At 49.6% G+C, this 115,343-nt stretch carries 104 protein-coding genes, 4 tRNA genes and 1 pseudogene (1 of these 109 running past the window's edge); 38 read left to right on the plus strand and 71 right to left on the minus strand.

All coding sequences use genetic code 11. The annotated features are described in order from the left end of the window. Positions 1 to 116 precede the first annotated feature (116 nt). Positions 117 to 1,283, plus strand: a complete 1,167-nt coding sequence (ompC, locus tag ACMWL8_RS03155) for a porin OmpC (RefSeq protein ID WP_047367847.1) — start codon at positions 117 to 119, stop codon at positions 1,281 to 1,283. Positions 1,284 to 1,340: 57 nt separating this feature from the next. Here the strand turns inward: ompC and ACMWL8_RS03160 are convergent, their stop codons facing one another. After that, positions 1,341 to 2,204 (minus strand): N-acetylmuramic acid 6-phosphate etherase, encoded by an 864-nt coding sequence (locus ACMWL8_RS03160; RefSeq protein WP_045260361.1) that lies wholly within the window; start codon positions 2,202 to 2,204, stop codon positions 1,341 to 1,343. A 165-nt stretch (positions 2,205 to 2,369) separates the two neighbouring features. On the opposite strand from ACMWL8_RS03160, the gene ACMWL8_RS03165 reads away from it, so the two are divergent. Both ACMWL8_RS03165 and dcuR read left to right on the plus strand, forming a co-directional pair. Further along, positions 2,370 to 3,986, plus strand: coding sequence for a sensor histidine kinase (locus tag ACMWL8_RS03165; RefSeq protein ID WP_045260362.1), 1,617 nt, complete (start codon positions 2,370 to 2,372; stop codon positions 3,984 to 3,986). Beyond that, the gene (gene dcuR, locus ACMWL8_RS03170) at positions 3,983 to 4,702 is read left to right on the plus strand and encodes a two-component system response regulator DcuR (protein ID WP_028013719.1); all 720 of its coding nucleotides are present in this window, start codon (positions 3,983 to 3,985) and stop codon (positions 4,700 to 4,702) included. The genes ACMWL8_RS03165 and dcuR overlap by 4 nt, the downstream gene beginning before the upstream one ends. On the opposite strand, the gene ACMWL8_RS03175 is transcribed toward dcuR, so the two are convergent. Together ACMWL8_RS03175 and ACMWL8_RS03180 are read right to left on the minus strand one after the other, a co-directional pair. Next, a complete protein-coding gene (locus ACMWL8_RS03175) occupies positions 4,683 to 5,645 on the minus strand; it encodes an FAD:protein FMN transferase (protein ID WP_028013720.1) in 963 nt (320 codons plus the stop codon). The two genes, dcuR and ACMWL8_RS03175, sit on opposite strands and share 20 nt — an antisense overlap. 58 nt (positions 5,646 to 5,703) lie before the next feature. Continuing rightward, positions 5,704 to 8,484, minus strand: coding sequence for a flavocytochrome c (locus tag ACMWL8_RS03180; protein ID WP_045260363.1), 2,781 nt, complete (start codon positions 8,482 to 8,484; stop codon positions 5,704 to 5,706). A 611-nt stretch (positions 8,485 to 9,095) separates the two neighbouring features. Here ACMWL8_RS03180 and ACMWL8_RS03185 point away from each other — a divergent pair. Next, entirely contained in the window at positions 9,096 to 10,604 is a 1,509-nt protein-coding gene (locus ACMWL8_RS03185; RefSeq protein ID WP_023325580.1) for an anion permease, read from the plus strand. Positions 10,605 to 10,657: 53 nt separating this feature from the next. After that, positions 10,658 to 12,307 (plus strand): class I fumarate hydratase FumA, encoded by a 1,650-nt coding sequence (gene fumA, locus ACMWL8_RS03190; protein WP_045260364.1) that lies wholly within the window; start codon positions 10,658 to 10,660, stop codon positions 12,305 to 12,307. On the opposite strand, the gene ACMWL8_RS03195 is transcribed toward fumA, so the two are convergent. Beyond that, positions 12,296 to 13,189 (minus strand): LysR family transcriptional regulator, encoded by an 894-nt coding sequence (locus tag ACMWL8_RS03195; RefSeq protein WP_045260365.1) that lies wholly within the window; start codon positions 13,187 to 13,189, stop codon positions 12,296 to 12,298. The genes fumA and ACMWL8_RS03195 overlap by 12 nt on opposite strands. A gap of 106 nt (positions 13,190 to 13,295) precedes the next feature. Between ACMWL8_RS03195 and ACMWL8_RS03200 the strand changes: the two genes are divergently transcribed. The 3 genes from ACMWL8_RS03200 (at position 13,296) to ACMWL8_RS03210 (ending at position 16,973) form a co-directional block, all read left to right on the plus strand. Continuing rightward, the gene (locus ACMWL8_RS03200; protein ID WP_045260366.1) at positions 13,296 to 14,594 is read left to right on the plus strand and encodes a serine hydrolase domain-containing protein; all 1,299 of its coding nucleotides are present in this window, start codon (positions 13,296 to 13,298) and stop codon (positions 14,592 to 14,594) included. 280 nt (positions 14,595 to 14,874) lie between these two features. Beyond that, on the plus strand, positions 14,875 to 16,188 hold the full coding sequence (locus ACMWL8_RS03205) for an MFS transporter (protein ID WP_045260367.1): 1,314 nt from the start codon (positions 14,875 to 14,877) through the stop codon (positions 16,186 to 16,188). Continuing rightward, positions 16,185 to 16,973 carry a substrate-binding domain-containing protein gene (locus ACMWL8_RS03210; RefSeq protein ID WP_045260368.1) on the plus strand — a complete coding sequence of 263 codons (789 nt, stop codon included), beginning with the start codon at positions 16,185 to 16,187 and terminating at the stop codon, positions 16,971 to 16,973. The genes ACMWL8_RS03205 and ACMWL8_RS03210 overlap by 4 nt, the downstream gene beginning before the upstream one ends. Here the strand turns inward: ACMWL8_RS03210 and ACMWL8_RS03215 are convergent. The 3 genes from ACMWL8_RS03215 to ACMWL8_RS03225 all read right to left on the minus strand — a co-directional run bounded on the left by ACMWL8_RS03215 (position 16,948) and on the right by ACMWL8_RS03225 (position 19,609). Next, positions 16,948 to 17,847, minus strand: a complete 900-nt coding sequence (locus ACMWL8_RS03215; RefSeq protein WP_028013727.1) for a LysR family transcriptional regulator — start codon at positions 17,845 to 17,847, stop codon at positions 16,948 to 16,950. The two genes, ACMWL8_RS03210 and ACMWL8_RS03215, sit on opposite strands and share 26 nt — an antisense overlap. Positions 17,848 to 17,936: 89 nt before the next feature. Next, a complete protein-coding gene (locus ACMWL8_RS03220) occupies positions 17,937 to 19,466 on the minus strand; it encodes a cryptochrome/photolyase family protein (RefSeq protein WP_052682979.1) in 1,530 nt (509 codons plus the stop codon). Further along, positions 19,463 to 19,609: a DUF2256 domain-containing protein gene (locus ACMWL8_RS03225; protein WP_072001212.1), complete on the minus strand. Its 147-nt coding sequence runs from the start codon at positions 19,607 to 19,609 to the stop codon at positions 19,463 to 19,465. Before ACMWL8_RS03225 ends, ACMWL8_RS03220 begins: the two co-directional genes overlap by 4 nt. A 189-nt stretch (positions 19,610 to 19,798) precedes the next feature. On the opposite strand from ACMWL8_RS03225, the gene mtfA reads away from it, so the two are divergent. Beyond that, positions 19,799 to 20,596 carry a DgsA anti-repressor MtfA gene (gene mtfA, locus ACMWL8_RS03230; RefSeq protein ID WP_045260370.1) on the plus strand — a complete coding sequence of 266 codons (798 nt, stop codon included), beginning with the start codon at positions 19,799 to 19,801 and terminating at the stop codon, positions 20,594 to 20,596. On the opposite strand, the gene ACMWL8_RS03235 is transcribed toward mtfA, so the two are convergent. Then, complete coding sequence (locus ACMWL8_RS03235; protein WP_041909217.1) at positions 20,593 to 21,804, minus strand: MFS transporter; 1,212 nt, start codon at positions 21,802 to 21,804, stop codon at positions 20,593 to 20,595. The two genes, mtfA and ACMWL8_RS03235, sit on opposite strands and share 4 nt — an antisense overlap. A gap of 138 nt (positions 21,805 to 21,942) precedes the next feature. Between ACMWL8_RS03235 and ACMWL8_RS03240 the strand changes: the two genes are divergently transcribed. The 7 genes from ACMWL8_RS03240 (at position 21,943) to ACMWL8_RS03270 (ending at position 34,752) form a co-directional block, all read left to right on the plus strand. Further along, positions 21,943 to 23,685, plus strand: coding sequence for an IucA/IucC family protein (locus ACMWL8_RS03240; RefSeq protein ID WP_045260371.1), 1,743 nt, complete (start codon positions 21,943 to 21,945; stop codon positions 23,683 to 23,685). Continuing rightward, complete coding sequence (locus ACMWL8_RS03245) at positions 23,685 to 24,632, plus strand: GNAT family N-acetyltransferase (protein WP_028013731.1); 948 nt, start codon at positions 23,685 to 23,687, stop codon at positions 24,630 to 24,632. Before ACMWL8_RS03240 ends, ACMWL8_RS03245 begins: the two co-directional genes overlap by 1 nt. Next, positions 24,629 to 26,371 carry an IucA/IucC family protein gene (iucC, locus tag ACMWL8_RS03250; protein WP_045260372.1) on the plus strand — a complete coding sequence of 581 codons (1,743 nt, stop codon included), beginning with the start codon at positions 24,629 to 24,631 and terminating at the stop codon, positions 26,369 to 26,371. Before ACMWL8_RS03245 ends, iucC begins: the two co-directional genes overlap by 4 nt. Further along, positions 26,368 to 27,693 carry a lysine N(6)-hydroxylase/L-ornithine N(5)-oxygenase family protein gene (locus tag ACMWL8_RS03255; protein WP_045260373.1) on the plus strand — a complete coding sequence of 442 codons (1,326 nt, stop codon included), beginning with the start codon at positions 26,368 to 26,370 and terminating at the stop codon, positions 27,691 to 27,693. The genes iucC and ACMWL8_RS03255 overlap by 4 nt, the downstream gene beginning before the upstream one ends. A 26-nt stretch (positions 27,694 to 27,719) precedes the next feature. Then, positions 27,720 to 29,909: a TonB-dependent siderophore receptor gene (locus ACMWL8_RS03260; RefSeq protein ID WP_045260374.1), complete on the plus strand. Its 2,190-nt coding sequence runs from the start codon at positions 27,720 to 27,722 to the stop codon at positions 29,907 to 29,909. 164 nt (positions 29,910 to 30,073) lie between these two features. Then, positions 30,074 to 30,149, plus strand: a tRNA-Asn gene (locus tag ACMWL8_RS03265). A 568-nt stretch (positions 30,150 to 30,717) separates the two neighbouring features. Continuing rightward, positions 30,718 to 34,752 (plus strand): hypothetical protein, encoded by a 4,035-nt coding sequence (locus ACMWL8_RS03270; RefSeq protein ID WP_045260375.1) that lies wholly within the window; start codon positions 30,718 to 30,720, stop codon positions 34,750 to 34,752. Between the two features lie 235 nt (positions 34,753 to 34,987). Here ACMWL8_RS03270 and ACMWL8_RS03275 read toward each other — a convergent pair whose 3' ends face one another. From ACMWL8_RS03275 to ACMWL8_RS03295, 5 genes and pseudogenes are all read right to left on the minus strand, one after another. Next, positions 34,988 to 35,320, minus strand: a complete 333-nt coding sequence (locus ACMWL8_RS03275) for a type II toxin-antitoxin system PemK/MazF family toxin (RefSeq protein WP_028013735.1) — start codon at positions 35,318 to 35,320, stop codon at positions 34,988 to 34,990. Beyond that, complete coding sequence (locus ACMWL8_RS03280) at positions 35,321 to 35,578, minus strand: antitoxin (RefSeq protein ID WP_045260376.1); 258 nt, start codon at positions 35,576 to 35,578, stop codon at positions 35,321 to 35,323. 275 nt (positions 35,579 to 35,853) lie between these two features. Further along, complete coding sequence (locus ACMWL8_RS03285; RefSeq protein WP_235428251.1) at positions 35,854 to 36,414, minus strand: quinone oxidoreductase family protein; 561 nt, start codon at positions 36,412 to 36,414, stop codon at positions 35,854 to 35,856. A 105-nt stretch (positions 36,415 to 36,519) separates the two neighbouring features. Further along, positions 36,520 to 36,813, minus strand: a pseudogene (locus tag ACMWL8_RS03290) (alcohol dehydrogenase catalytic domain-containing protein); the annotation flags it as partial. 48 nt (positions 36,814 to 36,861) lie between these two features. Then, a complete protein-coding gene (locus tag ACMWL8_RS03295) occupies positions 36,862 to 37,251 on the minus strand; it encodes a RidA family protein (protein ID WP_045260378.1) in 390 nt (129 codons plus the stop codon). A gap of 141 nt (positions 37,252 to 37,392) precedes the next feature. Between ACMWL8_RS03295 and ACMWL8_RS03300 the strand changes: the two genes are divergently transcribed. Further along, on the plus strand, positions 37,393 to 38,313 hold the full coding sequence (locus tag ACMWL8_RS03300; RefSeq protein WP_045260379.1) for a LysR family transcriptional regulator: 921 nt from the start codon (positions 37,393 to 37,395) through the stop codon (positions 38,311 to 38,313). A gap of 160 nt (positions 38,314 to 38,473) precedes the next feature. Here ACMWL8_RS03300 and ACMWL8_RS03305 read toward each other — a convergent pair whose 3' ends face one another. The 3 genes from ACMWL8_RS03305 to nac form a co-directional block, all read right to left on the minus strand. Beyond that, positions 38,474 to 39,760 carry a hypothetical protein gene (locus tag ACMWL8_RS03305; RefSeq protein ID WP_045260380.1) on the minus strand — a complete coding sequence of 429 codons (1,287 nt, stop codon included), beginning with the start codon at positions 39,758 to 39,760 and terminating at the stop codon, positions 38,474 to 38,476. A gap of 163 nt (positions 39,761 to 39,923) precedes the next feature. Further along, positions 39,924 to 40,874, minus strand: a complete 951-nt coding sequence (gene cbl, locus ACMWL8_RS03310; RefSeq protein ID WP_045260381.1) for an HTH-type transcriptional regulator Cbl — start codon at positions 40,872 to 40,874, stop codon at positions 39,924 to 39,926. Between the two features lie 96 nt (positions 40,875 to 40,970). Next, positions 40,971 to 41,888: a nitrogen assimilation transcriptional regulator NAC gene (nac, locus tag ACMWL8_RS03315; protein WP_028013742.1), complete on the minus strand. Its 918-nt coding sequence runs from the start codon at positions 41,886 to 41,888 to the stop codon at positions 40,971 to 40,973. Between the two features lie 320 nt (positions 41,889 to 42,208). Here nac and ACMWL8_RS03320 point away from each other — a divergent pair. Further along, a tRNA-Asn gene (locus tag ACMWL8_RS03320) sits at positions 42,209 to 42,284 on the plus strand. A 135-nt stretch (positions 42,285 to 42,419) separates the two neighbouring features. Here ACMWL8_RS03320 and ldtA read toward each other — a convergent pair. The 3 genes from ldtA to ACMWL8_RS03335 form a co-directional block, all read right to left on the minus strand. Next, positions 42,420 to 43,316 (minus strand): L,D-transpeptidase, encoded by an 897-nt coding sequence (gene ldtA, locus ACMWL8_RS03325; protein WP_045260382.1) that lies wholly within the window; start codon positions 43,314 to 43,316, stop codon positions 42,420 to 42,422. Between the two features lie 61 nt (positions 43,317 to 43,377). Further along, positions 43,378 to 46,071, minus strand: a complete 2,694-nt coding sequence (locus ACMWL8_RS03330; protein WP_045260383.1) for a cation-transporting P-type ATPase — start codon at positions 46,069 to 46,071, stop codon at positions 43,378 to 43,380. Between the two features lie 47 nt (positions 46,072 to 46,118). Next, positions 46,119 to 46,550, minus strand: a complete 432-nt coding sequence (locus ACMWL8_RS03335) for a universal stress protein (RefSeq protein ID WP_028013745.1) — start codon at positions 46,548 to 46,550, stop codon at positions 46,119 to 46,121. 394 nt (positions 46,551 to 46,944) lie between these two features. Between ACMWL8_RS03335 and ACMWL8_RS03340 the strand changes: the two genes are divergently transcribed. From ACMWL8_RS03340 to ACMWL8_RS03350, 3 genes are read left to right on the plus strand one after another with little or no spacing between them, the layout of a single operon-like run. Next, complete coding sequence (locus ACMWL8_RS03340; protein WP_045260384.1) at positions 46,945 to 48,030, plus strand: efflux RND transporter periplasmic adaptor subunit; 1,086 nt, start codon at positions 46,945 to 46,947, stop codon at positions 48,028 to 48,030. Continuing rightward, a complete protein-coding gene (locus ACMWL8_RS03345) occupies positions 48,030 to 51,092 on the plus strand; it encodes an efflux RND transporter permease subunit (protein ID WP_045260385.1) in 3,063 nt (1,020 codons plus the stop codon). The genes ACMWL8_RS03340 and ACMWL8_RS03345 overlap by 1 nt, the downstream gene beginning before the upstream one ends. Then, positions 51,089 to 52,054, plus strand: coding sequence for an acyltransferase (locus ACMWL8_RS03350; protein ID WP_045260386.1), 966 nt, complete (start codon positions 51,089 to 51,091; stop codon positions 52,052 to 52,054). Before ACMWL8_RS03345 ends, ACMWL8_RS03350 begins: the two co-directional genes overlap by 4 nt. Here the strand turns inward: ACMWL8_RS03350 and pagP are convergent. Continuing rightward, positions 52,051 to 52,626 carry a lipid IV(A) palmitoyltransferase PagP gene (pagP, locus tag ACMWL8_RS03355; RefSeq protein WP_045260387.1) on the minus strand — a complete coding sequence of 192 codons (576 nt, stop codon included), beginning with the start codon at positions 52,624 to 52,626 and terminating at the stop codon, positions 52,051 to 52,053. The two genes, ACMWL8_RS03350 and pagP, sit on opposite strands and share 4 nt — an antisense overlap. Positions 52,627 to 52,881: 255 nt before the next feature. On the opposite strand from pagP, the gene shiA reads away from it, so the two are divergent. The 3 genes from shiA to ACMWL8_RS03370 all read left to right on the plus strand — a co-directional run bounded on the left by shiA (position 52,882) and on the right by ACMWL8_RS03370 (position 57,511). Further along, complete coding sequence (shiA, locus tag ACMWL8_RS03360; RefSeq protein ID WP_045260388.1) at positions 52,882 to 54,198, plus strand: shikimate transporter; 1,317 nt, start codon at positions 52,882 to 52,884, stop codon at positions 54,196 to 54,198. A 73-nt stretch (positions 54,199 to 54,271) separates the two neighbouring features. Further along, on the plus strand, positions 54,272 to 55,726 hold the full coding sequence (locus ACMWL8_RS03365; RefSeq protein ID WP_041909184.1) for an AMP nucleosidase: 1,455 nt from the start codon (positions 54,272 to 54,274) through the stop codon (positions 55,724 to 55,726). 18 nt (positions 55,727 to 55,744) lie between these two features. Beyond that, positions 55,745 to 57,511, plus strand: coding sequence for an aminopeptidase P family protein (locus ACMWL8_RS03370; RefSeq protein WP_045260389.1), 1,767 nt, complete (start codon positions 55,745 to 55,747; stop codon positions 57,509 to 57,511). 142 nt (positions 57,512 to 57,653) lie between these two features. Here ACMWL8_RS03370 and ACMWL8_RS03375 read toward each other — a convergent pair. Next, positions 57,654 to 57,729 (minus strand) — tRNA-Asn (locus ACMWL8_RS03375). Positions 57,730 to 57,890: 161 nt separating this feature from the next. Here ACMWL8_RS03375 and emmdR point away from each other — a divergent pair. From emmdR to ACMWL8_RS03390, 3 genes are all read left to right on the plus strand, one after another. Further along, the gene (gene emmdR / locus ACMWL8_RS03380; RefSeq protein ID WP_120266864.1) at positions 57,891 to 59,345 is read left to right on the plus strand and encodes a multidrug efflux MATE transporter EmmdR; all 1,455 of its coding nucleotides are present in this window, start codon (positions 57,891 to 57,893) and stop codon (positions 59,343 to 59,345) included. 103 nt (positions 59,346 to 59,448) lie between these two features. Beyond that, a tRNA-Asn gene (locus tag ACMWL8_RS03385) sits at positions 59,449 to 59,524 on the plus strand. 180 nt (positions 59,525 to 59,704) lie between these two features. Then, complete coding sequence (locus ACMWL8_RS03390; protein WP_001554195.1) at positions 59,705 to 60,979, plus strand: tyrosine-type recombinase/integrase; 1,275 nt, start codon at positions 59,705 to 59,707, stop codon at positions 60,977 to 60,979. Between the two features lie 46 nt (positions 60,980 to 61,025). Here ACMWL8_RS03390 and ACMWL8_RS03395 read toward each other — a convergent pair whose 3' ends face one another. Beyond that, the gene (locus ACMWL8_RS03395; protein ID WP_369702073.1) at positions 61,026 to 62,414 is read right to left on the minus strand and encodes a SpnT protein; all 1,389 of its coding nucleotides are present in this window, start codon (positions 62,412 to 62,414) and stop codon (positions 61,026 to 61,028) included. A gap of 194 nt (positions 62,415 to 62,608) precedes the next feature. On the opposite strand from ACMWL8_RS03395, the gene ACMWL8_RS03400 reads away from it, so the two are divergent. After that, entirely contained in the window at positions 62,609 to 64,510 is a 1,902-nt protein-coding gene (locus tag ACMWL8_RS03400) for a site-specific DNA-methyltransferase (RefSeq protein WP_047730336.1), read from the plus strand. A 9-nt stretch (positions 64,511 to 64,519) separates the two neighbouring features. Continuing rightward, positions 64,520 to 67,480, plus strand: coding sequence for a type III restriction-modification system endonuclease (locus tag ACMWL8_RS03405; RefSeq protein WP_414751547.1), 2,961 nt, complete (start codon positions 64,520 to 64,522; stop codon positions 67,478 to 67,480). A gap of 126 nt (positions 67,481 to 67,606) precedes the next feature. Here ACMWL8_RS03405 and ACMWL8_RS03410 read toward each other — a convergent pair whose 3' ends face one another. The 6 genes from ACMWL8_RS03410 to ACMWL8_RS03435 form a co-directional block, all read right to left on the minus strand. Continuing rightward, positions 67,607 to 69,142, minus strand: a complete 1,536-nt coding sequence (locus ACMWL8_RS03410) for a prepilin cleavage protein (RefSeq protein WP_369702024.1) — start codon at positions 69,140 to 69,142, stop codon at positions 67,607 to 67,609. Positions 69,143 to 69,298: 156 nt separating this feature from the next. Further along, on the minus strand, positions 69,299 to 69,862 hold the full coding sequence (locus tag ACMWL8_RS03415; protein WP_071845384.1) for a type 4 pilus major pilin: 564 nt from the start codon (positions 69,860 to 69,862) through the stop codon (positions 69,299 to 69,301). A gap of 335 nt (positions 69,863 to 70,197) precedes the next feature. Then, the gene (locus ACMWL8_RS03420) at positions 70,198 to 70,521 is read right to left on the minus strand and encodes a conjugal transfer protein TraD (RefSeq protein ID WP_001548707.1); all 324 of its coding nucleotides are present in this window, start codon (positions 70,519 to 70,521) and stop codon (positions 70,198 to 70,200) included. 83 nt (positions 70,522 to 70,604) lie between these two features. After that, on the minus strand, positions 70,605 to 71,126 hold the full coding sequence (locus ACMWL8_RS03425; RefSeq protein ID WP_414751548.1) for a hypothetical protein: 522 nt from the start codon (positions 71,124 to 71,126) through the stop codon (positions 70,605 to 70,607). A gap of 26 nt (positions 71,127 to 71,152) precedes the next feature. Further along, complete coding sequence (locus ACMWL8_RS03430; protein ID WP_001548709.1) at positions 71,153 to 71,662, minus strand: hypothetical protein; 510 nt, start codon at positions 71,660 to 71,662, stop codon at positions 71,153 to 71,155. Positions 71,663 to 72,602: 940 nt separating this feature from the next. Further along, positions 72,603 to 73,085 carry a hypothetical protein gene (locus ACMWL8_RS03435; RefSeq protein ID WP_023157160.1) on the minus strand — a complete coding sequence of 161 codons (483 nt, stop codon included), beginning with the start codon at positions 73,083 to 73,085 and terminating at the stop codon, positions 72,603 to 72,605. A gap of 861 nt (positions 73,086 to 73,946) precedes the next feature. Between ACMWL8_RS03435 and mobQ the strand changes: the two genes are divergently transcribed. Continuing rightward, the gene (gene mobQ / locus ACMWL8_RS03440) at positions 73,947 to 75,458 is read left to right on the plus strand and encodes a MobQ family relaxase (protein ID WP_200920541.1); all 1,512 of its coding nucleotides are present in this window, start codon (positions 73,947 to 73,949) and stop codon (positions 75,456 to 75,458) included. Between the two features lie 26 nt (positions 75,459 to 75,484). On the opposite strand, the gene ACMWL8_RS03445 is transcribed toward mobQ, so the two are convergent. Together ACMWL8_RS03445 and ACMWL8_RS03450 are read right to left on the minus strand one after the other, a co-directional pair. Then, on the minus strand, positions 75,485 to 75,988 hold the full coding sequence (locus tag ACMWL8_RS03445) for a hypothetical protein (protein WP_016240051.1): 504 nt from the start codon (positions 75,986 to 75,988) through the stop codon (positions 75,485 to 75,487). 21 nt (positions 75,989 to 76,009) lie between these two features. After that, entirely contained in the window at positions 76,010 to 76,210 is a 201-nt protein-coding gene (locus ACMWL8_RS03450) for a hypothetical protein (protein ID WP_016240050.1), read from the minus strand. A 329-nt stretch (positions 76,211 to 76,539) separates the two neighbouring features. Here ACMWL8_RS03450 and ACMWL8_RS03455 point away from each other — a divergent pair, with 329 nt between their 5' ends. Next, the gene (locus tag ACMWL8_RS03455; RefSeq protein ID WP_016240049.1) at positions 76,540 to 77,208 is read left to right on the plus strand and encodes a hypothetical protein; all 669 of its coding nucleotides are present in this window, start codon (positions 76,540 to 76,542) and stop codon (positions 77,206 to 77,208) included. Between the two features lie 12 nt (positions 77,209 to 77,220). Beyond that, positions 77,221 to 78,261, plus strand: coding sequence for a helix-turn-helix domain-containing protein (locus ACMWL8_RS03460; protein ID WP_063615966.1), 1,041 nt, complete (start codon positions 77,221 to 77,223; stop codon positions 78,259 to 78,261). 171 nt (positions 78,262 to 78,432) lie between these two features. Here the strand turns inward: ACMWL8_RS03460 and ACMWL8_RS03465 are convergent, their stop codons facing one another. The 4 genes from ACMWL8_RS03465 to ACMWL8_RS03480 all read right to left on the minus strand — a co-directional run bounded on the left by ACMWL8_RS03465 (position 78,433) and on the right by ACMWL8_RS03480 (position 80,689). Further along, entirely contained in the window at positions 78,433 to 78,708 is a 276-nt protein-coding gene (locus ACMWL8_RS03465; protein ID WP_000430099.1) for a hypothetical protein, read from the minus strand. Between the two features lie 9 nt (positions 78,709 to 78,717). Continuing rightward, complete coding sequence (locus ACMWL8_RS03470) at positions 78,718 to 79,269, minus strand: lipoprotein (RefSeq protein ID WP_049122906.1); 552 nt, start codon at positions 79,267 to 79,269, stop codon at positions 78,718 to 78,720. 15 nt (positions 79,270 to 79,284) lie between these two features. Continuing rightward, positions 79,285 to 79,851, minus strand: a complete 567-nt coding sequence (locus ACMWL8_RS03475; RefSeq protein WP_058670891.1) for a hypothetical protein — start codon at positions 79,849 to 79,851, stop codon at positions 79,285 to 79,287. 604 nt (positions 79,852 to 80,455) lie between these two features. After that, the gene (locus tag ACMWL8_RS03480) at positions 80,456 to 80,689 is read right to left on the minus strand and encodes a hypothetical protein (protein WP_047730330.1); all 234 of its coding nucleotides are present in this window, start codon (positions 80,687 to 80,689) and stop codon (positions 80,456 to 80,458) included. Positions 80,690 to 81,916: 1,227 nt separating this feature from the next. On the opposite strand from ACMWL8_RS03480, the gene ACMWL8_RS03485 reads away from it, so the two are divergent. The 3 genes from ACMWL8_RS03485 to ACMWL8_RS03495 all read left to right on the plus strand — a co-directional run bounded on the left by ACMWL8_RS03485 (position 81,917) and on the right by ACMWL8_RS03495 (position 84,061). Next, on the plus strand, positions 81,917 to 82,651 hold the full coding sequence (locus tag ACMWL8_RS03485) for a replication/maintenance protein RepL (protein WP_001515489.1): 735 nt from the start codon (positions 81,917 to 81,919) through the stop codon (positions 82,649 to 82,651). A 19-nt stretch (positions 82,652 to 82,670) separates the two neighbouring features. After that, a complete protein-coding gene (locus ACMWL8_RS03490; protein WP_414751549.1) occupies positions 82,671 to 83,462 on the plus strand; it encodes a hypothetical protein in 792 nt (263 codons plus the stop codon). Positions 83,463 to 83,767: 305 nt separating this feature from the next. Then, positions 83,768 to 84,061 (plus strand): hypothetical protein, encoded by a 294-nt coding sequence (locus ACMWL8_RS03495; protein WP_064168142.1) that lies wholly within the window; start codon positions 83,768 to 83,770, stop codon positions 84,059 to 84,061. 96 nt (positions 84,062 to 84,157) lie between these two features. Here ACMWL8_RS03495 and ACMWL8_RS03500 read toward each other — a convergent pair whose 3' ends face one another. The 12 genes from ACMWL8_RS03500 to ACMWL8_RS03555 all read right to left on the minus strand — a co-directional run bounded on the left by ACMWL8_RS03500 (position 84,158) and on the right by ACMWL8_RS03555 (position 92,056). Next, positions 84,158 to 84,553, minus strand: a complete 396-nt coding sequence (locus ACMWL8_RS03500) for a hypothetical protein (RefSeq protein WP_252074333.1) — start codon at positions 84,551 to 84,553, stop codon at positions 84,158 to 84,160. A gap of 112 nt (positions 84,554 to 84,665) precedes the next feature. Beyond that, the gene (locus ACMWL8_RS03505; RefSeq protein WP_049121561.1) at positions 84,666 to 84,959 is read right to left on the minus strand and encodes a hypothetical protein; all 294 of its coding nucleotides are present in this window, start codon (positions 84,957 to 84,959) and stop codon (positions 84,666 to 84,668) included. An 85-nt stretch (positions 84,960 to 85,044) separates the two neighbouring features. Continuing rightward, on the minus strand, positions 85,045 to 85,332 hold the full coding sequence (locus ACMWL8_RS03510) for a hypothetical protein (RefSeq protein ID WP_073527345.1): 288 nt from the start codon (positions 85,330 to 85,332) through the stop codon (positions 85,045 to 85,047). Positions 85,333 to 85,348: 16 nt separating this feature from the next. Beyond that, positions 85,349 to 85,735, minus strand: a complete 387-nt coding sequence (locus ACMWL8_RS03515; RefSeq protein WP_015606140.1) for a hypothetical protein — start codon at positions 85,733 to 85,735, stop codon at positions 85,349 to 85,351. Positions 85,736 to 85,749: 14 nt separating this feature from the next. After that, positions 85,750 to 86,061: a hypothetical protein gene (locus ACMWL8_RS03520; protein WP_414751550.1), complete on the minus strand. Its 312-nt coding sequence runs from the start codon at positions 86,059 to 86,061 to the stop codon at positions 85,750 to 85,752. Between the two features lie 29 nt (positions 86,062 to 86,090). After that, positions 86,091 to 86,306: a helix-turn-helix transcriptional regulator gene (locus tag ACMWL8_RS03525; protein WP_000250489.1), complete on the minus strand. Its 216-nt coding sequence runs from the start codon at positions 86,304 to 86,306 to the stop codon at positions 86,091 to 86,093. A gap of 185 nt (positions 86,307 to 86,491) precedes the next feature. After that, the gene (locus tag ACMWL8_RS03530; RefSeq protein WP_252074334.1) at positions 86,492 to 87,355 is read right to left on the minus strand and encodes a DUF6387 family protein; all 864 of its coding nucleotides are present in this window, start codon (positions 87,353 to 87,355) and stop codon (positions 86,492 to 86,494) included. A gap of 566 nt (positions 87,356 to 87,921) precedes the next feature. After that, the gene (locus tag ACMWL8_RS03535) at positions 87,922 to 88,257 is read right to left on the minus strand and encodes a DUF496 family protein (RefSeq protein ID WP_028013754.1); all 336 of its coding nucleotides are present in this window, start codon (positions 88,255 to 88,257) and stop codon (positions 87,922 to 87,924) included. A 159-nt stretch (positions 88,258 to 88,416) separates the two neighbouring features. Further along, complete coding sequence (locus tag ACMWL8_RS03540; RefSeq protein WP_028013755.1) at positions 88,417 to 89,475, minus strand: FUSC family protein; 1,059 nt, start codon at positions 89,473 to 89,475, stop codon at positions 88,417 to 88,419. Between the two features lie 92 nt (positions 89,476 to 89,567). After that, positions 89,568 to 90,041 carry a DNA gyrase inhibitor SbmC gene (gene sbmC / locus ACMWL8_RS03545; protein WP_028013756.1) on the minus strand — a complete coding sequence of 158 codons (474 nt, stop codon included), beginning with the start codon at positions 90,039 to 90,041 and terminating at the stop codon, positions 89,568 to 89,570. A 119-nt stretch (positions 90,042 to 90,160) separates the two neighbouring features. After that, positions 90,161 to 91,327, minus strand: a complete 1,167-nt coding sequence (gene dacD / locus ACMWL8_RS03550) for a serine-type D-Ala-D-Ala carboxypeptidase DacD (protein WP_045260391.1) — start codon at positions 91,325 to 91,327, stop codon at positions 90,161 to 90,163. Positions 91,328 to 91,669: 342 nt separating this feature from the next. Next, the gene (locus ACMWL8_RS03555) at positions 91,670 to 92,056 is read right to left on the minus strand and encodes a S24 family peptidase (protein ID WP_045259855.1); all 387 of its coding nucleotides are present in this window, start codon (positions 92,054 to 92,056) and stop codon (positions 91,670 to 91,672) included. A gap of 320 nt (positions 92,057 to 92,376) precedes the next feature. On the opposite strand from ACMWL8_RS03555, the gene ACMWL8_RS03560 reads away from it, so the two are divergent. From ACMWL8_RS03560 to ACMWL8_RS03570, 3 genes are read left to right on the plus strand one after another with little or no spacing between them, the layout of a single operon-like run. Continuing rightward, complete coding sequence (locus ACMWL8_RS03560; RefSeq protein WP_045259929.1) at positions 92,377 to 92,739, plus strand: GtrA family protein; 363 nt, start codon at positions 92,377 to 92,379, stop codon at positions 92,737 to 92,739. After that, positions 92,736 to 93,653: a glycosyltransferase family 2 protein gene (locus ACMWL8_RS03565; protein ID WP_414751551.1), complete on the plus strand. Its 918-nt coding sequence runs from the start codon at positions 92,736 to 92,738 to the stop codon at positions 93,651 to 93,653. Before ACMWL8_RS03560 ends, ACMWL8_RS03565 begins: the two co-directional genes overlap by 4 nt. After that, a complete protein-coding gene (locus ACMWL8_RS03570; protein WP_414751552.1) occupies positions 93,650 to 95,128 on the plus strand; it encodes a hypothetical protein in 1,479 nt (492 codons plus the stop codon). Before ACMWL8_RS03565 ends, ACMWL8_RS03570 begins: the two co-directional genes overlap by 4 nt. A gap of 87 nt (positions 95,129 to 95,215) precedes the next feature. On the opposite strand, the gene ACMWL8_RS03575 is transcribed toward ACMWL8_RS03570, so the two are convergent. From ACMWL8_RS03575 to terL, 25 genes are all read right to left on the minus strand, one after another. Further along, positions 95,216 to 97,000: a right-handed parallel beta-helix repeat-containing protein gene (locus ACMWL8_RS03575; RefSeq protein WP_414751553.1), complete on the minus strand. Its 1,785-nt coding sequence runs from the start codon at positions 96,998 to 97,000 to the stop codon at positions 95,216 to 95,218. Next, positions 97,000 to 97,641, minus strand: a complete 642-nt coding sequence (locus tag ACMWL8_RS03580; protein ID WP_414751554.1) for a phage baseplate protein — start codon at positions 97,639 to 97,641, stop codon at positions 97,000 to 97,002. Before ACMWL8_RS03580 ends, ACMWL8_RS03575 begins: the two co-directional genes overlap by 1 nt. Next, complete coding sequence (locus ACMWL8_RS03585; RefSeq protein WP_115168470.1) at positions 97,641 to 97,877, minus strand: phosphoglycolate phosphatase; 237 nt, start codon at positions 97,875 to 97,877, stop codon at positions 97,641 to 97,643. The genes ACMWL8_RS03580 and ACMWL8_RS03585 overlap by 1 nt, the downstream gene beginning before the upstream one ends. 8 nt (positions 97,878 to 97,885) lie before the next feature. After that, a complete protein-coding gene (locus ACMWL8_RS03590) occupies positions 97,886 to 98,641 on the minus strand; it encodes a hypothetical protein (protein WP_225990776.1) in 756 nt (251 codons plus the stop codon). Further along, the gene (locus tag ACMWL8_RS03595) at positions 98,634 to 100,052 is read right to left on the minus strand and encodes a baseplate J/gp47 family protein (RefSeq protein ID WP_414751555.1); all 1,419 of its coding nucleotides are present in this window, start codon (positions 100,050 to 100,052) and stop codon (positions 98,634 to 98,636) included. The genes ACMWL8_RS03590 and ACMWL8_RS03595 overlap by 8 nt, the downstream gene beginning before the upstream one ends. Positions 100,053 to 100,117: 65 nt before the next feature. Continuing rightward, complete coding sequence (locus ACMWL8_RS03600; protein ID WP_063867303.1) at positions 100,118 to 100,459, minus strand: hypothetical protein; 342 nt, start codon at positions 100,457 to 100,459, stop codon at positions 100,118 to 100,120. Continuing rightward, positions 100,459 to 101,133, minus strand: a complete 675-nt coding sequence (locus ACMWL8_RS03605; RefSeq protein ID WP_348571570.1) for a Gp138 family membrane-puncturing spike protein — start codon at positions 101,131 to 101,133, stop codon at positions 100,459 to 100,461. The genes ACMWL8_RS03600 and ACMWL8_RS03605 overlap by 1 nt, the downstream gene beginning before the upstream one ends. After that, positions 101,133 to 102,068 carry a phage protein gene (locus ACMWL8_RS03610; protein WP_045259845.1) on the minus strand — a complete coding sequence of 312 codons (936 nt, stop codon included), beginning with the start codon at positions 102,066 to 102,068 and terminating at the stop codon, positions 101,133 to 101,135. Before ACMWL8_RS03610 ends, ACMWL8_RS03605 begins: the two co-directional genes overlap by 1 nt. Then, positions 102,043 to 102,384: a phage baseplate plug family protein gene (locus ACMWL8_RS03615; RefSeq protein WP_047722018.1), complete on the minus strand. Its 342-nt coding sequence runs from the start codon at positions 102,382 to 102,384 to the stop codon at positions 102,043 to 102,045. Before ACMWL8_RS03615 ends, ACMWL8_RS03610 begins: the two co-directional genes overlap by 26 nt. After that, positions 102,381 to 103,097: a phage baseplate protein gene (locus ACMWL8_RS03620; RefSeq protein WP_045259843.1), complete on the minus strand. Its 717-nt coding sequence runs from the start codon at positions 103,095 to 103,097 to the stop codon at positions 102,381 to 102,383. The genes ACMWL8_RS03615 and ACMWL8_RS03620 overlap by 4 nt, the downstream gene beginning before the upstream one ends. A 1-nt stretch (position 103,098) precedes the next feature. Then, positions 103,099 to 104,733, minus strand: a complete 1,635-nt coding sequence (locus tag ACMWL8_RS03625; RefSeq protein ID WP_414751556.1) for a tape measure protein — start codon at positions 104,731 to 104,733, stop codon at positions 103,099 to 103,101. Between the two features lie 161 nt (positions 104,734 to 104,894). After that, positions 104,895 to 105,332, minus strand: a complete 438-nt coding sequence (locus tag ACMWL8_RS03630; RefSeq protein WP_045259841.1) for a phage tail assembly chaperone — start codon at positions 105,330 to 105,332, stop codon at positions 104,895 to 104,897. Between the two features lie 36 nt (positions 105,333 to 105,368). Then, positions 105,369 to 105,815 (minus strand): phage structural protein, encoded by a 447-nt coding sequence (locus tag ACMWL8_RS03635; RefSeq protein WP_006809752.1) that lies wholly within the window; start codon positions 105,813 to 105,815, stop codon positions 105,369 to 105,371. Between the two features lie 2 nt (positions 105,816 to 105,817). Next, entirely contained in the window at positions 105,818 to 107,158 is a 1,341-nt protein-coding gene (locus ACMWL8_RS03640; protein WP_045259840.1) for a DUF3383 family protein, read from the minus strand. A gap of 19 nt (positions 107,159 to 107,177) precedes the next feature. Further along, positions 107,178 to 107,717, minus strand: coding sequence for an LIC_12616 family protein (locus tag ACMWL8_RS03645; RefSeq protein ID WP_045259839.1), 540 nt, complete (start codon positions 107,715 to 107,717; stop codon positions 107,178 to 107,180). Next, positions 107,710 to 108,057: a hypothetical protein gene (locus ACMWL8_RS03650; RefSeq protein WP_045259838.1), complete on the minus strand. Its 348-nt coding sequence runs from the start codon at positions 108,055 to 108,057 to the stop codon at positions 107,710 to 107,712. The genes ACMWL8_RS03645 and ACMWL8_RS03650 overlap by 8 nt, the downstream gene beginning before the upstream one ends. Further along, on the minus strand, positions 108,054 to 108,521 hold the full coding sequence (locus ACMWL8_RS03655; RefSeq protein ID WP_235428244.1) for a hypothetical protein: 468 nt from the start codon (positions 108,519 to 108,521) through the stop codon (positions 108,054 to 108,056). The genes ACMWL8_RS03650 and ACMWL8_RS03655 overlap by 4 nt, the downstream gene beginning before the upstream one ends. After that, complete coding sequence (locus tag ACMWL8_RS03660; protein WP_353433606.1) at positions 108,506 to 108,913, minus strand: DUF4054 domain-containing protein; 408 nt, start codon at positions 108,911 to 108,913, stop codon at positions 108,506 to 108,508. Before ACMWL8_RS03660 ends, ACMWL8_RS03655 begins: the two co-directional genes overlap by 16 nt. After that, on the minus strand, positions 108,913 to 109,236 hold the full coding sequence (locus ACMWL8_RS03665; protein WP_111962744.1) for a hypothetical protein: 324 nt from the start codon (positions 109,234 to 109,236) through the stop codon (positions 108,913 to 108,915). Before ACMWL8_RS03665 ends, ACMWL8_RS03660 begins: the two co-directional genes overlap by 1 nt. Positions 109,237 to 109,268: 32 nt before the next feature. Then, positions 109,269 to 110,207, minus strand: a complete 939-nt coding sequence (locus ACMWL8_RS03670) for a DUF2184 domain-containing protein (RefSeq protein WP_058670785.1) — start codon at positions 110,205 to 110,207, stop codon at positions 109,269 to 109,271. A gap of 9 nt (positions 110,208 to 110,216) precedes the next feature. Further along, entirely contained in the window at positions 110,217 to 110,726 is a 510-nt protein-coding gene (locus ACMWL8_RS03675) for a hypothetical protein (RefSeq protein ID WP_045259836.1), read from the minus strand. Beyond that, positions 110,726 to 111,898, minus strand: a complete 1,173-nt coding sequence (locus ACMWL8_RS03680) for a DUF2213 domain-containing protein (protein WP_045259835.1) — start codon at positions 111,896 to 111,898, stop codon at positions 110,726 to 110,728. The genes ACMWL8_RS03675 and ACMWL8_RS03680 overlap by 1 nt, the downstream gene beginning before the upstream one ends. A 12-nt stretch (positions 111,899 to 111,910) precedes the next feature. Next, positions 111,911 to 112,717 (minus strand): phage minor head protein, encoded by an 807-nt coding sequence (locus tag ACMWL8_RS03685; RefSeq protein WP_045259834.1) that lies wholly within the window; start codon positions 112,715 to 112,717, stop codon positions 111,911 to 111,913. Next, on the minus strand, positions 112,710 to 113,966 hold the full coding sequence (locus ACMWL8_RS03690; protein WP_045259833.1) for a DUF1073 domain-containing protein: 1,257 nt from the start codon (positions 113,964 to 113,966) through the stop codon (positions 112,710 to 112,712). The genes ACMWL8_RS03685 and ACMWL8_RS03690 overlap by 8 nt, the downstream gene beginning before the upstream one ends. 8 nt (positions 113,967 to 113,974) lie before the next feature. Next, positions 113,975 to 115,343, minus strand: partial view of a phage terminase large subunit gene (terL, locus tag ACMWL8_RS03695; protein ID WP_353433607.1) — the 3' portion only. 191 nt of this gene lie beyond the right edge of the window; the window shows 1,369 of its 1,560 coding nt (coding positions 192–1,560); its start codon lies off the right edge, out of view; the stop codon is at positions 113,975 to 113,977.

Here is a 115,343-nt window from a genome sequence, read left to right on the forward strand (position 1 = left end):
GGTTTAATTACATTTATTTTTGAACTAAATTCACGAGCCATAGAATAGTATCAGACACGTAATTACGGAGGGTGATTACATATATTCATATAAATTATCTTTAAAGGGAATATATAATGAAAAGAAAAGTTCTGGCAATTCTTGTACCCGCATTATTAATGGCTGGCGCGGCAAACGCGGCTGAAATGTATAACAAAGACGGCAATAAAGTTGACCTGTACGGCAAGGTTGACGCGCGTCATACCTTCTCCGACAACGCGGGCGACGACGGCGACGAAACCTACGTGCAGATTGGTTTCAAAGGCGAAACACAGATTACCCGCGATCTGGTCGGTTACGGTCAGTGGGAATATAAAACCTACGCAAATGATACCGAAGACGCCGGGGATACCTCTTTCAACCGTCTGGCCTATGCGGGCCTGAAATATGGCGAATACGGTTCATTTGATTATGGCCGTAATTACGGCGTCGTGTATGACGTTGAAGCCTGGACCGATATGCTGCCGGTATTTGGTGGCGATTCCTACACCTGGACTGACAACTATATGGTTGGCCGTACCAACGGTGTTGCGACCTACCGTAATAATGATTTCTTCGGTCTGGTTGATGGCCTGAACTTCGCGCTGCAGTATCAGGGTGCTAACGAAGGCGCAAACGCTAACGAAGATCAGGAAGGCACCAAAAACGGTCACGACGACGTACGCTTCCAGAACGGCGACGGCTTCGGTATGTCTACCACCTATGACTTCGACTTCGGTCTGACGCTGGGTGCGGCGTATTCTTCCTCTGACCGTACCAACGATCAGGTTGCTTATGGTGCGGGCAACTATAACCGCTTCAGCAAATACGCAGGCGGTGACCGTGCAGACGCATGGACCGTTGGCGCAAAATATGATGCTCAAGGCGTCTACCTGGCGATGATGTACGCGGAAACCCGCAACATGACGCCGTACGGCAGCGACGGCATCGCCAACAAAACGCAGAACTTTGAAGCCGTAGCGCAATACCAGTTTGACTTCGGTCTGCGTCCATCCCTGGCGTGGGTCTATTCAAAAGGCATCGATCTGGGCGGTAACGATTATCACCCACGCAATGGCTATGACTATGTAGACCAGGATCTGGTTAACTACATCGACCTGGGCATGACCTACAACTTCAACAAGAACTTCTCCACCTACGTTGATTATAAAATCAACCTGCTGGACGAAGATGACGCCTTCTACAATGACAACGGTATTGCAACCGATGACATTGTTGGCATCGGCATGATCTACCAGTTCTAATCCCTGAAAATACTAAAGCCCGCATTTGCGGGCTTTTTTGTTTCAAGGGGCACTATTTTACGGCGCTTCCTGCAGCGCCACGCGGATAAACCCGTTATTCTGCACCAGCAGCTCATGGGCTTTCCACGCATCAAGGCCTGTCAGCACCATCAATACCGCGGTTTTACAGTGATGGTTACAGCTCTCCAGCGCGGCTTTTGCCTGCGCCCGGGTGCATCCCCCCGCTTCCATCACAATGGCGATTTGCCGTTCAGCCCATTTGGTATTGCTTGCCTCAAGATCCACGCGCAGGTTGCTGTAAACGCGCCCGGTGCGAACGGCCAGAGCGGTGGTAATCATCGAGAGGATCATTTTTTGCGCGATCCCCGCCCTGGTATTGCGATACCCGGCAACCACATCAGCCCCAAGCTCTGGGGCAATTACCATGCTTGCCAGCTGTGCTGCTTCACTTTGTGCATCACCGGTGATGACCGCAACCGGCGCTCCCAACGACCACGCATGCCGCATTGCCCCCCAGACCCACGGCGTTTTTCCGCTGACGGTCACGGCAAGCATCATATCGTGCTCATCAAATTTAATGGCCTGCAGATCAGCCACCCCGCGCTCGTAGCTCCCATCCCCCTCTTCTGCCGTCACGGCAAATACCGGCGTTTTACCCGGCGCATACTCATCTGCAGCCTGTTGTGCGATGCAGCCTGACGGGCCCGCGCCGACAATCACCAGACGGCCGCCGTGGTTGAGCGCCGAGGCGGCGTTATCCACCACGCGGGTGATTGTCGTTAAGCAGGGGGTTATTGCAGCAGAAATGCGTGCATCTTCCTCGTGGATAACCTTCAGCATGTCCAGCGTGGACAATCTATCTATATTCATCGTGCTGGCGTGCCGTCTTTCCTTGACTGAACCGGTAAGCGTAATGCTCATAAACAGCCTCCTTATTATGAGTACCCACACACTATAAAGTGTTTTATATAGATGACCTGCGAGTGGGGTCACGAAAAGAAGAGTAAATCGACGCTTTTACATGGCTTTAAGAAAAGCCCATCATCAGCGATAATCACTCCCTTTCTTAATCATCGCGGAGTGTTGATGAGCGATCTGCAGCCTTTCCCTCTGACGCGCAAGCGCCCCATGAAACTGTACACGCTGGTCACGTTGATGGTGTCCGCGATTATCGCCTCGGTGTTGCTGGTAGTTTTTGCGCTCTATTCCGTGCAGATCACCCGGGCGACCCGCGATGATGTAAAAGATACCGCTCTGGGCATCGCCCGCACGCTGGCCGACAGCCCGGAGATCCAGCGCGGCCTGATGCAGTCGCCTCAGGCCGACATCATTCAGCCCATCGCCAAAGCCGTCACCCAACGCAACGATCTGCTGCTTACCGTGGTGACCGACATGCGGGGGATTCGCTACTCGCACCCGAACGAGGCGCTCATCGGCCTGCATTTTATCGGCAACGATCTGGAACCCGCGCTGGAAGGCAAAGAGAATGTCTCGGTTAACCGCGGCGCCCTCGCCGAGGCGCTTCGCGTTTTCACGCCGGTCTATGACAGCCAGCACGATCAGATCGGGGTCGTCGTGGTCGGGATCTCCCTCAAAAAGGTGGAAGACCAGATAGCCCGCGGGCGGCTCAACGCGCTCTGGACGATTTTGTTCAGCATCTTTATGAGTTCGATGGCGATTTGGGGTCTGGTACGGGTCCTGAAACGCATTCTTTTCGGGCTCGAACCCTATGAAATCTCCGCCCTGTTCGAACAGCGCCAGGCGATGCTGCAGTCGCTTCGCGAAGGTGTGCTGGCCGTCGATATTCACGGCCGCGTGACGATGATTAACCACGCTGCCAGAGAGATATTACTTCTTCCCTCCGGCAAGCAGACCGAAAACACCAGCGAGCCGCTGCTGGCAAGCCTGCGTGAGGTATCGAAAACCGGGATTGCGCGTCAGGATCAGGAGATCAGCTGCAACGGACGACTGCTGCTCTGCAACATGGTGCCGGTCAAAAGCCAGAATCGGGTGATCGGGGCTATCAGCACCTTCCGCGATAAAACGGAAATCAGCCAGCTGATGCAGCGTATCGATGGCATGGTCAACTACGTCGACGCCCTGCGCAGCCACACGCACGAGTTTATGAATAAACTGCATGTGATCCTCGGCCTGCTGCACATGAAGCGCTACGACAAGCTGGAGGAGTACATCATCCAGACGGCGCATAATTACCAGACGGACATTGGCACGATCCAGAGCAAGGTAAAGTCCCCGGTCGTTGCCGGGTTCCTGCTGGGTAAAATCAACCGGGCGAAAGAGGCCGGCGTCACCCTGACCCTGGCGGATGAAAGCCTGATACCGGATACCGGCAGTGAAGAGCAGGTTGCGGTGCTGATCACCGCGCTGGGTAACTTAATCGAAAACGCGCTCGACGCGATGGCAGGACAGCAGGAAGGCGAGATTGGCCTGCTGCTGCATTATCAGAATGGCTGGCTCAGCTGCGAAGTCAGCGACGACGGCCCCGGCATTGATCCCACTCAGCTGGAGGCTATTTTTACTAAGGGGTTCTCAACAAAAGGTGAAAACCGCGGCGTTGGGCTGTTCCTTGCTCGCCAGCAGATCCAGAACCTGGGCGGCGATATTACCGTCGAGTCTGAGCCTGGCGTATTTACCCAATTTTTTGTTCACATCCCCTGGGATAGCGAGAGGAATATCGCGTGATAAATGTATTAATTGTCGATGATGACGCCATGGTAGCCGACCTCAACCGTCTGTACGTCAACCGTGTTGAAGGCTTCAGCTGCTGCGGCGTCGCCTCCACGCTCAATCAGGCCAGGGCCTTTATCAATAACCCCAGCCAGCCTGTCGATCTGGTGCTGCTGGACGTCTACATGCAGCAGGATAACGGGCTGGATCTGCTGCCCGATATTCGCGCGTCAGGCCGCCCGATTGATGTGATTATGATCTCCTCGGCCGCCGATGCCGCCACGATCCAGACCTCCATCCACTACGGCGTGGTGGATTATCTGATAAAGCCGTTCCAGTTCCCGCGCTTTGAAGAGGCGCTGAACGGTTGGAAGGCAAAGCACAGCCTGATGGGCTCGCACCAGTATTACGAGCAGGCGGACGTCGACAGGCTGATCCACGGCGGCGCGCCGGAGCTGGCGGACACTAAAAAATTGCCGAAGGGGTTAACGCCGCAAACGCTGCGCACGATTTGCCAGTGGATTGATGGCCACCCGGAGACGGAATTTTCCACCGACGATCTGGCTAACGCAGTCAATATCTCCCGCGTCTCCTGCCGTAAGTACCTGATTTGGCTTGCGCAGATCAACATTCTGTTCACCAGCATTCACTACGGAGCCACCGGGCGTCCGGTGTATCGCTACCGCTTACAGCCGGAACAGATCGGGCTGCTCAAACAGTACTGCCAATAACGCGGTAGCTCTCGTCCAGAAGGGTAAAACGGAAGTGGTGCATCGAGGAGATCACCACTTCTTTTGTTTTGGTCACAAAGATAGCTTCAATATCGGGGCGCGCGCGCAGGGCGGCACAGCCCTTTTCTACCCCCATGCCGTACATCAGCGTGGTCCAGATGTCGCCGTCAATGGAGTCTTTTGAAATGATAGTGACGCTCTCCAGCTCGTTGTCGAGCGGATACCCGGTGCGCGGATCGAGAATATGGTGATAGCGCTTGCCGTTCTGCTCGAAGTAGCGCTCGTACGTTCCCGAGGTCACCACGGAGAGGTTCTCCACCGTCATCGCACCGATCAGCGCGTCACCGGCGAACGGTTTTTTTAGCCCCACGCTCCAGCCCCCTTCCGGCGAGCCTAACGTCTGGATGTTTCCGCCGAGGTTGATCAGCCCCAGCTCAGCGCCCTCTTTGCGCAGGTAGTCCCGCACCCGGTCAGCGATATAGCCTTTGGCGATGGCCCCCAGATCAATCTCCATCCCCGCTCTGGTCAGAAACACGCTGGTCTGCGCCTCATCAAGGATGACCTCCTCGGGCCGGGTTATCGCCAGCAGGGACGCAATGTCATCGGCAGGCGGAACGCTGTCTCCCTGAAAGCCAATCTTCCAGCGCTTCACCAGCGGGCCGATCGCCAGGTTAAACGCGCTATCTTTTAGCATGCTTGCCGCTTTGGCACAGCGGATCAGTTCAAACACCGGACGACTGACGGCAACCGGATGCTGGCCCGCCGCATGGTTGATGTCCATCACCTGCGAATGCGCCCGGTTAACGGTGAGGAGATCTTCGTACTGTTTGATCAGGCGGAAAACGCGGGACGCGAGGGCTTCGTCATGGGAGAAGAGCTTCAGGAGAATGGGCGAGCCCATCAGAACGGCGGAGTAGCTGTAAACGCGATGGCTATCAGGCATTGCATGTGTCCTCAGATGTAGCCCCGGCAGGCACCGCGCCGCCGGGGAGACAGGAGCCTTACGTTCTTTTTGAGCGCATCGCCGCCTGATGTCCTGCAAGGGTACCAAAAATAATGATATCCGCCACCGCGTTACCGCCGATACGGTTGCCGCCGTGGATCCCCCCGACCACTTCACCCGCCGCAAACGCCCCCGGCAGTACGTTGTGGTTGCTGTCCAGCACGCAGGTTTCGGTGTTGATGGTCACGCCGCCCATGGTGTGGTGCACGCCTGGCGCAATCTGAATAGCGTAGAAAGGCCCTTCGTTGATAGGCGCACGCAGCGCGGTGGTACGACCAAAATCGTCATCGTGCTGTTTTTCAACGAAACCGTTGTAACGTTCCAGGGTCGCGAGGAAAGCGTGGTGATCCATACCGAGCGCTTCCGCCAGCGCTTTTGGCGAGCTGGCGCTGGTCACGAAGCCTTTCGCAATGTACTCATCCGCGGCTTTGTTTTTGGCACGTACGTGCTCGTCAAAGACGATGTACGCGTATTTCTCCGGCAGCGCGATGATTGACGCCGAGACTTTATCGCGGGTCGACATTTCGTTGTAGAAGCGCTCCCCTTTCTGGTTGACCAGAATCGCCCCGCCCCCGCGGATGGACTCGGAAATCAGGTACGAGGTGTTCTGCTCAACCGTTGGGTGAATTTGGATTTCGCCCATATCCACGGTGCCCGCCCCGATGCGCTCCAGCAGCGCGATGCCGCCGCCGGTTGCCCCTTTGTGGTTGGTGGTGACGAACCCTTCCAGATCCGGACGGTATTTGACGACCATCTGGCTGTTGGCGCTGAAGCCGCCCGTCGCCACGATCACGCTTTTCGCTGCCACGGTGACGGTTTCGTTCTCTTCAGTGGTCAGGCGAACCCCGGTCACTTCACCGTTTTCGAAGATGATGTCGCTGACGGAGGTATCCAGCACCACCTCGATGTTGCGTTTGTTGACGTTACGCACCAGGCCGCTGATCAGGTAGCCCCCCACCGCAGAGCCGTCTTTTGGACGGTGAGTACGGTCGATGCTCATCCCACCGGTGGTGGTGATGTCGTTCAGCATGATGCCGCGCGTTGCCAGCCACTCAATCGCCTGCGGCGCGTTCTCGACAAAGCGGCGCAGCAGTTCAGGGTTGTTCTTGTTGCCGCCGCCTTTCAGGCTTTCCTGGTAGAACAGCTCTTTGCTGTCCTGAATGCCCTTCACGCGCTGGAAGCGGGTTTCGGCGGCATTCATCCCGGCAGAGGCTTTAATGGTGTTCCCGCCGATGGTTGGCATCTTCTCAACAATCAGCACGCTCGCGCCTTCGTCGTGAGCCTGAATCGCCGCCGCCAGACCGGCGCCGCCGCTGCCGACTACCACCACGTCCACGCTGCGGGTTTCGTTCGGGTCCACGCCCTCTTCCGCTGCCAGCGCTTTGCTGGATTTCAGCATCGCTTTAGAGACCGCTTTCTTCACCGCTTCACTCTGGCTGGTTGCACCGGTGATGGCATCCACGTGCGGGGTATTGGCGTCCAGAATGCGGGTACGGATCTCTTCAAAGCTGGTGACGAACTCAACGTCATCGCTCGGGCCGGAGGCCAGCTCGATGTCCGCAATGCGGTCAGTCTCCAGACTGACGTTAATCACCAGCTCGTTCGCGTCGTCCTGCACCTTCTCGGTGAACATGCCCGGTTTGAATTTCGATTCGCCCATGCTCATGTCGCGGATCATCGCTTCCACCAGCGAGAAGCGCCACAGCGGTTCAGGAATGCTCAGTTCCTCGCGTTTGGTGCTGTCCATAAACAGCTCAAGGCTTTCACCCGCCGCGATGCGGTCGGTCCAGTCCGGGTAGGCAATGGTGGCGCGGCCAACGGCAATCAGGTCGTAACCGTGGTCCAGCGCTTCATTCACGTCTGACGCATTCACCACGCCGCCCACGCCCATCACCGGAACCTGCGCCAGGGTTTCAGAGCGCATCGCGCAGTATTTTTCGATCAGCGGCGTCGGGTCCTGGGTGTCGACAATGGACGGACGCAGGGTCGCGCCGACGGAGAAGTGCAGGTAATCCACGCCGCGCGCCGCCAGTTTTTCCAGCAGGTACATGGTGTCTTCAAAGCGGATGCCCGGCACTTCCAGCTCTTCAGGGGAGAAGCGGTAGCCAATAATAAACGCGTCGTCCGCGTACTGGCGCACCATTTTGTGGGTGATGTCCAGCACCGCCAGCGGGAACTTCGCGCGATTGTCGCGGCTGCCGCCCCACTCGTCGTCTCGCTGGTTAGAATTTGGAGAGTAGAACTGCTGAATCAGGTAGGTGTTCGCCCCGTGGATTTCCACGCCGTCAAAACCGGCCTGGATGGCGCGGCGCACGGCTTCACCAAACTTGCCGATCATGCCTTCCACTTCTTCGGCGGTCAGGGCAACCGGCGTTGCGGCACCGTCACGCGGCGCGGCTACGGCGCTTGGGCCAACCGGGGTACGGCCACCGATCAGTTTCGGATCAACCATGCGGCCACCGTGGTAGATCTGCAGCAGGGCCTTAGATCCTTTGGATTTAATGGCCTCGGCGATTTTCGCCAGCCCGGCGATTTTCTCGTCGTTATCAATACCAATTGCCCCCGGGAAGGCAAGGCCGAGATCGTCGACGAAGCAGCACTCCACGATGATGGTGCCAATGCTGCCGGAACGGGCCCGATAGTACTCCACCAGCTCGCTGGTGACGGTGCCGTCATAATAGCCGGTACAGGTGGTCATAGGGGCCATTAACAAACGGTTTTTCAGTTCAGTGCCATTCGGTAATGTGAAGGGGCTAAGAATGCGTTCGTTAGTGCTCATAATAGAAACTCCAAACTTTTAAAAATTGAGAATTCGTTATCGGATTGATTTTTTTATTTCGTCGTTTTTTGCCGATGTCATGATATTAATATAATGATTTTTTTAGTTTCTAAAGTTATTACGTTAGTTAAAAAACTATTTAATCCCTGTGATAACACTAATAATACATTGGTGTTAGCGATTGTCATTCAGGCATTCACAATATTTTAAAATACGTTAAATAAAAAATGGTAAAACCATTATACCAAAAACCAAAAACACCCTTTAAAATCAACTAAATAGTAATTATTAAAAATTCAAATTGTTACAGAAATGATAAAATCAACCCACAAAAAAGATAATAACCACATACGCCAGAGTGGTTATTAATAAAAGCATAAAAATAACGCTGCAATTCTGTTTTTTTGATCTCGATCAATAGTCATGGCATTTAAAAGCGCAATATAAAAACATCATCATTTTTTAATTTAACGCACACAAAAAAGCGTTAAATCGCTATTACTGAAAATACAAAAACGCACCTTTAATAACTAAAAAAAGCAAAGAAACTTAAGAAAGCAATTTTGACTTTTCAGTGCGACCGAATTTTTGACAACTTAAGACGTGAAACTATGAATACAAAAACTGCTGTAACGCCCCCTGTGGCGAACCAGGCATCAAATGGAAACGCAAAACGTCTGCTGATGATGGCACTGCCCGTCATCGTCGCCGTACTGCTGCTGTTTGTTCCCGTTCCTGAAGGGCTGCCGCCTTACGCGTGGCACTACTTCGCCATCTTCGTCGGCGTGATCGTCGGTCTTATCTTCGAACCCCTGCCGGGCGCGGTGATCGGCCTGACCGGCGTCGTCGCCATTGCCCTGTGCAGCCAGTGGGTGCTGTTCAGCCCTGAACAGCTGGCTGACCCAAAATTTAAGCTGGCGGGCGCCTCCTTTAAGTGGGCAGTGAGCGGGTTTGGTAACTCCACCGTCTGGCTGATTTTCGGTGCCTTTATGTTTGCCGCGGGCTACGACAAAACCCGCTTCGGCCGCCGTCTGGCGCTGATTCTGGTGAAGTATCTTGGCCGTCGCAGCCTGACGCTCGGTTACGCGATTACGTTTGCGGACCTGCTGCTGGCACCGTTCACTCCGTCCAATACCGCGCGCAGCGGTGGGACCATCTACCCGATCATCGCTAACCTGCCGCCGCTGTACGGTTCAAAACCCAACGACCCAAGCGCGCGTAAGATTGGTTCTTACCTGATGTGGGTGGCGATCACCGCGGCCTGTATCACCAGCTCAATGTTCCTCTCCGCCCTCGCGCCGAACCTGCTGGCCCTGGCGCTGGTGAAAAGTACGGTTGGGATCGACATCTCCTGGGGGACCTGGTTCCTCGCCTTCCTGCCGCTGGGCATCCTGCTGATCCTGACCATGCCGCTGCTGGCCTACTGGTTCTACCCGCCAGAAGTGAAGGTGAACAACGAAGTGCCGCTGTGGGCGACCCGTGAACTGGAAAAACTGGGCAAACTGTCGCGCAATGAGATCCTTCTGCTGGTGTTCGTATGCTGCGCGCTGCTGATGTGGATCTTCGCCGCCGCGTGGATTGAACCCGCGATGGCGGCCCTGCTTATCGTCGGCCTGATGCTGTGGACCGGCGTGCTGGAGTGGAACGACATCACCGGCAACAAAGCGGCGTGGAACACCTTCGTCTGGTTCGCCACCCTGGTGGCGCTGGCGGATGGCCTCTCCTCTACCGGCTTTATCAGCTGGTTAGGTAAAGAAGGCGGCCTGCTGATGAGCGGTATCTCTCCGGGCGTGGCGACCATCGTCCTGCTGCTGGCGTTCTACCTGCTGCACTACCTGTTTGCCAGCACCACCGCGCATACCACGGCGCTGCTGCCAGCGATGCTGACCATCGCCTCCACCATTCCGGGCATGAATATGGAAGTGTTCGTTCTGCTGATGGTGACCTCGCTGGGTGTGATGGGGATTATCACCCCGTACGGCACTGGCCCAAGCCCGATTTACTACGGTAGCGGCTACCTGCCAACCAAAGACTACTGGCGCCTCGGCACCATCTTCGGTGCCATCTTCCTGGCGGCCCTGCTGCTGATTGGCTACCCGTGGATGTCCATGATGTTCTGATTCCTGACCGCCGGACTTCTCCTCCGGCGGTTTTATTTTTGTGGAGCAATACTATGTCGAATAAACCGTTTTTTTATCAGAACCCCTTCCCTCTTTCGCATGACGACACCGAATACTACCTGCTGACCAACGAGCACGTCTCCGTTGCCGAATTCGACGGCCAGGAAGTGCTGAAGGTGGACCCCGAGGCCCTGACCCTGCTGGCGCAGCAGGCCTTCCACGACGCCGCATTTATGCTGCGTCCTTCCCACCAGAAGCAGGTCGCCGCCATTCTTAACGACCCGGAAGCGAGTCAAAACGATAAGTACGTGGCCCTGCAGTTCCTGCGCAACTCTGAAATCGCCGCCAAGGGCGTGCTGCCAACCTGCCAGGATACCGGCACGGCAATCATTATGGGTAAGAAAGGCCAGCGCGTCTGGACCGGCGGCGGTGACGAAGCGGCCCTGAGCCAGGGCGTGTATAACACCTATATTGAAGATAACCTGCGCTACTCGCAGAATGCGGCGCTGGATATGTATAAAGAGGTGAATACCGGCACTAACCTGCCCGCACAGATTGACCTCTACAGCGTCGACGGTGACGAGTATAAATTCCTGTGCATGGCGAAGGGCGGCGGCTCTGCCAACAAAACCTATCTCTACCAGGAAACCAAAGCGCTGATTACCCCGGCGAAGCTGAAAAACTACCTGGTTGAGAAGATGCGTACCCTAGGGACCGCAGCCTGCCCGCCGTACCATATCGCGTTTGTTATCGGCGGCACCTCAGCGGAAGCCACGCTGAAAACCGTGAAGCTCGCCTCCACCCGCTACTACGACGCGCTGCCAACCGAAGGCAACGAGCACGGCCAGGCGTTCCGCGACGTTCAGCTCGAACAGGAACTGCTCCAGGAAGCACAGAACCTCGGCCTCGGCGCGCAGTTCGGCGGGAAATACTTCGCCCACGATATCCGCGTGATCCGCCTGCCACGCCACGGTGCCTCCTGCCCAATCGGCATGGGGGTCTCCTGCTCCGCCGACCGTAACATCAAGGCGAAAATCAACCGCGACGGGATCTGGATTGAGAAGCTTGAGCACAACCCGGGTCAGTATATTCCGGAGTCACTGCGCCAGCAGGGCGAAGGCGACGTGGTGAGCATCAACCTGAACAAGCCGATGAACGAGATCCTGGCCCAGCTTTCCGCGCATCCGGTCTCTACCCGCCTGTCGCTGAACGGCACCATTATCGTGGCGCGCGACATTGCCCACGCGAAGCTTAAAGAGCTGCTGGATAACGGCGAAGCGCTGCCGCAGTACGTCAAAGATCATCCGATTTACTATGCGGGTCCGGCAAAAACCCCGGAAGGCTACGCGTCTGGCTCACTCGGCCCGACCACGGCGGGACGCATGGACTCGTATGTCGACCTGCTGCAATCCCACGGCGCGAGCATGATCATGCTGGCGAAAGGCAACCGCAGCCAGCAGGTGACCGACGCCTGCCATAAGCACGGCGGCTTCTACCTGGGCAGCATCGGCGGCCCGGCGGCGGTGCTGGCGCAAAACAGCATCAAGAGCCTGGAGTGTGTGGCCTATCCTGAGTTGGGTATGGAAGCGATCTGGAAAATTGAGGTGGAGAACTTCCCGGCGTTTATTCTGGTGGATGATAAAGGCAACGACTTCTTCCAGCAGATTCAGAACAAGCAGTGCAAAGGCTGTTCACAGCGCTGAGTGCTTCCATACGTCCGGCAGGAGCGACAGCGTTTCAGCGATCGTGCTGCGCTTGTCGCTCCCCGGCTTCCAGATGGTGACCATCGTCTGACCAATCCCCTGGCTGCCCACTTCGGTGTGCAGCCTTTTTACGTTTTGCCACTGACCGGCATGAAAATGCGTCGGTAAGAATCCCCAGCCGCAGCCGCGCTCCAGCAGACCGCGCAGCATCTCCGGTTCGTTGGTAAAGAGAGTATGCCCGGAGATCTGCAGGCGGCGCGCCACCGGCTCGTCCGAGGCGGGGTGCATGACGACCTGGGGCACCAGGGAGAGATCGAGCAGCGACAGTGGGGAAGCACTGTCCGCAAACAGCCCGCGGGCGGCATAAAAATCCATATCAATGGCGCCGAGGGCGCGCCACTCCATATCATTGCCCACGCTGCGGTTGCGCGCCTGGCAGATGGCCAGATCCGCGTCGTTGTTCGCCAGCAGCCGTTCCGATTCATCCCGAGAGGTGCAGATAAGGCTCAGCCGGATGTTTCGCGCGGCCATTTCAGCAATCACCCCGTGCAGAAAGGCTCTGGGCGTAAAAGGATCGTAGGCCAGCGTCAGGTCCTGCGTGGCACCGTGCGGCACCTCTCTGGCAAACGCCTCAAAGGCTTTTACCTGCCGCATCAGCAGGTGCGCCTGGCGCTGAAGCTGTTCCCCTTCGGGCGTGAGCCGCAGGGTGCGGCCGTCGCGAATAAACAGTGCGTAGCCCAAGCCATCCTCAAGAAAATCAACCAGATCGCGAAGCGTCGTGCGGTCTTTCTTCAGCGCCACCGCGGCTTTACTCAGGCCCCCGTTCTCGGCCACGGCGGTAAATGCCTCGAGCTGTGCAAAAGAGCAAATCAGTCCCGCCACGCTACGCTCCTTCTGTTTTATAGGGGGATTTTCCCCCACTACGCGTTTTTTATTATAGCCCCCGGGTTTTTAAACTGAAGCCGTTCTTAACCTGAAAGAGACGGATATGAAAAACAGAAAAGTAAACCATGCCTTGCTGGCGGGACTTGTCTTCAGCACCCTGCTCTCCCCTGCGGCAGTGGCCGCCTGTAAAGGCACCGACCTTAGCGCCTGCCCTGCCCCCTTTGACGCCGCGCTGCCGGACACCCATAAGATGCTCACCTGGAGTCAGGCCGACCGCGTGGTGGGCTTTCGCAATGACTACCGCAACTACGCCGGGGATGTTTTCCGCCACGGTAGCGCCGTGGCGCTGGAAATGTCGGATAAGCCGCTCACTGACGCCTGGTATCAGGTCAACGGCAGGCGCTACGGCCTTCAGGAGTACCTTAAACGCCAGAACGTCAGCGGCATGCTGGTGCTGAAGGACGGCAAAATCGCCTGGAAGTACCTTGAAGAGGGCAATACCGACTCCACGCTCTGGACCTCGCGCTCGGTTGGGAAATCGGTGGTATCGGCGCTGGTGGGCGTGGCCCTCAAAGAGGGAAAAATTCACTCGCTCGATGACCTGGTCACGCGGTATGAACCCGACCTGAAAGGCACCGCGTGGGATGGCGTGACGCTTAAGCAGCTTATCACCCATACCTCCGGCGTGGCGTGGAACGAGGATTACACCAACCCTAAATCCGACTTCGCGCAGCTCACCGAGTGCGAGGCGAAGCCGGGTACCTATGACTGCGTGCGCAAGCTGGTGAAGGGGTTACGCAGGGCGCACCCGGCCGGAGAGAGCTGGTCTTACTCTTCGGGCGGCGCCTGGCTGCTGGGTGACGTGCTGGAGCGGGCCACCGGCATGACGCTGGCGGCCTATCTGGAGAAAAGCATCTGGCAGCCTTACGGCATGGCGAGCGACGGCGTGTGGCATGCCTACAGCAAAGGCCAGCATGACGTTGGCGCGCACGGCTTTAACGCCACACTGGAGGACTGGGGGCGCTTCGGGCAATTTATCCTGAGCAACGGTACGCTGCCGAACGGTAAGACCATTCTGCCGGAAAACTGGATTCGGCAGTCGTCAGACTGGACGAAGGCCAAAGGCTCGGTCTCTGACGCCCATCCCGTAGGGCTTTACGGCTATCAGTGGTGGAACAACGAAGTGCCCGCCAACGCCACGGGCGAAGAGCCGACGGCCCAGGATTCGCTGAAAGGTTCACTCTGGGCGCTGGGCATTTTCGGGCAGATGATTATGGTGAACCCGAAGGAAAATCTGGTCATCGTCCAGTGGTCTACCTGGCCGCAGGCGGAACCGTCCTTCAGCGCCCAGCCGCTGGAAGCCTCTCTGATGTTTAGCGCGATTGCCAGGGCGCTGCGCTAAATGGCCTCCGCCGGGTAACGACGCGGTTACCCGGCTCATTCTAAAACGCGCCCCTGCGCTACATCACAAAATCGCAATATCAGAGACTTACAGAATGTTGGTGAATAAAAAGCCAATATTTTGTTAAGTTATTGTTGCCATTAATTGTATTTATTCGCCGGATTATATTCATGCAAGAAATGCATCAGTCGATGCAGCATTTGCGCTTATCTAATTCCTCATCCTGATCCAGTTTTCAGAAACAGACGCGTAAAACGTCAACAATAAACTGGAGATAACCATGTTTTCCTCAACCTCACCTGCAACCGTACGCTCTAAGGCGGGCGCGATACTTCGCGTGACGTCCGGCAACTTTCTTGAACAATTCGATTTCTTTCTTTTCGGCTTCTACGCCACCTACATCGCCCACACGTTCTTCCCGGCGAGCAGTGAATTTGCGTCGCTGATGATGACCTTCGCGGTCTTCGGCGCGGGCTTCTTGATGCGTCCAGTCGGGGCCATTGTGCTGGGGGCTTATATTGACAAGGTCGGTCGCCGCAAAGGGCTGATCGTGACGCTTTCCATCATGGCGGCAGGCACCTTCCTGATCGTGCTGATCCCGTCCTATCAAAGCATCGGGCTTTGGGCACCGTTGCTGGTACTGACGGGCCGTCTGCTGCAGGGCTTTTCCGCCGGCGCGGAGCTTGGAGGCGTCTCGGTCTATCTCGCTGAAATCGCCACACCGGGCCGCAAAGGGTTCTATACCAGCTGGCAGTCCGGCAGTCAGCAGGTTGCCATTATGGTCGCAGCGGCGATGGGCTTTGCCCTGAACGCGCTGATGGAAGAGAGCGCCATTCGTGAATGGGGCTGGCGCATCCCGTTCCTGTTCGGCTGTTTAATCGTGCCGTTTATCTTTTTCCTGCGCCGCAAGCTGGAGGAGACGGAAGAGTTCAGCGCGCGCCGCCATCATCTGGAGATGCGTCAGGTCTTTAAAACGCTGCTTGGCAACTGGCAGGTGGTGGTCGCGGGCATGCTGATGGTGGCGATGACCACCACCGCGTTCTACCTGATCACCGTCTACGCGCCAACCTTCGGCAAAAAAGTGCTGATGCTGAGCGCCTCGGACAGCCTGCTGGTCACGCTGCTGGTGGCGATCTCTAACTTCATCTGGCTGCCGGTGGGCGGCGCGCTGTCGGACCGCTTTGGGCGTAAACCGGTGCTGATTGCCATGACCCTGCTGGCGCTGGCCAGCAGCTATCCGGCCCTGACGCTGCTGGCTGATGCGCCAAGCTTCTCCATGATGCTGAGCGTCCTGCTGTGGCTCTCCTTCCTGTACGGGCTGTATAACGGTGCGATGATCCCAGCGCTGACGGAAATTATGCCCGCTGAAGTCCGCGTGGCAGGGTTCTCTCTGGCTTACAGCCTCGCAACGGCGATCTTCGGCGGCTTTACCCCGGTGATGTCCACCGCGCTGATTGAATACACCGGTGACAAAGCCTCGCCGGGCTACTGGATGAGCTTCGCCGCGGTGTGTGCCCTGCTGGCAACCCTCTACCTCTACCGTCGTCGCGCGGTTTCGGTGCAAAACACCGTTAAGTCGCAGGAGGCCGCATGACTCGCACTTCTCGTTATGCCGCCACCGCGCTGATGCTGACGTTCCTGAGCGCCAATGCCTGCGCTCAGGAGGTGAAAGTGATGATTTCAGGCGGTTTCAGAGCCGCCCTTGAAAAGCTGGCACCGGAATATGAACGCCAGACCGGCGATACCATCGTGATTATTCCCGGTCCGTCAATGGGCGCTACGCCGCAGGCGATCCCAAACCGGCTCGCGCGCGGCGAGAAAGCCGACGTGGTGATTATGGTGGGCGATGCGCTGGCGAAGCTCGAAAAAACCAGCCAGACCCAGCCGGGTTCGCGAACGGAACTTGCGGACTCTCCCGTCGGAATGGTGGTGAAAAAAGGGGCGGATGTCCCTGATATCAGCAGCGAGGCGACGCTACGTAACGCGCTGCTTCAGGCCAGCTCCATCGCCTATTCAGACAGCGCCAGCGGCAGGTATGTCAGCCAGACGTTGTTTAAAAAGCTGGGGATTGAAAAGGAGGCGGCGGCTAAAGCAACGATGATCGAACGCATTCCGGTTGCTTCGGAAGTGGCAAAAGGGAAATACGCCGTGGGCTTCCAGCAGGTGAGCGAGCTGCTGCCGGTTCAGGGCGTCACTTTTATCGGTAAAATCCCGGATAATCTGCAGTACATCACGCGCTTCGCAGGCGCGGTCACCCGTCACGCTGAACATCCTGACGAGGGGAAAGCGCTGCTGACCTATCTCGCCTCACCGCCCTCGCGTGCCGTCATCGAGAAGACGGGGATGATCCCCGTTACGTCCGGCGATACCGCTCGGTGATCTCTTTTTCCAGTTCAGCCGCGATATAAGACTGGATGCGCCCCCGGCGCCGGATAAGCCCCACGGTGCGTTTCACTTCCGGCGCCACCAGTGGCAGATGCGTCAGCGGCGTGTACTCTGACGTCGGCATCGACATGGCGGGAACGGCGGCAATGCCGATCCCCGCCTCAACCATACCGAGCATCGTGGTGACGTGGCGCGTTTCGCAGACGCTGGGGCGCTCGGGAATGATATCCCCCAGCATCCGATCCAGCAGGTTGCGGTTCCCCGACGTTTTATCGAGGGAGATATAGTCCTGCTGGTAAAACGCCTGCCAGGTCAGGTGGCTCTTCTGCGCCAGCGGGTGGTCCTTTCTGCACGCCACAACGTAGACATCCTCCACCAGCGGGAAAAATTCAATTTCAGACGGCAAGTTTCCCGCAAAGCAGATGCCAAAATCCGCCTGGCTTCGGGCCACGGCGTCAATCACATTCCCCGCGCTGCTGTCGATGAGCTTAATGCGAACGCGCGGAAAGCGGGACTGAAAGCGACGGATCACATCAGGCATAAAATAACAGGCGGCGGAAGGTACCGCGGCGACCGTAATCAGCCCCGTCCGCTCTTCACTGGCCTTATCGACATCCGCCAGCATTGATTCTACGTTGTCGAGCAACTGTGCTGAGCGTTCAGCAAAGTTTTGCCCGTATAACGTCAGGGCGACGCGGCGGGTGGTTCGGTCAAACAGCCTGGTTCCCAGCGCGGCTTCCAGCTTTTCGATCCTGCGGCTCAGCGCCGACTGGGATATGCAGATTGATTCAGCGGCGACACGGAAGTTACCGTATTCCACTAACGCCCTGAAGGCATAGAGATCGTTAAGGTCGAAATTCACGGGCATGCGTCTGGATGTCCTGTCAGGGAAAGCAACAAAGTCAAAAATAATAGCGTCTTATTGACCTTCCGCAACCGGCGCGGTGTTGAAATAGGTCAGAGGTCGTTGAGATTGAGGCGAATGCGCCCGGCCTGGTCAGCAATCGCCTGCCGTTCCTCTTCCTTCATATCCGCAAGCTGTTTATAGACAATGCCCAGGCGGGGATTGTTACCGAGGCGCGCCCGGTTGCGCGCAAAGAAATCCCAGTAGAGGGCATTGAACGGGCACGCCAGCTCTCCGGTGCGCTGGTTGTGCTGATACCGACATCCCTGACAGTAATTACTCATCTTATGAATGTAGGATGCGCTTGAGACATAGGGCTTACTGGCCAGTAACCCGCCATCGCCAAACTGGCTCATGCCGAGAGTATTGGGCAGCTCCACCCATTCAAACGCATCAATATAGACCCCCAGATACCACTCATGAACCGCCTGCGGCGACAGGCCGCTGAGCAGACTAAAGTTCCCGATCACCATCAGGCGCTGGATATGGTGGGCGTAAGCCTCGGTGAGCGATTGCCCAACGGCATGCGCCAGGCAGCGCATCTGCGTTTTGCCCGTCCAGAACCAGTCCGGCAGCGGGGCGTGCTGCTCCAGGGCATTCAGCTCGCGATAGCCCGGCATTTGCGACCAGTAGATCCCGCGCACGTACTCCCGCCAGCCGAGGATTTGTCGGATAAACCCTTCAACGGCAGGCAGCGGCGCGTGGCCAGAACGCCATGCCTGCTGGGCGGCGGCCACAACTTCCCGGGGATTAAGCATTTTGGTATTCAGCGCAAAAGAAATTAACGAATGAAAAAGAAAAGGTTCTTCCGCGTGCATCGCATCCTGCCAGTTTCCAAACTGCGGGAGCACGTGAGAAATAAACGCATCCAGACTGGCTTTGGCTTCCGAACGGTTGAGCGGCCAGCGAAAATTGTCGGCCTGCGGTTCGCCGAAGGTCTTTACGCCGCAGCGTTGGATCTCTGCCCACAAGGCTGAACGATCGTGGCGGGGGCGCGAGTCACCTGGCGCGGGCGGCTCGCCGGACCAGCGCTTGCGGTTTTCAGCATCATAATTCCACTTCCCCCCTTCCGGCTCGCCTTCAGAGGTCAAGAGAATCCCGTGCCGACGGCGCATTTCCCGATAAAAGTATTCCATTCGCCAGCTTTTACGCGACACAAAAAACGTGCTTACCGCGTCCCGGGGGGTGAAAAAATGCTCGCTGCTGACGCAGGCTGTTTCGACGGACGCTGTTTTCGCCCACGCCTGCAGCTGCTTATCGAGACGCCATTCGTCGGGCTCCTGCCACAATACCCTGTCGGCGCTGTAATGCGTAACAAGCGCGTTGAGATTGTCTTCCAGCGCGCCGCGGTTTGAACCGTCAGAGAGCCGGACATACCTTACCCGATGCCCTTTCTCTTTCAACGCTGAGGCAAACGCCCGCATGGCGGCGAAGATAGCGATAACTTTCTGGGCATGATGCAGCACGTATGCGGTTTCCGCCCGCAGCTCCAGCATCACGTAAATGACGTTCGGACTGCAGGTATCAAACCAGCTGTGATGCGGATTAAGCTGATCGCCCAGGATCAGGCGCAGCTCGGTCAACGGTGGCTCCTGCGGCAACGCTCGGAACAGTATTTAACCTCATCCCAGCATTTCGCCCATTTTTTGCGCCACGTCATGGGCCGCTGGCAGTGCACGCACAGCCGACTGGGCAGGTCCTGCTTGTTGCCTTTGAAATCGCTCATCTTTTCAATACCGTACTGATTTATTCACCCCACCTGCGGATAAAGGCTACGACAGACGTCACAAAATGAAGGTGATGCCTGCAAAGCGCTACCCACCGCTACGTACGAAATGATAGTTTATTCGGGCTGTAAGTGTTGCAATGATAACGTTCCCCTTTGTGTTCAAGTGACGAGTTTGCGAGCAAAGCGATGATTAAGTGGCCCTGGAAAACGAATGAGGCTGGCCGGGATATGGCGCTGCCGTGGGATGACGCGCTGGCGATCCCTGTTCTGGCGAATCTTAAGCCGGATGAACAATCGAAGCTGGTTCAGATGGCGGATCGTTTTTTGCAGCAAAAACGTCTGGTGCCGCTGCAGGGGTTCGAGCTTGATCCGCTGAAAAACGCCCGCATCGCCCTGCTTTTCTGCCTGCCGGTGCTGGAGCTCGGCATTGAGTGGCTGGACGGTTTTCATGAAGTGCTGATTTATCCTGCACCGTTCGTCGTCGATGACGAGTGGGAGGATGATATCGGGCTGGTACACAACCAGCGGGTGGTGCAGTCCGGACAAAGCTGGCAGCAGGGGCCAATTATCCTCAACTGGCTCGACATTCAGGACTCGTTCGACGCCTCAGGCTTTAATCTGATTATTCACGAGGTGGCGCATAAGCTTGATACCCGCAACGGGGATCGCGCCAGCGGCGTGCCTTTTATTCCGCTACGTGAAGTCGCAGGATGGGAGCACGACCTGCATGCGGCAATGGATAACATCCAGGATGAGATCGATCTGGTGGGCGAAAGCGCGGCCAGCATTGATGCCTATGCGGCAACTGACCCCGCCGAGTGCTTTGCAGTGCTCTCGGAGTACTTCTTCAGCGCCCCCGAACTCTTCGCGCCCCGTTTTCCGGCGCTGTGGCAGCGTTTCAGCCAGTTTTATCAGCAGGATCCGCTCCAGCGCCTGCGGCAAAATGAGGGCGCTGGCGGCCCTTCATCCCACCACGTCCATTAATTTTTTTCGACAGGGGTACGCTCGGTTAACCGTACCCCGATGCTCAGCGCTAAAAACAGCGCCGCCACGCCAAAGGCCGCCGTCGTTAAATACTGTTCGCCGAAAAAGCGCGTCACAACGGGCACCAGCAGCGCGCTGACGCCATAGCCCAGCGTGTGGCTGGTCGCAATAGCGCCCGCCCCCTTCCCCGTGGTCAGGCGATCGTTCAGCAGCAGCTGATAGCCCGGCGTTGCCATTGCCGCGCCGAGCGAAGTGATAGCAATCCCCACATAGAACAGCGCCAGTTCGGCGATACACATTAGCGCCAGCCCAGCCACCATCAGCACCGCCGCCATGCAAAGCAGGGTCAGCGGGCTGAAATGCTGCGGACGAACCACCAGGAACTGCGCCGCGAGCGTAGCCAGCGCGGCCAGGCTCAGCAGGAGCGCAACATGATGGCTGATATCCCGGGCGTTGCCGTCCAGCAAGGGGCTGAGGTGCGGTGACAGGCCGAGCTGCATCAGGCTCACCAGCGCCGCCAGCAGCATCGCCAGCAGCAGGAACGGCAGCATGGACATCTGCAGACGGGTCGCCTGGTGTGCCACTGGCGGCAGCGGCGGATCCGCCACCTCGCGCAGCACCAGCAGCAGAGCGATTAACGGCGCGATCGCCATCAGCCAGAGCGGCGCGACCGGGTTAACGCTGAGCATCAGCGCCGCCAGCGGAGGCCCCAGTAGGCGGCCGCAGCTTAGGCCGGAACTGATGGTTGCCAGCGCCGCCATGCGTTTATCCAGGCCCGCACGCTGAATGGCCCACGTCTGCGCGGCAGGCACCATGCCCGACACCGTCAGGCCATACAGCAGACGCGAGAGGATCAGCCCCGCCAGCCCCCAGGTGCTTTCCAGCCTCCCTGCCGCCATCGCCCAGACCACCAGCGCCATGACGCCAAAGCTGGCGAGATAGCCGCTGAGGGAGGCCACCATAACGACCTTACAGCCGCGGCGCTCGCTCTGGCGTCCCCACCAAGGGGACGCGGGTAAAAAAAGCATGGAGCCGAACATCAGCAGCCCGGCCCAGACCGAGAGTGAAAGTCCGGTCAGGGTCACCAGCTGCGGAAGCATGACCAGCAAACCGTTTTGCCCGATGCCCAGCAGGCCCGCGCAGAGCGCCAGGGGCCAGTTGGCTTTGGAGGTGATATTTTCGGTCAATGTTTCAGAATCAGCGCGCATGAGAATGTGAACATAGTGTCAATAAATGTGTGGAAATTATGAAGTTAATGAAAACAAATATTGCAAAAATAGTTGCCACTGTAAACAGAATGAATATCATAACGAGAATTATTATCAGTCATGGAATGAGGTACATCTATGCGTGCTCTGCCCCGCTCTGCCGGTACAGACGTTGCAGCCCAGTGTTTTTTAAACGCCCTGTTACGCGAAACGAAGGACTGGCGCTATCTCCCTGCAGCCGCAGCGGATGAGTTAGCGCACATTCATATTCCACTCTCTTCCTCCCAGGCCCTTCGGGTTCCGGTACGCTATTTCTCCCCAACCCAGCACCATCAGTACCGTTTCCCGGCAACGCTTATTCAGAGCGATAGCGACAGCGGTGACGCCGTCACTTTCACTCAACTGATTGATTTAATTCTTGAAAAACCCTCAGTAAAAGGCTCACTGGATGCCGATACGCTGACGCGTTTTAAACAGCGCGCGCTGGAAAGTCATACCCATACCTGGCAGGCGATTGATTTGCGCCACGGCTGGGCAACGTTGCGCGACAAGCCGCTGACGTTTGCCGAAGCGGAACAGGCGCTGCTGGTGGGCCACGCGTTTCACCCTGCGCCAAAATCCCACGAGCCATTCAACGAAACCGAGGCGCGCCGGTATCTGCCGGATTTCGGCTCTCGCTTCCCGCTGCGCTGGTTTGCCGTTGAGAGCACGCTCGTTGCCGGCGACAGCCTGAACGTCTCCCTGCGCGAGCATCTGCTGCGCTTCGCCGCCCAGAGCGCGCCCGATCTGCTCGGCCACTTCACCGACACCCGCTGGCTGCTGCCGATGCATCCGTGGCAGGCCGACTATCTGCTGGAGCAGGACTGGTGTCAGCGTCTGGCGGCAAACGGTTCATTACAGGACCTGGGTGAAGCGGGCGCACAGTGGCTGCCCACCAGCTCCTCACGCTCGTTGTACAGCGAAACCAACAGCGACATGATTAAATTCTCCCTCAGCGTGCGCCTGACCAACTCCGTGCGCACGCTGTCGGTCAAAGAGGTTAAGCGCGGTATGCGCCTGGCGCGGCTGGCGAAAACAGAACGCTGGCAAGATTTACAGGCCCGCTACCCGACCATGCGCGTGATGCAGGAAGACGGCTGGGCGGGACTGCGTGATGAAAGCGGCGTCATTCAGGAAGAGAGCCTGATGGCCCTGCGCGTTAACCTGCTGTTTGACACGCCAGACACCCAGACCAACGTGCTGGTCAGCCTGACGCAGGCCGCGCCTGACGGCGGCGACAGCCTGCTGGCCGCAGCGGTACGCCGTCTTAGCCAGCGTCTGGATTTACCGCTCGCCCAGGCCGCCCGCTGCTGGCTGGACGCCTACTGCGACCGCGTGTTGCTTCCGCTGTTCAGCGCCGAGGCGGACTACGGTCTGGTGCTGCTGGCGCACCAGCAAAATATCCTCGTTGAGATGCAGCAGGATTTCCCCGTCGGGCTGATCTACCGCGACTGCCAGGGCAGCGCCTGGACCGAAGGGGCCGACGCGTGGCTGAAAGAGGCGGGCGAAACCGACGTGGAAAACCGCTTCGGTGAAAGCCAGCTGCTACGCTACTTCCCTTATTACCTGCTGCTGAACTCCACCCTTGCGGTCACCGCCGCTCTCGCCGCCGCCGGTTTCGACAGCGAAGAGCACCTGATGTCCCGCGTGCGTGACGCGCTGGCCGGGCTGCGCACGACGGCGAAGCAGACCCGCTGCCTCGACTACGTGCTCGACAGCCCGACCTGGAACTGCAAAGGCAACTTCTTCTGCTACCTGCACGATCGCAATGAGAACACCATCGTCGATCCGGCGGTGATCTATTTCGACTTTAGCAACCCGTTTTACAAGGAGAAGGCGTGATGGCCATCGCGAATATCGTCCATTCCGGCTACGGCTTTCGCTGCACCGCAACGGAACAAAACCTGCCGCTGACGCTGGGTCTTGACGGCAGCGCGGTGCTGGAGCGTCTGACCGGGATCCCGGCCGGCTGGCTGGTGGAAGCCCTCGATCAGCTGTTTGTGGCCGCGCCCGCCCTGACCGGCATTACCCTGCCGTGGGCGGACTGGCAGGATGAACCCCAGGCGCAGGCGCTGTTTAGCCAGGCCCACGGGGATTATCTGGCGCGAGAAACCTTCTGGCAGCTGCCGCTGTGGCTGCAAGGCGAACGTCCGCAGGCAAGCGGCGGGATGCAGTTTGATGAGAGCCGTCAGCTGTACTTCCCGCTGCGTCCTCGTCGCCCGCAGGGCGAGGTATATCGCCGTTACGATCCGCAAATCAAGCGCACTTTGAGCTTCCGCGTGGCGGACGTGGCGCTGGACGGCGAGCGTTTCACTCAATGGATGAATAACCCGCGCGTGAACGCCTTCTGGGAGATGGCGGGCCCGCAGGCCGAGCAGGAAAACTACCTGCGCCGCCAGCTTGACTCGACCTACTGCTACCCGGTTATCGGCTGCTTCGACGACCAGCCCTTTGGCTATTTTGAACTCTACTGGGCGGCAGAAGACCGCATTGGCCGCCACTACCGCTGGCAGCCGTTTGACCGCGGGCTGCACATGCTGGTGGGCGAAGAAAACTGGCGCGGCGCGCAGTATATCCGCAGCTGGCTGCGCGGCCTGAGCCACTATCTGTATCTCGATGAACCGCGCACCGCGCGCATCGTGGCCGAGCCGCGCTTCGACAACCAGCGCCTGTTCCGCCATCTGGCCTCCGCCGGTTTCGACACGGTGAAAGAGTTCGACTTCCCGCACAAGCGCTCGCGCCTCATCATGAGCCAGCGTCACCGCTTCTTCAGCGAGGTGGGCCTGTGAACGCGCTCTGGCAGAAAGTGAACCGCGAGATGGTGGCGAAGATCCTCGCGGAGCTGGAATACGAACGCACCCTGCGCGCTGAGCCGGTTTCATCGGACGGCTGGCGCATCGCCATGGGCAACGAGTCCTGGCAGTTTCGCGCCGCGCGCGGGATCTGGGGCTGGCTGCATATCGATCCGGACAGCCTGACCACCGCCAGCGGCGCCGCCGTGGAAGCGGAAAGCGCGCTGCTGCAGCTGGCGACGGTGCTGGAGATGAGCGACGCGCAAACGGCGGAGCACATGGAAGATCTCTACGCCACGCTGCGCGGCGACATGCAGCTGCTGCAGGCGCGTGAAGCGCTGGACGCGGACGCGCTGATCCACCTCGACCCGGACGAATTACAGTGTCTGATGAGCGGCCACCCGAAGTTTATTTTCAACAAAGGCCGCCGCGGCTGGGGTCTGGACGCGCTGCGCCAGTACGCGCCGGAATACTGCGGGCGCTTCCGCCTGCACTGGGTCGCCGTCCAGCGTGAACATCTGGTCTGGAGCAGCGACACCGATTGCGACATTCACGCTCTGCTGGCCAGCACCATGGATGATGCCGAGCGCGCCCGGTTTGACGCTCGCTGGCAAGCGCTGGGTCTCGACGACGGCTGGCTGCCCGTGCCGCTGCACCCGTGGCAGTGGCAGCAAAAAATTGCCATTCATTTCCTTGCGCAGCTGGCGCGCGGTGAAATGGTAGAGCTGGGCGAGTTTGGCGATGAGTACCTGGCCCAGCAGTCCCTGCGCACGCTCACCAACGCCAGCCGCCGCGCGCCGTATGACATCAAGCTGCCGCTGACCATCTACAACACCTCCTGCTATCGCGGCATTCCGGGCAAGTACATTGCCGCCGGTCCTCTGGCCTCGCGCTGGCTGCAGCAGCAGTTCGCCGCTGACGCCACGCTGATCCGCTCTGGCGCGCAGGTGCTGGGCGAACCCGCCGCCGGGTATCTGTCGCATCCGGGCTACGCGGCGCTGCCGAAAGCGCCCTACCGCTACCAGGAGATGCTGGGCGTGATCTGGCGCGAGAACCCATCCTGCTATTTACAGGACGGCGAACAGGCGGTGCTGATGGCGGCGCTAATGGAAACTGACAACGCCGGACGTCCGCTGATCGACGCGTGGATCACGCGCTCGGGGTTAACCGCCGAAGCGTGGCTGGAAAAGCTGTTCGAGGCAACGGTGATCCCGTTCTACCACCTGCTCTGCCGCTACGGCGTGGCGCTGATTGCCCACGGCCAGAACGTGACGCTGGTGATGAAGGACTACGTCCCGCAGCGCATCCTGCTGAAGGATTTCCAGGGCGATATGCGCCTGGTGGACGAGGATTTCCCGCAGGCGCAGAGCCTGCCGGAGCAGGTAAAAGCGGTGACGGCGCGCCTGAGCGTGGATTACATCATCCACGACCTGCAAACCGGCAACTTTGTGACGGTGCTGCGCTTTATTTCACGCCTCACGCTGCAAAGCGGCGTCAGCGAAACGCGTTTCTATCAGATCCTCGCCGGGGTGCTGCACCGCTATATGGCCGCGCATCCGGAGCTTGCGGAGCGCTTTGCGAAATTCGATCTGTTTAAGCCGCAGATTATTCGCGTGATCCTTAACCCGGTCAAACTGACCTTCTCCGAACACGACGGCGGCAGCCGCATGCTGCCGAACTACGTTACCGATCTTGATAACCCTCTTTTTCTGGCCTCCCGGGAGTCCGCGCAATGAAAACCTATGATTTCATCGGCATTGGTATTGGCCCGTTTAACCTCAGCGTCGCCGCCCTCGCAGAAGGTCTGGACGGCTTTAGCTCGCTGTTCCTTGAGCGTAAACCGCACTTCTCATGGCACCCGGGCATGATGGTGCCGGACTGCCACATGCAGACCAGTTTCCTGAAGGATCTGGTCAGCGCCGTGGAGCCGACCAACCGCCACAGCTTTCTGAACTACCTGGTGCAGCGCAAAAAGTTCTACCGCTTCCTGACCACCGAGCAGCGCACGGTTTCCCGCGAAGAGTTTGCCGACTACCTGTGCTGGGCGGCGGACAACCTCACCAACCTCGCCTTCAGCCAGCAGGTGCAGCAGGTGAGCTTTGATGAGCAACGCGGCCTGTTTGAGGTGGTGACCCAGCGCGACCGCTTCCTGGCGCGCCACGTCTGTGTGGGGATTGGCAAACAGATCAACCTGCCTGACTGCGTCACTGCGCAGGACGATACCTGCTTCCACGCCAGCGAGATGATGCTGCGCACGCCGGACCTTACGGGCAAACGCGTTACCGTCGTCGGCGGCGGCCAGAGCGGCGCCGACCTGTTCCTGAATATTTTCCGCGGCGAATGGGGCCAGCCGCTGAGCCTGAACTGGGTCTCGCGCCGCAACAACTACAACGCGCTGGATGAAGCCGCCTTTGCTAACGAGTATTTCACGCCGGAGTATGTGGACAGCTTCTCCACGCTCGGTGAAGAGTCGCGTCGTCAGATGCTGCACGAGCAGAAGATGACCTCCGACGGCATCACCACCGAGTCCCTGCTGGCGATTTACCGCGCCATGTATCACCGCTTCGAAGTGCTGCGTGAAAAACCCTGGGCACACCTGATGCCGTCCCGCTCGGTGACGGCCCTGACGCGTCAGGAAACCAGACATCGCCTGAGCATTCAGCATCACCTCGACGGCGGCCACGAGCAGCTGGAGAGCGACGTGGTGATTTTCGCCACCGGCTACCGCGCCGTGCAGCCCGCGTTCCTCGCGCCGCTGTCTCACCGCCTGCATCTGGATGCGGACGAAGCGTTCTGCATTAACAACGATTTCACCCTCGAATGGGACGGTCCGCAGAGCAACCGCCTGTTCGCCGTGAACGCCGGGATGCACCGTCTCGGCATTGCCGAACCCCAGCTCAGCCTGATGGCCTGGCGCGCGGCGCGAATTCTGAATCGCGCACATGCCGACGAGCCGTTTGAACTGGCCACCACCCCTGGCGTTATCCACTGGCGGAGCACCACCAGCCCGGAGAGCAGCCAGGTTTTTAAATCGTTAGCAAAAACCACTGAGTACTGACACACACAATCAGGATCAACATAACAATGAAACGTTCTCATCTTTGGGTTTTAAATCCTTGCTTGCTTGCAATGCTTTCTACCTCTGCGTGGGCGGAAGAACAAAAGGAAGAAAATATCGTGGTCTCTGCCAGCCGCGCGCACCGCAGCGTGGCCGAGATGGCGCAGACCACCTGGGTCATTGAACGCTCTGAGATCGAGCAGCAGGTTCAGGGCGGGAAAGAGATTAAAGAAGTGCTGGCGCAGCTGATCCCGGGTATGGATGTCAGCAGCCAGGGGCGTACCAACTACGGCATGAACCTGCGCGGCCGCTCCATGATGGTGATGGTGGACGGCGTGCGCCTGAACTCGTCCCGCAGCGACAGCCGCCAGCTCGACTCCATCGACCCGTTCAACATTGACCGCATCGAAGTCATCTCCGGCGCCACGTCACTGTACGGCGGCGGCAGCACCGGCGGCCTGGTGAACATCGTCACCAAAAAGGGCCAGCCGGAGACCGAAGTTGAGTTCCAGACCGGAGCAAAAAGCGGGTTTAACAGCCACAATGACCACGATGAGAACGTGTCGGCTGCGGTCAGCGGCGGCAACGACAACGCCTCCGGCCGTCTGTCGGTGTCGTATCAGCGCTACGGCGGCTGGTATGACGGCAACGGCGATGAGGTGATCATCGATAACACCCAGACCGGCCTCCAGTATTCCGACCGTATTGATGTGATGGGAACAGGCACCCTCAACATCGACGATCACCAGCAGCTGCAGCTCACTACCCAGTACTACAAGAGCGAGTCCGACGGCAAGCATGGGCTGTATCTCGGGAAGAACTTCTCGGCGGTAACGGGCGATGCCACCGCGTACAACAAGGATAATCTCGACTCTGACCGCGTGCCGGGCACCGAGCGCCATCTGATTAACCTGCAGTACTCCAATACTGATTTCTGGGGCCAGGATCTGGTCGCGCAGATTTACTACCGTGACGAGAGCCTGACCTACTACCCGTTCCCGACCCTGACCAAAGGCGTGGTGAGCAGCATCGGCGCGTCGCAGCAGAAAACCGATTTTTACGGCGGCAAGCTGACGCTGAACAGCAAGCCAGTGGACGATTTGACGCTGACCTGGGGTGTCGATGCCGACCACGAAACGTTCGATGCCAACCAGCAGTTCTTTGACCTGAGCAAAGCGGCGGCGAGCGGCGGCATGGAACTGGACAACGCCTACAACGTGGGCCGTTATCCGGGCTACAGCATCACCAACCTCGCTCCGTTCCTGCAGGCGAGCTATGACATTGACGCCATCACCCTGAGCGGCGGCGTGCGCTACCAGTACACCGAAAACAAGGTGGATGATTTTGTTGGCTACGCCCAGCAGCAAGCCATCGCCACCGGGAAAGCCACCTCCGCCGACGCGGTGCCGGGCGGGAAAACCGATTACAACAACTTCCTGTTTAACGCCGGGATCCTCGGTCGTCTGACCGAACAGCAGCAGCTGTGGTTTAACTTCTCCCAGGGCTTTGAAATTCCTGACCTGGCGAAGTACTACGGCTCCGGCACCTACCAACTCAGCAACGGCCACTATCGCCTGCTGAACAGCGTGAACGTCAACGACTCAACGCTCGACGGCATCAAGGTCAATGCCTACGAGCTGGGCTGGCGCTACACTGGTGACAACCTGCGCACGCAGGTAGCGGCGTATTACTCGCTCTCGGATAAAACCATCACCATCAACAAGACGGATATGACCATCAACCTGGAAGACGACAAGCGTCGTATCTACGGGATTGAAGGCCAGGTGGACTATTTCTTCACCGACAGCGACTGGAGCACCGGCGCGAACTTTAACGCCATCAAGTCTGAAACCCGCGAAAACGGTAAGTGGGAGAAGCTGACGGTCGACAGCGCCAGCCCGTCGAAAGCCAGCGCATGGGTCAACTGGGCGCCGGGCGACTGGACCCTGCGCGTGCAGAGCACGCAGACCTTTGACGTGTCTGACGCTGACGGCAAGAAGATCGATGGCTATAACACGGTCGATTTCCTGGGCAGCTACGCCCTGCCGGTGGGGAAAGTCAGCTTCAGCGTGGAAAACCTGCTGGACAAAGACTACACCACCGCCTGGGGCCAGCGCGCGCCGGGGCTGTATAGCCCAACCTACGGTGCACCGGGCCTGTACACCTATAAAGGCCGCGGACGTACGTTTGGTCTGAACTACTCCGTGCTGTTCTGATCCTCCGCGCCGCCTGCGGGCGGCGCATTTCGTTGTGTAATTTCAACGCGAATTTGCTATAAAATCAGCGATTTGCTGAAATAGTCGGCAAACGAACAAAAAGCGCGTTTTCACCCTTTGACAAGGCGTACCGAGGTCGATAATATGCGCCTCGTTCACACGATTCCTCTGTAGTTCAGTCGGTAGAACGGCGGACTGTTAATCCGTATGTCACTGGTTCGAGTCCAGTCAGAGGAGCCAAATTTGAAAAGCCTGCTTAGGGAAACTTGAGCGGGCTTTTTGTTTTAGCGTCTTTTAATCGCATCCTAAGCATCGGTTCAGGATGGCTTGCTATATGACCATAACTTCATTCCGATAGCATTAGGTATCCGTTGTTCAAAGCTTCCTATCAGTGGTTCAGGGCTGATCACAGCGAATAGCGCCCGTTTTTTGTTCTTGCATACGGCAAAACTCATGTATCCACCGCTGGTGACGGGAACAACAAAGAGTAGCAGGGCGAACTGGCTAAATAGTGTCGCAATTAGACAATAGCAGCAAGTGTAGGGTTCTGGAAGCAGATCACAGAAAATAAAAACTCTGCGGACAAGACCTCCATACCAGGAAAGGTTTAATATCTGTAACCCTGTATATCGCTATTGTGAAATGTGATGAACGTCAATAAGCTGTATAATGTGTCCTGCAGTTAATGAAACAGCCCCCAAATAAAGAAAAAATGCCGTACTATCTCTGATATAAGCAAGAAAATTCAGGTACAGCTTTCCTTTCAGCTGGAATATTTTGGCTATTCAACACGAAGTATTTTGTAACTATGAATTCAACCTTCTATCTTGAACGTAATTTTACGCACGGTGACAGGACGTACACAGAGACAGAGTTGTTGGCTGCATCAACGCACATTGTTGTGTTAGCAGAGCCCGGCGGTGGAAAAACGGAGGTGATGAAGAGCCTTGCTCAGAAATTGAACACTTCAGTCTTAAATGCCAGTGTATTTGCCTACGTGGGAGCAGATAAAGAAAATAGCCCGCTGATAATTGACGCCGTTGATGAAGTCGCCAGGATCGATCAATCAGGTATTCATAAACTTCTTGCGCATACCAGAACATCAAAGCCGACTCGCGTAGTCATGTCAAGCAGGTCAAGCGAATGGGGACAGGCGTCTACCGGTATTTTTGAAAAATTTCTTGGTTTCCCCCCGATGGTTGTGAGGCTGAGAGAGTTCGATCAAGACGAACAACACGCCATCTTTAAACACCATGCGCCAGAAGAAGACTTCTTTGCATTCCAGACCGAAGTAACACGGTTTAGTTTAGAAATGTTGTTACCAAACCCTCAGTTTCTGAAAATGTTCATCGATGCCTATTTAGAAAGTGGCAGGCAATTTGCTGACAAACGTTCAATCTTTGCTTTAGCGGTAGAACGACTGGCTAAAGAAATCAACCCAGATATCCCGAAAGCCTCTGTATCTCTTTCAGTTGCACAGAAGATTTCATTTTCTGCCGAGGTTTATACCAAACTTCTATTGTCGGGCGCAGAAGGAATCTGTACCACCGATGCGACTGCAAACCGGATGTATCCCACGTTGCCAGCGTTGTTTAGTGGCAGTACTGCCTGTTACGACATATTGTCCACTCAGCTTTTCAAACCTGGGGATAATGAAGACCAGCACCGTCCGGTCCACAAGATCGTCGCTGAATATTGCGCAGCGGATTATCTGATTAAACGAATAGCCGACCCTGTAGATGTTCTCACTTTAGCAAAGTGCTTGCCTATTATTGCACCGAATGGTACTGCCAGAGATGAGTTGAGAGGTCTGCTCGGGTGGATGGCGGCACTAGGCAACAGGTCGGTACAGGAATCCATTATTGATCTTGACGCCTATGCGGTGCTCGCAAACGGCGATCCATCGCAGCTTGAACGCTCGTCGAAACGACAACTTCTTCATCGACTCAAAGAGATTGAAGCCGCTGACCCTTACTTTCGTCGGAGCGATTTCTGGCGCCGGTTCAGCGCGGCTGGTTTTTTCACGCAAGATGTTGTTGAAGAAATAAAGCCTCTATTAACGATGGGTAATAATGGTCATTTACGTAATTTAATTTTAGAGCTTCTAGCAGGCTCTCCGGTAAACAGTCAGTTGGTTCCTGAACTGAGCCAGCTTACGTTAAACACAAACGAGTCTGAACATATTCGTACATTAGCAAGCAAATGCTTACTCAATGTCAAAGAATACGATTTCATTGGCGCTTTAGCCGTATTGATTTTCGAAGCCAGTCATATTTCACTCAATATTGCTGCCAATATCATTAAAGCCACAGGGCCAGAAAAATTTGACCACACATATCTCTCTGGATTCTTCCGTGTCTGTGCGAACCTCTATCCCGGTCACAAAGCACACTTTGAAAGAGTGGTAGGGGCTCGTTATTTTATTAAGAAGTTAATCTCCTGTTTTTCACAGCACACTCTTGAACTTCTTCTGGACGAATTAACCCATAATCTTCATTGCCATTGTGGGAAAAAATCCTATGAGTGTGATTGTCGCAATGGAATAAGCAAGATCGTAGGTTCAATGGTCGATCGCTATTTTGAACTAACTCAAGCACCGTTTGACCCTGTGAGGATCTGGCAATGGATAGGTAATCTCAATTTTCATCATCAATGCCAACCTGATCAAAGCAAATCGGTACAGGTGCTTCGGGAAAATGAAACGCTTCGCCAGGGGATCATTACCTATGTATTTGGGCCTTTAACGGATCGTAACACGATATTTAACATAAGAGTATGGAAATTCGACGGAAACCTGCATTCACATTCAGGCCTTCATTTATGGAGGAATGACTATAAATTCATCCTCAATCTGGCGTTTAAAACAGATAACGTTGACCTGTGGGCGAGTTTCCTTGTCAACCATCAACGTTACAAAAACAAGGAAGACCAAGGTACTGATGATTTGAGGACGCAAATGCGTCAGCACGCCCTTTCCAAACCCGCATTTATGCGCGAATGGGCTCGATACAACAATGCAATGAAATTATCCGAGCAGGAGAACCAGTTATGGAAATTCAGACATAGCCGAAGCAGCAAACGCCATGACAAAAGACAACGAGAAATTCATGCCAAAAATATAAAATTTGTTAAGGAAAACAGAGATATTGTTGAGAGCGGTCGTCACTGGCAATGTCTGTTGCGTTTTGCAGAACTCGTACTCATGCATCCGGAGAGGATTGAATTAGAATTTGGTGACGAAAAACTGGTTCGGAATGCTTTAAGAAATTGCCTGGATTTTATTACTCCCGAGGTTCCCACACTTTGTGAACTGGCGGCCCTGCAATGCGAATCTAAATACAAGCATTCTGAGACGATCTTATATGCAGCTTGTCTGGAGATTCTACGTGCAGAAGGTAATCTTGAATGCGTTAATATCGGGTTGCTTACAGCGTTAAGAACTAACATTCACATGGGATATGACTCAGTTTCGATGGAAGAACGTGATGCGCTACAAACTGAAATCGACCGACTCATTTTTCCTGATAGTGAAAGTGCTGAAAAATATCTCCGACAATATGTTGAACCCCAACTCGCTCAACCATGCCCTCACCCTGAAATTTGGATGTTAAGTGGAGAAGAGGTCTTCAGTCATTCACGGGCCAAACTTTCCATTGAGTGGCTTCGTCGTTTTACTGATTTATCCCTTGACTCTGTAGATACTCTTTTTGAAATTGCTGCTCAATACGGCGATCGTGAAGATTTAAAAGAGATTATTGCAGAGCGATGCTCAGAGATGGTGTCAGAACAGCCCAATTCAACAAAAAATGAGGATATTGAACGGAAGCGAATATTCTGGATGGTACGTGAGTTCTACTTTATGGAGAATATTACAGATAATTATTGGGCATGGCTAAAATCTGACAAAAATAATTTACTGCATTTTTATGAACGTTCCGGGCACATGAGTCGAAGTGAGTACCATGCCTGGCCGGAACTTACCTCAATGAAGGTTGAAGCCATTTTAGACGCTTTTATTCAACACTGGCCGCATGTTGATCTTCCTAATAGCTGGGGTAGTGATAGTCCTAAAGAAGAGAAAGCCTACCGCTTTTTGACTGATTTGATTTGGTCAATTAACTCGGACAAACCCGATATTGCAATACCGGTGCTGAACCGTCTTCTTAATGATCCACGTATCACCAATCTACATAAGGAATTGCAAAGCATAAACGCCGATCAGATCAGAAAAAAAGCGCTCAGGGATTTTGAACCTCCGACGCCGAACGAAATAGTCCAACGCCTAGATTGTGACTCAGTCGTTACTGTTGAAGGCCTGCGTCAGTTAGTGATTCAGGAGCTTAATGATTTCCAGAAAGCAATTGATGGTGGGGAGTTTAACTCCGTCGATCGCTTCTATGAGAAAAATGACCGCCTTGATGAGGTAAAATCCACAGAGATTATTGCAGAACGTCTGAATTTAAGACTTCAGCCTCAGGGCATCGCTATAACTCCAGAGCATCAGTTGAAAGGGAAAAACAGGAGTGATTTCACAGCATCTAAATTAATTGGTGGAAGAAGGCGGTTGCTGGTTACGGAAGTCAAAGGGCAGTGGCATAGAGAATTATATTCTGCCGCTTCAGCTCAACTCTATGACCGTTATTCCATTCACCCAGATGCCGAACAGCAAGGTATCTTTCTTGTTATATGGTTCGGAGAAAGCGAAACCGTTGCTGGCCGCAAAGCCCACGGAATTAAAAGCGCTCAGGAGCTTAAAATTAGTATTGAAGCAGTATTACAGGCTGATCTCCGTGGTTTAATTGATGTTTTCGTTTTAGATGTTGCACGGCGCAGTAAAAACTAACATAAGTTATATCGAATAAAAATATACGATATCACCACAGGTGTGAGATCAGGCGTTTACCGCCGGCACAAGAGGTTATTAAGAAGTAGTGGTCATTCTGATGGTCTTGACAGGTAGCTGATTAAGATTTGGCTTTTTATTAGCCAGTTACTTGTAAAGGCGATCCCAGTCACAGGAGCCAAATTCGAAAAGCCTGCTTTTGAAGCAGGCTTTTTGCTTTTCTGCATCTCTGATGTTAACTCAGAATCGCATCCAGCCTGGCAAGCACTTCATTTACAACGGCATCAGGTATGCGTTCCAGCCGCATGCCGTTCCGGGCCGCCATATCAATAGTTCTAGGCTGGTCGCAGCGAATAACGCCCATTGTTTTTGTCCCCGCCCCTTCCAGTGAAACGGTGAAACCCGCTGTACGTGCAAAGTTTCCGCCGCTGGTAACGGGAACCACCACCGGTAGCCGGGTCAGCTTGTTAAACGATGCCTTCGATACGATGAGAACCGGACGTTTTCCACTTTGCTCATGGCCAGCAATCGGGTCCAGTGAAACAAGCCAGATTTCCCCTCTGTCCATTTACAGGAGCTCCTTCCCTACTGCAGGCGCATCAATCCAATCCCCATCCTCTTCGCTCATTTCAGCGTGCGGATCGCACTGCGCCAGCAGCTCCTCAAGCGAATAGTGAGGCCGCTTCTGGGGTTCAATAATCAGGCAGCCATTATTAATGGTCATGCCGACTTCGCTGTCCGTCGACAGCTCCAGCGTTTTCAGCACGGCGGGAGGAACCGCCAGCATGATGGATCCGCCGACCTTTTTCAGACGAGTTTTATACATAGCGCACCTCCAAATATTATATTTTAATATAACATTCATGGCAGAGGGTGCGCAATTATTCATCAGATTCATGGTGATTTCCTTTTCGTAATTAAGTGGGCAGAGAGCTGTTATCCATCAAAGGGCAGTACAGGTGGGAACAAAGTGCGTCACTAAGAAGGCAGATAATAGAAAACTGTTTTTGCGGTTCAAAGGATTATGGCGGATCGGATAAACGAAATGCGAGGCGGCTTCCGCATCGGGAGCATTGTGGGGGCCAGGCTAAGGTCAACCCCTCATGGCTTCATAACGATGCGGCCAAGCGGTTTCGCTGTCTCGGCGTATTCATGGGCCGCGGCAGCGTCAGCCAGGGGGAAGATGCGGTCAATGACAACCCTGATGCGCCCTGCCGCTACAGCCTGCAACATCTCGTCCACGCTTGCCCGAACCTCGGGCCTTTCAAAAAGGGGGCCCATGAATACCCCCATGAGCGTCTGGTTAGACTGCATTGCCGGCCATAAATCGGCTGTCAGGCTGCCACCGCCCGCATTACCGACGAAAACAAGACGCCCTTCCGGCGCGAGTGCAGAAAGCGACGCAGGCAACGTCGTCCCTACCGGATCGATGACGAGGTTAACACCGGTGCCACGAGTGACCTGTCGGACACTCTCCACGACGTAATTCTCTACACGATCCACAACATGATCGGCCCCCAGTTCCAGCAACCGGTTTTTTCGCTGCGTTCCGCTTGCCACGGCAATGACCGTCGCGCCAGCTTGTGAGGCAAGCTGAACGGCCGCGAGCCCCACGCCACCCGCTGCTGCCTGAATCAGAACGGTTTCTCCGTGCCGGAGCATGCCTCGTGTGAAGAGGCAGTGATATGCGGTTCCAAAGGAGATCGGTACCACCGCCGCTTCTGCTGCATCCACTCCGTCTGGTATAAGCCAGGTTCGTTCCTCAGGCACAGCCCAACATTCCGCATGCGATCCCTGCATGCTAAAAGCAGTCACTCTGTCTCCAACCTTGCGGCTACGGACTTTCGACCCGACGGCAACCACCGTCCCCGCAGCCGCGTAGCCAACAATCCATGAAGGAAAAGGCGGCGGAGTTGAACGTCGGTTGATCAGATCTCCCCCTTCAATTGAGATAGCCTCGACAGAAATCAGGACATCGTCAGGCCCTGCGACCGGATCCGGAACATCGACATATTGCAGGACGCCGGGAGCGCCTTCCACGTCATAAACCGCTGCCTTCATAAATTTTCCTCTGACTTACCTTTTGACCGTCGGAAAGATCCGTAACGCTCAGGGTAGCCTGGCAATCACCTTTATCTCAAACTTGAATCCGTACAGCCACGTCACGCCGATCCCGGTCAGCGTCGGATAAGGTGCTTCCCCCCAATAGTCTGGCAGGACACTCCAGATAGCGTCGAGGTTTGACTCGGGATCGACAACAAAAAGGTTAACGTCAACCACGTCATCGAACGTGCAGCCCGCAGCCGTGAGAACAGCATTAAGGTTATCAAACGCCAGACGGATCTGCGCTTTTATATCCTCTTCAGGCGAACCATCTTCCCGGCTACCCACCTGCCCCGAAACAAACAAGAAGCCATCAGATTTGATGGCGGGTGAATAGCGATTGCGCTCATAGAGCGCCTGGCGTCCGAAGGGAAAAACGGCTTCGCGTGTTGTCATATGTGTACCTTTGTAATGGGGCGAACTCTGCCCGGTGAACGTAAAGAGACTTTACAGCTGCTGAAGCAGAGGGATAAACAGGCGACTTTGTCCATCATTGTTTGTAATATCCAAACAATCGGTGAAAAGAGAGGACATGGGATGGATCGTTTTGATACGATGCGCGCCTTTGCTCGCGTGGTGGAGGCAGGCAGCTTCACAAAGGCTGCCCAAACGCTCCATATGAGCAAAACCACGGTGACGCAGCTTATTCAGCAGCTGGAAGCGCGCCTGCGCGTCAAGCTGCTCCATCGCACCACCCGCAGGCTCGGCGTCACTCCCGATGGCGCGGTCTACTACGAGCGCGTTATCCGCCTGCTGGCGGACATGGAAGATGCAGAAAACAGCCTGTCCAGTGCGGCGATGACGCCCAGGGGACGCCTAAGGGTGGATGTGCCCACTCCTCTCGCCCGCCTTGTGCTGGTGCCCGCGCTACCGGCTTTTCACGCGCGCTACCCTGATATCCAGTTTGACATGGGCGTAAGTGACCGGGTGGTGGATCTGATCGGCGACAACGTGGATTGCGTCCTGCGGGGTGGCGAAATCAATGACCAGTCACTGATCGCGCGCCATGTCGGCGATTTGCAAATCGGTGTTTACGTCGCACCGAGTTATGTGGAACGCCTCGGTGCCCCCGCGCATCCGCGAGAGCTGGAAAACACGGACCATCGCATCGTGGGATTCTTGTCCTCACGCACCGGTAAGATTGATCCTCTGGTACTGCGCTGTGAGAGTGAACGCATTGAAATTACGGGCAACTATGTGCTTGCTGTGGATGATGGCAATGCTTACCTCGAAGCTGGGCTAGCGGGATTGGGCGTGATTGCGCTGCCGGTCTATATGGCGGCAGCACATCAGGCTCGCGGTGCCTTGATTCCGCTATTTGAACGCTGGCGTATTGCTCCAATGCCCCTGTACCTGGCATTCCCGCCTAACCGCCATGTCAACGCTAAACTGCGCGTTTTTATTGACTGGATCGTTGAGTTGATGCAGCAGCATGTCCCTACTTCTACCATTAAGTGACTACATCTATTCGCTCATCACCGCCGATTGGTGGTCATTCAGGCGGTTTTGACAGAAAGGGAAATATTTATTTGTCTGTTACTGGCAAAGTCGAACCCATTCAGAGGAGCCATTTTTGAAAAGCCTGCTTTTGAAGCCGGCTTTTTGCATCTGTGACCCACTAATAGTTACCAAGCGGATTCTTTTCACAGGCAATACCGCAAATGCCCTCAAGTTCGGCTTCGAGTGTTTTAACCAACGATTGAAGATAGTCTGGCCCTTCCTGATACTGGCGACGTTGTAACTGGTATTCTTCGGTAGAGAGCAAAGTTAATCGTTCTTTGACTCGCTCACCGCATGACGCTATCTCTTCAATAAAATCAATATCATAAAATGGAAGAATTTCTTTAGTTTTGTTATTAAAAACGATGACTTTGACGCTATGAGCATCCAGAACTTCAATGAATTTTTTATCACAGGTTAAGATTGCGGGAAAAAAGAATGCCGCGTTTTTATCAATATTTAAGGTAATAACAAATTCGAGAAAGCGCTGATGGCGAAGATCCCAGGCCATACCTCTAACGTACTCCCAAAATCCCGCCGTATTACGGTTCACTTTGTGAAAAAAGGCTTCCTTAGAACCATTTTCAAAAAAACGCTTAGCGAGCAAAATCTCTCTAATGCCAAAGAAATGGGCTTCATTGTGAGTAAATTCTAGCAGTTCGAGTAATTTTTCCTGCACCTGCTTAGCACTTGTTTTTGGGTTCCGCAGGTGAATCGCGCACATTTTTAACACATATACATATAAGCGATTATAGTCACGAGCCAGCTCTTCCATTAGCGACTTATTTATAAACTCATAATTTTTACGTGCCATATATTGCTGCGTTTTAGCTATAATTTCCTGTTCAGACACATTAAATTTTAACTGCCTATGCTGCTGCCAAGCCGCAACATCCAGGTTGCGTAACATCTCATAAGCTCTAATGCGTTCGAAGATTTTTTCCTGTTTATTGAGATCGCTAAAATTACAAAGATTTTCGAGTTCATACAGCAAAGGATCAACATTGACTTCCTCTCTGGCGATGAAGTCAAAAATTTCTTCAAAATCATCGGGAAGTCGCGATCTTTGCCCTTCAAAGAAAGGCTTAAGATAACTTAATACCTGCGTATCGAGCGAGATAGAATAGTCGATGGGAAATGTAACGCGGTTACCAGAGATAAACATTTCTCTGAATATGTCTGGTGTAAGAATAAACACATGCGGCGTTTTGAATAAGCTACGCACGGCAGAACCACTGCTGAAGTTCCTCTTAACCGATAAGCCCGGAGTCGCACCTTTCTCCGCTGCAAAAATGAAGGTATAATCGTCAAGATAGTGGTAATAGAGTGCATATTGTTGAACAGCTGCCTCAAGATTTCCTGAGTGGCAGATATCATAAATAAAATCATGAATAACATTTGCCATTGTGCCCTCCCGGCATCGACGTAGCCTCCATTTTTAACACGCATAAGCTTTTGCTATCAATATATTCAGTATTTATTCCTGCATGCATACTTCATAAAATTTATGCCGCGATACTAACGCACCGGGCATAAACGATAACAGACTGCTTGCCTAAGTTGCATTATTAAATCTGATAATCAATCGCCACTTCTTCCGGCTCCATTACCTGGCGTTTGATCTCGTCCACCGACAGCCCGGCATTGCACAGCTCGATAAAGCGCCACACATAGTTGCGCTGCAGCTGCCCGCGCTTCAGGCCCAGCCACACTGTATTGGCGTCAAACAGATGCCGCGTATCCAGGCGCACCAGGTTCCCATCTTCGCGTTCTCCGCTGGACTGTTCCGCCACCAGGCCAATGCCCAGACCCAGCTCGACGTAGGTTTTGATCACGTCAGAGTCCTGCGCGCTCAGCACGATGTCCGGCGTTAATCCTTTACGGTTGAAGGCCTCGTCTATGCGCGAGCGTCCGGTTATGCCCTGGCGATACGTAATCAGCGGCCATTTCGCGATCGCTTCCAGCGTCAGTGGTGAAACCTGATTCAACGGATGATCGAGCGGGAGCAACAGGCTGTGGTACCAGCGGAACCAGGGAAAGGCCACCAGCAGCGGGTCGTTGCTCAATCGCTCGCTGGCAATGCCGATATCTGCCCCACCGTTTTGCAGCAGCCCTTCAATTTCCTGCGGCGTGCCCTGGATAAGCTCCAGACGGACGTCAGGGAAAAGTTCGCGGAAGGCTTTGATCACCGGCGGCAGGCTGTAGCGCGCCTGGGTGTGGGTGGTGGCGATGGTGAGCACGCCGGAGGCATCGTTGGTGAAGAGATCCGCCAGGCGACGCACGTTACTGGCCTCGTTGAGGATCCGCTCCGCGATGGTGAGCAATGCTTTACCCGGCTCCGTCATGCCGAGCAGGCGCTTGCCGCGGCGGATAAAGATCTCTATGCCCAGCTCCTCTTCCAGCTCGCGGATATGGCGGCTGACGCCGGACTGAGAGGTATAAAGCATATTGGCGACCTCGGTCAGGTTGTAGTCCCGCCTGGCCGCCTCACGGATAATTTTAAGTTGCTGGAAATTCACGATTCACTCCGGCGCATCTGACATAGCTCTATTGTTAGAGTCAGCCGAGCTGCAGAACAAATAATAAAAACCAGCATCTTATGCTTTTCTGGAATATCAGCTCACGAGCTGGAGCTCACGGTTCTCAAGCGACGGCTTGCTGACCAGCGACATTAAAATCTCTTTTACCGCCTGCGCCTGAGGCGACAGCGAGCCGCGAGCGGACATGTTCAGCGACAGCGGCAGGCTCATCGAAGGCGTGGTGATCCGCGCCATCCAGCCGTTTGCCGCACCGCACAGCGAGCGCGCGGCGGATTCCGGCAGTACGGTGACACCCATTCCGCTGGCAATGGCCGCGGTCAGCGTGGAGATTGAGTCGATTTCGCCGATGATTTTGGCCGTCAGACGGCGCAGGGAGAACGCTTCGTCCACACGCACGCGCACGGCGCTGTAGTCGCGCGGCAGATAGAGGTTCATCTCTGCCACGGCGGTAAGATCGACGCTCTGGCCCGGACAGTCGCGGGTGCCCACGAGGTAGAGATCTTCCTTGAGCAGCGGCTGGCTGGTGATCCCGGCAACCGGGGAGCGATCGTAAAGGACCGCCATGTCCAGCTGGCCGTTGAGCAGCTTGTCATTCAGTACAGAGCCACTGTTTTCATGCAGATAGACCAGCACTTCCGGAAGCTCAGCGCGCACGGCCTGCAGAAGCGGCATAGTGATAGAGGACGCCGCCGTTCCCGGCGCCAGCCCGATAGAAACGTGCCCGCTCAGGGTCTGGCCCACGTTGTTCACCGCCAGCTGCGCCTGTTCACACTGACGCAGGATAGTGCGGGCGTGGGTATACAGGATCTTGCCTGCTTCCGTTGGCGTGACGCCGCGTTTGGTGCGGATCAGTAACTGCTGATCCATCTCGCCTTCCAGAGTAGCCACCTGCTGGCTCAGCGCAGGCTGCGCGATGTGCAGCACTTCTGCCGCTTGAGTCAGGCTGCCGATATCGACGATTTTTACGAAGTATTTCAGTCGTCTTAAGTTCATTTTGCCCCCTGTTCGAAATGCATTGCCGGAACCGGCTGTCGTTGTTGAACAGGTTTTGCAATATGAATGCCACTTTTACCGTGCGGTCTGAATTGTTCGCTAACCGCCTGAAAATAAGGAAACCTAATCATGGAGGGGTGATTTATTACTGAAACAGCAGTTTACGATCTGCCCCATTAGAGGTATATCCGCACCATTACGGTGCATTGTGCTGTCAAAAACATCATTTTGCCGATTTTGTCAGCAAACGATCAAAAGGCGTTGATCCACCCTTTGACAAGGCGAACGCAGGTCGATAATATGCGCCCCGTTCACACGATTCCTCTGTAGTTCAGTCGGTAGAACGGCGGACTGTTAATCCGTATGTCACTGGTTCGAGTCCAGTCAGAGGAGCCAAATTTGAAAAGCCTGCTTTTAAAGCAGGCTTTTTGCTTTTCTGCGTCGGGTAGAATTGTCGGGTGGCGGCTTCGCCTTACCCGACCTACGGGACTGTAGGCCCGGTAAGCGCAGCGCCACCGGGCGAAAAGGGCTTCACATGCCGATTTTAACCGGCATCCCCGACCGCCGTTCCAGTTCAGCGCCCGCCCCCTCGTTTATCAACTGTGTCTGCTGTGCGGCGGAGATGGGCAGAGGCACTTTCCGGCTCGATTCAAATTCCGCCCGGTTACGCGACAGCGGTTCGTGAACCTCCACCCACCGGCTGCCGTCCGGCTCCGTGGTCACCTTAACGGGCCGATCGATAAGCTGCACGCGGGTGCCCACGGGGACATTATCGAAAAGATATTTAATGTCATTGTTACGCAGACGAATACAACCCTGGCTCACCCGCAGCCCAATGCCGAAATTGGAGTTTGTGCCGTGTATGGCATATAGCCTGCCGATATATATCGCATACAGCCCCATCGGGTTATCCGGCCCGGCGGGCACGAAGGCGGGCAGCGTTTTCCCCTCTGCCGCATAGGCACGACGCGTGTTCGGCGTAGGTGACCAGGTGGGGCCCTCCTGCTTGCGCTCAACCGCCGTGACCCAGTTACGCGGGGTTTCGCGACCGGCCTGACCAATGCCGATGGGCAATACTTCGACGGTATTGCTGCCCGGCGGATAATAGTAGAGACGCATTTCCGCCACGTTAACGACAATCCCCTCGCGCACGGTGTCGGGCAAAATCAACTGCTGAGGAATGACCAGCCGGGTGCCGGATTTCGGCAAAAACGGATCCACGCCCGGGTTCGCTTCCAGCATATTGCTGAGCCCCAGCCCGTGCTGTGCAGCAAAGGCCTCAAGCGGTAACGTATTGCGCTCGGGAACGGTGATGGTAATCGGGGTTCCCACCAGCCGACTGCCTTCCGGCGGTAGGGTATAGGTTACGGCAAACGCACTCGGAACAGCGGCACACAGCGTAAGGACGAACCAGGTAAGTCGCATCATAATTTCCTGTGCTCACAAAAGAGAAAGCCTGGACTCAGGCAGGCTTTCTCAGTTTACGCTATTACGCTTCGATTTTACGCCATCTGCGCGTCAGCACTTTTTCCGCCTCGACAATAAGGAACATCACAAAACCAATCAGGAAGGTAATGACCCAGTAGCGGAACGGCAGCGCTTCGGTGCCAAACAGCATCTGCATGAACGGGGCGTAAATGATAAGAAGCTGTAGCGCCAGCAGTACGCCGCTCACGATCCAAATCCCTTTATTCGCCAGCAGACCTTTGCTCAGCGAGAAGCCGTCATTAACGCGACAGTTGAGCATGTAGAACCACTGCGCGGTCACCAGGGTTTGCAGCAGCACGGTGCGGATGAATTCCGCCGAGTAGCCGCGCGGCTGTAGCCAGGCTTCCAGCACGAAGGCGCTAATGGCAATCATCAGACCGACAAACACCACGCGCCAGATAGCGTAGCCGTCCATCACATGCAGATTCGCCTTGCGCGGTGGCCGATTCATGATGTCCTTCTCACCCGCTTCAAACGCCAGGCCAAACGACAGGGTTGCTGACGTCGCCATGTTCATCCACAGGATCAGGACCGGCGTCAGCGGAATCAGGTTCCCCGCCAGCAGCGCGATGATGATCAGCAGGGCCTGCGCGATGTTGCTCGGGATAACGAACAGAATCGTTTTTTTCAGGTTATCGTAAACCCGCCGTCCCTCGTGGACCGCACTGGCAATGGTGGCAAAGTTGTCATCCGTTAACACCATGTCGGCGGCTTCCTTGGTGACCTCAGTCCCCTTAATCCCCATGGCGATACCCACATCCGCCCGCTTGAGCGCCGGGGCATCGTTTACGCCATCCCCGGTCATGCCCACCACTTCCTGTTTACTTTGCAGGGCCTGCACGAGGCGGAATTTATCCTCCGGGCTGGTTCGGGCGAAAATATCGTACTGCTGCGCGGCGTCGCTCAGCTGACGGTCATCCATCGCCTCCAGCTCGCGTCCGGTGATCGCGCTTGCGGCGTTACCAATCCCCAGCATTTGCCCGATGCTCATGGCCGTTTGCGGGTGGTCGCCGGTGATCATTTTCACGCGAATCCCGGCCTGCAGACAGTCGGCAATCGCGGTAATGGCCTCCGGACGCGGCGGATCCATCATTCCTGCAATACCCAACAGGATCACGCCATCATGGAGGTCCGGGTGATCCAGATCGCGCTGTCCTTCGCGGGCAGGTTTCCAGGCCGCCGCCACCATGCGCAGCCCTTCCCGGGCATACTCTTCAATCTTCCCTTCCCAGTAAGGTTGATTGAACGGCTGCAGTCCGTCATTCGTCTGCTGGTACTGGCAGAGGCGGAACAGAACGTCCGGCGCGCCGGTGATTAAAATCGCCTCTTCTTCACCCAGTCGGTAGAGCGTGGACATGTATTTATACTGCGAATCAAACGGGATTTTACTGCGCATTTCCGTATCAAGCGGTGGGAGCGGGATTTTCGCCGCCAGCACCTTCAGGGCGCCCTCGGTGGGTCCTCCGGTGATTTTCCACAGCCCCTGCTCGTCTTTGATCAGCTGGCTGTCATTACAGAGGTCAATGGTGCGCAGGTAGCGTTCCAGCAGGGAACCCTGCGTCACGCTGACGGGCGTCGGGTCATCTACGGGGTGAATATTCCCCACCGGTTCGTAGCTGTCGCCCTCCACGCGATAGGTCGTGTCAGCGGTAATCACCGCTTTGACCGTCATTTCATTCATCGTCAGGGTGCCGGTTTTATCCGAGCAGATGACCGTCATTGCGCCCAGGGTTTCCACCGTGGGCAACTTGCGAATAATGGCCTTGCGACGCGCCATGGCCTGTACGCCAAGCGAAAGGATGATGGAAATGATGGCCGGCAGGCCTTCCGGCACGGCGGCAACGGCGAGGCTGATAAGCGACAGCACCAGTTCAGAAACCGGCATATCCCGGAACAGGAGGCTAAAGACGAACAGCGCTACCATCATCACCAGGATAGTGATGAAAATGGTCTTACCGAGCTTGTCCATCTGCACCATCAGCGGCGTGCGGTGCTTTTCAATGTCGGACATCATCTGATTGATGTGGCCAAGCTCGGTCTCGCCCCCGGTTGCCACCACCACGCCTTTACCGCCGCCGGAGCTGACGGTGGTGCCTGAGTAGAGCAGATTATAGCGATCGCCTAAGGGCAGTTCCCCGCTTAACGCATCGCTGTTTTTCTCAACAACGGTGGATTCGCCAGTCAGGATGGCCTCCTCCACGCGAAGGTTATGCGCCTCAATCACGCGCAGGTCCGCAGGGATACGATCCCCGGCGCGGATCACCACGATATCGCCCGGGACCAGCGCCGTAGTAGGGATCGTTTCATGATTCCCCTGTCGTACCACCACGGCTTCGCTGGAGAGCATATTGCGAATACTCTGCAACGATTTCTCAGCATTGCTCTCCTGGATATGGCCGATCAGCGCGTTAATGATGGCAACCCCAAGGATCACAAACATGTCTACCCAGTGGCCCATAAAGAGCTTAAGCAACGCGGCCACCAGCAGAACGTAAATCAGTACATCGTTAAAATGCGCCAGGAAGCGCAGCCAGGCGGGTTTGCCCTTTTTTTGCGGTAACGCATTCTCACCATGCTGCTGAAGTCGGGCTGATGCCTCAGTGCCACTAAGTCCTTCCAGAGTGGAGTGGATATTCGACAGGGTTTCATCAACGGTTTGTTGATAATACGGACGTTCAGGTTTTCCTGTTTTCATTGTCACTTCCTCAGGTTCTATTCAGAAATCACCTTGCTTTCATGAAATTAACGAATAACGAAAACAGGAACATGGGCGTAACGAACAATACTTGCCGCCTCCGATCCTAACAAATGGGTTTGAATATTTGGATTGCGGGAGCCGACGATAATCGCGCCAGCAGCAAGTTCATCTGCCAGCTTAATAACCTCATCACGAACATTTCCGCTGCGAACATGGAGGTGAACGCGCTCTTCTGGCAAATTCAATTTTTTGACCAGGTCAGACAGTTTTTCTTTTGAATTATTAATCATATATTCATCCATCTTTCGCGCATCTGAAATAAAACCGCGCGTCAGCTCGGCTGAAAATTTTGGCATGACGTGCAGCAAATGAATGTCACCCAATGCGCTTTGCGCCAGAAACTGTGCATGCTGCAACGCTTTATCCGCCAGGCTTGTCTCGTAGACATCCACCGGAACGAGAATGTTTTTATACATATCGAGCATCCTTTTTATAACCAACATGAGAGTGAATGAAGCAAAAAACGCATTAAATGCAGGGGGTTGCCCTTAATGCCAGTTACGGTAAAAGAGATGAATAATATTAAACGTAGCACAGGAATTTCAGGTTTAGCGCGTCCCCACTGCTAATGGTTATTTAACATTTATCTTTTCGCCGACTATGCTCATAGTGAGTTACCGCTTCCGGCTCATGGAGGAATGTATGTATGGCATAAGCCTGATCCGACTGGGTATGTTTATTGCGCTTGCCATTATCGCCAGCACGGCGATTGGTTTATTTACCTATATGGTCGTCACTGTTCTGGCAGAATAGTGTCACCCCTGTCCAGGTTATGGAATAAATAAAACAGTTATTTATTAGGGGAATACAGTGAACCGCTACCTCTCTCTTTTACCGTTCGTTTTGTTAACGCTCACGGCGTGCGATCCTAAACCTGAACAAGCCTCCCCCCTGCCCAGAATGGTTAAAGTGGCGGAGGTGACGGTTCCCGGTCATGCCCAGCAGCGCGTTTTTCCCGCCCGCATTGAATCGGGCGATGCCACAGACCTTTCCTTCAAGCGCGCTGGTCAAATTGAAGCGCTCGATGTGCGTCAGGGCGCAGCCATCAAGCAGGGCCAACAGCTTGCAAGATTGAACGCCCGTGAAGCCCAGCAGCGGGTTAACGACAGGCAGACGGCGGCGACGCTGGCCCAGAGACAGTTCGATCGCTTCCAGACGCTGGCGGGCCGCCAGGCGATTTCGAAAGCCGAAATGGACGTGCAGCGTGCGAACCGCGATTCGGCGAATGCGGCGCTGCAGATTGCCCGAGAAGAGTTGAATCAGATGACGCTCGTCGCCCCCTTCAGCGGGACGGCGGCCAGCGTACATGTCCGAAACCATCAGGTGGTGTCTGCCGGTCAGCCCATTGCGACGTTAACCCGCACCGATCTGCTTGACGTGGTGTTCAGCATCCCTGAAAACCTGTTTAAGACCTTTGATATCCGCAACGCGCAGTATCGTCCGGTCGTGAGAATTAACGCCATTCCGGATCGGGAATTTACCGCCGTCTACAAAGAGCACTCGGGCAGCAGCGACAGTAATACCCTGACCTGGCAGGTAATACTGACCATGCCGCGACCAGATGATTTTCCCGCCGTCGGTGGCGTAAGCGGTACGGTTACCATCAATTTAACCAACCTCCCGGCTGGCGCGGGCGCTCAGGCGCTGGTTGTACCGGTTGAGGCAGTTTTTAACCCGGACAACAGCCCGCGCAATGAGCCGCACGTCTGGGTTGTGGCGGGAGAAGGCGACACGCTCCATCTTGAAGACCGCAAGGTCAGCGTGGGGCAAGTGATAACCGAAGGCGTGACGATCACCAGCGGGCTTAAGGCGGGCGAGCGCGTGGTGGCCGCAGGCGTGGGAGAGCTCCATGCTAACCAGCCGGTGCGTATCTGGACGCGTGAACGGGGACTGTAATGGATATCACTCGTCAATTTATTAATAACCCGGTTCGCGTCTGGCTAACGATTCTGCTGCTGGGCATTGGGGGGATTTTCGCCCTGTTGAATATCGGCAGGCTGGAAGATCCCGCCTTTACCATCAAAACCGCAGTCGTGGTCACCCACTACCCCGGCGCATCCGCTCAGCAGGTTGAAGAAGAGGTGACGCTGCCGCTGGAGAATGCCCTTCAGCAGCTGCCTTATCTGGACAACGTGAGCTCCATCTCTTCAAACGGGCTGTCGCAAATCACCGTCAATATCGCTTCACGCTATCACTCGAACGAACTGCCGCAGATTTGGGATGAGCTGCGCCGCCGCGTGGGCGATGCCTCGCGTCAGTTCCCGCCCGGCGTCGTCACGCCCTTTGTGAATGACGATTTCGGCGACGTGTTCGGCTTCTTCTTCGCCATTTCCGGGGATGAATTCAGTAATCCTGAACTGGTGAGATATGCAGAGCAGCTGCGCCGCGCGTTGATTCTGGTTCCCGGGGTCGCGAAAGTCGCCATCGGCGGGGCCATTAGCCAACAGGTCAACATCGATATTTCCCTGACCAAAATGGCCGCGCGCGGCATTACGCTGAACCAGCTTTCCGCCCTGCTCAGCAGGCTCAACGTCGTTTCCAGCGCCGGAGAAATCACCTCCGGCAGCGAATCCATTCGTCTGCACCCGACCGGTGAGTTCGAGAATCTCGATGAACTGGCGGATCTCATCATCACGCCTTCCGGCACCGGGGCGGCGACGCGCCTGCGGGATATCGCCACGCTGTCGCGCGGGCTGAACGAATCGCCCCCCAGCATCTACCATGCCAACGGCAAAAAAGCCGTCACCATGGGCGTCTCGTTTATTCCCGGCGTGAACGTGATCGACGTGGGCCACGCGCTGGAGGCGAAGCTAAACCAGATGTCGGCGGAAAAACCGGCAGGCATACAGATAGATCTGTTTTACGATCAGGCAGCCGAAGTGGGCCACTCTGTTAACGGTTTTATTATTAACTTCCTGATGGCGCTGGCGATTGTCATCGGCGTGCTGCTGATCTTTATGGGCGTACGCAGCGGGATCATCATCGCGGTTTCTCTCGCCCTTAACGTCCTGGGCACGCTTCTGATTATGTATCTGTGTGGCATTGAGCTACAGCGCATCTCGCTCGGGGCGCTGATTATCGCCCTCAGCATGCTGGTGGATAACGCCATCGTGATTGTCGAAGGGGTGTTGATTGCCCGGCAGCAGGGCTCCCCGCTGTTAACCGCCGTTAACAACATCATCCGCCGCTCCGCCCTGCCGCTGCTGGGGGCGACGGTGATCGCCATCCTTGCGTTTGCCCCTATCGGGCTATCGCAGGATTCCACCGGGGAATACTGTAAATCTCTGTTCCAGGTGCTGCTGATTTCCCTGATGCTGAGCTGGTTCTCGGCGCTCACCCTCACCCCGGTGCTGATTAAGTGGTGGTTGTTTAAAAACGACAGCGCGCCGGATGCCGCTGACGAGTCAGATCCTTACGACAAACGTCTCTACCGCCTCTACCAGCACCTGCTGAACGCACTGCTGCACCATAAAGCGCCGACGCTGGTAGTGATGGCCGCCCTGCTGGCCGCGTCTGTCTGGGGGTTTGGCGCGGTGCGGCAAAACTTTTTCCCGTCGTCCAATACGCCGATTTTCTTTGTCGACCTCTGGTTACCCTACGGGACCGATATCAAATGGACCGAGAAAATGACTGGCGATATTGAGAAAACCATCAAGGGACGGCCCGGCGTGGAAACCACCGTCTCGACCATCGGTCAGGGGAGCATGCGCTTTATTCTGACCTACAGCGGACAGCGGCAGTACAGCAACTACGCGCAGATCATGGTGCGTATGGATGACCAGCGCAGCATCTCCGCGCTGACGCGCTACGTGGATGAGTACATCGCGCGTAACTACCCGCAGGTCAACGCCAGCACGAAACGGGTGATGTTTGGGCCCTCCGGCGACAGCGCCATTGAAGTGCGCATTAAAGGCCCGGATCCTGACAGGCTGCGTCTGATTGCCAGCCAGGTGGACGATATCCTGGCGCGCGACCCGGCCACGGGGAGCGTCCGAAACGACTGGCAAAACCGCAGCAAAGTGATCCGTCCGCAGTACGTCGCCGCGCTGGGACGCGAGCTTGGCGTGGATAAGCAGGACGTCGACAACGCGCTGGAGATGAATTTCTCCGGCAGCCGGGCGGGGTTATATCGGGAAGGCAGTGACCTGCTGCCCGTGGTGGTGAGGCCTCCGGAAAGCGAAAGGCTGGACGCCAGCCACCTGAACAACGTGCTGGTGTGGAGCCATGCGCGGCAGCAGTATATCCCGCTGAGTAACGTCGTTAGCAGCTTCACGCTGGAGTGGGAAGATCCGCTCATCCTTCGACGCGACCGCTCGCGGGTACTGACGGTTCAGACGGATCCGGACCCGCTGAGCCAGCAAACCTCCGGTGATATTCTCGCCCGCGTGAAGCCGCAGGTGGATGCCCTTCCCCTGCCACACGGCTACAGCATCGAGTGGGGGGGCGACGCGGAAAACTCCAGCGAAGCGCAGCAAGGGCTGTTCACTACGCTACCTCTCGGGTATCTGGTGATGTTTGTTATTACGGTGCTGATGTTCAGCTCGGTAAAAAATGCCGTCGCGATCTGGCTGACCGTACCGCTGGCGTTGATTGGCGTCACGCCAGGATTTTTAATTACCGGCATTCCCTTTGGCTTTATGGCGCTGATTGGGCTGCTGAGCCTGAGCGGAATGCTCATCCGCAACGGCATCGTGCTGGTGGAAGAGATCGAACAGCAGAAAACGCACAAGGATCAGCACAGCGCGATCGTTTATGCCGCCACCTCGCGCCTGCGCCCTATCCTGCTCACCGCGTTCACGACCGTACTTGGCCTGGCACCGCTGCTGCTGGATGTTTTCTTCCAGAGCATGGCCGTTGTGATTATGTTTGGACTGGGGTTTGCTACAATCCTGACGCTACTGGTACTCCCCGTGATCTATGCGTGTTTCCATCGTAAGGACGAAGCCAAACAACAATGAATGCGACAGGGCTGAACATTATCAAGACGCTGGGCTGTATGACGGCGGTCACCTTCTTCACCATCTACAATACCTGGGATCATTATGACTATGACTATCACTGGATCCTGGGCTTTTTAACCTTTATCTCGACCATCGCCACGCCGCTGTTTTTTGTGGTGTCGGGCTATCTCGACGGGCAATCCCGGCACGGTACACGCTGGCAGTTGGGTAAAATAAAAAGTCTGGTGATTGTTTTTCTGTTCTGGATAACGATCTACTACCTCTGGGAGCCTTATCAACGCGGGTATTTAATTCAGCCCTGGTTCGTGTTCGCATTTGTCGTGATTTACACCTTCCACCCGGCGGTGGAGTGGCTTAGCCAGCGGAGATCGCTGTTCTGCGGCGCGATTGCTGCTCTGCTGTGCTTTTCCTACGGATACGATCTACTATCAGCGCTTTATCCTGAAACGCATGTCCTTTCGCTTTCGCCGCAGTATCGGCTGTGGACATGGCTGCTGTTTTATCTGACCGGGCAGCTCTTCTGCGACCCAAAAGTCGCTGAGTGGATAAGCCGCAAAAATGTGGTCCGGGCGGCGGTTGTCGCCATCCCGTTTATCTATCTCTTCACCTGGTTTTACGAGCGCCACTTCTTTTTTGCCCTGTTTAAGGCCGACAGAAACGCCTTTATTCTCACCGGCTCGCAGATCTACATCCTGATTATTGCCCTGGTGATTGCGGCGAACGGCGTTCGCTTTCGCCGCAATGCTGAATTAAAGGAGTCCATTCTGGCCGCCATCAGCAAAACGATGACCGGCGTGTATATTGTGCACTACTCGGTGTTTCATCTGCTGACGGCGCTGATACCGGTGACCTCTCTCGGTATGAAGCTGGCGGTGATTGTGCTTACGTTCGTCACCTCAGTTCTCTTCTCCATGCTGGTCTTGTCTAACGCCGTGGCAAAAAAGGTGATCACCCTTTAAAAGCCTAAGCGTAGCCAGGCAAAGAGCACGTTGCCGTTGTTATAAGTTCCAGGAATATAGGTGAACTGGACGGTAACGCGCTTATAGCCAGCTGAAAACAGCGGGAAGATGAACGGCAGAGGCACATAGTTTGCAAAATCATCTCGCGCCGTGATGCCCGCGGCGGCACCGAGCCCAAGGCGGAAATCTTTGGCATTATCCAGATACCAGCCCTTCTCCCAGCCATAGCCCATCGCGGGCTGCCATTCGTTGTGCGAGTCCTTGAACATCATTGCGAAAAGCGCGCTCCAGTTGCCCTCTTCGTTATAGCGGGACACGCCCAGGCCGCCGCCCCACGGCATTTCGTTGTACTCGTCGGTTTTTTCTTTGTCGTACATAAAGCGGGCGTGCCAGCTCAGAAACGGCAGGTACAGATCGTAACGTTGCGGCTCTTCCCAGGTCTGGGAGATATCATCCGTCAGCGCATTCCACCAGCCGCTAATACGCTGTTCGCCATAGACTTTCGGCTCGGCATGAAGCGGTGCGGCGAATAAAAACAGGATCATCCAGAATGCCGAAAAGTTACGTTGCATCGTTTTTCCCTCAGCTTTAGTCACGCAGCGGTATCTATTACTGTAATCCATTCAGCACGAACCGGAGCCAAACAGACGGATTTATCTCGAGGCAGGGGAAGATGAAATTTATTTATTCAGCGCCTCCCGGAAAGATAAAAACGTTTTCTCAGGCGTTTTGTCGCGGTAGTCTCATAGGTTCCGTTTATATGACGGCAGCTATGTGAGTGACCTTTTCTTATACCAATAATAAAAAACAGTACGGACAGGACAACTATGGACTCCACCCTCATCTCCGATCGTCCCAACGAGGAGACACCTTCGCTCAATCGCGCCCGCCGCGCCGCCCTCGGCAGCTTCGCGGGTGCCGTCGTCGACTGGTATGATTTTCTGCTCTACGGCATTACCGCCGCGCTGGTGTTTAACCGCGAGTTTTTCCCTCAGGTTAGCCCCGCGATGGGCACCCTCGCCGCGTTTGCCACCTTCGGCGTCGGCTTTCTGTTTCGCCCGCTGGGCGGGGTGATTTTCGGCCACTTCGGCGACCGCCTCGGCCGCAAGCGCATGCTGATGCTCACCGTCTGGATGATGGGGATCGCCACCGCGCTGATTGGCATTCTTCCTTCGTTTTCCGCTATTGGCTGGTGGGCGCCTGTGCTGCTGGTGACGCTGCGCGCCATTCAGGGCTTCGCCGTGGGCGGCGAATGGGGCGGCGCGGCGCTGTTATCCGTTGAGAGTGCGCCAAAAAACAAGAAAGCGTTTTACAGCAGCGGCGTGCAGGTCGGGTACGGCGTCGGGCTGTTACTTTCCACCGGGCTGGTATCGTTAATCAGCCAGCTCACCACCGACGCGCAGTTTCTGAGCTGGGGCTGGCGCATCCCGTTTATCTTCAGCATCGTGCTGGTCATTGCCGCCCTGTGGATCCGCAACGGGATGGATGAGTCGGCAGAGTTCGAACAGCAGCAGCGTGAGGAGCCGTCCGTCAAAAAGCGGCTGCCGGTGATGGAAGCCCTGATTCGGCACCCTGGCGCTTTTCTGAAAATCATCGCCCTGCGCCTGTGCGAGTTGCTGACGATGTATATCGTTACCGCCTTTGCGCTGAACTACTCCACGCAGAACCTCGGCCTGCCGCGCGAACTGTTTCTGAATATCGGCCTGCTGGTCGGCGGGATCAGCTGTCTGACCATCCCCTGCTTCGCCTGGCTGGCGGACCGGTTTGGCCGCCGTCGCGTCTATATTACCGGGGCGCTGATTGGCACCCTCAGCGCCTGGCCGTTCTTTATGGCGCTGGAGGCGCAGTCGGTTTTCTGGATTGTCTTCTTCGCCATCATGCTCGCCAACATCGCCCACGATATGGTGGTCTGCGTGCAGCAGCCGATGTTTACCGAACTGTTTGGCGCGAGCTATCGCTACAGCGGCGCGGGCGTGGGTTACCAGGTGGCAAGCGTGGTCGGCGGCGGGTTTACGCCGTTTATTGCCGCCGCGCTGGTGACCTTCTCCGGCGGTAACTGGCACAGCGTGGCGATTTATCTGCTGGCCGGCTGCCTGCTGTCGGCAGCGACGGCGCTGTTAATGAAAGAGACGAGCCACCGCTGATCTCCCTTTTGTTTCACAGGCGTGTGACATACTATCGGATAGAGTCGCACACCTGTGGAACAAGGAGACAGAGATGAATAATAAGGGCTCCAGCCTGACCCCGGCTCAGGCGCTGGAAAAACTCGACGCGCTGTATGAACAGTCCGTCAATGCGCTGCGCAGCGCCATTAGCGAATATATCGAAACGGGGAAACTTCCCGATCAAAAGGCCAGAAACGAAGGCCTTTTTGTTTATCCATCGCTCTCTGTAACCTGGGACGGCAGCGCCAGCACGACGCCGAAAACCCGCGCCTACGCCCGTTTTACCCACTCCGGCTGCTACAGCACCACCGTCACCCGCCCTGCACTGTTCCGCCCCTATCTGGAAGAGCAGCTAACGCTGTTGTATCAGGATTACGGCGCGCACATTGCCGTGGAGCCTTCGCAGCACGAGATCCCGTACCCGTACGTGATTGACGGTTCGGCGCTAACTCTTGACCGCTCCATGAGCGCGGGACTGACCCGCCACTTCCCAACGACCGAGCTGTCACAGATTGGCGATGAGACGGCTGACGGGATTTATCACCCGGCAGAGTTTTCCCCCCTGTCGCACTTTGACGCCCGTCGGGTGGATTTCTCCCTGGCGCGCCTGCGCCACTACACCGGCACGCCCGCCGAGCATTTCCAGCCGTTTGTGCTGTTTACCAACTACACCCGCTACGTGGACGAGTTCGTTCGCTGGGGCTGTAGCCAGATCCTTGATCCGGACAGTCCATATATCGCCCTCTCCTGCGCGGGCGGGATCTGGATCACTGCCGAGACCGAAGCGCCCGAGCAGGCCATCTCCGATCTGGCGTGGAAAAAACACCAGATGCCCGCCTGGCACCTGATCACCGCCGACGGTCAGGGGATCACCCTGATCAACATCGGCGTCGGCCCGTCGAACGCCAAAACCATCTGTGACCATCTGGCGGTGCTGCGCCCCGACGTGTGGCTGATGATTGGCCACTGCGGCGGCCTGCGCGAAAGCCAGCTGATTGGCGATTACGTGCTGGCCCACGCCTATCTGCGCGACGACCACGTGCTGGATGCGGTACTGCCGCCGGATATCCCAATCCCGAGCATCGCCGAAGTACAGCGCGCGCTCTACGACGCCACCAAAGAGGTCAGCGGCATGCCGGGTGAAGAGGTCAAACAGCGCCTGCGTACCGGTACGGTGGTGACAACGGATGACCGCAACTGGGAGCTGCGTTACTCCGCCTCCGCGCTGCGCTTCAACCTGAGCCGAGCGGTGGCGATTGATATGGAGAGCGCCACTATCGCCGCCCAGGGGTATCGCTTCCGCGTTCCTTACGGCACGCTGCTGTGCGTGTCCGATAAGCCGCTGCACGGCGAAATTAAGCTGCCGGGTCAGGCCAACCGTTTCTATGAAGGGGCGATTTCCGAACATTTGCAGATCGGCATTCGCGCCATCGACTTGCTGCGGGCGGAAGGCGACCGACTGCATTCGCGCAAGCTGCGCACCTTCAACGAGCCGCCGTTCCGCTAATAACAATAAGGAAAAACCATGCACACCCCTACTCCACTCTCTGCCCTGCGTCAGTGGCTTCAGGAAAACAGCCTCGACGGGATGATCGTTCCGCGCACCGATGCCTGGCAAAGCGAGAATTGCGCGTCAAACGACGAAAAGCTGGCCTGGCTGACAGGCTTTGACGGCTCTGCTGGCGTCGCGCTGGTACTGAGGGATAAAGCGCTGCTGTTCGTCGACGGGCGCTATCAGGTGCAGGCCCGCGTTCAGGTGAATATGGATGAGGTTGAGATCCACCATCTGCACAACGAGCCGCTGGCAGACTGGCTGACGGCCAACGTCGCGGCTGGCACGCGCATCGGTTTCGACCCAATGCTGATGACGAATACCGAGTTTACGCAGTTGTCTGCCACACCGTGCGTGCTCGTGCCGCTGAACGCGTCACCGTTTGACGCCTTATGGACCGATCGCCCTGCCGCACCGGCGGGGCTTATCCGTGAGATGCCGGTTGCGATAAGCGGTGAAAGCAGCGAAGACAAACGTCAGCGCGTTGCCGCCGTGCTGGCCGCGAACAACGCTGACTACCTGGCCGTTACTCTGCCGGATAACATTGCGTGGCTGCTCAACGTGCGCGGCTCAGATATCCCCACCAGTCCGGTACCGCTCTCATTTGCCCTGCTCGGTCGCGACGGCCGCGTTGAGTGGTTTGTTAACGATAATAAGCTCGCAGAACTCCCTGATGCAGTTCTGAACGCCTTCACGATTGCGCCACAGGACACCTTTATTGAGCGCTGTCAGCAACTTGCTGAAGGGAAGCGGGTAATGGTTGATGCCGACTCCGCGCCGGTGGCCCTGCGCTTTGCCATTGAACCGCGCGGTGAAATTGTCTGGCGAACCGATCCCATTACCCTGATTAAGGCTACCAAAAACCCGGTCGAGCTGGCAGGGTATCGCAAGTGCCATCTCCAGGACGGCGCCGCGTGGGTCAACTTCCTGGCCTGGCTGAGCCGCGAAGTGCCGCTGCGTGCGGCGGCGGGACAACCGCTAACGGAGCTGGAAGTGCAGGCGCAGCAGCTGGCATTTCGCAAACAGCAGCCCGGTTTTATCGAGCAGAGTTTCGCGACCATTTCCGCCTCTTCGAGCAATGCGGCGATGTGCCACTATCATTCAAGCGAGGCCAGCAACAAGCCCCTCGGCCATAACCATTTTTACCTGAACGATTCGGGCGGTCAGTACGCTAACGGCACCACCGATGCCACGCGCACGCTGGCGTGGGGTAATGTCCCCTCGCAGCAGCGTCTGCACTACACCGCCGTGCTGAGAGGCTTCCTGTCGCTGATTACCCTGCAGTTCCCTTCCGGTACGCAGGGGCACCAGCTGGATGCTTTCGCGCGTCGTCCCCTGTGGGAGATGGGGCTGGATTACGATCACGGTACCGGGCACGGCGTGGGCCACCAGCTTCTGATCCACGAAAACCCGCATCGCATCGCCAAAAAGGTCAACCCGTGGCCGCTTGTGGCAGGGAACATCATGACCATTGAGCCGGGATACTATCTGGGCGATAGCCACGGTATCCGTATTGAAAACCAGGTGGAGATAGTGGAGAGCCGTCCGGGGTTTTGCAAATTTGCTTCTCTGACGCTGATCCCGATTGATTTAAGCCAGGTAGAGCTGGACCTGTTGAGCGAGCAGGAAAAGCAGTGGCTGGATGAGTATCATCAGCAGGTACGTGAGGCGCTGTCACCGCTGGTGAATAGCGAGGCGCGTTCGTGGCTTGAGGCGGCGACGGCGCCGGTTCGTGTGTAATTTCGTGCGGTCTGATGCCCTCACCCCATCCCTCTCCCACGGGAGAGGGTGAAAACACTAAAAACGGCAACAAGGTTGCCGTTTTGCATTTACCTGACGTAGAAAAGCAAAAAGCCTGCTACAAAAGCAGGCTTTTCAAATTTGGCTCCTCTGACTGGACTCGAACCAGTGACATACGGATTAACAGTCCGCCGTTCTACCGACTGAACTACAGAGGAATCGTTGTGGAGGCTTATCTTAGCGGCGAAAAAACTTTTGTCAAACCTGATCTTAGGGAAAATCGACTGATTGCCGATTCTGTCGTCAGTTTGTTGTAAATACACACATCTTTTTCAGGAAAATACTTTGCAGGATTAGCATTTCTCCCCCATCATTTGAAATGGAGTTTCAACTATTCTCGCTAAGGTCCATTTTGAACGTCACTGCCCCTCTGCGCCAGGCGATCGTGCGCACGCCATGGTACGCAAAACGTAAAAGCTATCGTGTTCTGTTCTGGCGTGAAATCACCCCTCTTGCCGTGCCTATTTTCCTGGAAAATACCTGCGTTCTGCTGATGGGAGTGCTGAGCACCTTCCTGGTAAGCTGGCTGGGGAAAGAGGCGATGGCGGGGGTCGGGCTGGCAGACAGCTTTAACATGGTGGTGATGTCATTCTTTGCCGCCATCGATCTCGGGACGACGGTTGTGGTGGCCTTTAGTCTCGGCAAGCTGGATCCCAAACGCGCGCGCGAGGCTGCACGTCAGTCGCTGATGATCATGACCCTCTTTTCGATTGTTCTGGCGGCGGTGATCCACTATTTCGGTAAAGAGATTATCGATTTTGTCGCCGGGGAAGCCACGAACGAGGTGAAGGAACTGGCGCTGACCTATCTCGAAATGACCGTCTTAAGCTATCCGGCGGCGGCCATCGCGTTGATTGGCAGCGGCGCGCTGCGCGGGGCAGGTAACACCAAAATCCCGCTGCTGATCAACGGTGGGATGAATATCCTGAATATCATCATCAGCAGCGTGCTGATCTACGGCGCGTTCTCGTGGGATGGTCTGGGGTTCGTCGGGGCCGGGCTGGGATTAACCATATCACGCTATATCGGTGCGGCGGCCATCATCGGGGTGCTGATGACGGGGATTACCCCCTCGCTGCGTCTTACGCTTAAGAGCTATTTCCGGCCCTTTAATTTCGCCATTATCTGGGAAGTGATGGGGATTGGTATTCCCGCGAGCATTGAATCCGTGTTGTTCAACGGCGGGAAGCTGCTCACGCAGATGTTTGTCGCCGGAATGGGCACCGACGTTATCGCCGGTAACTTTATCGCCTTCTCCATCGCCTCGCTGATTAACCTGCCGGGTAACGCCCTTGGGTCGGCATCAACCATCATCACGGGGAAACGTCTCGGGAAAGGGCAGATAGGCCAGGCGGAGCGGCAGCTGCGCCATGTGTTCTGGCTGTCGACGATTGGGCTGACGCTGATCGCCTGGGGCACAGCGCCGTTTGCCGGGCTGATGGCCGCGTTCTATACCCACGAAGATGACGTGAAAGAGGTGGTGAAGATCCTTATCTGGCTCAACGCCGCCTTTATGCCCATCTGGGCGGCATCCTGGGTGTTACCTGCCGGGCTGAAAGGGGCGCGCGATGCCCGTTTTGCCATGTGGGTGTCCATGCTTGGCATGTGGGGGTGTCGCGTTGTGGCGGGCTATACGCTGGGCGTGGTGCTGGGCTGGGGCGTGGTGGGCGTCTGGCTGGGGATGTTCCTTGACTGGGCCGTACGCGGGGCGCTGTTCTACTGGCGCATGGTCAGCGGGCGCTGGCTGTGGAAATATCCGCGACAAAATGCCTGACAATTGCGCGAAATGGAGAATAATTCGGCAAACGATCGGAAATATGCATTCTGCCTTTGACATCATCGGGGAGCATCGATAATATGCGCCCCGTTCACACGATTCCTCTGTAGTTCAGTCGGTAGAACGGCGGACTGTTAATCCGTATGTCACTGGTTCGAGTCCAGTCAGAGGAGCCAATTTAAGGGAAGCAGACGTTCACTGACGTCTGCTTTCTGCATTTCTATCAATTGGTTATCCCCTCTCAGTCGTTCACCCTCGTTCACTAAAAACCACTCGAAGCCATATCATTTTGATGGTAAAAATGCTGGTAATGCTGGTTCGATTTCCCTTTTACCAACAAACGAGGGGGCGTGTTCATGTCACTGACTGATATTAAAGCAAAAAATGCAAAACCCCTTGAGAAGGAATACAAGCTGACTGATGGCTTTGGTATGTTCCTTCGTGTTACCCCTAAAGGTTCGAAATACTGGCAAATGGCCTACCGTTTCGAAGGGAAGCAAAAACTTTTCTCTATCGGTGTTTACCCTGCTGTTTCTCTTTCTGACGCAAGACAACGCCGTGACGAGGCCAGAAGGCTTCTGGCTCAGGGTATTGACCCTAATGCAAAGAAACAGGCAGAGGTTAAAGAGCTTAAAGCCAAACGTGATAATACACGCTCCTTCAGAACAGTAGCCAAAGCGTGGTTCTCCACGAAAACAAAATGGTCTGATGATTATGGTGATGCCGTATGGAAGCGCCTTGAAACTTATGTCTTCCCGGTAATCGGTGACAAAGATGTTGCCGAACTGGATACGGGTGATCTGCTGGTTCCGGTGAAAAAAGTTGAGGCTCTTGGTTATCTTGAAGTTGCCATGCGCATTCAACAATACATTACCGCGATCCTACGTCATGCCGTCCAGCAAAAGCTGATACGCCATAACCCAGCCTATGATATGGAAGGTGCAGTTCAGAAACCACAAACTGAACACCGCCCTGCACTTGAGCTGGAAGAAATACCCCAGCTACTGAACAAAATTGCCGAATACAAAGGCCGCAGGTTAACCATACTGGCAATACAGCTCAATCTGATGATTTTCATTCGTTCCAGTGAGCTGCGTTTCGCTCGCTGGTCTGAAATTGATTTCAAAAGTAAGTTATGGGTGATACCCGAACAGCGTGAAGCAATTGAAAACGTCAAACATTCGACTCGTGGTGCCAAAATGAAGCGTAAGCACTTCGTTCCCCTTTGTAAGCAAGCTATGAGGATACTAAAAGAGATCCGACAACTGACTTATGAAGAAGGCCATGATGATGGATTAATCTTCACTGGCTGTTATGACTCGTTTAAACCCATGAGTGAAAACACCATCAACAAAGCCCTGCGTAATATGGGATATAACACGAAGCAGGACATCTGTGGACACGGTTTCCGCACTCTGGCCTGTAGTGCCTTAATTGAGTCCGGCCTATGGTCAGAAGACGCTGTAGAGCTTCAAATGAGCCATAAGGAAAGTAACAGCGTCCGTGCTGCTTATACCCACAAGGCAAAACATCTTGAGCAACGTCGCCTGATGCTCCAATGGTGGGCTGACTACCTTGATGCAAGCAGAAACGGTATGGTAAGGCCGTTTGAGTTTGCTACAAATAAATAAAGGGAAAGGCCGTTCGCGGCCTTTCAACTTCATGCTTAATTACACTCTATGCTGAATATGATACTGAATCTTTCTCTATCACTAAACCAGCGATTTTTTCCAGCATTATTTCCCAGAGTGCGTATTTTCTTTTGTGCTCAATAAACAGGGATTTTAAATACTCTTCTGTAGAAGGGATTTTTTCAGTCCATGTAATATCTTTACTGTAATCAATGCTTTTTTTCATATCAGATGCTGCATAGGTGTAGTATTTACTCTGAGAACGACTGATACTGTCCTCTGCCAGAACTCTACGGAGCAGAGTTGCAGAACATGCATAACCATGCCTGTAAAGTTCACTCGATAAAGTACGAACAAAAGAACCGCGTAATAAAGACATCATCTCTGCGATTTCATTTTCACTCGCATTCATGACTTCAGAATCAAGTTTTCCATAACTATCCGTCCCGGACAAGAAAAGAATAACAAACGGAAAGCCTTTTTTCTTTGCTATGCCAGAGAACAAATCCAGTGAGTCATTATTTTTCTCCACCCGATTATAGATATTATAAAAAATAACATCACACCTGTTCTTAAATCCGTCTATACAAATTGTTTTTGCCTGCTGAATCTCGCCTTCTTCAATCAACGCCAGAGCCAACACCTCAGTCCATTTATCACGAAGCCCTGCCTGATCAACTGATTTATCTTCTTTGATTTTATTGAGAACCTGAATGGCTTCCTCAGTGCACAGTTCATCAACCAGCAACTCAGCAAACTTAATGATGTATTCTGGCTGGTTCAGTTTTCTTTTCTCAAAGCATTGCCTGATGAAATCAACATCCCTGATATACAGACTTAACTCAACAGCATAATTAACATCACCTGTCTTAAGAAGACTTTCCCTTAAAGCACGAATAACATTGTATCCAAGCTCTTTTTTATACTTATCAAAAATATCAAAGTTAAAATATACATCACCTTTAAGCACGGAAAGTATTTTATCCGCTATAACATCAATGCTTTTATCTTTTTGTAGGGACAGGGATTTTAACCATGTTTCGACAGCACCATTATAATAGTCCATCCATGATCCATCTGATGTATCAGCAATTTCGCTGATTTTATCAAATGAGAGCAGTAAATCATGGCAAAACGCCTCGGTTTTTTCAGGCAGCGTTGATACCGTCTTTTCAAGTGGAAATATGACATTCCTGTATAGCCCCTCAAAAAAAACCGCTGCTTCATAATAATCATAAAAGCGTTTTGTTTTAATTACCCTTTTGTATTCAGCCTCAGCCTTTTTCAGTGATTCTTCTGGAGTTAACAGATATTTATTAATAATAAAGGATTTTGCCTGACCATTATTCTCTGCAATATCACAAATTATTTGCATGAGTTGATCGGCAGGCATTTCCTTGAGTAAAGCAAGTTGTTTCTTGTTCAGTTTAGCCATCATCACATCCTGATAATGTTTGGTAGACGCATAAAAGCTAATTGTACTAATACAAGGACAGGATATTCAATAAATGCATTAACATAATGATTTAAAAAGAAATCTGTAGCACACTGTTCATTGATGAAATGCACTATTTACCGTAAAATATCCCCCATCACACAGTAACCTGATACAGATACGTGGAATGGTCAATGAACAAACTTTCGCCTGAAATGCCCGAACTGCAATCAATGAATATCACTGCCGATAACATCACCAAACTTAAATCATTGTTTCCTGAAGCTTTTAATGAAGACAGTGTTGATTTTGAGGTTTTAAAGCAGCTTTTGGGTGAAAATGTAGACGACAAAGAAGAACGCTATGGCCTGAACTGGCATGGTAAGCGTCAGGCTCGTCAGCTTGCTCTTACCCCTTCCCGTGGCACCTTACGCCCATGTAAAGATGAAAGCGTTGATTGGGATAACACCAAGAACCTCATGATCGAGGGTGATAACCTTGAAGTGTTAAAGCTTCTTCAAAAAAGTTATGCCGGAAAAGTTAAGCTTATTTATATTGATCCACCTTACAATACCGGTAAAGATTTTGTCTATCCTGATAACTTCCAAGATAATATGAAAAATTATCTGGAGATTACTGGGCAAACAGAAGATGGCGTGCGTGTAAGTTCTAATTCAGAAACCAGTGGGCGTTATCACACAGACTGGTTGAATATGATGTATCCACGTATTAAACTTGCAAGAAATCTTCTCAAAGAGGATGGGTTTATATTTTTAAGCATTGATGACAATGAAGTCAATAACTTGAAATTAATGTGCGATGATATTTTTGGGCAAGAAAATTTTGTTGCCAATGTTATTTGGCAAAAAAAATATAGCACAAAAGCAGATTCAAAAAACTTTTCAGAGTCACATGACTATATTCTTTGCTACAAAAAATCAGACCAATCAAAAATACTCGGCTTACCAAGAAGTAAGCAACAAGAATCAACATACAAGAATTTAGATAATGACCCTAGGGGTGTATGGGCTTCAGATAATCTTCTCAGAACTGAAGTCAGAGATTATGCAGTTTTTGGTATCACATCCCCCTCGGGGATGGAACATTATCCTCCCGCTGGTAGTAGTTGGAGATTTAACAAGGATAAAATTGAAGAGTTAATTTCTGATAACAGAATATGGTTTGGCGAAGATGGTAATAACAAGCCGCGACTAAAAAGATTTCGCTCAGAGGTGAGAGACACTATTCCTCCACAAACTCTTTGGGGATTTGAGCATGTTGGGCACACAGATGAAGGTACAAAACAGTTAGCAGAACTATTTGATAGCACACGTTCACCATTTCCTAATCCAAAACCCGTGAGGTTGCTACAGCGGATTGTACAAATAGCGACCAAAGAAAATGATATTATCATGGATTTTTTTGCGGGAAGTGGTACTACAGGGCAAGCAGTGTACGAATTGAACGAGACGGATAAACAAGATAGAAAGTTCATTCTGGTTCAACTCCCTGAAACACTATCTAAAAGCAATAAGGAAGATCTTTCTGCAATCTACTTCTGCGAAGAGCTTGATAAGCCATTGTATCTATCTGAATTAACGAAAGAACGCCTCCGCCGTGCAGGTAATAAGGTTAAAGCAATTAATCCAGACTGGAATGGAGATACCGGTTTTCGTGTGTTTAAACTCGATACATCTAATATCCGTCCGTGGGAAGCCACAGCAGAAACCCTTTCAGAACAGATTGATGCCTATGTAAGCCCAATCCTTGAAGGCCGTAGTGAAGAAGATTTGCTCACAGAGTTAATGCTAAAGCGTGGCATTGACTTGAGTGTTAACATTGAAACCCGTCAGTTTGATGGATTAACCGTTTCTTGTGTTGACGGTGGAAAATTGTTTACCTGCTTTACCCGTCAAATCCCTGCCTCTTCTGTTGAGGCACTAACCAAAGGGATCATTGACTGGCATAAGAGTTTAAAAGCTGGCAAAGATACGGTCTGCTATTTCCTTGATGACGCATTTGAAAATAACGTTGCTAAAACAAATCTTTGCGCCATTCTGGAACAACATGGCCTGACTAACCTGCACAGCCTGTAAGGGAATGAGATGAAACTACATTTTGAATCTGACCTTACCTATCAGCAAAACGCCATAACTTCGGTCTGTGATTTGTTTGAAGGGCAAGAGAAATGGGAAAGCGAAATGACTGTGCTGGCCCCAGCTCAGGGTGCACTCTCATTTGAAGGCGCAACGGGTTCAATGCCTGTTAACCCACAAATACCCGAAGATGATGTTCTGCTGAAAAACTTAAACAATGTTCAGTTAAAAAACCAGCTTCCACCTTCACCTGTGCTCGACAGCCATGATTTTACTGTCGAAATGGAAACAGGGACAGGTAAAACGTATGTTTACCTTCGCACCATGCTTGAGTTGAACAAACGCTACGGCATGAGTAAATTTATTATTGTTGTTCCTTCAGTTGCTATCAAGGAAGGCGTTTATAAAACACTACAAATCACTGAAGAACATTTTAAAAGCCTGTTTGCGGGTATCCCATACGAATACTATCTTTATGATTCGGCAAAACCTGCGGATGTTCGAAATTTTGCAACCAGTTCTGTTATGCAGATCATGGTAATGACGGTGGGTGCGATTAACAAAAAAGATGTTAACAAGCTCTATCAGTCCAGTGAAAAAACAACTGTGGACGATCTGGATAAGCCCATTGATTTAATCCGTGCTACACGTCCAATTATCATTGTCGATGAACCGCAAAGTGTTGATGGTGGCTTGAACGGTGCGGGTAAAACCGCACTTGATGCTATGCACCCTATGTTCACCTTACGCTATTCAGCAACACATATTCATAAACATCATATGGTGTACCGCCTTGATGCCATTGATGCTTACAACCAAAAACTGGTCAAACAGATCGAGGTTGCCGGGCTTGAAGTCCAGAATGCAAGCAACAGTCCTTATGTGAAACTGGTCAGTATTAATAGTAAGAAAAATGTTATCAGTGGTACTGTTCTTATTGATATAGCCGATAAAAAAGGGAACGTAAATCGTTCAGAGATTACCGTATATGACGGTATGACACTCGATGTCGAAACAGGACGTGATATTTATCAGGGTTATCGGATAAGCGAGATCCGAACTGGCAAAGAGGGTTATCTTACACTCGAAGCACCTTCTGATACCTACTATATGAAAGTCGGTGATGTCGTGGGTGATATTGACCCTATGCTCATCCAGCGTCATATGATTAGACGTACAATCCGTGAACATCTGGATAAAGAACTTCGCCTGAATACTCAGCAAATCAAGGTTCTTACCCTGTTTTTCATCGATAAGGTTGATTTCTACCGTCAGTTCACTGAAGAAGGACTACGTGAACCGGGTGAATATGCCCGCATCTTTGAAGAAGAATATCTTAAAGCAATCAAAAGCCCTGCATATAAAGATTTACTCCCTTCTCATCCAGAACATGCTAAAGACGTTCATGATGGTTATTTCTCCATTGATAAAAAAGGTGCGTGGGCTGAAACAAGCGAAAGCAATAATACAGGCCGTGAAAATGCTGAACGTGGTTATAACCTCATCATGAAAAATAAAGAGAAGCTTTTGAGTTTCTCGAATCCGGTGAGGTTTATTTTTTCACACTCTGCTTTGAAAGAAGGCTGGGATAATCCCAATGTGTTCCAGATCTGTAGCCTTCGAGAGATGGGAAGTGAACGAGAACGCCGCCAGACTTTAGGCCGTGGTCTTCGCCTGTGTGTTAACCAAGATGGTGAGCGTGTCCGGGATGACAGCATTAACATTCTGACCGTCGTTGCCAGTGAAAATTATCAAGCCTACGCTGAGCGCTTACAGTCTGAAATTGAGAATGAAACAGGCATCCGTTTTGGCATCGTCGAAAAAGATGCGTTTGCCCATCTGATCTTCTCTGATTCCTCACAAGTTGTAGGTATCATGGCTTCACAGGAGGTATGGTCTGAACTACATGCTGAAGGTTATCTGGAAAAAACCGGGAAAATCACCAAAACACTGAAAGAGACTCTTTTCGATGGCACTTTTACTGTTAGCGAAAAGTTCCTTCCCCTTCAGGAGCAAATTGAATCTATCCTGCGTAAATCATCAGGACGACTCAATATAAATAATGCTGATGAGCGTAAAGTAATCAAATACCGGAAAGAGGTCTTAAACAGCCCGGAATTTGAAGCGTTATGGCAGCGCATTAGTCAAAAAACATTGTATCGTCTGGCATTTGATGAAGATTTATTGATTAAATCCTGTACGAAATCACTTTCTGAAATGCAGCCTGTAGCAAAAGCAATGGTCAGTTTCAGTAAAGCCACAATAAAACATAGCCAGTCAGGTCTTGGTGTTGAAGCTCAGTCAAAGGGAACGACAAGCTCTGTTATTGATGTTGAAGAACAGCCACTGCCAGATGTTCTTGGTGTTCTACAGGAAAAAACGGGCCTGACAAGACGCAGTTTATGCACCATCCTTAAAGAGAGTGGAAGACTCGCTGATTTTGCTAAAAATCCACAGCAGTTTATCAGTGAAGCTATAGGCCGAATCAACTACTGCAAACGCCTGTCAATTGTTGATGGTATTAAATATTATCCACTAAAAGGCGAGGTGTATGCGCAAAGTCTCTTTATGGATAAAGAGCTAACAGGATATGCCCGTAATCTTTTTGAAACCTCGTCTAAGTCAGTTTACGAATACGTTCCTGAAGATTCTGAAGTCGAAGGCCGTTTCGCTCAGGAACTCGAAGAACAGGATGAAGTTAAGCTTTATGTGAAGCTTCCCGGTTGGTTTAAAATACCGACTCCACTGGGAACCTACAATCCTGACTGGGCCTTAGTTATTGAAGACAATGGTGAAGAACATATTTACTTTGTTGTAGAGACAAAAAGTAAACACATTGGTCTTGGTCATGAAGAAGATGCGAAGATAGCCTGTGGAACTGCGCATTTTAGTGCCCTAAAAGAAGAACAGAGTAATGCAGCAAAATATGTTAGAGCTACAGATCTTACAGAAATAATGGGTAGCCTCTAAACTATATAAAATGGCCTTTCAGGAGGCCATTTAAAAAATCATAAGAATATCCGTGCTTAATAGATTCAGTGAGTTAATAGAAATCTTGTTTATTTAATTTTTATTACATTTGTTTAGTTTTTAATATTATTGGCATATAGCATAAACAGTTATAGTAGCTGTAATATTTTTAGTTGTATCACATCCTGCATACCAACTGTTATCACCATTAGGTCTGGAGACCGTTAACCAAACATATCCTTCTGCTGTATTACATTGACCGCCTCCACCTACAACTTTTTCTGAACCAGCGCAAGAAGCAACAGCTTCGGGGAAACGATAAGCAGAGGCAGATGCTGTTCTTATTACTGGACTTCCTGTTGATCCTCTCCATACACCATTAACACAAGATAAAATAGCCCCTTCTGACGTTCTTCCCTGTAATCCATTAGGAGAACATCCCCATCCTACATTCGCTTTTCCATTTATATAAACAAATGTATTAGCGTTTATTTGACCATCAGCATCAAGATTGCCAGTAGAATAAACATAGTTAGAGCTGATCTTTCTTGATGCCCATACGTAATCAACAACATCTACTCTTTCAGCAGTTACTGTTCCAGCAGAATTTATATTACCAGAAGAAATTTCAGTTGCATATAATACAGAATTAGTTTTAAGGTTAGATTCTCCAGCACTTATAGTGTTATCATCTAGCATGGTTAATCTTCCCCCATATTTCTCGAAATAAAGACCTCCATCACCTAATATTCTGAACCAGTTTTGAGTATAGGTATCGCCACGAGATATTACAGTTTTTCCAGAAACGGTATTACTTGAGTTTAAATTACCATATATTTGTCCATTTCCATGAACATTTAAATCAGATCTTAAAGTAGTTACGCCTGCTACATTTAATGTTGTTCCAACTGTAGCAGCAGCATTAGTTTTTAATATTCCTGTTGTAGTTGTTCCATTCGCAGTTATATTCTGAGCATTATAAACGCTTTGACCACCCATATTAAGGTTTCCGGTCATGGGTAAGGTTCCATCTCTACGGAGATAGATAGAATATAACGCGCTATTAAATCCTACACGGAAAGCTAATTGCCCTGCAGAGGTAATATTATTGAAATTGGCAGAAGTTTCTGACCATTGACCACCATAACCAAAAGCATTTGATGTAGTTCTGGTCATTCCGCTATCAATACCCGCTGTTTGCATGGCTTTCCCTAATAAATCATAACGTGTTTTTCCGCCTTCAATCCATGCCGTCGATGTCGTTATAAGACCATTAATAACATAGTTAGGTGAAGTTCCATCTCGTTTTAATATGATTTTATACGAGGATTTATTAGCATTAGTGCCTGTATAGGCTGAAGGTAGTAAACCTTCGTTAATCAATGTCTGGTAAGTAATTTCACATACTGAACCTGAACAGGTTCTTGGACCCGGATCGGTTCCTGTTCCGGCAGCATTGGATAAGGTTGATAATTTATCATAACGGATATTTATATAGCCATTAACTGCTTCACCGATCTGTTTCATTTGTTGACCGACAGTAGAAGCCATTATACTCTCCTGTTCATTTTTCATATCCTGAAACTTCATAAAAGCCACCATCGTCCCAACACCTAAAACAAGAGTTAATTCTAGTAAAGAGAATCCTTTTTTCATTTTCATCGTCCTTTTTATTTTCACGTATTAATTAATTATCAAATAACAAACAAAAATCAAGATGAAAGAAGAACTATATATAGAAGAATAAAAACCAATAAATGATAAAAAAGGCCCCTTTAAATAAGGAGCCAAAAAAAATAATTTATTAAAACATTGTTGTTAAATAGAAGTGAAGATCAATGTATTACTGTTAGCGTCAGAACAAGCACCTGCTGTTGCCGCTACGTCAAGCGTTCCACCTGCTGGTTTAACAGTTGTAGAGCCTACTTGAGCAATGTAGAAGTTACCTGCTGTTGCTGTCATGATCTTAGTACATTCTGCTGCTGGTACGTTATCATAAGTAATTGTGAAAGAAGAACCTGCTGCTGATGATGGACCAGTGTTAGCTACACCTAATGTTACAGCACCTTTGAATGCGTTGATTGGTGTTGCAGAGTTACCTGAACCGCTTAACATGTTGTCAGGGAAGATCTTCGCTTGAACTGCTACTGAGTTATTCAAACCAGTAAAGCTTGAAGCGGAAGTATAAAGGGCTTTAACACCAGCTTGGATTGTTGCGATGTTATTACTCTCAGCTTGTGAACGTTGTGATGCTTGCACTTTAGGATATACGATAAATGCTGCTACCACTAGCGCTGCGATAATACCAAGAACAAGTAATAGTTCTAAAAGTGAGAAACCTTTTTTACTTTTTATTTTTTTAATTAATACTGTATTTTTCATTTCCTTTATATCTCCATTGTTTAATAAAATGATATAAAGAAAATAATAAATTTAAAAATAAACGCAACCACTTAAAAAATATTATATACAAAGTAGCCGATAAGCGGATTACTTAACAGAAAATAAAAAGACCGTGTTCACTTACGGTCGCTTTATCGGGAGGATACCCCCATGACTTTATTAAATACCACCACAGCTTACAAGATTTGAATATGGAGTTATTCATCTGTGATGATAAAATGAAATACAATTAATATAAAATAATGTCAAATTTAATTCAATGAAAGTTGAATACATATAACATTTTATACTTATACAATGACTTCTATATTCCATTAAGTTTTTCGGCCTTTCATACTAGCCAGAAATAACATTCCGTTTCTTTTAAATCTTTCTTTATCATCTGGATGTAGGTGGGGTATCTCTAGTAGCATACCTAAAACAAGATCCTTATCCACCGTAAAAACATCACAATCAAGAGCCTTGGCAACTTCAGCCCCTAAAATTATTTTCTGACGTGTCTCTATCTGTTTAGCTTCTTTCTTAGACTTATATTGCAAACGATTTAAACGCATCTGAGCAGATGCTAATTGCTGCTCCAGTGTCTTTTTTATTCGTGGTTTCTTTCTGGTTTGCTCTTTATCTGAAATATCACTCATTTTCTATCCTCTTATAGTTCCATGATACATATATATTTCTTATATATATGTTAGTCAATGAGGATATTTGAAAAATTGGATTATTATTTCTTTTTATACGATGGGAACTTTTCTTTTAAAATGTTAAAGCAGTTGATAACATTTTCATGCTCTACTGAAAAATGATCTATACTCCTTTTCAGAAGATCATTGGCAACATCAACAACAAATTGGCTCCCTTCACTATGATCATAGACAGTAAATACATCAGCTATCCAATGATAGCAGCAAAGCGTCAACAAAATACAATAGTCTTGACATTCTTTAATGCCTGATAAAAAAGTACATCCGTTATAATCCACTTGCCTTGTTCTTCTATAATATTGTTTGAGCGTGGGCTTTATTATTATTAAATTATTTTTAACTATATCATAGTGAATGTCATCCTGAACGTAGTCGTTTTTAAGAAAAAAACTATTGCTGTGAACATATAAAGCATAGGCAATTGTTTCAGTAGATATTCCATATTTTTCGCACAAAGCCGTTGAGACAACAGGATTGTTTTCTATATATCTTATAAACTCACTTTCTTTCAAGTTTTTTGTTTTGGTTTTAGTTTTATTCATATATCCCTCACTATTATTATATCCGATTAACGACGGAAGGTTTCTGGTCTTTTCCACTCAAACACTACTGCATGACGTTCTTTGTCTCTTTCTTTTTTGATCTGACAAGATATACGATTGTTGAGGATCTTTTTTCGAGCGATTTTTAAAACTTCTTTCATTTCACATTTTACAAGCTTTCTACCTTTAATTTTCATTTCTTCATATATGGCATTATTGATAAAATCTCTTTCTTTAGCTGATAGTATCTTTAATCTTCCTTGCTCATCCGCATTATTTGATATGGTATTAATTGTTTCATCTTCTTTTTTTTCCATATCAACTTTACTCTTCTTTTGTTTTTTTGATTTTTGCTCTTTTCTAATCGAGCGGACTTGATCACGAGCAATAAATTTGACAGTTTGTTTTTCTTTTTTATTTAGTGCTTTACCTTTTAACTTAGTGGCTTCTTCCAGAAAATCATCTATTATCTTTTTTTCATTCTCAGTAAGATTTTGTATCCATCCCATTCTTAGTTTTTTTGTTTTACTTTCCATATCATTACCTTTTTATTTATATTTTTTAATTAATACAATTAAAAAACAAAAAACTCAAATTAATCCATGCACCATATTTAATTTATAAGCCTACTTATCTTTCGTTAGTGCCTTGATGAAATGGCACCTACCTACTGATATTTTTAAAATTATTTTTTTGTACTAGTAGTACTAGAATTTTATTAGATTAGGTTCTGGGTTTTAGATAGCGACTTTCAGTCGTAGTAGTTTTCCGTCAGGAAAACTTAGTTTTTCTGCAAGCTTCACCCCCCTAACCCCCCGTAAAAAATACTATTGTAATATTTTTTTAGGTTCGCAGGTTGGCGATTCTCACCGTAGCTATTGAGTTCCAGCACGTTTCCATTACTGGGACACCCCATCGGACTCCTACGGATACATCATGATCATTTAAAGCATTTTCTCGTTTTACTAAAGAAAATTATACTACCGCTTTATAGATTTTAGATGAACGCTTCAAGTTGGTGGCTACCGACTTCCCCCCGTTTATATGCCACCTACAATAACCTAAGAACAAAACAGTTTTTAACACATGATGTCCAAAGATTCTTAGACCTGATACAGCAGGTTTTAACGTTATTGCTTTCGAGAACTAAAATGTTTTTGGAAATGGTATTTGAAAGGCTTGTAAAAAAGTTGCGATTTAGATTTGACAAATATGAAAAGATTATTTAATACTTTATTATATTTGTAATCACGTTGTCTCTTAACTGATTACAAGGCTTCAAAAGTCGGCAAAACTTTTTTAGTCCTTAAAAAGTCAACTTTGATAAGTTGGCTTTTTTTGTATCTTCATTTTATTTACATCGACATTTTTTATTTGTCAAATAATAATCAATAAAATATTTTCCACACATAGCTTTCAAATTATTATGTATTGAGCTATAGCCAATCATATTCTCTTTTTCGCAGCCTGAGCCTTCTACCATTTAACCATCCCATGATCAATACTTTTACCGAACTTCTTAATTAACCCGTCATTTATATATGATCTTATTTTTAATTTTCTAAAATTGAACCCATAAACTTCCTGTTGAAAAATTGTAATAATCATCGGAACGTCAGAATGCACAATCCTCCCACTATCTAGCCAATTAATCATTTTTTCCAAAACACTCTCTCTGAAACGTTCAGTCACAGTTTTAAATGATATATCAGCATCATCCATCACCTCTTTTATTTCGCTATTAATGTTATCACCATGATCACACAAAAGACTTAAAGATATTTTTTCGCCTATATCGCTTTTGATTTCCATTATCTCATCATTATATGATTTGATGATACCTTTTAGCTCATCGTAAAACTTACCATAAAAATAAAAATCTCGTGTAATGCATAGATTAATATGTTCAAGTTGTTTTTTGTTTTTCTTCTCATTATTATTTGAATTATATTCACTCATCTTATCCACCCTCAGCTAAATAGATAATACTCTTCTTATATTTATTTGCTTTTGTCAAAAACAGCACTTCGTGATTGTCATAAACAATCACTATGCTGAATAGGGCTTGCCCTATTAATGATGGTTTGTTCCAATCATGGGTTTTATTCTCATACCTTGCTAGCGCTCACTCACATAAAACAGGTTAGACCAATTAAACTAAAAGTGATGGAATATTGGAAATAATGAAATTTAAAAACATGATATGTAAAATCCACCTAGCTTTCAAAACCAGACCTCTCCGCGTTACTTATTTTTACATATTAGTGCTTTTCATTTAACCTGTTAATATCCATTCTATTTCTCATAACTAAGCTGTGATTTGTGCAGCACATAAAAGAGTCTGTTATTTTAGGAATTTCAGTTATCAACTAAAGATTTTCAACTCAATTTTAATAAAATTCACGTTCCCGCCTACGGCGGGAGACTAATTAAACTACTTTTGCCCTTACGGGCGCTCTCTAAAACCATAATCATTAAGATTCGTGTAATACCTCAGCCGTTCATCCGAATCTAGCCCTGTAAATTTCACAGCCTATAAAACTAGAGTTATTATTTAAGTATAGAAAAACTTTAAACATTGTCGTTATTTTTAGCTCCGTTAGGAGATATAAAAATAAAGCAATGCCCACCTATACACTGCTACGCAGTGTGTGGGGTCTACCGACGGTTGCCTGCCGCAGGCTAACACCGTTTCCTTCGGAAACAAGGTCAACGTCAACACCAGAGTTTTTCTTGCGAAAAACTAAAACCAGCATAGTCGCATTGGAGAGTTATATTTTGGTTTGTTATTTAAACTTATATTGAGGTTGTTTTTATTGTATGGCTATTTTTCATCTTGATTTTAAAATTGTGAAACGTTCAGAAGGCAGGTCTTCCGTTGCGAAGGCTGCCTATCATGCTCGTACACGTATAACAGATGAAAGAACAGGTGATACGTATGATTACAGTCGCCGTACTGATTTATATGGGCATTTCATATTAGCTCCATCTAACGCACCAGAACACATCGTAAAAGACTCTACAGCATTGTGGAATGAAGTTGAAAGAGTTGAGCGCCAGAACAATGGTCAAACATCCCGTTATTTCGATGTTGCTATTCCTGCCGAGTTAAACAATGACGGCAAGAAAAGACTTGTCCTTGAGTATTGTCAGAAAAATTTCGTTGATAAAGGAATGATTGCTGACATCGCTTTCCATGATCTTGATAGTGATAACCCTCATGCTCACGTTATGTTGACCTTAAAAACCATAGGCCCGGAAGGTTTTGGTAAAAAAGAAAGAAGCTGGAACGACAGAAAAATGTCTGTTTTATGGCGTGAATCATGGTCAGCTATGGCTAACAGCTACCTTGCTGCCGCTGGTTCGTCAGAACGTATTGACCATCGTTCTCTTCAGGCCCAGCATGAAGAGGCATTAGAAAAAGCGGCGGTAGCTTTAGATAATGAAGAAAAAGCGTTATGGCTTGCCAAGGCCGCTGAAACAAATCGCCCTGCAATGAAACGTATCCACAGTGCCAAATGGCGTAGTAAGGCTGCTCAGGAGCAAAGAGCCGCAGAACAGGCTGTTCGTGACGCTGCTAAACAAGAAGCTGTTGAAGTCTACAAAACATTCAGTGAACTTGATCTTGAAATCGTCGTTGATGTCAGAAGCTTCACGATTACACATCTTGCTGAACCAGAACAAATCGTATTACCTGAAACACACTCCGGCTCTTCTACTGATGAGAATCAAAGACCTGTTTTGGTTGCACCAGCTCCTCATATTCGTATGCGTGGCGTTAAATCTTACCGTGATAAAACAAAAGTCAGTAAGGTCGTTGCAGGTAAGAAACCATCAGTCAGTATTTCTGGTTCTGGAACAAATACTATTCTGAAAACATCCACCTCTCAAAACCCAAACAGGGCATCCAGAAGCGCCCCTGACCGTGCAAGAAAGCATAAGACTACTCCACGTCAGGATAATATTTTTAAACGTTTCACAACTCTTGTCATAGATTTTTTCAAGCAGAAGTTCGTATGGGCTAAAGTAAACAAAACCAAAGTTGATATTATCAATGAGGAACATGATAAACGTATTGCTGAAAACTACGTCTTTGACGAGGTATTAGGCCGTCATATCTCTCGCACTGAATATGAGAAAAAAGCCAAGTTTAACCAAGATGACTATAAACCAACACCTGATGAGATTCGACGTTTCCCAAGCCGTCTTAAGCAGGATCAGGCAGAACACAATCAAAGTGAGAATCTCACCCCGTCTGTACCACTTGAGCAGATGGGAAAGGATAGCTATCCAAAGTTCAGGCCACCGGGATTACGAAGTAGAGATTCGTAGAGCTATAACAGAATGAAACTATAATATCATTTATCAGTTATAGCTTTGATTAGTTTACCAAAGCTGATAAGCCCACCCCGAGAAGTCAAATGATTAGGCAACTCTCTGGTTTTGGGAAATTTACGGTGTTTCGGACCAAAAGATAGTATTATTAGCTTTTTCTTAGTTGTAGGGTCATACCATCTGTAATGAATAACTGCTGCAGATGTTGCCCCAGATATATTTAAATCACGGATCTTGGCTTGGGTAGATGTTGAGTTAGGATCATATGGTCCAATATGATAATGCCAATGACCGCCTGCTTTATATCCTATAAGGATTGATATTTCATCACCATTAGTATCAGTCCAAGACGGCTTATTTTTCCCTCGAAGAAGTTTTCCATCTTCTACATCAAGAACAAATAGTGTTAAAAGACCAGCTTCGCAATTAGAAGTAAGATCATTAGTCAAGAGTGAGAAATCACAAAATTTCTCTCCTCTATAATTACCACTAATAAAATCAGGATGATAATAAACGATAGCAGGCATAGTAAATTAACGTATAATAGATTATTTATAAAAAAGGTGAGGGGTAGCCTCTTGCTCTTCACCAAGAACTGTTTTTGCAACCTGACGTTGCCACTCTAGAAGAGACTGTAAACGCTCTTCTCTTGTGCCATCACAAACAGGTGCTTTGATCAGGTCCGATTCGTCAATGTGCTCACCACGCTTGAGAAGCATTTCATGTTCTTTAGGCTTTAAACTCAACATAATAACCTCCTATCACTCTTAAATAAATTTAAGCCAAAAATCTCTTTTTGTCAATTATTTATACAGTTTCCTACTAAGAGCCTATCCATTAGGCTAGGCGTAATTGTTGCAGGCAGTTTAAGCACAAACAACGCTTCAATCCCGGAGCGTACAGGTAGTACGTAAGGATTTTAAGCACCACCTCGCTTCAAAATGACCAATTAAATAGGCTAATAGGATAGGCTCTTAGTCTTTACACATAGATACTGTAAAAATCATCAGTTCACTTCTTGATTTACCCCCTAATTTTAGGTATAAAATCAGGAAGTGACGAGTGATGCGAGAACCGTATGAACAATCAAATGCAGCGTAAGGTAGTTTTTGGTGATGAGGCAATTGCCAATGTTTCTAAATATGGGATTAGCGAGTATGCACTTCAAGCAGCTATAGAAGATGGTCTTCTGGAGATCAGACAAAGTACTGATCTAGATGCTAAAACAGATCCGGGGTCTCGTGCTTGGGGAGCGGTTATTCGTGGCTTGCGCCGTGAATTGCTTACTGATAGTGAAGAATGGAGCTTTTCATTTGTTAGCGGGTTAAACCTGACTCATAACAAGGATAAAGGGTTAAATATTCTCGTTATGAGTGGCGACAAGTACACTGGTCTTTTAGATGGGAATCCCAAGAGCAAAAACCCTAAAGGGGCTGCTACTGAAGTTCTGGTCGGTGAAAACTTTGAATTGTTTAATCCTGAAAAAGGGATTTCTCCCATTGTCGCATCAGAACCTGTTGATTCGATGATCAACTTTGTTCTCCTTTACTTTTTCGATTATGGTAATAAAGAAGTGCGCTATGAATTATCCATTCCCGATGGAATGAGCAATTCTGCTGGTAAAACGCGAATAGCTTCATGGAAGGAACGATACATTTTCGAAGCGATTCCGTTTGTTAATAAAGTTATCCCTCTTAAAGAAGAGTTTAACGAAACCCCTGCGTTCACAGTTATTAGAAACGAGTAGTTCGGATATCACATGGCAAAATTTAACCCTTCGCGCCTTAAACTTGCAAGGACAAGAAGAGGATTAACAATGACAGCCTTAGCAAAAAAAGCAGGGCTTTCTTTGAGAATGATCGTTGATTATGAGAAAGATTATTGCCTATATGAGCCATCTGAGCAAACTATAGCTTCATTTGTAGATGTTTTAAAATATCCTGCCGATTTTTTCTTCGGTGAAGATATTGAATCAATTGATCCTTCTACAGTATCTTTTCGTTCTCTGAAGAAAATGACATCTGCACAGGAAGGTGCAGCAATTGGTGCAGGTCAACTCGGATTGATTGTTAGTGACTATTTTGAACAGTATTTTAAATTACCAGAACTCAACCTAATTGATTTAAGAGGCGAAACACCTGAATCAGCTGCACGAGCACTTCGTGATTACTGGAAACTTGGCAGTAAAAGCATTTCTAACATGGTTCATTTGTTAGAAATGAATGGGATTAAAGTATTTTCATTATCAGAAAATACAGCGGATGTTGATGCTTATTCGTTTTGGAAAGCAGGAAAGGCATATGTATTTCTGAACAACCAAAAAACTGCTGAACGAAGTAGATTTGATGCAGCTCATGAACTGGGGCATTTGGTTCTGCATAAACATGGAACACCTCAAGGCAAGGATATTGAAATTGAGGCTAATGAATTTGCTTCAGCGTTTTTAATGCCAAAAGAGAATATTCTAGCTGCAAAAATGCGCAATCCATCTTTAGATGCCGTGCTTCAACTTCGTCATAACTGGAAAGTATCTACCTTTGCTCTTATTTACCGTATGAGGCAAGCGGGAGCATTAACTACTTGGCAATATAATAATCTTGTAAGAGAAGCTTCTGCACGTGGGTTTAGATTGAGAGAGGATCAAGTAATGGAGCGAGAAAGATCTATGATCATTGACTCATTACTCGACGCCCTAGCTGATGATGGTATAACCTTACCGGTGATTTCTCGCCAGCTAAATATCCCTGTAGGGGAGCTTTCTAATCTGTTGTTCAGATTTGGTTTGATTCAAAGTATCTGAATGTTCAAATGAAGTGAGGCTAACAGATTAGCATTTCAAGATGTTAGCATTGTCCACTTATGGCACAGATCAGTCTGTCTGTAATTGTTTGTTGTATCAGTTTCAACTTTTTACATACAAAAAAACCATACCTAGATAAGTCAATGGTATGGTTTCCTGTATTAAGTCTGATTACATCCTTCTTCTAAACACAACATTATCAGAGAAAATTGCCTTACCTGCGACAAACCCAACAGCCGCAATGATTGGTAGGCTGATAGTAGCTCCCGCCATACCTGTAGACATTCCGATCAGTATAGACAGGCCGAAGGTCAATAATATAACCACGAAAGCATACCAGCCGGGGTAGGTTCCATACAGAACCGTCGCCATGCAGCCGGTGCAGACATGGACACCCCTTTGGCTTTCTTTCAGGCAAAATGGACACTTGATGGTATTGTTTTCCATGATAGCCCCTTAGATCGCTTTCCAGCCATTGCTGGTTTTAACAAGATTAATCATGCCGTCTTCAGGTTCATTCATACCCTTGACGCTGGAGAACGCTTTTTTGTCCACCCATGCAGGAACATCCGCCAACTTCCATGTATATGACACGCGAACAACTTTCTGATTACCGTTTCCCGGTTCGGTCCATTCCTTTATCTCAGTAACTTCCCGATGACCGACGCAGGCACCATTCTCACGGTTCCAAAACTCAACCTCTTGGCCCTTGTCAGTTACTTCCAGAACATCAACACTGCTAAAGCCATTTGCCTGTTGTGAAACAGTGAGCAGCCTTTGTTCAACAAGTCCTTTAAGGATTTCATCACTGGCACTATACCCCGCTGAACGGTAGCCACGGTTAACCTTAATCGGAAAACCTTTATTAAATACAATGTCGTTGTCCTGCAGGGAGTAGCACAGCTTTGATTGTGATATTTTTGCGTTGATCGCTTTCTCAAAATCCCCTTTTTCACCGCATCCCGATACAAGAGCAGCAAGACCCGCCACGAGTAAAAATTTACGCATAGTGTTATCCCAGAGTTAATGGTTGATTGTGCCGTTTCTCAGAACAACAAGACGAACTGGCATATCGGCGTTGTTGACGGTAGCGAACCCACGGACTTCGAAATTGTTTATCGTTCCGGTAACGCTGACTTTCTGGCCTTTCTTGTAAGTAAGAACGGCATCATCAATACCAGAGTAGTAATCCAGCCAGACCATCCCGCCGCAGTAGCTGGTATCAGAGGTTTTAAATAAAAGGTAATAGTTAGGGGCTGACTTAGGCATTCCCATCATCATATCGCTGGCACTTCTGCCCTTTGTAACTTCCAGAACAGTGGCATTGGTGATAGAGATCCTTTTGCCAGTCCACTGTTTCTCTGCCGCCATTGCGTTTTCTTCATAGTCTTTGCAGACAGCACCAAGGCCAGATACAGACGATACCGGGCCAAGGCTTTGAGTGGTGGCGGTGCCCCCCAGCGCTTTACCTACTGAAGACAACGAAGAACTGATTGCTCCATTAACTGTATTCACACCATCGTTGAGCTGCTGGCATCCTGTCAGTGCGGCAGCAGACAGCAGTAGAGGCATCACTATCCGTAATTTCATATCTATCCCCAATGTGTGGAAACTTTATGTCAAAGACAGCCCTACCCATAGGTTGGTCTCTCTGGGCTGTAAAAAAGCATTAATCAATTGATAGGATTCAATTTATTTTTCTGTTCGTCATATCGTTTGTATCGATCGAATTCAAATCATTTGATAGATAAAAGCTATCATATATCTATAATCGATCGATATAAACAATTAAAACGCCGATCAATTGACGCTAATTTGATAGTTAAAATCTATCAAATGCAGCTTATTGATCTTTTATGTCGATCAATAAGAGGTGTAATGTACACGAAGAGCCTTGTCAGTAGCTGTTTGCACATGGATGGAGATAGAAAGGTATAGGTCGGAACAGATAATACCCTGTCGACCATTACGCAGACAGGGATTGTTAGATCTCAGGTAATGTAGCTATCTTCAGATATGGTGTTGTAAAAACCTGTATGCAACGCATGTTTTAATATACTGTTTCATATGGAATGGTAGCTACCATTCAGACTTTTCAATCATCTTCCAAAGCACTCACACCACTTGCCGGGAAATTGGTTTTCATATTATTCGATATCTTCGGAACTAAGGACTCTATTGTTTCTTCGCTAACTTAGCTGAGTTCAGAAATCAATCTTCTGTATGTATTAATCATTCGTTCCTGATCACACTCATGTGCTGATTCTGATAAGAAGAAATAGTCATAATCTTTGACATGGATATTATCACCATTTTGCAAAGTTAGTTTTATTCCTTGTTCATTCTCTTCAACATCTTCAACAATACAAGTCATAAATGGTATTTTTTTATTTGTATGAAAGAGCGTAATAATCTTAATGTTGTTCATTCTTTATTTCCCTTCTTTTTTATTATTTAATACCATATCGAATCGGTAAAAATCAAATTTAACTCATTTAATAAACGTTTTACCTGTTTTTTCTTATTCTTTTGAAAAGATATTTCTCTTATGAGCTAAAGCTCATGTGCTGACGCACGGCTACGCCCTAACACTGTAAAATATATTTAACGATTTAACAATGGTCCTTGCTATGTTTTAGGGTAAAGCCAAAAGGATCAACATCTATTCTTTTATTCATGATTAAATATTTTCGATCCTATATTTCATAACAGCATTAGCACTAAAAGATATAGTATTTGCTCTTAAACGCATAGGAAAACTATATTCATAGAAGCAGCACTTAGTGATTGCTCAAGACAATCACACTGCTGAAACAGGGTTCACCCCTGTTAACGATGGATTTATCCATAAAGAATTGCGGCAGTAGCCGCTAATGTAAGATTAGTACAATTAATTTTACCACTTCATGTACGATTTCATTTTTAAGACATTTTATATACTAGCTTTACCTTAAACTTAATTAAGACATCATATTGAAAACAGATCTTTTATTATGAGCCTCCTCTCATGGCTTCGCCCTTTTTCTATATTAATGATAAATCCATCGAGGCTATAGCATTTGCTCTTAAACACATAGTAAAACTATATCCTCAATAGCAGCACTGAGTGATTGTCAGAAACAATCACATTGCTGAAACAGGGTTCATCCCTGTTAATGATAGATTTATCCATAAAGAATTGCGGCAGTAGCCGCTAATACAGTTAAAAGTAAATTCCATTCTTTACAACAAAACTATGATTATCAATTTAGCAACAGAAAGCAGCGCTTCGTGATTGTAAAAAACAATCACTTCGCTGAAAATACACCCCAAGAAAACCATATGTTTTTACGTAAAACGCTCTGCACATAAGATAAAAGGAAAACTGGACTCTCTTAACTTCTTACTAATTATTTAATTATAAGCACTCTCCCAGCCCAATAAAATCGGGGCTTCACACCTTTTTTTCCTATGTTTAAACATAGCAGACACCTATGTTTAAACATAGAACCCTCCTATGTTTAAACATAGCGGAATCTATGTTTAAACATAGTTTTTTTAACATATAGCAACATCATAATAATAAAAGTTCTATTTTATTTATAGTTTAACTATTGACTTTCATTTTTCTGCATAGTATTAAATAGGCATAATAAGAACTATAAGAGAGAATAATATGAATACTAATGACACTGAACTACTTCGCTTATTTGAAACATTAACCACAGAGCAAAAGATTGATATCGCAAGACACTTGCTACAAAACAAAGATATAAAATCAACCACCGTTATTGCAACAGAAGAAGATAAAGCGATCTCATTTGCACAGCCTTATGTTTTTGCTTTTACTTCAAACTTTCGTGTTTTTTCTGATCTGGATATATCTAAGAATGAATTCCGCGTGTTGACTTATATCTTAGAATATATGGAGTTTGGAAACCTAATCAACCTCTCACAGTCATCACTCTGTAAAGCGTTGAATATCGCATCCGGTAATATGTCAAACATATTCAAAAAGCTAAAACAAAAAGGTATTCTCGTTGAACATCATGGACACCTGTATATCAACTCTAATATTTTTGCCAAGGGTATGAGTCATCAACTTGATGAAAAACGTAAAGAGCATTTGAGTAATGCAAGAAATGTTCAGGCTGAGATTGAACAATACCCTGATGGTTATCAAAATCTTTCTCAACAGGAAAGACGAGGATTAGCCCTCGAAACAGTAAATCAAAATGTTTATACAGATGCTTTTATTTTTAGCAAGAAGAAAAAGAACAATGCAGTTCCTAATGCTAAAAACAGTATCAAGATAGATAAACCCCGCAAGGTATATAAACGAACAAAAGAAAATGAAGCAAATAGACAAGATTTAGTTAATATCACTAACCACTTAAAAGCTGTTTCCTAAATAATAACAAGGAATGAAAATGAAAAAGCTACCCGGTTCACTTGAAATAAAACTTCATGAAAAACTATCAAAAAACGACATTCTGAATGTCTTAGCAGAACATATGACGATGCTTGAGGAAACATTTGGCATTGAAGAGTTCAAACTCTATTCTTTTCTTGAATGTTATATTGATAGTAAAAAACAGTCCTTTTATCATGAAGAACATAATACTGTTGTAAATTCATTTGACTTACAAGGTAATGAGAAACTTGAGAACACAGCAAAAATAATTTCAAAAGATGGTAATAAAAGAATCGTCTCTTTTGATAAAAATATCGATGTAGATAGAATACGTTTAACAGTTGGAAGTATTCAGAAACATAATCCGTATCGATATTGGTCTAACAATATTCAAGTCATTCCATCATCAGTAGTCAGCAACATCATTCAAGATAAAGAAAGCCAACTACAATTAGAAAGAGATAAACTTTACTTCCTCAACCAACTGAGACGTAAACAAGAAGAGGAACAAAGGCGTAAAGAGCGTCAGGAATTTGAGCGTCCATTAAAATCACTCATCGCAAGAAAGATCATGGAAAGCGGTCTAACTGATTTAGAGTTCAAAAGAACAATATGTTCCAGCTTCGACTATATAAAAAGCGGCGCTGTAATAGCAAAATACCTAGCCAATAAACCTGATTTATTAGAAAAATATCATGATTCCCGATTAATAATAATGTCCATCAAAAATGATGAAGGTAAAGTCGGCAAGGTTGAACTTTATGATCTTTCTGGAACACTAATTTTTGAAAGCTATAAAAACAAATAAGAGAGGTATGATATGCAATGTTCATGTGGTAGAGAAATGACAGAGAGGTTTTCTGTTTCTAAGAAATGCAACTTGAGATGGGAATACTCTTTTTGTAAGTCTTGTGGAAGAATCGATGCAGATTATCTTTATAGCTACGATAAAACACAGTTTATTGAACGAGGTTATTCAGCAAGGCTAAATTATAGAGACATGACAAGAAAAATAGATAATTAAATCCATGCCTCTCCATTAAATTTGACACTTTGAACCAATCCCTTAAAATAAAATATATACACAATCCACTAAAAATACGAGGAGTCAACATGACAGACCATATAAAAAAAGCACAGGAAAATGAAACAATTATTGATGGTGGTAAAGTTTACGATGAGCTTAGGCGCGATTATCTTAACAGAAGTTTCCTTTTTCCTTGCTCAGATGAAAAAACAGATGATGATTTTAATCCTTTCAGTGACGAAGCATATAATAAAATGAAGTCCTTGCATGATGAAAGAGATAATCTTAATTTTAAAAACAAAATGAAAGAGATTAAAAGGAATTTATCTACATCACAAAAAAAAGAAGTCGAAAAAATAATGAAAAACAAAATAAAATAATTTTTTAAATATCCAGCCATGAAAAACACTTTCTCCGATGAGATAAAGATCATGACTACTTCCTTTATCTGAATATATAGAAGCCTACATTGACTTCTATATCCCATTAAACCTATTAAATATTTTTAACTTCCAATATTCAGAACCTTCCTCTTTCTCTCGAAGATTGGCCTCAAGATTCTTCATGATTAGCGCTTTTACTCCTTGGTTATGTGCTGCCATTACTTTGTTAAAGAGTTCTTTTTCATCTATATCTTCCCGTTTTTCTTTTCCTGTCCCATTCACTTTTTTGTAGTAATCGAAATCATCGAATAGATTGTTTATTTGTATTTTAAGTGCCTGTCCCGCACACTTTTCATTTTCAATGATCATTACCGCTTCATTATGAAATCCATATGCTATTTCGTATATGAAATCGCAATATAATGATAAGACCGTGCAAATAGCAAAAGACATTGATTCATTTTTTTCGTATAATACCACATCATTCATATCATATTCCTCTTGTAATCGATGTACAGCCCCATTACGGGGCCACATAATCTAAATCAGTGAGTAGATAACAACTCTGCCCATGATTTCTTAATCTATTTTTATTTTGATATTATTTACAATACTCCCATGAATGCCGGACCAGACGTTCCGCTACCTCTTCAAAGTTTACTTCTTCAAGCTTTCCTTCCAGACATTCACATTGGATAATGATGTAAAAATTTTTACTGATATGCTCAATAACATTGCCGATGAAAACACACATAAAATCCGCATCATATACCAAGTATGAGACATTATCAGAGGCCATATCCTGCATAACCTTCCAACTAGCCTCAAACGAACGCTCTGCAATATTATAAAACGTTTCTGTAGATACACTTTTAATTTCAAAAATTTTACTCATGGTTACGCCTCACCATTAAATGATATTTGTTTTCTTTTTTTTCGCCCCATGAATGAGGCTAAAAATGATTTATTAAATAACCTTTTTATCTTCGTTTGTGATTAACACGTAATGTTATCAACACCACCTCCTTATCAACCATTTTTACTGAATGCCCTTGTTCAAAGTACTCCCATCTGACTACCTTTTTAAAAGATGCGCTTGCATTTTTGATACAATCCTTATAAATACTATCCATGAATGCATCATCCTCCATTAACATCTCTGCTTCATCGGGTCGGACGTCCTTAAGCGTATTCATTTTGATTTCATAAAACAAACCTGCCATATGCATAAATACTTTTTGAGATTCTTTTATCAGTTTTTCACTCATTTCATTACCTCTTATTTTATATTACAGTCTGTTTATTTGCGCTGATTTCTATTCTTTTGTAATAAAGAAGATAATCATCACCATTAAAGCATTTAATCAAAAACTCATGATAACTACTTAGTATGGTTTTAACCTCTGGAACTGATATGTATTTAATCTTTATCTCTTCAGCACTTTCAAACCATTCCTGTAGCGTGAGATTAATAATATCCATTATGAATATCTCCCTGTAAAATCCATCCTTCATTTTTTTCAGAAATTCATCATCACTTAGATTAAAGTATAAGTAATGTATTAACTCGTTATAGGTATTTACAACATCAGTAGCAAAGTTTGCTGTCTCAGCATTACTTGCGGATATTTTAACGGGTATTTCATTCCAGCCTAAACATTTTTCGTTCATATTCACCTCTCTCATTAATAGTTAGTACGATACGCAGAATAAATAACTCTCAGATTCCTTCTCACCTCATCCAAGAACAGATGATATTCTTTCCCTTTATTATCTTTCATTGATTCAGCAAACTCTCGTTTTGTTCGCTCGATCACTTTTCCAATCACTTCTTCAATATAAAGTCGGTCTTTAAAATGACGCTCGTAATCATTTCCCATACAATCAATCATGACCTGAAGATGTTTTCTAAAGTTATTTATTGCCATTTCCATAAATACTTCTGTCTCATCATTCGTAACAGTCACCACACAAGACAGTACGTTTTTACTTTTCATCTTAACCTCTCATTATTTAATAAACTTTTTTAGATATGATTGCGAGAATCAGAAATGATTTTGTAAATCCATTCATCAATCTCACTTTCAATAAATGCTATAGAGCGCAATCCGGTTTTTACTTGCTTAGGAAATTTACCCGCTCTTATTAAGGTATATATCCACGTTTTACCAAACCCCGTTCTTCTTTTTACTTCTGGCAAACGAATCAGTTTCGGATGTTTATCTGTTTTGTTTTGAACCATATTTATCTCCTGTTTTTTTACGTAATATCTTGGATATTTCGTTTTTTAGTATGTTGTTCGATGGAGATAATTCTAGGAGTTTGGCTGGTTCTAAACTAGGGATGTTCACCAACCGTGAGTTTCGCGGAAATTTTGGAGGGATACTCTTTATAGGGACGTTCGCAGATTGTGAACATCCCTTGTGTTTACTTTTTGTTTTTATCCAAGGACTTATCGTTAAGTGTTATCACGTCAACGATACCCCAATCCTTCAACATATTGTTTTTAATATAGAAATCATTTAAAACCTTGAAGTACTCATCGTTATCAAGATAACTTTTCGCGTAATCATAATCAGTATCTTTGATGTTCTCACTACTTCTGACCCCATTATTACCATGCAGGATGTCAGCTAAAATGGTGAAAGGTATGTTCTTACATTCGTTGTAGAGCTGTTCCCATGAGATCAAATCCATCAAAGGGATGACTTTGTAATCAAGTATTCTTTCAAAGGTCTTATGACCAAACCTAAATTTTCGTTTCGGGGGTTTAGGCGTTTTCAGGTGCTTTTGCCATAGAGCAATCAGTACTTTCAGATGTTCTGCGAGATCGTCACTGCTGGCTTCTTCCAAGTCAATTTCAATCAGCATCTTGTTAGCAGGGTTCATGCCTCCTTGTTTCAGATACTCAGAGATGTAGTCGGAACTCACTGCAACAGGGTCTGTTTGCTCTGAAGTCTCCAGCCGATACATAGCCCGCCCATAGTTGAACAATTGAACTCTGGTCATTGGTCTTACAGCATAGCTATGCGACAGTCTGTGATTGTCTGAAATCCAGTCTGATTTAAGTATCACATCACCACATCGGATTGTGGCATCATGGTATATCGCTTGCATTTGATTATCTTTGCCTGCTGTTTCCCATTGTTGTCTTGTTTTGTAAGCCAACATCCGTCTTTCAAGCTCTGCATAGATTTGTTCTAAGGTGAGGTCTTTCAGGCCATCATATCGGCGTACATCAAACCAAGATAACGCTGCCCTGATTTCTTCCATTTCCTTTTGTGTAGTCATTGTTCTACCGATTGCTTTTGTGTTTCCTAAACGTTAGCCCATTCAACATGATAGAGAAAGTGGAAAAGAGGAGTGGGTTTTCAAAATGGTGTGAGCACAGTAAGTGACCTTGGAGGTCAGTGCTTTCACCTTGACTAAACATGATTTATTTAATAAAAAATAACCAATTGTTTTTCATCATTTATTTTAACAAAAATAACGACAACATCATGTTGATAATGAAAGAAAATTTAGATACGTATAGTCAGATGATTATGACAACAACCAATTGTTTTTAATTGACATTTTTACCACAAGAAAACAATAATGATGGTAAATATGTTGGTAAAAATATGGTTATATTTAACAAAGTCAGTAATAACAGGAGATGTAGATGAAGTTCGAGTCCAGTCAGAGGAGCCAAATTTGAAAAGCCTGCTTTTGAAGCAGGCTTTTTGCTTTTCTGCGTCGGGTACAATTGTCAGCTGGCGGCTGCGCCTGACCCGACCTACAAATCAGCGGACCGTTGATCGTCAAATAAAAAAGGCCCCCTGTCAACAGAGAGCCTTTTTCACAATTCGCTGCGATTATTCGCTTTTAGCTTCGGCGTTTTTGATTTCGCCCATCACTTTCAGCTTTTTAGAGATGTCGCGACGCTCTTTGGACAGCTCAGCATTTTTGATGATGTAATCATCAACGCGGTCTTCATAGTCGCTCTTCATGCTGGCGATGATGCCCTGAATAGCTTCAACGCTCATGCCCGGCTTGATGTAGTCGCTCAGGTTGTCGAGCAGCAGAACACGTTTCTGGTTGTCACGGATCTTCTTCTCAACGTCCTGGATTTCACGCTGCAGTTTGTTTTTGCGGCGGAACAGGCGGACGAATTCCAGAACATCCTGGAACGAAGGCTTGATAGTTTCCATTTTTTACACCCCTGATAATGTGAGATTCGGATTCGTTAAAGCAACCGTTGTAACAATAACCTTACTGACAGCGGCTGCGAATGACAATGGCTATATCGTTTAAAGCTATCATAACCCCAATTGCTGCTGAATCGAAGCAGCAGGCGTCACATCCGCGTTTTATTTGCGCAGCGCCCGACAAATCAGGTGCGATAGCAGTTCAAGCTGTCGCGCCAGCTCCAGGCTCAGCCAGACATAGCCGTGAATGGGCGTTTCCGCCACGTTATCGCCCTGCCGCTCGTTGATTAACTGCTTCAGTTCCGCCACGATTTCATTGAGACGCTCGCTGTTCGCCAGAACGGGCTGCGGGTTGCCTTCATAGAGCGCATGGGCGATGGTCAGCAGGGTCTGCTGCGTCATCATCTGCGTCTCTTTGAGGGTCTGGGCGTTAAGCATCAACAGATGGCTGGGACGCGTGGCCCAGTGCGCGTTGATTTGCAGTTCAAGCATGCACACCAGATTGCGGCTGACCGTCTGGATAGCTTCGAAAATCGCTTTCTGAATATGGGTCTCTTTACTGGCTGGTACTATCAGGCCGCGCATTTTGACCACGTCGTTGAGGATGGTTTGCAGATGCTTTTCCAGCCGGGGACGCTCAACCAGATTCGGTGAAAACCCCGCCTGGTAAACGCGGTTAAACGCCGTGACGTAGTTAGCCATCTGGATACGCCAGTGCAGAAAAGCCCGCTGCGGCCAGATGCCGGTAAACAGCATGGCGAGCAGCGAGCCCAGAATAACATCCCCGCTTCGCCACATCGCCGTGGTCATATCCCCTGCTGGCGCGCCGACCACGACCGCGAGAGTGATACCAATCAGCAGCGCCTGATAAGGCCGTTTGCCCAGCGCCAGCCAGCCGCACAGGAACATGGCGGCACCGCACCATGCCAGCATCACTGGAAATGAGATGAGCTCAAGCTTCAGGGCAATCAGCCCCAGGGCAGAGCCAAGCACGGTACCACCTATTCGCTCGAAGGCGCGCGGGACAACGTTGCCCCAAAATGATATTGGCCCCATCACCACCACCAGCGTGATCAGCGGCCACGTTCCTTCCGGTATATCCAGCAACCTGACCAGTACAAAGGTCAATACGAACGCCAGCGCGATGCGACACCCGTGCACCACGCGGTAATGTTTATATAAGCGAATTTCAAAAGGGGTTAATGATTTGTCGGGACGCACACCCGCTCTCCAGCAACACGGCAAATCACAATTGTACTGTGTTTTCAGCCGGGCGGATCGCTCCCGGCTGAAAAACCCTTCATTGAGCAGGCTTAAACCGTTTTGTGCTCTACCGCGATAAACATTTCAATATCCCAGTAGCCGTCCGCGTTGCCATCATTGAGATAGCGCTCAAAGCAGGGCTTAAGCGCCATCTGGTATTTATTATCCTGCAGCAGGGAATTAAAGAACTGATACCACGGAGTTGCAAAGTCGTAGTTTTCCACGCGCGCCGTCGCCACGGCATAATCACCGGCCGCGATTTCCGTCATCATCACCCCTTCGCTGTTTTCCGGGATGACGAAATCATCCGGTACGGTAACGGCCGTATCGCAGCGCAGTTTTTCTGCCGGAACCTCATCGGGGTTATCGTAATAGACCGCCACCCACTCCAGCGGCTCAATGTGACGCCCGTCTACCCACATGACCAGCTGTTCAAAGCCCTGCTTGACCGTTTTTTCCCACGGCCCAACAAGATGAAAACCCGCAATCTTACGTTTCTGTTGCTGCTTGATGCTGTAGTCCATGCTGCCTACGATTAGCACTGTATATTTATACACTATAAAGCAGGATTTCTATTATCGGCAAACGAGGAGTGTTTATTATGTGAGCAGACTCGCAACCCTGCCAGTCTGCCCATCAGCGGTTAAAGCGTGTGGTGAAGATAATCGCTCAAGCGTGAGAATACGCCTCCCTTATCAACGGCTTCCAGAGTGACCAGAGGCCAGTGCGCCACGACCTTGTCGCGGTCATAGAGCTGGATCTCCCCGACCCGCTGATGCGCGGCAATCGGTGCTTTCAGCTCTTTTTTATCCAGCACGTATTTGGCTTTGATGTTCGGTACTTCCGCTTTCGGCAGGGCCAGCCAGAAGTCCTGGTCGGTGCCCAGTTTCACCTGTTCTTTATCGCCGTACCAGATACGCTCTGTTCCGACTTTTTTACCGTTATGCAGGATCTGCACCGTATCGAAGTTCTGTTGTCCCCAGTGCAGGAGCTTGCGCGCCTGGTCCTCGCGCCCTTTCGGGCTGTCCGCTCCCATCACCACCGCAATCAAACGACGCTGACCGTCCACCGCGGAGGCAATAAGGTTAAAGCCTGCTCCTGAGGTATGCCCCGTTTTCAGGCCGTCCACGTTCATGGTTTTATCCCACAGCAGGCCGTTACGGTTTTGCTGGGTGATGCCGTTCCAGGTGAGACTCTTTTCGCTGTACATATGATAAAACTCTGGCTCACCGTGAATGATGGCCCGGGAGAGCACGGCCAGGTCATAGGCCGAGCTGTGCTGGCCCGGCGCGTCCAGACCGTGGACGGTTTCAAAGTGCGTATCACGCAGGTTCAGCTTCTGCACGTAGTCGTTCATCATCTTCACGAACTGCGGCTCCCCGCCCGCCACGTGATCGGCCAGCGCCACGCAGGCATCGTTGCCGGAATCGACAATCAGACCGCGGCTTAAATCACGCACGGTGACGCGATCGCCCTCTTTCAGAAACATCAGCGACGAACCGTCAAACACCGGGTTCCCTTTCGCCCACGCGTCACGCCCTACGGTGACAATGTCATCCGGCGAAATGCGATGGCTGTCAATGGCCCGATCCACCACATAGCCCGTCATCAGCTTGGTGAGGCTCGCCGGGTTACGTTGCTGATGTTCGTTGCCCGCCGTTAAAATTTGACCAGTCGTGTAATCCATCAGCACCCAGGAGCCAGCCTGAATGGCCGGAGGCTGCGGCGAAAAATCCAGTGGTTCGGCCGCAAAAGCAGATGAGACACTCGAAGCGAGTAAAGAAACAGCAATAAACAGACGGCGTTTCAACGGTATATCCTCAGGTCATTAAAAATCGATGACCTTTTTACGGGACTTCTGATGTCGTTACCTGGCTTAATTGCAAAAAAATGTGACAGAACGCAGGTTTTACGCGGAAGCGGTCTCGCAAATTTGCGACGCGGCGGCGCTTTTTATTCGGTCTGACCCGCACGATCGTTTACCATAGTGACGTCATTTTTTAACAGGATGGTATTACTGGTGTCTGACTCTGCCGCACGCCCGACTTTTTTATTCCACGATTACGCGCAGCAACGCTGAGAACAGCCACCAGCAAGTGTTAGGTGATGTGCTGATTTTATTTGGTACGCAATTTGGTACACAACGTAATTTTCACATCACCGGACAATCATCAAACTCGCCAGAACGTGCATCGTTGATGATGTATGTGATAACACCAAATATCGCATCCGGGCTCGTTCCATCATCGTACACAGGTATCTCTTCGCGCTTGCCCGTCTGCAAATCCTCAAGGTGGGGCTTTGGATGATTGCGATATCGCTTTATCCTCAGCTCACTTTCCATTCTGCATACCAGCAATGAGCCGTCACATGGCGTAAGTGACGCATCAACGACAAGAAGGGCGCCGCTAAGGATGCCTTCCCGGTAGTGTGTCGAACCTGCTCGCATGAAGTACGTTGCCGATGGCCTGGTTATGATGCGCTGGTCTAGCGATATGCGCTGCTCAACATAGTCTTGCGCTGGACTCGGGAATCCCATGATGCACCTCCTGATTACTGTATGCATATACAGTATTTCAGGTTTTGAAATTGATCAAGTGGTGATCACCTAACGCTTCGATGATAGACTTACCGTCAAATTATTCAGATGATAGAATTTCACATGATCATATCAATGGAAAACCTTGTAAGATTTGCTGCATTAGTAAGTGTGATAGGTTTTCTTACTGGCTTCAGCTCTGGGCATCCATATGTTCAGGTGATTGAATTTTTGATGATTCCAGTATGGATACATCAGGACTATCCGATTATAAAGAAATTTATAAAAGAACGGTTATTAAAATAACTCATAGGTCTTATATGCTTAAGCTATTCTCTAAATATTTGACTGTTGGCGTGTTAAACACCGCCATTCACTGGTTTATCTTCGCTATTGGCGTCTACATTTTCTCTGTTAATCAGGCCACAGCGAACTTTCTAGCTTTCGCTACCGCTGTGACATTCTCATTCTTTGCAAATGCCGCGTTTACCTTTAAATCAAAGCCTAAAGTGAAGGGGTATTTCCTCTTTGTCACCTTTATGGGGCTAATGAGCGTTCTGGTGGGAAAATTGTCTGACTATTATCAGATCGCACCTATCATTACCCTTGTTGAATTCTCGTTGATAAGCCTGATTTGCGGATTCTTTTATTCTAAACATATTGTCTTTAGGGAAGAAAAATGAAGATTTCTCTTGTCGTTCCAGTCTTCAATGAAGAGGACGCGATACCAATTTTTTACAAAACCGTCAGAGAGTTTGAAGACCTTCAGCAATACGAAGTAGAGATAGTATTCATCAATGACGGAAGCAAGGACGCAACGGAAGCGATCATAAACTCAATTGCGATATCAGACCCTCTCGTCAAGCCGCTATCATTCACGCGCAATTTCGGCAAAGAGCCTGCGCTATTCGCCGGGCTAGACCATGCAACCGGCGATGCGATTATACCGATTGACGTGGACCTGCAGGACCCTATCGAGGTAATTCCTCATCTTATCAATAAGTGGCTTGCCGGTGCGGATATGGTTCTGGCTAAACGAACAGACCGCTCTACAGATGGCAGGCTTAAGCGCAAGACGGCTGAATGGTTCTATAAGCTGCATAACAAAATAAGCAATCCGAAGATTGAGGAAAACGTTGGCGATTTCCGCCTGATGTCTCGTGAAGTAGTGGAAAACATCAAGCTCATGCCAGAGCGCAACCTGTTCATGAAGGGTGTATTGAGTTGGGTAGGAGGAAGCACCGATGTCGTTGAGTATGCCCGGGCGGAAAGGGTTGCAGGCAACACGAAATTCAACGGATGGAAGCTGTGGAATCTTGCTCTTGAAGGGATTACCAGCTTCTCAACATTCCCGCTTCGTATATGGACATATATCGGCCTGTTAGTTGCTGGCTTAGCCTTTCTTTACGGGACATGGATGATCATTGACACCATTGCGTTTGGCAACCCAGTGCGTGGCTATCCGTCTCTTCTGGTATCTGTTCTTTTTCTCGGGGGCATCCAGCTTATTGGGATTGGGGTACTAGGTGAATATATTGGACGTATATACATAGAATCTAAGCAACGACCTAAATATTTAATAAAGGGTAAAAAATGACTAATAAATTTAACTTTTTTTGTTGGGCTTTTATTTTCACAATATTGTCAGTGGTATATTCACTAATTGCCAAAAATACACTCCCAAACTCTGATGTTATATCATCATTCAGAGAAGCAAGGGATATTTTAAACGGTAACATACTGTTAAGTGGATGGAAGCTATCTACGGTATCATTTTACTTTACAGAGATCATACCATATGCATTAGCAATAAAAATAATAGGATTTAACGAGCACCTTTACTATATTGTCCCAGGGATATTTATGGGGATACTGGTAACAATTTCCTTGTATGTATCAAATCATAATAGAAATTTATCATTTTACGCAGTTCTTGCTACCTTTGCCATGCCAACATCGTTTTCATCGAGTATAATGTTAATTGCATGCATTCACATAGGTGCATACATACTAATCTTACTTTGTTTAGTTTTATTGGAGCAATATAGGTTAAAAGGGTCGTTAAAGCTATTATTGACATACATGATTATGTTATCAACTTTGTCTTTTAGTGATGACATTGCAAAATATGCATTTATTATCCCTGTTATACTTGTGTGCTTGTATAGAGTGGCACTTGGAATATATAAACAAGAAAACATAAACTATAGATATGTGGTATTGATAGCGTCAACTGCAGTATCAATTGCAGTTTCGAAATGCATATCTTTCTTTTTTTTACATTTTGGTGGATTTACCCTGCCAGGGATAACCACCCCGCATTTTGTTGATTTCTCTCAATTAACTAATAATATATCATTAACTATTCAGGGCACTTTTCATTTTTTTGGTGGATATGTATTTGGAATGGAAATAGGTGATAAGAGAACATTCTTTAGTTTAATTAAGGTAATATTCATATTTTCATTCATATATTTATCCACAAGGTGCATTCTTAAATTTAAGGACCTTGATTTCTTTTGTCAGGTATTGGTTGCGTCATCATTACTAATGTTTTTTGCTTATTTACTGAGCGACAGACCAACAAATCTCTTTTCTATCAGATACATTGTTCCTACGTTTGTATTTATGTCCATTGTCATTTCAAGAAGTGCCTTTGCCTTTTCTGCAAAAAGAAATATAGCGATTTCTTTAATCGTCATTTTGTTATCAATACCAAGTTTAGCAACATTAAGAAACACAGTAAACACTAACGATGTGACAATTGAACTAAGAAATTTTTTACATGAAAGCGGATATAAGAGGGGGTATGCCTCTTTTTGGTTTGCATCTTCGGTAGCCGGATTTAGCGATATTAACGTTGCGCCATATGAATTACGCAATAATCAATTTGTTCAATATAATGGGCTATCAAAATCAGAATGGTATAAAGCTGGAGCGGAGTTCTTAATTGCAGATGACGAAGACCAGATTGGCAATGCCATAAGACAGTTTGGAACTCCAAGTGAAAAACATAAGATTCAGGATAAAATAGTTCTCATATGGAAAGATGGGATCAGGGCTTTAAATTAGAAAGTGGTTTCGGATATTAAAAAACCACCCCCACAGGAGGTGGTTTAAGGATGACAATTAATTGCGCCACAGGATTGGCGCTTTCTGTTATGTATTGGTGCCATCTGCACGCTGCCATGTTTCTGTGGTAGCATTCCACCATACAGGAAGTCCTAGGTTGGTATCGTAATACTGCTGCCCTGCTTTTGGAGATGATGGCCTTTGCGATGTTCCACCACCGCTAACAATTACAGTATCGGGAACTCCTTGACATGCCAGAACCCTGTATTTACTTTGATCTCCGCCAATATTAACCTCGCTATTTCCATCAAAAACAGAAGACAACACCGCAATCCCTCCGCTAGTGTCCTCAATGTTAATACCTCGTTTTTGAGTTGGGCCGTCATTAGCAATTCCTCCCTCGCCAAAAAGACATCCAGCGAATGCAACATATTGCGTATCACCACCAATTCTAATCCCACCTTCTCCATTATTTGTAAACCTGGTGTTAGTGAATGATGATTTTTTACACGCATTCATGTATACACCGAAGTCTTTACTGTAATGGAATTCTGTATTTACACAGTTTACCGAGAAACAATCTTTAAGCGTTAGCCCATGCCCCTCAAAGGCACCCATATGGCCATTTACAATAAAAACAAAAAGGTTGCAATTGTTGAGTTCTGTAACGCCTTCAATTGTTACGTCAGTTAGTTCGCACGTTCCATGACTTGGCTTTGCCCAATCGTCATATCCCAATAACAGGCATGGAGTAGATGTCGGATTTGCGCAATAGGTATTTCGCATTTGAAATCCTACAGAGTTACGAACTTCAACACGGGAAGAGTAAGCAATAAAACTGTCTGAGATAACCAATGCGTCAGCCCAATCAACACCATTTGGTTGAGTCCTGTTTGAATAGAACATTGAACCTATTCCACGAATTTTCCTAAAGGTGACATATCTGTAGTCTATAAGCTCAAATGTTAATCGGTAGAATGTGCATCCGAATATCTCCATTTGCTGCTGTTGATGGCAACGTATGGCTATAGGGTACTCTCCATCTGAAGCTGATGGGCATGAAAAGGTGAGGTTTTCTATTCTCGCACCATTAATAATGTAAGTAGATGGCTGGTCAGGATCTCCAAAGTAGAACATCTCATCACCGGCAGAAACAGGTTGTATTTCTACACCGATATTTTCTCCAAAGAGCAATGGCTTTTTGATATATACATTTTTTACTTTGTAAATACAGCCAGAACCATTACCTGACACATCAGGGATAAACACTTTCTTACCGGTAGCTGAGGCTTTTTTAAAGGCTACTGAATCATCTGTTACGCCATCGCCTTTTGCGCCAAAGTCCAGCACACTAACGAAATCTCCAAGTTTATCTTCTACCGTTCTTGGCACACTGCCATCCACAGGATACTGATATCCAATGAGCGAAGATCCGGTTGGTTTTGCTAAGTCTCCTCGCAGTACTGATTCTCCAACAGGAATCCATGCACCAACACCAGTCCCACCTGTAGAGTCAGGATTGGAAGCGGCTGGAACTTCTTTTGGCAATACTCCTGACCAGTAATACCAGGATTTCGTTTCTTCATCCCAGATAAAATCAGAGCGTGACGCTAAAGACCCGCCAGCGCTAAATGTATAAGACCCGTCAATAAATCCTGATAACTTGTTATTTACTTCCTCTACTGACGGAACATCTAAATTTGCTCTAGCCTGTGCAAAATCCTCTAGCTCTGAAAGGTTGTTCTTTGCACGCAACAGATGTGTTATAGCAAGCTTCTGGTCGGTACTGTTCTGATTGACCAAGAGCTGCGCTGTATCAAGTGTATCGGTCGCGGTTGGCAACTCAGTAAGTTTTACTTTTTGTTCGGCCATTATGCAGTCCTGTACCATCCAGCTAATTTAATATATTGGTTTGTAGTATCTATTGGGGTTGCAGAACCGGTTGAACCTGTGTCACCCGATATTCGGTGAGAATGCGCACCTATTGATATTGAATGCGCATGATTATCTGATGATGTTGTAGTTGACTGTGAAGAAATAATGTCATCGCTACTCCTATCCTGAGCGCCACCTGTTAATGTTCCAACGCTTTTAAGCCCAACCGTGTGTGAATGAGAATATGTGCTGGCTGTTTTGCTCCCATAATCGAAAGAATCTGAGTTGACATCAATCGGATGTGTATGTGGTGCAAGATTGGATGCTGTAATCGTAATGCTGTCGCTACCCCCTATTTGCAAGGTGTCGCTTCCTGAGTTATTGGCAAGCCTGATTGTCCTTCCTGCGCCTGGTATTCTGGCCCATGTAGTTCCTGGCCATATGACATTTGGATTTGTTGTATTAGTAAAAAAATGAGCGCTTCCGATTGGATATACACCATCAACAATTGCTTTGAGCAGAGTTGAAACGGTAAGAGACCTGTCATTTCCTGACTGATTTACATGCAACAAATCAGTCAACGCTGCCGAAGCGGCTGCTGGCAAATCTGTTAAATATTTTAGAGTGATATCTGCCATTAAGCCCCCTCAAGCACTGTCACGCGTGCTTTCAGGTCAGCTATTTGCGCGTATAAGTCGTTAAGTAGTGTATTGAGGTGATTGGCTGCGAGCTTGCTACCTGCTGAGATTGATCCATCTGGCATGCGAACGGGAGGCACAAACCCGCTGGCAAGAATTTCATCTGGAATTGGTTCTTTGTTTTTCTGCCCGTCCTCATAAGTGACGTCAGTATCTGCAAATGATGTGATAGCCATTTAATTTCTCACTTAGGCATAGCGCCGCAAAGCATCGTCCCGGTGACGCCATAGTCGCGGGAGAAGATAAGAAGGTAATCGTCGTCAGCGACGCCGAGATATGAGCCGTTTACTTCGAGTACACCTGACACGGACCCAGCCGCGTCAAGATATGAGCCAGCAATGAATACAGACCCACGGTTAAGTCCAAGCGCCGTGTCGGTGTCTACCTGCATTGCTGTGTTATCGCCGACCTGTAACGCTTGGCCTGAATTGGTGTCTATTCCCGCCAGGGAGAAACCGTTGAGCCCATAATCATGTGTTGAATATGCTCTGACACCAGCCACAGATGCGCGGTCGACGATGGCGTTGATGTTTGTGGGGACATAAGGTCCGGTTGCGTGAACGCTGAATGCGGCAGGATAGAGCTCAACCAGTTCGACATCAGTACTTGAAGTAGTGGTTGCCGTTACGACCATGACGTTATCTGGTGTTCCGCTGAACGCAGTCGCCAGTTTCGCCTGCATGATTTCCCGGCGATAATCATCGTCAGACATTCCATCACGACCGACATCAACGTACTGTCCGAATCTGTCCAGCTCTATGCCGTGGGCGTTGTATATGCTTTGCGTCAGGTAGATGTATTTGGCGCGCGCTTCAATTTCAGGATGAAGTACGCCAACAGCAGCAAAGAGATCTGGAACCTGTCCTCCTTTTTTAAGCCAGTCAGTAGGCCTTTGTCGTATCAGCGCAAGGAAATCGATATCAATCCATTCATCAGACACCTGTGACCTCCACATTGGCAGCGGAGAACGAAGCAAATGAGTTTTCAGCAACGGAAATGTTACTTTCTGCAAACGTAGTTCCGTCAGTGCTGACGGTGATGGTCATTTTCCCGATGCCGGTGGTATTTGCGTATATATAGCCATAAATGCGCTGGGTAATAACGTCATCTCCAAGACCAAGCGTCGCACCGTAAGCAACAACACCCTGCTTGATAGCGTCCACAACAGCAGCTGGTAACGGCTCCTCAGTATCCAGAAGAACTACGTCAACTTTGACATAAATATCCACTTCTGTAGGTCTTGAGAAGTTCACGATATGTGGTCTCTCGTACCGGTCATACACAGTGATCGCAATTGAGCCGTATGTCGCTATACCTGCACCTTTGTACTTCCAGATTGCGTCAGCAATGTCCTGCTCAAGACCGCCAGAAACGATAGTGTGGATGGCTTTTGGAGGAATGCTGTCGACTGTCGTCATGGTGTCGTTTTCAATGACTTTGGCTAAGGTTACGCCGCTGACTTCCGTAATCAGGCGAGTCTCAATTGCTGGGATGGTTGCCGCACCGCCAGATGATGCCCTGCTCTGGTATAAACGTTGGCGGTAATCTGTGTCTGATTCGCGATCTGAACCGGTGGCCCCCTGAACGAGGTTATTAACTCCTGTCCATCCGGTGATCGCACTTACAGGATTGTTTAATCCACCAACAGGAACGACAATCGGACCTGCTTCAGTAGCCTCAAAGATTGCCGGTGAACCAATTAACTGCCACGCCAGCCCAGCGCTAAGCGACACTGCGTAACCTTCAATAAGGTTTTCAGAGGTGAGTCTGATTACTGAGCCGTTTGCTGTGGCTGAATACTGGCTTGTTGAGTCCACTACTGCGGCAAGGCCTGTAGCAATGGTGTTTACCGTGTCTCCTGCAACTTTCGTGTAGGTATGATCAACGCCAGCAATCCGTACCGTGTAACTGGTTTGTGTGTTGTTAGATACCCTCACCTCTCCATCCAGAAGCGTCGAGCGTGAGATGGTATAATCTGCCGTCAGTCTGAACTGGTAATTACCGAAAGAAGCTAAAGAACCAGAAGGAACAAGTCGTGATTCAGAGCCATAAATAACGGCGTTCACTTTTGTCGTGGTTTTGCCATGCCGGGTAATCCCACCCATCCAGTCGCCAAGAGCATCAAGAGCGAATCCCTCAGCAGAAGCAAGATACCGGCTAGCCCACAACTCCTCTTCAGTTTCGAAGTGAATTGCGTTTTGCTCAGCTTCAATTCCGATCCACTGTCCGGTGGTCGAATCAGCCTCTCTGTTAATCGGCCCGACGACCGTTTCCATTGCATCACCGATTTCCTGAACCATCTCCGGTAATGTCGGCTTGTCAAAGCCTGTCGCAGTAATGTAATCAGCCATATGCACCTTATTTCAGGCATAAAAAAGCCCCGCACATTGGCGAGGCATATTGAAGGGATTATTTATCAGGGGTACTGCACCAACCCGTACTCAGTGTTGGCTGTAAACTCTATGCTCAGCTTTCGCTCTGCCCGGTCAAAGTTGTAGGTAAACTCAACTATGCCGGTAACACCTTCTACAGCGAGGATTTCTGTACGGATGGCTGATAGCGCACCATTAAGTGTTACCTGCTTACCGAGAATATCTTGTAAGTACGGCGTTCCGAATTGACTATCAAGGAACCACTCTCCGCGCCACAGGTTAAGCCTGAATTCTACCTGCTGCCTGACGCGCTCAGCTCCATCTACGTACTGAAGAAGGCCGTTAGTGAACACGACTTTGTTATCTGTAAGTCTGAAATCAATCATTAGTTCTCCGGGCCTCCTGTAGTGCCACCGCTATCACCCTGGTGACGGTGAGTGCCTATTCTGATGCCATTGATAACCACATCACCAATCACCTGCATCGTGCCGGTTATGGTAGCTACCGATGTTTCACCGCCCGAGCCAGTCATGCCGCCCTGGTAAGTGAACAACTGCTCAACGGTCATGCTTCCTTTAACGGTATGCAACGGTGTTGTTTCTTCCACCCCACCTGGAGCATTAATGGTCATTTTCCCGTTGGCATCGATAGCAATGAAGGCATCGCCAAAATACATTCTCACGTCATCGTTGCCAGGGACTGCATCACTATAACCAGCACCAGGGATAACGTATGAGTCGATGATGTCGAATCGCCTTGTGTCGTCGCTGCCATCGGTTGCCTGCTGGCAGACCACCAAAAGGCATTTATCACCAGCCTGGACTGGTCCTTTTAATCCGGCCTGACCGTTTGCGAACTGCGGCCAAACCATGCGCAAATCGCTTAGTACCGGGTAGGCGTTGGTATCGCCATCTGCGTATATTTTCTCGCCATCAGGCTTTACCGTTACCTTGCCACCTGAGTAACTCACCACGGTACATGGAAGCGCAGTGTTTACCGTGTCCATTTCCGAGCTGACAAGCCGTCTGAGCGCCTCTACTACATCACTGTTATCAGCCATCAGATAAACCTCAATAGCACTTCCACGCTCCATTCCTGCCCGTGTGTATCACCGGTGTAATGTGCTTCTTCAACCCTGAAGAACTCCCCGTCTATGCCGCGTGATTTAAGCTGCACATAAGCGCCAGGATAAATGGCGGGGTTGAGCAGTGATTTCACCCGGTAGCCCTGCACCTCTAAAGTGACCCGGTCTTTGAGCTTAGCCGTTGGGTCTTCGACATCCACAACCGTCCTTACAATACCTTTCTGACCGTATTTGATGCCCTGCTTGGCTGCCGTCTTCTCGGTCATGGTTTTTGCTTCACGACGGGGATATCCGATCATGCCAGTGTCTTTCGATAGCACGACAGCAGTGTCTGCATAGACACCACCCTTTTTAATGATCTGTATTTCGCTATCCTGAGCGCTCCACTCCAGCCCGAGATAATTACAGACTCTGTCCATGGCATCACGAACCCTGCCGTTATAGGCATATCCGCCGACGTACTGCTTATCCTGAACCTTGCTGATGCTCTTCTTGATTGGCAGTCCGAAGTTCTTCGCCACCCCATCCAGTACGGTCATTGCTGACGTATTTGGAGGGAAGGAAACGCTTATCTTGGCGTCGCGTAAAGGTATGACGCTGTCCCTTAACTCCATCTCCGTGATGATGTCAGGACCGTCCTGATACGTCAGGCTACGGCATGTGGTGCCAGTGAAGATGGTGATAGCGCCGATATCATTGACGTAACCAGCCTTGATGATGACCACGTTATTTACTGTCTCCATCAAAGTGATAGTTGTGGGCGCGGCGTTGTAGATTTTGAGTGATGCTTCGTTGGCGGTTTTGCTGGCTGTTTTGGTGATATCGAACTCAAATCGCAGGTCTTTAATGCTTACTGCCTCACCCTGAGGCTGACCTACGATGATTTCACCCGTTCGCAGAAACAAACTCATCTATTTCTTCCTCAGTGGCATACACCAACAGGTGATCGCCTCCAATCGAATCGATATCAGGGCGTACCTTTTCACCATACGTACGGATGAAGTAGATATCTCCTGAGAAGTTATCGAAACTGAAGTTCTTTAAAAGCGGGTAATTCTGTACAAGCTTAACTCCGGTTATGATCGGCAATGACTCACGGTCATAGATACCAAGCGACCAGAAGCCAAAGCGTTCATTCCATCGCAGGCGAAGCGTAACCGGTGTATCGTCGAAAACAGCCTGCAATGTCTGGTCAGTAAATCCAGCCTGAAAATTTAGTGGGGTCATGGGGTAACATTACCTATGATGTTGCCGAGATATTCCTGAAGCTTGCCGCCCGAGCCAGATAACCCATCCAAAGCCTGGCTCAGGATTGAACCCGTATTCTTGCCAACGTTTTTGGTTGGCGTAGCCCGGTTAGCAGTAGCGGGGTCTGCTGAGTTTGATGTCCCGGCTTTAGCAGTAGCGCCATTACTGGTCGCATCCGTTTTCCTGACGCCTACACCAGGCGGAACCTCTGTCGTAGCTGTGCTGACGATATTTGCCTGAACAGCATCAATCGTAAAGTTGACCGCATCACCATCATCCACCCTTCTGGGAATGTTAATGCCCTGAATGAGCATATTCTCGTAGGTGTAATTTTTGGTGTAGATGGTTACCAGTTCGTTTGAAAGATAGAGCGAATCGAGCAGCTTGAACGCAGTGTTAACCCTGTCTTCCCCGTCGAAACCGCTACCCAGAGCGTTTGCCGCCTGAGTTAATACTCCCGTCACCGGTGCATTACTTATCATGCCTGCAACAGTAATCTTTTTTGGCTGACGGATGATGTGATCTGATATTGGCGACCCGTTTTCTACGGGATTCATTGTCACATCGCGCGTCCACTCATGGGTTTCCTGGTCCAGCGTGTCGAACTCAAGATTCCCGACACCCGGGTCATTAAGACTGAAGGTGCTATCGCCTGACGAGTTCCAGAGGAAGCCAAGCACATCAGTTGCCATGCTAGCCTCCTGTGTTGAAATTCAGCGTATTGCCCAATCCAGAAAGGAAATCCCTTGCCTGATCCCCTACAGCAATTTGAACTGCATCAGCTATATCTTGTGGATTATCTGTTGCTGCATTTACGGTCAAATTTATATTCGGCTTATAGTCAATGGACGGAATGCCACCAACACCGCCAATTGAATTTCCAAGGTATGTTCTTTGAGGTGCCAGGCTAGTCAAATCCATTGAAGTTGCAGTATCAGCAGCACGGCTTCCAAACAGGTCATTAAGAGTTGTGCTCTTTGCCCATTTTCCGAAAGATGTATCACCAATTAAATTATCTGCCGCCCCCTCAACAATCGGATATAGAAATGACGCTGCCAAAGCCTTATTCAAAATACCGACCGACCCACCTGAATTTCCAGCCGTGGCTATCGCGGCACCGGTAGAAGCGGCAGCTCTGGTAGCTATACCTAATGTTGCAAGAACTCTCGTCAACCACTTGCCAGCGAGATATGCAGCGAATGATTCAAATATTGTCTGCCATCCCCCTACCGCATCTTTTACCCATTTTAAGGCATTAATGAATTTCTCTATACCGCCTTTGTAATCGTTATAATCACCAAAGATATCTTCCATAATGGAAGGGCGGCCCTCTGACCATGCAATAAAGTCATCATATGCAAGGTATAGTAATGATACTGCGCCGACCGCGAGCATTACCGGGCTTACTAATGCGGTGAATGCCGCATTTAACGCCCATACTCCAGCTATCACCCCTGCCGACCCCAGAACAACCCCTAACAACCGGACCGCATTCTCAGCGCCGCCGAGGGCGTCGGTAACAATATCGAGTGAATATTCTACTTTGTCTGCCATCCACAGGAACTTATTTGCCACCCATGTCACAGCTCCGCTGCTGCGGTTAAGCCTGTTGATAAACATCGACCATCTGTTATTTACCAGAACAAGCGCCTGACCAATGGTCATAGGCATTTGTTTAAACTGGTCGACGAATTGCGGGAGTACCTTAATCAACCCTTCAGCAAGCATTTTACCCGTCACCTTGCCGGTGGAGATGAAAGCCTTGAGGTTATTGTTCGCCCCTGGAATAGCTTTACCAAGCGCTCTGAACAGGTCAGGAGCCACATCGATAAGCGTGTTCATCTCTTCCATCTGGACAGTTGGAGAACCAATTGCCTGACCAAGCTGGAAGAATGCCTGTCCCTGCGCAACAGCTGTTGAGCCTGAAGCAGCAAGCGCTATGGATACTGCATCGGTGAGCTGTAAAACCTGCTCCTGGTCTTTATAGAAATCCTGAGTGGCGTTACCAGCCTTGATGTAGAATGATGCGTACTCCTCAATGCCTTGCCTTGCTGCACTTGCCCTTTGAGCCACAGTGTCGAATGCTTCTGCACCGGTAGTGATTGTCTGCGGCAGCATTCCAATGCGAGCCTCCAGAGACTGCATCTCGTCAGCAGTTTTGGCAATGTTTGAGATCGTTACAGCACCGAATACCGTAGCAAGAACACCACCAAGCGCATTGAATGACTGAATGGTTTTATCGACCTTTCCGTCTACCCTGTCCAGCCCTCGCCCCACACTATCTGATCCGGTAAGGCCGAGGCGGATAAGTAACTCTCTTATGACCATTTACTTCTCCATTGGCGTGTTCAGATAGTCGGTCATCTCTATGAGGGCGTTAAGCTTGAGCAGGTCTTCGCATGTAATAAGGCCTGACTTAACCTCTGCAACCGTACACATATTTCTCATTATTGGACGCCACACCCATAGCTCGGTTTCAACATCTTCCCTTAGCTTTCCCGGGTCGCGCTTTTCGCCAGTGACTGAACCCGATTTGCCAGCTCTTCTGGGCTTAAGCCAAACAGGGTGAGAACTTTCGTAAAAAAAGGGGTGAAGTTGAGCTTCAGTACTTCCCAGCACAGCTCGAAAAAGTCGAACAGCGTGTCAACTGTAAACACAAGGTTCATTGCGTTAGGGCTGTCGATTTTCTTCTCATCAGTAACGCTGAATGTTGATGAGTCTCGCAGGATAGGGATGATCACATCCTCAAGCGTCTTCTCATCAATACCAGCCAGCAACTGAATGGCGTTTGCATCTCCGCCTGAAGCCAGGCCTTTATCAAGCAGCGTCTTCAGTTTTACTAAGTGCTTTGCCGCAGCGAAGGCGTTCATTTTGGCGGCTTTAAACTCTTTGTCACCGATATGGAAAGTTGCGAATTCCTGAGACATATGGACCTCAAAAAAAACCGCCCGAAGGCGGCATTGTTAAACGTTGTTACCACCGAGGGAGAATTTCAGGTCAGCACATTCAAAGGTGTAAATGCGTTCACCAACCTCGTTAGTTGAGAAAGCCACGTCGCCGAGCTGATAAAGCCAAGCCTGGCCTGCTGCAATAACAGTACGACCAGAGAAGTCAGTTACTGATACCGGATAAACTGCCTTGCCGTCCTGCGTTAATGAATCCAGGTTCATCAGTGCAGATAGTTCGTCGTTTGCCGCGGATGTCTGCAAAAGATGCAGTTCGATCTGCCCACGCTTATCCGTTACTCGCGCACGACCTACTGAGCCATCAAGACCAGCGCGTGATTCATAGAAGTTGGCGTTCTTACGGGCTGTAATGGAGTCTCCATCACTGAAGCCTGTTAATAGTAGTGGGCCGATAGTGACAAAAACTTCTGAGCCGTCATAAGAGCCAGTTAATTCAGCAGCCATAATTAGCCCTCGTAGCTATAGGTAAGTGAGCCTTTGATTTCGACCACCTGAATTGCACCAGCCAGAAGCGCCACAAACTCGATATAGAGAGTGCGGGTAGCTTTGATATCAGCAGACACATCGGCGGCATTTGGGTAGGTGATACGGAAGCCAGGGATTGTGTTCCCTTCGCTGTCACGCTCATCAGGAGCGATGCCTCCTGCCTGCTGCCCCTGAATAAGTGAACCGTTCAGGTTGTTGACGATGAGGGCAATGCCGCCATTGGTGTAAGGCACCTTTTTCTGGCGGATCATCAGAGAAGCCATGTTCTTCTGAATGTTGTCTACAAGCCAATCACGGAATCGCACAACATCAATCCATTCGCCAGATGCAGCCTTGCCTTTGTTAATCAGGTAGGTGTTTTCTGCGTACTGTTCGTAGGCGTTGGCGTTTTTCTGGAATATGTAGCTCTGCTCTGTATCGCTAAACTTGCTCGGTGTGATAGCGGCTAGCGTTTTAAGTGCCCACGTTTCGCCACCTGGCGCAATGGTGAAGCATCGGCCCATCCATGCCATTTCAGGATACTCAGTCGCGGCTGCCTTGTGAGCAATTAGCGCTGTACGAAGATATTGAAGGTCCTGCAACTGCGATGCGATATCGTCATCAGCAGACGTCCAGATATCAGCAGTATTGCTGCACGCGAAGAACAGTTTTGTCTGCGTCTCAGCCCATGCCGCTGCATCCTGAATTAGTGCGTCACCACGTTCTACCAGAGCAAATCCGTACCAGCCCGGATCTTCCTGCTGAATGGCGTTAAGGTCAGATTCTAAACCGTCTGCTGAGCCTGCGGTTGCGATTGACAGGTTGGTCACTGGCTTAACGATGGTTGCTGTCTCAGGAGCTTTAACTACCAAGTGTAGCCCTTCAGCATCAGCGGTGCTGGTAAACAGAGCATCAACTACAGATTGTGCCGCCAGAGCTGTTTTCAGACCGGTATATACGTCAGAAGCATCATCGCCACTCGCTGCGGTGTACGTTACTATGGTGCCATTAACGCTGAATGCGAAAATGTTGCCCGTTGTTATCGTCGAATTGGTTACTGTCAGTTCAACAGAAACGGCGTTTCTGCGACCTACCCACGCCTGATTTGGGCGAGGTGTCTGACTGAATACTGCTGAGAGCGCTTTGAGCGTCTGCGGGTCAAGTCCGTCCTGCTGCGCCGCGCTGTAGCTTGAATATTTACGGATTCGCTCACTGAATGCCGTTGTCGGCGAAACTGCAAGTGGAATGCCGAATGACGCCTTCGCGATACTCGCTGTGTCCAGCGAAATATTCACGTTGGCAATCTGGCTTAGATTTGCCATTGATGAAACTCCGTGTTGATTAGTCGGATGTGACGGCGATAGTGAGGTGTGTTTCTATTCCGCCGATGTCGCCTGTCGCATCAACGGTTTCTATGAGCCCTACGTTATCCGTGTACTTGCCGGTGTAGCGGAATGTAAGGTCTACATTCGCCATCGCTTCGAAGTTAGCTTCATCTCGCAGACCTGTAAGGTCGTTAACCTGGGCGCTGTTTGCGATAACAAAGCTTTCTCTGCGCATCAGGTAGCGTGATGTGGTTTTACGGATGTTATTAATCAGGTCGTCGCAATGCTCTCGTGCGCTTCCGCCGTACACATAAACCATCACCGTTCCTTCTCTAACGCCGTGTGACGGCATTACACCATCATCATCTACTTCGCCATGCTCATCCCTGCCAATGGTCGTACGCGTTGATACACGAAGCGTGGCATAAGGCAGAGGAAGCCGGGAGTTGTTCTGATTGGCGTAAGCGAGAGGTACGGATAATAGCTGGGACAAAACACGGTAAGCAGCAGACTCTACAGCATCAGGAACGAAATTCGACACTGTGGTTTCAGCCATCGCGTTTCCTTACCACATAATATTTATAGTGGGGTATGATTCCGTTTTGCCATGGTTCACGGTGCTTAACTTCGTAGTTAAAACCATCAATAACGACAAGTGCAGGCTGAGCCATGGGGAAATCATCAGTAATCTGAAGCTTAGTGTCGCTGTACAGCCGGCGATAATCAGTTAACCTCCTCCCTTCCTCCAGGCTCTCAATCTCCTGCGTATCTTTGATGCTTTGCACGCTGAAGTAAGCGGTTGACTCCGTCATTACCCCATCAACAATCACTCCATTAACTAAGGTTGAAGGCGATGGTGTTAGAACTTGGAAAGGTCTGCGAAATGGATTGCTCATTTTGAGTATCCGTAGTTTTTAATAGCTAAAGTAACGGAGTTGAACATAACCCTGTCGTCCAGAAGAGGGTCTGATCCCTTTTTGTGGGCAAGGGTATAATCCGAATTTGGAACCCAGTTTCCATTAATGATACTTTTTCTTACCCCTTCTACCATTTCTGAACCAGCCGCATTCAGAAACTGAGAAAAGGTAGCTCTACCGAGGAGAATTTGCGTTACTCCATTTGTAGCGAACTTTTCCAGCCGAGAGACCGATGTGTCGAAGTATGTGCGCATGAATGGGCGTGATGGAATTGTCCTCGTGCCGAATTCGTTCCATGCTGCGTATTCAGCGACAAGCACTCCATCATTAACCTCGCCCTTCTGGATGCCGACAACTACCTCTTTGTTTCCGGTTGCCTTGAGCTCTCGCCTTAATCTTTCCCATTGCCGCTTGTTGTCTGTGATTTTTACGGACACAAGCATCCCCCCACGACTCCGCGAGTCATAATCGAGAATCCTGCCCCCCTCTTCTTGCGGAGCAGTTGCAGCAGGTTTCCGTATGTAGTCCCGCTGAGGTAACTGGAATCATTTGATACGTTGCCATAAGTGATTGCCAGATCACCTTCCTTGCGTGAGAGGATGCGACCAGATGATGTGGAACCGTTATCAGAGTAACCGCCAGGCGATGCCATGATATGGGCCGCCATTAGAGCCAGAGCTACGTTATAGGCCTCTCCGTACTCGTCTTCGCAGACAAACAGTGAAGCAAGGTCGATGTAACCCTGAACAACCTCATCAGGAACAGCCGCAAATTCAGGCGCTAGCTTGCGGAAGATTTCCAGAGGCATAAGACCTTCAAATGCGGCGATGTTCATTACTCGTCTACCTTATCTTCTTGCTGCTGGACTTCAGCATTTACTTCATCAGAACCAGCTTCCTGTTGTTCTTGTTCAGCAGGAGCTTTCCCTTTTCCACCCTTGCCCTTTCCAGACTTCGCATTTTCTGCGACTTCATTTTTTTGGATTTGAGTGGCCGTTACGGTTTCGCCTTTGCTGGCTACTTTCAGCTCACCTTTTGTGATGGAGGCTTGGACGGATTTGTTATTTTTCCACTTATCATCAACTTCGGCAGTCTGGCCCGGGGCAAGTTGTTGTCCGTCGATGTAATACAGTCGTGCTGATGCGTTAGTAATCTTCATTGGTAATCCTTATGAAAAGAGGCCGAAGCCTCTTAAATGCCTTTGATGAGATGCAGGGTCAGCGGCAGGTAAACCTGTACGCCGGTAGCGCGGCTGTGGCATGGAATCTTGAACGCCAGGTTGTTAGCCTGAGGTGGCAGTTGTTCGAACGGCTGCGGGATTTCCATGGATGCGTTATCAGCGTTACGTTCCATTACCAGAGCGGCCTTAGTGCCTGCGCCATCGATGTCTTCCAGCTCGTTTACACGAATCCACTGCATACCAGGATACTGGGTGTTGAAGTAGGTCATGTAAGACGTGTTGGTGTTTGGCATTGGCTTGGACAGGATTTTAAAGGCGCTTGGCGGCAGTGCGATCACGTTCGCAGAGTGCAGGCCTTTAGTTACCGTCTCGATTGCTGATACTGCATCTTCCAGTTCACCAGAAGCGATCTCGCCAGTGGTCCAGCCAGCAGAGGTAGTTACTGGAATGTTCGGGTGATCCAGAACGCCGACGATCTGATAATCATCATCGCCGTAGAACGCCAGGTCATTAACCTTCACGTCATGCGCGCGACGGGCGGCGTTAGCCAGACGAGTTGGCAGATTCTTACCGGTTGCCTGTGATGCTCGAATTTCCATCAGGCTGTATTCGTAGAAGTTACCCAGGCTGAACACCTTGCCGGTTTCTTCACGATAGTTAACGCCGACATTTGGCAGGTCGTCAGAGTAGTCAGCGATGATACGCGCCATGCCTACTGCATCCCATACGCCGTAAGTGAACGTTTTGGCGTATGAAGGGATTTCTGATGTGACCGGGAAGAGAGTGGTCGCAGTCAGTGCAGGGTATTCGACTTCGTAAACCTTGGTTTTAACGTAGTCCAGCTCACGAGCCAGGAAGATTGACTCGCCTTCATCCAGTCGAATGCCGTTAGCCGCCGCGCCGTGTTCAATAGCGAACAGGTCCGCTTCGTCGTAATTCATCTGTTCCATTATTGTTCCTTATGCGGTTGGCTGTGTGGTCTGGTTGCGGATTTGAACTTCAGCCAGGTTAACTGTTGCGCCAGCGCTGTTTTTGAAAGTGGTAAACTTACCAGTAAACACCCAGTCCAGAGCCAGAGAGCCACCGGTTGCTGCAACCTTGCCAGCGTCTGCGCCAGAGGTGAGAACGTTAACGCCTGTACCCATGGTTGGTGCTGCTGATAAGGTGGTTACAGCCCAGATTCGGCCCCATGTCATCACGTTGACGGCATCGCCATCTTCATACTGACCTGTGACGCAGCCGTAGTGGCTGAAGCGGCAGATACCCATCAGGTTTGCTGCATCGCCAGCCGCAGATACCTGTTTAACTACGCGCTTGTCGTTAGCTACTGATACGCGAGCTACCACATAGCCAGGCTTGATAGCGCCTTGTGCTGCGTTGCAACCGTCTGTGATTTGATGGGTTGAATCTGAACGCATGCCAGGCATTGCGATCTGCATGTCGTTATCGTAGGAAGTCTGAACAGGCATTATGCTGTCTCCTTTTTGCCGTGCAGGCGGTCGAGGTATTTTTGGCGAGCAGCGGCAGAGCCTTTTGGTTCAGCGGAGTCATCGCGGGTTTGGGCTTTGTCCTGATTGACGATTTTGCGCTGCTGCTCCATAGGTGCTGACTCAATCGCCATGTCGAACGCGACGTTGATGTAGGTGTCGTCTTTGCCGTCGAGCTTGATAGATGGCTTCAGCTTGGCTACAACCGCTTTCTTGACGGCAATATCATCCAGGCCATCACACTTGATGCCGTGCTTCTCTGCTTTTGCTTCGAGTTCTGTGCGAGCTTTAATGGTTTTCTCTGCATCTTCGCGAGCCTGCTTCAGCTTGTTTTCAAACTCTGCTGCGTCAGCTTTCAGAGTGTCGCGCTCTGCTGTGATGGTGGAGATGGTTGTTTGCGCTTCGGACAGCTTGGTATTAGCGTCCTCTGCATCCTGTTTAAGGGCGTTGAACGCCACGACGACTTCAGGAGAAGCATCGTACTCAAGCCCGTTGTCGAGTCGCAATTTCTGCATTGTTTTACCTTTTGGTTGGTTGTCGTCATCGTCTAAGGTGATTTCTTCATCACCGTCGAGATTCAGTGTTGCTACATCACCGGCCCGGGCTTTAGATACGAGGGCGAGATGATTGATGCGGATGTTTCGCTGAACGGCGTCGAACTCTTCCCAGTCAGCGCTTATGTACCCATCAGGGAATTTCTCGGATTCGTCGTCTCTGAAAACTACTTCCTGAGTTTTTCTGTTGAACCAGCCGCGACGCTCTTCAAGGTCGAGTCGATATCCCAGAGAAAGCTGTCTTGCCCGGCCTGATTTAGCCTGAGATATTGCTTCGTCAGCATGGATGATGATGGGAACAGCAACGTTACTGCCGTCCTTTCTGCCAACATCCAGCATCGTTCCGACCTGATGCTTTCGGGAGTTTCTGGAATTCACCGCGCCGGGATGGCCTAGCGTGATCGGTTTGCCTTTGAAACTCGCCAGTGAATCAGCGTTGAATACTTCTTCAGGCGGGCGTAATTCACGACGCACTGAGCCATCTGGATTTCGGTATAACTGGATGCCAACGCGACCCACTACCGGCACGTCCTCCAGATAACCATCCTCGTTCACGGACGCACGAAGCTCTCCCACATCGAAGCGAGATACTGTTTTCATGTTTTGCCTTATTTATTCGCCGATATCGAAAACTGAACCAGACCAGTCAGGCTCTGCGTAACATCGACACCGGACAGGTTGCCCCGGATGTCCATCAGGAGGTGGATTGCTCCACTTGTAGGAATTACCTTCTCGCGCTCTGTGCTCAGGCCTTTCACGTTCATCAAGTACGCCTCGCCATTTGTAGCCTGTTATGCCAGCATCGGCCTGACGCTGCTTTGTGAGCGCTGAATTGGCTTTGCCTATCTGGTCAACTGCGATCAGCTTTGCGCGCCTCTCAGTGACGCCATATCGCTCCTGAATCTGCTTCCTGATGGTGTCAGCGCTTGAGCCATTCATTACACCGCGCTGGATGATGCCTTCCATGTCTGCCAGTTCGTCAGCAGGAATGGATTTAATCAGCCTGGTGTTCTCTGATACCCATAACTCCTGCATTTCTCTCAGCCATGGTTCAGCGCGATAAGCATCAACACCAAGCACGCCAGATGAGACGGGCACAGTTGTCTGGCCGGCAATAACAGCCTGCGAAGGTGGGATGTCATAGCCAGTTCCACCCTTCACAACCAGCCGCCATTGCTTGTCGTTAAACTGACTCGTTAGCGCGAAGAAAGACGGAAGTCGATCAATTACTGGCTGGAAGATGCGGTTGCCAGCATTGCGGAGATAAGCCAGCACAGCCGACATATCGTCCTGCCAGCCATCGAAGCGAATATCGCCGTATGCTGAGTTGATTTCTTTGTTGAACTGCCTGGTGGCCTTTACAAGCGCGTTTGTGTAGTCGCGTTCTATGCCGTAGGGATGAAGCCAGACTTTAGCCATTGCTCATCTCCGGATAGACGTAGCCTCCACGTTTTTTCATTGTGGCGATACCTTCATCGTTGCTTACCCATCCAAGCTGCGAATAGCGTTCATCAGCCTGTGACCACTGGTTAGCCGTCTCTGCCTGCTCTTTCTCTGTTGGTACTGAGAGAGGATTGAACTTAATCGTCCAGGTTTTATCAGTGGTGAGGAAGTTGACCGCCTTTTCAATTGCAGGTCTCGCCTCATCCTTCTGCTTGCGCCCAATGAGCTGCTTCCATGACTCAGGAACGGTGGTTTTATCCGCGCCCTGACCAGATGGAGTTTTGGTGAACAGGATTTGCTCATCGATGCCGGTCAGCGCTGATATGCGTAACTGCTTGCGGTCTTGTACATCGACTACGCCCTCCAGAGAGCCATTAAGCAGCTCGTACTTCTCAGTGCTTGCGTCTACGCCGATGGTGTTGCCGTTGCTGCGCGTCATATCGACCATGTTGAGACGAGCCTGCACTGCATCTCTACCCTCACCGTCTTTGCAGAGGTCAGCCAGGTCAGCAGCAGACCAGACGCCCTGCTGTTTGCGCTCAAGCAGGCTTGTAGCGTGTGCGTGGCTCATGCCGTAATCAGTCAGCGCCTGATAGACTCCCTGCAAGCACGAAGCACCCCATCCCTGATTCTGATGACGAATCTGGTTAGGCAGTCGCTCTCCGTCGAACACATGACATCTGCTGGCGTGAACGTAGTAAGGCGTTCCTGAGATAGGGTTGATCTGGTACTGAGTTATTTCGCCGTATGTTGCGCTTTCAGGGTTGGTATCGCGAAGGAAAGGCTGAACCTGATAGCGGTCGTACACACGGACAAATTCAAGCTCACCCTCGCCAATTTGCGACTGAAGGTCTCCGCCATCATTAACACCGAACAGCATTAGCGAGCCGCCATATAAGCGAGCCCATGCCACCGCGTCCGTAAACTGCTGAGTGAGGTTAAGCTCGTCCCAGCGAGACATAATCTCAGGCTCATTGTTTGCACCGTCTACGGTGAAGCCAGCACGAAACATTTCGTCAGCCACTACGTCAATGATGCGACGTCCTAATCCGTCGCCGAGATAGATGCTGTCTAGGGTTGCCTTTGTTAGCAGGTGCGCTGTACGGATGCGGCTGTAGGCTGACCTGTCACCGCCTGTTCCGATGTTCATGAACACGTTTTGATAGCTGTCCATGTTCATCTTCTTGTCGATTTTCTTTTGCTGCCTGTTGTTGCGTTTAGCCATGTGAGTTCTCAGCTTGCAAGCGCCTTGAGTCTGCGTAGGGCATCACTGCCAAGGAGTAATTCCTCAGTCACGGCGTCGATAAGGTTATCCACGATGTCGTCGTGGTCGTGAGTGTCGTCGTAGGTGAAAGCACTGTGCTCAGCGATAAACTCAGAGGAGAATGAAGCGTCAGCAGGAAGATAGACACGCTGTGCTTTGACTACCGGCAAAACGTCCATTGCCCGGGTAACTTTGTCTTTGTTTCGCTGTAGAGCGTTTATCTTGATGGGAAGCTTTTTCTCAAGGTTCTGAATAAGAGCCGTGCCACTGGATTTATCTTCAACGTAGATTTTTCTCAGTGTTCCCGCTTCCCGATTCTTACGCCATGCCTGAGAGATAAACGCCTTGAAGTTTGTTTCTAGCTCTGGCGCTTTCCACTTGCCGCGCTCCATGTGGATTAGATAGAGGTCGTCTTTGTAAACGCCCCACTCGCACAGCACTGACCAGTCGTTATGGTTAGCCGTCTTCTGCGCTGTGTCTGCGGTAGTGAAGCGGTATTCGTAGCGCTCAGGCTCCGGTTTATCTCCATCAGGCCCGTATGTCTGCCACCATGAACCATCAAATACATTACCGCCGAGCTTGATAGGCTTCTGCATGCCCTGAGACATGAAGGTGTATTCGTCCGTGTCCCACTGGCGACAAAGGTCGCCTACATATTCGTTGGCAGGCCAGTATGACCAGTAGCCTCGCATCTTCTCGCTGTCTTTGACGTCATTCCAGCAATGCTCCTGAAGCCACTCTGGTAATGACTCGATATAGGCTTCATCAATGAGCGCAGGGATGATGACGTGCTCGAAGTCGATACCCATTGCACCTGACAGCATGAATGCACTGCTGTCGTCTGTGTGCAGCCGCTGCTGAATGGCGACTATCGGTGTCGGGTTCTCTTTTGACTTATTGGCTCGACGAGAGCGGATGGTGTTGGTTAATGTCTGCCGTGCCTTTTTGCGCTTCACCTCTGAGAAAACATCGAGAGGCTTGTCGAAGTCATCAAGGTTTATCCAACCTGAAAAGCCTGGCATCTGATAACCACCACGCGATCCGGTAATCTGACCACTTGCCGCACGGCTTACTACTTCGGCTTTAACCTTGCCGTCATCGTTCAACAATTGCCATTCGTCAGCCTGATTAACGCCTAGCGAGTGAGGCCAAAGCGTCTGAAACTCAGCTGACGTGATGATTTCTCGGCTTCTGCGGCTGTTACGCTTTGTCAGTGTGTCGCTGAAGGAAATATTGAGGTTCCTGACCTTCTGGCAGTTAAGCATTGTCCACACTGGCGCATGGATGCTTAACATCTCTGTTTTGCCGCTGCCTGGAGGAACGTTGAATACAACATTA

The organism is Enterobacter sp. 04-C-12-SI-ECC (assembly GCF_047530715.1).
GTDB classification, from domain to species: domain Bacteria; phylum Pseudomonadota; class Gammaproteobacteria; order Enterobacterales; family Enterobacteriaceae; genus Enterobacter; species Enterobacter bugandensis.

Excerpts from the sequence above, each read along its gene's own strand:
- ompC (WP_047367847.1), top strand. The coding sequence starts at position 117 with ATGAAAAGAAAAGTTCTGGCAATTCTTGTACCCGCATTATTAATGGCT.
- ACMWL8_RS03160 (WP_045260361.1), bottom strand. The coding sequence starts at position 2,204 with ATGAGCATTACGCTTACCGGTTCAGTCAAGGAAAGACGGCACGCCAGC.
- ACMWL8_RS03165 (WP_045260362.1), top strand. The coding sequence starts at position 2,370 with ATGAGCGATCTGCAGCCTTTCCCTCTGACGCGCAAGCGCCCCATGAAA.
- ACMWL8_RS03175 (WP_028013720.1), bottom strand. The coding sequence starts at position 5,645 with ATGCCTGATAGCCATCGCGTTTACAGCTACTCCGCCGTTCTGATGGGC.
- ACMWL8_RS03180 (WP_045260363.1), bottom strand. The coding sequence starts at position 8,484 with ATGAGCACTAACGAACGCATTCTTAGCCCCTTCACATTACCGAATGGC.
- ACMWL8_RS03185 (WP_023325580.1), top strand. The coding sequence starts at position 9,096 with ATGAATACAAAAACTGCTGTAACGCCCCCTGTGGCGAACCAGGCATCA.
- fumA (WP_045260364.1), top strand. The coding sequence starts at position 10,658 with ATGTCGAATAAACCGTTTTTTTATCAGAACCCCTTCCCTCTTTCGCAT.
- ACMWL8_RS03200 (WP_045260366.1), top strand. The coding sequence starts at position 13,296 with ATGAAAAACAGAAAAGTAAACCATGCCTTGCTGGCGGGACTTGTCTTC.
- ACMWL8_RS03205 (WP_045260367.1), top strand. The coding sequence starts at position 14,875 with ATGTTTTCCTCAACCTCACCTGCAACCGTACGCTCTAAGGCGGGCGCG.
- ACMWL8_RS03210 (WP_045260368.1), top strand. The coding sequence starts at position 16,185 with ATGACTCGCACTTCTCGTTATGCCGCCACCGCGCTGATGCTGACGTTC.
- ACMWL8_RS03215 (WP_028013727.1), bottom strand. The coding sequence starts at position 17,847 with ATGCCCGTGAATTTCGACCTTAACGATCTCTATGCCTTCAGGGCGTTA.
- ACMWL8_RS03225 (WP_072001212.1), bottom strand. The coding sequence starts at position 19,609 with ATGAGCGATTTCAAAGGCAACAAGCAGGACCTGCCCAGTCGGCTGTGC.
- mtfA (WP_045260370.1), top strand. The coding sequence starts at position 19,799 with ATGATTAAGTGGCCCTGGAAAACGAATGAGGCTGGCCGGGATATGGCG.
- ACMWL8_RS03235 (WP_041909217.1), bottom strand. The coding sequence starts at position 21,804 with ATGCGCGCTGATTCTGAAACATTGACCGAAAATATCACCTCCAAAGCC.
- ACMWL8_RS03240 (WP_045260371.1), top strand. The coding sequence starts at position 21,943 with ATGCGTGCTCTGCCCCGCTCTGCCGGTACAGACGTTGCAGCCCAGTGT.
- ACMWL8_RS03245 (WP_028013731.1), top strand. The coding sequence starts at position 23,685 with ATGGCCATCGCGAATATCGTCCATTCCGGCTACGGCTTTCGCTGCACC.
- ACMWL8_RS03255 (WP_045260373.1), top strand. The coding sequence starts at position 26,368 with ATGAAAACCTATGATTTCATCGGCATTGGTATTGGCCCGTTTAACCTC.
- ACMWL8_RS03260 (WP_045260374.1), top strand. The coding sequence starts at position 27,720 with ATGAAACGTTCTCATCTTTGGGTTTTAAATCCTTGCTTGCTTGCAATG.
- ACMWL8_RS03270 (WP_045260375.1), top strand. The coding sequence starts at position 30,718 with ATGAATTCAACCTTCTATCTTGAACGTAATTTTACGCACGGTGACAGG.
- ACMWL8_RS03275 (WP_028013735.1), bottom strand. The coding sequence starts at position 35,320 with ATGGACAGAGGGGAAATCTGGCTTGTTTCACTGGACCCGATTGCTGGC.
- ACMWL8_RS03280 (WP_045260376.1), bottom strand. The coding sequence starts at position 35,578 with ATGTATAAAACTCGTCTGAAAAAGGTCGGCGGATCCATCATGCTGGCG.
- ACMWL8_RS03285 (WP_235428251.1), bottom strand. The coding sequence starts at position 36,414 with ATGCTCCGGCACGGAGAAACCGTTCTGATTCAGGCAGCAGCGGGTGGC.
- ACMWL8_RS03295 (WP_045260378.1), bottom strand. The coding sequence starts at position 37,251 with ATGACAACACGCGAAGCCGTTTTTCCCTTCGGACGCCAGGCGCTCTAT.
- ACMWL8_RS03300 (WP_045260379.1), top strand. The coding sequence starts at position 37,393 with ATGGATCGTTTTGATACGATGCGCGCCTTTGCTCGCGTGGTGGAGGCA.
- ACMWL8_RS03305 (WP_045260380.1), bottom strand. The coding sequence starts at position 39,760 with ATGGCAAATGTTATTCATGATTTTATTTATGATATCTGCCACTCAGGA.
- nac (WP_028013742.1), bottom strand. The coding sequence starts at position 41,888 with ATGAACTTAAGACGACTGAAATACTTCGTAAAAATCGTCGATATCGGC.
- ldtA (WP_045260382.1), bottom strand. The coding sequence starts at position 43,316 with ATGATGCGACTTACCTGGTTCGTCCTTACGCTGTGTGCCGCTGTTCCG.
- ACMWL8_RS03330 (WP_045260383.1), bottom strand. The coding sequence starts at position 46,071 with ATGAAAACAGGAAAACCTGAACGTCCGTATTATCAACAAACCGTTGAT.
- ACMWL8_RS03335 (WP_028013745.1), bottom strand. The coding sequence starts at position 46,550 with ATGTATAAAAACATTCTCGTTCCGGTGGATGTCTACGAGACAAGCCTG.
- ACMWL8_RS03345 (WP_045260385.1), top strand. The coding sequence starts at position 48,030 with ATGGATATCACTCGTCAATTTATTAATAACCCGGTTCGCGTCTGGCTA.
- ACMWL8_RS03350 (WP_045260386.1), top strand. The coding sequence starts at position 51,089 with ATGAATGCGACAGGGCTGAACATTATCAAGACGCTGGGCTGTATGACG.
- pagP (WP_045260387.1), bottom strand. The coding sequence starts at position 52,626 with ATGCAACGTAACTTTTCGGCATTCTGGATGATCCTGTTTTTATTCGCC.
- shiA (WP_045260388.1), top strand. The coding sequence starts at position 52,882 with ATGGACTCCACCCTCATCTCCGATCGTCCCAACGAGGAGACACCTTCG.
- ACMWL8_RS03365 (WP_041909184.1), top strand. The coding sequence starts at position 54,272 with ATGAATAATAAGGGCTCCAGCCTGACCCCGGCTCAGGCGCTGGAAAAA.
- ACMWL8_RS03370 (WP_045260389.1), top strand. The coding sequence starts at position 55,745 with ATGCACACCCCTACTCCACTCTCTGCCCTGCGTCAGTGGCTTCAGGAA.
- emmdR (WP_120266864.1), top strand. The coding sequence starts at position 57,891 with ATGGAGTTTCAACTATTCTCGCTAAGGTCCATTTTGAACGTCACTGCC.
- ACMWL8_RS03390 (WP_001554195.1), top strand. The coding sequence starts at position 59,705 with ATGTCACTGACTGATATTAAAGCAAAAAATGCAAAACCCCTTGAGAAG.
- ACMWL8_RS03395 (WP_369702073.1), bottom strand. The coding sequence starts at position 62,414 with ATGGCTAAACTGAACAAGAAACAACTTGCTTTACTCAAGGAAATGCCT.
- ACMWL8_RS03400 (WP_047730336.1), top strand. The coding sequence starts at position 62,609 with ATGAACAAACTTTCGCCTGAAATGCCCGAACTGCAATCAATGAATATC.
- ACMWL8_RS03405 (WP_414751547.1), top strand. The coding sequence starts at position 64,520 with ATGAAACTACATTTTGAATCTGACCTTACCTATCAGCAAAACGCCATA.
- ACMWL8_RS03410 (WP_369702024.1), bottom strand. The coding sequence starts at position 69,142 with ATGAAAATGAAAAAAGGATTCTCTTTACTAGAATTAACTCTTGTTTTA.
- ACMWL8_RS03415 (WP_071845384.1), bottom strand. The coding sequence starts at position 69,862 with ATGAAAAATACAGTATTAATTAAAAAAATAAAAAGTAAAAAAGGTTTC.
- ACMWL8_RS03420 (WP_001548707.1), bottom strand. The coding sequence starts at position 70,521 with ATGAGTGATATTTCAGATAAAGAGCAAACCAGAAAGAAACCACGAATA.
- ACMWL8_RS03425 (WP_414751548.1), bottom strand. The coding sequence starts at position 71,126 with ATGAATAAAACTAAAACCAAAACAAAAAACTTGAAAGAAAGTGAGTTT.
- ACMWL8_RS03430 (WP_001548709.1), bottom strand. The coding sequence starts at position 71,662 with ATGGAAAGTAAAACAAAAAAACTAAGAATGGGATGGATACAAAATCTT.
- ACMWL8_RS03435 (WP_023157160.1), bottom strand. The coding sequence starts at position 73,085 with ATGAGTGAATATAATTCAAATAATAATGAGAAGAAAAACAAAAAACAA.
- mobQ (WP_200920541.1), top strand. The coding sequence starts at position 73,947 with ATGGCTATTTTTCATCTTGATTTTAAAATTGTGAAACGTTCAGAAGGC.
- ACMWL8_RS03445 (WP_016240051.1), bottom strand. The coding sequence starts at position 75,988 with ATGCCTGCTATCGTTTATTATCATCCTGATTTTATTAGTGGTAATTAT.
- ACMWL8_RS03450 (WP_016240050.1), bottom strand. The coding sequence starts at position 76,210 with ATGTTGAGTTTAAAGCCTAAAGAACATGAAATGCTTCTCAAGCGTGGT.
- ACMWL8_RS03455 (WP_016240049.1), top strand. The coding sequence starts at position 76,540 with ATGAACAATCAAATGCAGCGTAAGGTAGTTTTTGGTGATGAGGCAATT.
- ACMWL8_RS03460 (WP_063615966.1), top strand. The coding sequence starts at position 77,221 with ATGGCAAAATTTAACCCTTCGCGCCTTAAACTTGCAAGGACAAGAAGA.
- ACMWL8_RS03465 (WP_000430099.1), bottom strand. The coding sequence starts at position 78,708 with ATGGAAAACAATACCATCAAGTGTCCATTTTGCCTGAAAGAAAGCCAA.
- ACMWL8_RS03470 (WP_049122906.1), bottom strand. The coding sequence starts at position 79,269 with ATGCGTAAATTTTTACTCGTGGCGGGTCTTGCTGCTCTTGTATCGGGA.
- ACMWL8_RS03475 (WP_058670891.1), bottom strand. The coding sequence starts at position 79,851 with ATGAAATTACGGATAGTGATGCCTCTACTGCTGTCTGCTGCCGCACTG.
- ACMWL8_RS03480 (WP_047730330.1), bottom strand. The coding sequence starts at position 80,689 with ATGAACAACATTAAGATTATTACGCTCTTTCATACAAATAAAAAAATA.
- ACMWL8_RS03485 (WP_001515489.1), top strand. The coding sequence starts at position 81,917 with ATGAATACTAATGACACTGAACTACTTCGCTTATTTGAAACATTAACC.
- ACMWL8_RS03490 (WP_414751549.1), top strand. The coding sequence starts at position 82,671 with ATGAAAAAGCTACCCGGTTCACTTGAAATAAAACTTCATGAAAAACTA.
- ACMWL8_RS03495 (WP_064168142.1), top strand. The coding sequence starts at position 83,768 with ATGACAGACCATATAAAAAAAGCACAGGAAAATGAAACAATTATTGAT.
- ACMWL8_RS03500 (WP_252074333.1), bottom strand. The coding sequence starts at position 84,553 with ATGAATGATGTGGTATTATACGAAAAAAATGAATCAATGTCTTTTGCT.
- ACMWL8_RS03505 (WP_049121561.1), bottom strand. The coding sequence starts at position 84,959 with ATGAGTAAAATTTTTGAAATTAAAAGTGTATCTACAGAAACGTTTTAT.
- ACMWL8_RS03510 (WP_073527345.1), bottom strand. The coding sequence starts at position 85,332 with ATGAGTGAAAAACTGATAAAAGAATCTCAAAAAGTATTTATGCATATG.
- ACMWL8_RS03515 (WP_015606140.1), bottom strand. The coding sequence starts at position 85,735 with ATGAACGAAAAATGTTTAGGCTGGAATGAAATACCCGTTAAAATATCC.
- ACMWL8_RS03520 (WP_414751550.1), bottom strand. The coding sequence starts at position 86,061 with ATGAAAAGTAAAAACGTACTGTCTTGTGTGGTGACTGTTACGAATGAT.
- ACMWL8_RS03525 (WP_000250489.1), bottom strand. The coding sequence starts at position 86,306 with ATGGTTCAAAACAAAACAGATAAACATCCGAAACTGATTCGTTTGCCA.
- ACMWL8_RS03530 (WP_252074334.1), bottom strand. The coding sequence starts at position 87,355 with ATGACTACACAAAAGGAAATGGAAGAAATCAGGGCAGCGTTATCTTGG.
- ACMWL8_RS03535 (WP_028013754.1), bottom strand. The coding sequence starts at position 88,257 with ATGGAAACTATCAAGCCTTCGTTCCAGGATGTTCTGGAATTCGTCCGC.
- sbmC (WP_028013756.1), bottom strand. The coding sequence starts at position 90,041 with ATGGACTACAGCATCAAGCAGCAACAGAAACGTAAGATTGCGGGTTTT.
- ACMWL8_RS03555 (WP_045259855.1), bottom strand. The coding sequence starts at position 92,056 with ATGGGATTCCCGAGTCCAGCGCAAGACTATGTTGAGCAGCGCATATCG.
- ACMWL8_RS03560 (WP_045259929.1), top strand. The coding sequence starts at position 92,377 with ATGCTTAAGCTATTCTCTAAATATTTGACTGTTGGCGTGTTAAACACC.
- ACMWL8_RS03565 (WP_414751551.1), top strand. The coding sequence starts at position 92,736 with ATGAAGATTTCTCTTGTCGTTCCAGTCTTCAATGAAGAGGACGCGATA.
- ACMWL8_RS03570 (WP_414751552.1), top strand. The coding sequence starts at position 93,650 with ATGACTAATAAATTTAACTTTTTTTGTTGGGCTTTTATTTTCACAATA.
- ACMWL8_RS03575 (WP_414751553.1), bottom strand. The coding sequence starts at position 97,000 with ATGGCCGAACAAAAAGTAAAACTTACTGAGTTGCCAACCGCGACCGAT.
- ACMWL8_RS03580 (WP_414751554.1), bottom strand. The coding sequence starts at position 97,641 with ATGGCAGATATCACTCTAAAATATTTAACAGATTTGCCAGCAGCCGCT.
- ACMWL8_RS03585 (WP_115168470.1), bottom strand. The coding sequence starts at position 97,877 with ATGGCTATCACATCATTTGCAGATACTGACGTCACTTATGAGGACGGG.
- ACMWL8_RS03595 (WP_414751555.1), bottom strand. The coding sequence starts at position 100,052 with ATGGCTGATTACATTACTGCGACAGGCTTTGACAAGCCGACATTACCG.
- ACMWL8_RS03600 (WP_063867303.1), bottom strand. The coding sequence starts at position 100,459 with ATGATTGATTTCAGACTTACAGATAACAAAGTCGTGTTCACTAACGGC.
- ACMWL8_RS03605 (WP_348571570.1), bottom strand. The coding sequence starts at position 101,133 with ATGGCTGATAACAGTGATGTAGTAGAGGCGCTCAGACGGCTTGTCAGC.
- ACMWL8_RS03610 (WP_045259845.1), bottom strand. The coding sequence starts at position 102,068 with ATGAGTTTGTTTCTGCGAACGGGTGAAATCATCGTAGGTCAGCCTCAG.
- ACMWL8_RS03615 (WP_047722018.1), bottom strand. The coding sequence starts at position 102,384 with ATGACCCCACTAAATTTTCAGGCTGGATTTACTGACCAGACATTGCAG.
- ACMWL8_RS03620 (WP_045259843.1), bottom strand. The coding sequence starts at position 103,097 with ATGGCAACTGATGTGCTTGGCTTCCTCTGGAACTCGTCAGGCGATAGC.
- ACMWL8_RS03625 (WP_414751556.1), bottom strand. The coding sequence starts at position 104,733 with ATGGTCATAAGAGAGTTACTTATCCGCCTCGGCCTTACCGGATCAGAT.
- ACMWL8_RS03630 (WP_045259841.1), bottom strand. The coding sequence starts at position 105,332 with ATGTCTCAGGAATTCGCAACTTTCCATATCGGTGACAAAGAGTTTAAA.
- ACMWL8_RS03635 (WP_006809752.1), bottom strand. The coding sequence starts at position 105,815 with ATGGCTGCTGAATTAACTGGCTCTTATGACGGCTCAGAAGTTTTTGTC.
- ACMWL8_RS03640 (WP_045259840.1), bottom strand. The coding sequence starts at position 107,158 with ATGGCAAATCTAAGCCAGATTGCCAACGTGAATATTTCGCTGGACACA.
- ACMWL8_RS03645 (WP_045259839.1), bottom strand. The coding sequence starts at position 107,717 with ATGGCTGAAACCACAGTGTCGAATTTCGTTCCTGATGCTGTAGAGTCT.
- ACMWL8_RS03650 (WP_045259838.1), bottom strand. The coding sequence starts at position 108,057 with ATGAGCAATCCATTTCGCAGACCTTTCCAAGTTCTAACACCATCGCCT.
- ACMWL8_RS03655 (WP_235428244.1), bottom strand. The coding sequence starts at position 108,521 with ATGCTTGTGTCCGTAAAAATCACAGACAACAAGCGGCAATGGGAAAGA.
- ACMWL8_RS03660 (WP_353433606.1), bottom strand. The coding sequence starts at position 108,913 with ATGAACATCGCCGCATTTGAAGGTCTTATGCCTCTGGAAATCTTCCGC.
- ACMWL8_RS03665 (WP_111962744.1), bottom strand. The coding sequence starts at position 109,236 with ATGAAGATTACTAACGCATCAGCACGACTGTATTACATCGACGGACAA.
- ACMWL8_RS03670 (WP_058670785.1), bottom strand. The coding sequence starts at position 110,207 with ATGGAACAGATGAATTACGACGAAGCGGACCTGTTCGCTATTGAACAC.
- ACMWL8_RS03675 (WP_045259836.1), bottom strand. The coding sequence starts at position 110,726 with ATGCCTGTTCAGACTTCCTACGATAACGACATGCAGATCGCAATGCCT.
- ACMWL8_RS03680 (WP_045259835.1), bottom strand. The coding sequence starts at position 111,898 with ATGAAAACAGTATCTCGCTTCGATGTGGGAGAGCTTCGTGCGTCCGTG.
- ACMWL8_RS03685 (WP_045259834.1), bottom strand. The coding sequence starts at position 112,717 with ATGGCTAAAGTCTGGCTTCATCCCTACGGCATAGAACGCGACTACACA.
- ACMWL8_RS03690 (WP_045259833.1), bottom strand. The coding sequence starts at position 113,966 with ATGGCTAAACGCAACAACAGGCAGCAAAAGAAAATCGACAAGAAGATG.